We start from the raw sequence: 105,301 nt of genomic DNA on the forward strand, positions 1-105,301 counted from the left end.
GACGGCCGAGAAACCGCGCGATGCGCGGTTTCTCGGACGGGCCCGGGGCAAGACCACGAGCGGCGTTGCCAGCCGAGGCGGTTTTGACTGGCAAGGTCGTCGCCGGTCTTGACCTGGCCCGTTCGATGAACTGCGCATCGCGCAGTTCATCGACCACGAGTCCAGCGCTTGCGCTGGTCCGGGGTGCAGGGGGCGGACAGCCCCCTGCTGGGGTCCGGGGTGAAACCCCGGCACGCCGTCCTGGGCATTGCGGTCGCTGCGTGAAGGGCGGGCTTCCGTGCGGGCCTGCGTCGCATTACCCTTCGCATGCCTGCATGGCTGAGCCTGCCCGAGTTTCTGCCCCGGTCGTCCGCATGGAGCACATGACCAAGCGGTTTGGCCGGGCTACCGTCCTCGATGGGGTCTCGCTCGATCTCCATGCTGGCGAGGTGCACGCGCTCCTTGGCGAGAATGGGGCTGGCAAGAGCACGCTCCTCAAGATCCTGGCCGGCGTGTACACGGATTATGGCGGCACGATACTGCTCGATGACCGCCCTGTCCGACCTCGCTCCCCGGCGCATGCGGGGGCCCTCGGGATTGCCGTCATCCATCAGGAGCTCTCGCTCCTGCCTGCGCTTTCCATCGCGGAAAACCTCTTCGTCGAGCGGCCCCTCGGTCGTTTTGGCCTCGTCGATCGCCGGCGCGAGCGCGCTCGTGCGGAGCAGATCCTTGCCGAGGTTGGCCTCGACCTCGATCCGGACATCCTCGTCGAGCGCCTCTCGTTGCCTGAGCGCCAGCTCGTCGAGATTGCGCGCGCCCTTGGCCGCGGCGCGCGTGTCCTCATCATGGACGAGCCCACGAGCGCCCTCGCGGGACCTGCGATCGAACGCCTCTTCGAGCTCATCGCGGGCCTCCGGACGCGTGGCGTCGCCATCGTGTACGTCTCGCACCGCATGGAGGAGATCGAGCGCATCGCCGATCGCCTCACGGTCCTGCGCGACGGCCGCGTCGTCGGCTCTGCGCGGGTGGGCGAGGTCCCGCTGGAACAGGTCGTCGCGTGGATGCTCGGACCGCGGAAAACGCCCGCCGACGTATCGCCGGTTTTACCCGCCGCGCGTGAGGAGCGACTCTCCGTCGAGGCGTTTTCCGTCGATTCGGCCGCCTTTGAACGACCCCTCGTCGATCGGGCATCGTTCGTCGCGTTCGCGGGCGAGATCGTCGGGCTCTTCGGGCTGACTGGCGCGGGCGCGAGCGAGCTCTTGCTCGGGCTCTCCGGCGCGCTCGGCGCGCGTGCGCGGGCCAAGGAGGTACGGCTCTCCTCGGTCCCCGTTCGAATTGGATCGCCGCGCGAGGCGAGGGCGCTCGGCGTCGCGTTCGTCCCGGCGGACCGGAAAACCATGGGCCTCGTGCCTGGCATGACGGCCGAACACAATGGCACCCTCGTCCGCCTCCCGGCGCTCTCGCCGCTCGGATGGCTTCGCCCCGCGCGCGAGCGGCGCGCCGCCCTTTCCATGGCCGCGGACGTCGGCCTCCGGCCCGAGGCCCTCCCCATGGACGCGGCCACGCTCTCGGGCGGCAATCAGCAAAAGGTCGTCCTCGGAAAATGGCTCCTCGAACATCCCCGCGTCCTCCTCTGCGACGAACCCACGCGCGGGGTCGACGTCGGCGCCAAGGCCGAGATCCACGGAAAACTCCGCGCGCTCGCCGCCTCGGGCGCCGCGGTGATCGTGGCGGGCTCGGATGCGCGCGAGATCGCCGCGCTCGCGGATCGCGTCCTCGTGCTTCGACGAGGCCGCATCGTAGCTGAAATCGCGCGGGCCGAAGCGACCCCGGCCGCGCTGCTCGCCCTCGCCATGGGCCACGACGAGGCAGAGCCGTGACCGAACACCAATCCAGCCTGCAAACACCCGCCCGGCGCTCGCCTGGAAAAACCTCCGCGTGGCACCGCTCCTCCCTCGCGCGCGCCTTGTTCTCCCTCGCGCTCGTGCTCATGCTCGGCGTGATCTTTCCGGCCGAAGGCGCCTTCTTCCGCCTCGGCACCCACCAGGGCGCCCTGCGACAGGCCTCCGTCGTCGGCATCCTCGCTTGTGGCTTGCTGCCTGTGATCCTCGCGGGCGGCATCGATCTCTCCGTCGGCAGCGTCCTCGGCCTCTCGGCCGTCGTCGCGGCGAAACTCAGCATTCACGCCGGCGAGCCGGCCTGGCTCTCCGTGCTCCTCGTCCTCGGGATGGGCGCCGCTTGCGGGGCGGCTTCGGGCTCCGTCGTCGCGTTTGCCCGCGTCCAGCCGTTCGTCGCGACCCTCGCGATGATGGTCTTCGCGCGCGGCCTCGCGAAGACCACGAGCGGGGGAACGAAGGTCGCGACGGCCGTCCCGGGCCCCGACGGCGTCCTCCGCTACGTCGAGGTCCCGCCGCTCTTCCGCGCGCTCGACGCCCAGGTCCTCGACGGCAGCGTCGCCACCGTCACGCTGGTCTTCCTCGCCATCGCCGCGATCGTCGGCTTTTTATGCGCCCGCCACCGGCTCGGCCGGTATCTTTATGCCGTGGGGGGCAACGAAGAAGCCGCGCGGTTGTCCGGGGTGCCCGTGCGCGCCACGAAGATCCTCGCTTACGTCATCTCGGGCCTCTGCGCGGCCGCCGCCGGCATTTGCCAGGCCGCGCAGGAGCAGCAGGGCGACCCCGAGGCCGGCGTCACCTACGAGCTCACGGCCATCGCGATGGTCGTCATCGGCGGCACGAGCCTCAAGGGCGGCCGCGGCGGGATGGGGCTCACGCTGCTCGGCGTGCTCACCATCGGCTACCTCGACAAGATCCTCAGCATCAACGCCGTGCCGGAGGCGAGCCGGCTGATGCTCACGGGCGCCATCGTGATCGTCGCGGCGGTGGCCCAGAAAAACTCCTGAGGGCGCGAAAGGCCGCCCGGAGGCGCGTACGGACATGTCCCGAATGCTTCGATTGACCCGCCGCTCGTTCACCCTCGGCCTCCTCGTCCTCGCCTGCGCCTGCAAGGGGGAATCAAAAGGGAGCGGGCCCGCGGAGGAGGGCGGCAAGAAGGGCCGCTTCGTGATCGGGATGTCGCAATGCAACCTCGGCGAGCCCTGGCGCGTGCAGATGAACGCCGACATCGCCGCCGCGGCCAAGGAGCACCCCGAGATCGAGGTCATCTTCAAGGACGCGCAAAACGACACGCTCAAGCAGCGGGCGCACGTGGAAGAGCTCGCCTCCGCGAAGGTCGACGTGCTCCTCGTGAGCCCCAAGGAGGCGCAGCCGCTCACCGAGCCGATCGGCAAGGCCTTCGATGCGGGCATCCCCGTCATCGTGCTCGACCGGGCCGTGCTCGGCGAGCGGTTCACCACGTTCATCGGCGCCGACAACAAGAAGATCGGCCGCGCCGCCGGGGAATGGGTCAAAAAGGTCCTCGGCGGAAAGGGCAAGGTCGTCGAGCTGAAGGGGCTCATGACCTCGACGCCGGGGCAGGACCGGAGCGCGGGCTTCCGCGAGGCGATCGCCGGGTCCGAGATCGCGATCGTGTTCGAGGCCGACATGAAATGGCTCGAGCCGGAGGCGCGCAAGGAGATGGATTCGGCGCTCGCGCGGCTGCCGAAGATCGACCTCGTCTACGCGCACAACGATCCGGGCGCGCACGGCGCGTACCTCGCGGCGCGCGCCGCCGGCCGCGAGAAGGAGATGAAGTTCGTCGGGATCGACGCCTTGCCCCACGAGGGCGTGAGCTACGTCGCACAGGGGATCCTGGACGCGACGTTCCAGTATCCGACGGGCGGGCGCGAGGCCGTCGAGACGGCCTTGCGGATCCGGAAAGGGGAAAAGGTGCCGAAGACGATCACCCTCGGATCACGCCGCTTCACGAAGGACGACGTGCAGAAGGGCGGAGAGATCATCGAGTGATGGGGGGTCGAGCCTCGGACATGGTGCGTCGGAGGTCGACGGTACCAGGTCGGAGGCACGAACATCGTGCAGCGGGGCCGACGGAGGTTGTTCGGGCGCGTAACAAGCGTCATCGGGGGACGTCGGCAGGTGTTGCGGCGCGCGAACGAGTGTCGTCGGCGGTCGACGGAGGTTGTTCGGGCGCGTAACAAGCGTCATCGGGGGACGTCGGCAGGTGTTGCGGCGCGCGAACGAGTGTCGTCGGCGGCCGACGGGGGATTCCGTGCTCACGAACGAGGAGCATCGGCGGTCGACGAAGGCCGATCAGAGGTCGGGTACGCCGACGTCGGGCGCGATGACGTCATGTCGCGCCGCCGAACAGGTGTCGTCGGCGCTCGACGTCACCTGTTCGGGCTTCAGGATGCCCGTGCGAGGTGCGCCCGGAGGAAATCCGCGGCGCGCTCGGTCGAGGAAATGGCCTCGGGCAGGTACGTGGGGAACGCCTGGAAGCCGTGGATCATGTGCTCCCACACGTCGAGCACGGCCTCGCCGCCCGTGGCCTTCACCTTGTCGACGAGCCTGCGCGCATCGTCGAGCAGCACCTCGGCCGTGCCCACCTGCACGAAGAGCGGGGGCAACCCGCCGAGATCGGCGAAGAGCGGCGAGCTCTTTTCGGGGTCCTTCCCCTGGAGAACCGCGCCGACCATCGTCGCCAGGCCGCGCGGATCGACGAGCGGATCGCCGCTTCCGTTCGTCTTCATGGAATCGCCGGAGCCCGTGAAATCGACCCACGGGGAGAAGAACGCCGCGCAGCCCGGCAGCGGCAAGCCGGCGTCGCGCAGCGCGAGGAGCGTGGAGAGCGTGAGGCCGCCGCCCGCCGAATCCCCGGCGATCGCAATGCGGGAAGGCGCGACGTCCTGCGCGAGCAGCCAGCGATACGCCGCGACCGCGTCCTCACGGCAAGCGGGCCACGCGTGCTCGGGCGCGAGGCGATAATCGACGGAGAGGGCGCGCACGCCGGCGCATTTCGCGAGGCGGAAGACCGTCTCCAGGTGTGTCTCGGAAGACCCGAGAATGTAAGCGCCGCCGTGCAGGTACAGGATCACGCGGCTCGTGTCCGCGCCGGGCGGCGTGATCCAGTATGCGGGCACGTCGGAGGTGGAGCGCTCGAGCCGCGCCTCGCTGGGCACGGGCGTGGCTTGCACGAGCGCCGCGAACCAGGCGCGCATGTCAGCCGGCGCGGGGCTCTTCGGGGGATTCGATCGGAGATACGTGAGGAGCTCGGCGAGACCCGGATGTTCCATGAGCGCATGAGACGCCCACGGGCCTTCGTCGTCAAGCCGGGGCTCGAGGATGGGTTTCATCTGGGAGGCGTCTCGCTGGGGCGTTGCCCCAGGCCCCACCAGGGGCTATCCGCCCCTGGACCCGGACCAGCGCAAGCGCTGGACTCGGGGTCGATGAACTGCGCGATGCGCAGTTCACCGAACAGGCCCGAGGCAAGACCGGCGGGCGACCCTGCCAATCAAGGCAGCCGCGCTGACGTTTCAAGCGGCAACGCCTTCCCACGGGCCCGTTGGAAGAACTGCGCGGAGCGCAGTTCTTCCACCCTCGGTCCAGGCCGTGCCTGGTCCGGGTCGAGGGGCGGACAGCCCCCGCGGGGTCCGGGGCAGAGCCCCGGCGCGGCGCCCTCAGCCAGCCATGAGTGCGCGCAGGCGCGGGAATGCCGCTTGGATGTCGTCCATCGACACTGCGCCCACGCTCAGCCGGAACCAGCCGTTCTCCTCGCGCAGGCCGAATGCCTGGAACGGCACGACTGCGAGGCCTGCTTCTTCCAGCAGCAGCTTGCGGATCTCGTCGTTCGTCTGGATCGTGCGACCCCGGATCGTCTTGCCCATCCAGTCGAACTGCGCCGACAGGTAGATGGCCCCTTGCGGCGCGATCGCGTCCACGGGCAAACCTTCGCGCTTCATCGCGGAGAAACCGGCGAAGAGTGCGTCGAGCCGCTCCTTCACCTTTGCCTTTGCGCCCGAGAGGAACGTGTGCATCGCGTCGGGCGTGTCGAGCAGCGCTGCTGTCGCTACCTGCTCGGCTTTCGGCGCCCAGGCGCCCACGTGCCCGAGGATGTCCGCCATGCGCCGCCTCACTGCGGGCGGCATGAACCCCCAGCCCACGCGCATGCCCGTCGCGCAGAACGACTTCGACAGCGCGTCGAGCAGGATCGCGTAGGGCGCGATCTCGGGCACGAGCGAGACGGGCGTCTCGTGGCGCGCCTCGCCGTGCGTGAGCATCCAGTAGACCTGGTCGTACACGAGGAACACCGGGCGCAGGTTCTCCGCTTGGCGCCGGCGGTTCTCTTCCAGCACCAGCTCGGCAATCCGGCGGAGCTCGTCCTTCGCGATCACCGTGCCGGTCGGGTTCAGCGGCGAGTTGATGAGGAGCAGCCGCGCTGTGTGGATGTGCGGGCGGAAATCGTCGGCGGTCGGGAAGAAGTTCGACGCGGCCGAGACGGGGATCTCCACGGCCCTCGCGCCGGACAGGTAGGCGTAGTGATTGTTGTTCCAGGACGGCACGGGGTAGACGGCCACGTCGCCGGGATCGATGAGCGTGCGGTAGGCGCCGTAGAGCAGCGGACGTGCGCCGCCGGCGACGAGCACGGACTCGAGCGGGTACTTGAGGCCGAGCTCGCGCTCGTAGAAGCGCACGAGCGCTTCGCGCAGGACGAGCACGCCGTCGGAGGGCGGGTAGTTCGTGTGGCCCTCGGCGAGCGCGGCGCGCGTGCCTTCGCAGAGCTCGGCGGGGATGGGGAAGTAGGCGGGATCGAAGTCACCCACCGTGAGGTTGCAGATCTGGGCGCCCTTGGCCTTCATCGCCCGGATCTCGCTGGCAATCTTCAAGATCTCGGAGCCGATGACGCCGCGCGCGAGCGCGGAGAGGCCGGCATCACCGACCTCGGGCGGAGGAAATTCGAGGGCCGTTACCATGGGGGACGCGGAGCATACCCCCGGATCCGAGGTCGGGGAATGGATGTTCGGAGCGCTTTTGGGGTGCGCAATCCGTCCGGGGCAGGGGCGCTTCGAGTGGCGGGGGGCTCAGGCGCTGCGACGGCTGGCGAGTACGAGATCAGCGCCCTTGGCCGCTATCATCATCGTGGCCGCGGCCGTGTTTCCGGAGACCGTCGTGGGTATGATGGACGCGTCGACGACACGCAGACCCTGGGTGCCTCGGACCTCGAGGTCGGGCGTCACCACGGCCATGTCGTCCACGCCCATCTTGCAGGTGCCTGCATAGTGGTAGCAGGTGTCGGCGGTCCGGCGAATGTAGGCTTCCATCTCGGCATCCGTTTGCACGTGGGGTCCAGGTAGGATCTCCTCGGCGAACCAGCCGGAAAGGCCTCGGTCCTGGCCAATTCTGCGGGCGAGCTCGACGCAGAAGATGCCGCGCTGGATATCCTCGGGGGCCTCGAGATAACGAGGATCGATGAGGGGGTGCTCGGCAGGGTTTGGGCTCGCCAGCTTGATTGTGCCACGGCTCCCGAGGAGCTGGAGGTTCGGGTAGATGAAATAGCTCTGCCGCTTGTCTGGAGATAACTCCAACCCCTCCATGGTGCCGCTGGCCAGGGAGCACTCCACGTCGGTGAGATAGGGGAGGGTGGAGGGATCCGTGGACGTGAAGATCACCGCACCCATGAGGCCGTAAGGCTGTGGTGGCAGGGGCTTTTTGCTCAGGAACATGGCCGTGACGAAGAGGTCGTCCTGGAAGTTCTCCCCGACGCCGGGGAGCGCTGATACCACGGGGATACCCAGATCCCGGAGCTGACTCTCCGGGCCCACCCCGGAGAGCAGCAGGAGATGCGGGCTGCCGATGGCACCCGCTGCGACCAGAATCTCTCGGCCGGCGTGAATCTCCACCTGGCGCTGGGTGCGCAAGTCGGTGGCCGCCACGGCCACGGCGCGCCGCGCGTGATCGAAAAGGATGCGATCGAAGCGGACGCCGCTCGCGATGTGGAGGTTTTTGTGGCTCCTCGCGCCCAGGAAGTTCTTGAACGTGGTCTCCCGCTGCCCTCCTGGGCTGATGAGAAACTGGAATGGGGAGACACCGAACTGGTGAGGGGACGTGTTGTAGTTGGGGTTGTAGGGGATGCCCATGTGATTGCAGGCGACCACCAGATCCTCGATGAAAGGATCCATCTCTGCCTGGGTGATGTGCATCCGCTCTTCCACCCGCTCGAAATAGGGGAGGAGCTCCTCGTACGCCCAGCCCACGCAACCCTCGCGGGCCCACCGGTCGAAGCCGTACGCGCCGCCGCGCACGTACACCATGGCATTGTGTACGCTGCATCCGCCCAGCGCCTTGGCCCGACCGAGCTTGATCTCGCGGCCATCGAGTCCCCGCTGGGCGACCGAGCGGTAGCCCCACTCCAGCGTTCGATCACGCGAAACCAGGACCCATTTCGTGGGGTCCCAGACGGTCTCGTGATGGGGAGGAATGTCGTCGCCGGCCTCCAGCAAGAGAATCCGGTCGTCGGGGAGACGCTCCGCGAGCATCGCGGCAAGGATACAGCCGGCGGAGCCGGCGCCGAGAATGATGTAGTCGAAGACCCCTTCGAATGGGCTCATGTGTGCTCCCCCCGCTCGAAAGCTCATGGACTACCACATACCTCGTTCGAGTCCACGCTCGAAACCCCGCCGGCCTTGCATTGCGCGCGATAGCAGTAGACCGTCGCGGACGAATAGGCGCCGTCGTCGTGCTGCTCGACCGTGCTACCTCCGAGCGTGTAGACGAGCGAGAACGCACCGCCGCCCTCGTTGCGGTAAAGGAGGATCTTGTCGCAGCCCGTCGCCGTCCAGGTGACGTGGAGCGCGTCGCCCATCGGGATCACCTGGTCGAGCACGGGAGGGAGCGGCGGGGGAGGCGCGTCGTACGCGCGCGGCCACACCAATCGACCCGGCGCCCCCTCCGTGCCCTGCTCGGTATGGCATTTGTTGCAATCTCCGTCGGTCTGGGGCGCATTCATGGAGCGCGTGACCCCATTCGCGACGAGCCGCGCCGAATAAGGAATGGGCACGCCCGCCACGATGGCGCTCGACATGAAGTTGCCCGCGGCGTTCGGCGTGAGCGTCATCGTCACCTTGCCCATCGCGTCGAGGATCTCGACCTTCGCCCCGGGAGGCGGCGGGCTCATGCAGAGGTCCTTCTCGTGGAACGCGGGAAAGACCGTGCCCATGAAGAAATAATTGAAGTCCGATGCCTGGGTCTTGTGACACGCGCGGCACGCGAGGCCCGGGTTCATCTGCGCCGTCGGGGTCGCGTTCGTATCCCACGTCTTGCCGCTCGCGCACGTGGTCTCCGCCGGTTTTTCGGGAATGGCCCCGCACGTCCCCGCCGGCATGCCCGCCGCCACCCACTGCTCGAACACCGCCATCTGTTTCGGAGACGCGGGTGGTTCCGATAAAGGAGGCATCGGCGCCACCGCCAAATGCATTCGTTCGAGGCTCCGTTCACCGACGGTCTTGCCGGAGTCCCCCGAGAGAGCAAGGAAATCGTGCCGCGTGAGGAGAGGCATGGGCGCCCCTGCCGCGACAGGGGACGCGTGGCAGCTCACGCAGATCTCTTCGAGGACCTCGCGCACGTCGCATGGAAGCTCGTTCGGTCCCAGGTCGACGCCGCCGTCCGGCGCCTGGCCCGTCGAGGACGCGCCCTGAGGGGCATCGTCGGAAGGAGGGCCTTCCGACGTGCAACCGAAGGCGGACACCAGAAGGAAAGGGAGCAGCGAAAAAGCCGTTTTTCGGGCGCGCATGGGCTCGAGTATCGCCGACGACGCGCCGCTCGGCCATGCGGCGGATTGTCGCATGGCGCGCCCGTCAGCCTCATTGAGGAAGGGCGAGGCCGGGCGGAATGAACTCGCAGGGCAGTTTTCCGTTCGGTGGCCTCGGCAATGCATCCACCTCGTCGATACACGAGACGAGCGCCGTGGGCTCCTCGCCGCCCGCGCCGCCGCTCCCGCCGGTGGAGCTGGAGGAGGAGGAGCCACCGCCTGCGCCGCTCGAAGACGAGGTGCTCGTATTCTGCGAGGGATCGTCGGAGCACCCCCACAGACAGGCCACCGCGGTGGCCAAGAAGAGCCAACGTTTCATCGGAGCATCCTCCCGGCTAGTAACGAACCCAGATTTCGTCGTTCGCCTTCACCCCGTCCGCGGACAGCAGGTTGACGCCCTGCGTGCCCTTGATGAGGTCGACGGTGGCGTCATTGAAGCTGTAGGCATCCGAGCCGCGCCAGACGATGAGCGCATCCTTGAAGAAGATGCTCAGGTCCGGGATATCGGCGGGCACGGTGTACTTGTTCCAGCCCGGGAGGTGATCGGGGACGATGGCCTGCGCGGCGGCGGGCTCGCCCATCTCGCCAGGCAGGGCCACCCATTCGGCGTACGAGAGGGTCGCGTCGGCCGCGCGGCAGACCTGATGAATCTTGTAATAGATCGAGGTGAACGGCGTGCTCGGCACCCGCGCTCGGAATGCGATCTTGTAATAGTTCGTGTCACCCGGCAGGGCGTCCGCGTCGTCCTTCTGCCACGTCAAGCTCGTCACGAGGGCGGGGTCGGCTGCGTCATAGGTGAGCGAGGTCTTGCCGAAGTCGCTCCCCATCGGGCGCACCGAGGTCATGCCCTTGGGGATGTCCACGGTGAGCGCATACGTATCCGAACCCTCGCAGCCGTGACCGACGCCGAGCTCGACGACGATGGTCTTTCCGGCGACGGCCGTCGGGCTCACCGCGCTGATATGGGCCTGCGCGGAGGCGCTCGCGGCGAGCACGCCCGCAATGGCCGAGAAGCTGAGCAATTTGTTCTTCATTTCCATGGGCTCCTTCCGGAGGCCGAGGATTAGCATGGCGACATGGCGATGACGGTGCGTCACGATGTCGCATGGAACGCCTGGAGCTTCTTGCTATAGGAGCGCCGTGCTTGATCGAGCTCGGAATTTCAAGGTGGAGCACCATGCGCTCGCGGCGCTCGCGCTCGTGCTGGCGGTGACGGGCTGCTCACGTCGCGACGAGGGGACCAGTGAGCCGGCGCCGAAGCCGCTTTCCTCCGCGGCGCCGCAGGCGACGGCGGCGCCGGTGAGCAGCGGCAAGAGCGCGGCGGCCGCCGATGCGGAGCCGCAGCCCGATTTCATCAAGCATCCGCCGGTTCACCTGAAGCCTCCGTGTGGGAGCTCGAGCGGGACGGCTGCAAATGAAGGCGGTAACCGCTGCATCACGCTGAGCCTGCGTTGCGCCGAGCTCGACCGAGGCGAGCCGGTATGGTTGGCGACGACGCCGCCCCTCGCGAAGGTTCGATTGCCCGAAGGCGCGAAGGGGCTCCGGGTCACCGCCGAGGACGAGGTCTCGGCGACGGTCTGCTGCAAGGCTGCCGCCGCCGAGCGAGGGCCCGTCAAGACGCAGCTCCGGCTCTTCACGGATGAAGTGGTCGGCTCGACGCACGAGCTCGAATGCCCTTGAAAACCGCCATGGCGGAGCGCAGGGCGGAAGCGGAAGCCGGGCCGCGCGGGCGATGGCGCCCGGCGGGACTGGCAAAAATGCACCCAAATTCAAGTTGTTACGCATCATCACAACATCTCGGTTGACACCGTGCCCGATCCGACCATAGGGTGCGTCCCGTGCTGGTGGTTGGGCTTCGGCCCGGCCTTAAAATGGGAACCCGGTGGAAATCCGGGACTGCCCCGCAGCGGTAAGCGAGAACGAAATTCGCCACATGCACTGGGATCTTCGGGTCCTGGGAAGCGGCGGACGTAGGAATCCGGCAATCGCCGAAGCGCTCGTGAGTCCGAAGACCTGCCCGCACCCGACCCCGGGAGACATCCGGAGTCGGTTCGACCTGGGAGCCTCGTGGGAAGGCGGGAAGGTCCGAGCGGCGCACCCTGGTGCGCTCGTCCCGGTCTCGACCTGTCCCCTCGCGCTGGTGTTCCAGTTGCCCGCGGGGGCGAAGGTCGGTCCGAGGGCTCCCAACGTTCCCAGCGCGGGCGCGCCTCGGCTGGCTTCCTCTCTCGTGGGTTTTCAACCCGAGCGGTCTGGTCCCGCTCGGAACCCGAGAGCGGAGAGGAGGCAGCCTGATGCGGAACGAGACGAGCCCGAACAGCAACGGCGCGGCGCCGTTGCGGACGACGACCCCACGGACGACGAGCTCGACGGCTGGCGAGACGTATACGCAGACGACCATGCGCGTGAAGAAGCGCAATGGATCGAGCGAGCCAGTCGACGTCAACAAGATCGTACGCGCCGTGGGCCGATGCTGCGCGGGACTTTCGGACGTCGATGCCTTGCGCATCGCGACCAAGACCATCAGCGGCCTTTACGATGGCGCGACGACCCGCGAGCTCGATCAGCTCTCGATCCAGACGGCGGCCGGGCTCATCGTGGAAGAGCCGCAATACGCGCGGCTCGCGGCCCGGCTGCTCTCGACGTACATCGAGAAGGAAGTCCGAAATCAGGAGATCCATGCCTTCTCGCAGTCGGTCGCCACGGGGCATCGCCTCGGGCTCGTCAACGATCGCCTGCAAACGTTCGTCGCGGCGAACGCGCGCAAGCTGAACGACGCGCTCGTCCAGGAGCGCGATCGCGAGTTCGAGTATTTCGGCCTCCGGACGGTCTACGACCGATATCTGCTCAAGCACCCCGCCTCGCGCCTCGTCATCGAGACGCCGCAGCAATTCTTCATGCGCATCGCGTGCGCCCTGTCGGAGACGGTCCAGGACGCTCTCGGGCTCTACCACCTGTTCTCGTCGCTCGAGTACCTGCCGGGCTCGCCGACGCTCTTCAATGCAGGGACGCGCCACGAGCAGCTCTCGAGCTGCTTTCTCCTCGATTCCCCCGAGGATCACCTCGAGAACATCTATCGGAGTTACATGGACGTCGCGATGCTGTCGAAGTTCTCGGGCGGCATCGGGCTCGCCTACACCCGCGTCCGCTCGCGCGGCTCCCTCATCGAGAGCACGAATGGATACTCCAACGGCATCGTGCCGTGGCTCAAGACGCTCGACGCCTCCGTCGCGGCCGTCAACCAGGGCGGCAAGCGCAAGGGCGCGTGCTGCGTGTATCTCGAACCGTGGCACGCGGACGTCGAGGAGTTCCTCGAGCTGCGCGACAACACCGGCGACGAAGCGAGCCGCACGCACAACCTGAACCTCGCCAACTGGGTCCCGGACCTGTTCATGAAGCGCGTCGAGGCCGACGCGCTCTGGAGCCTCTTCGACCCGAAGACCGTGCCGGATCTCCCCGATCTCTACGGCGAAGCCTTCGAGCGTCGATACGAGGAGGCCGAACGAGCAGGCCTGGCGATCAAGACGATCAAGGCGCGTCACCTTTATGCGCGGATGATGCGCACGCTCGCGCAGACCGGAAACGGCTGGATGACGTTCAAGGACAAGTCGAACCTCGCTTGCAACCAGACAGCCCTCCCCGGACGCGTCGTGCACCTCTCGAACCTTTGCACGGAGATCCTCGAGGTGACGTCGAGCGAGGAGGCCGCGGTCTGCAACCTCGGCTCGATCAACCTCGCTCGACACACGAACGTGGACGACGAACGCGTCGTTTCGTTCGACTTCGACAAACTTGGGCGCACCGTGAGGACCGCGGTCCGGCAGCTCGACCGCGTCATCGACCTCAACTACTACCCCATCGCCATCACGAGGGCGTCGAACCTGCGCTGGCGACCGATCGGGCTCGGTCTCATGGGGCTTCAGGATGTCTTCTTTCAGATGCGCCTCGCGTTCGACGCGCCCGAGGCCCGCGCGCTCTCGAAGCGAATCTCGGAGGAAGTCTATTTTCACGCGCTCACGGCGTCCGTCGAGCTCGCGGAGGAAAAAGGGCGTCACCCGGCATTCGAGGAGACGCGCGCCGCGCGCGGAGAGCTCCAGTTCGACGCGTGGGGCGTGACGCCTGACGACCTGGGGCGCTGGGAGCTCCTTCGCGCCCGGGTCGCCACGCATGGCATGCGCAACTCGCTGCTCTGCGCCATTGCGCCGACCGCGACCATCGCCTCCATCGCCGGCTGCTACGAGTGCATCGAGCCGCAGGTGAGCAACCTCTTCAAGCGGGAGACCCTCTCCGGCGACTTCCTCCAGGTGAACCGATACCTCGCCCGCGAGCTCAAGGCGCTCGGGCTGTGGACGGAGGCAATGCGTTCGCGCCTCAAGCTCGCGGAGGGATCCGTGCAGAGGCTCGACGAGCTGCCGGAGGAGCTGCGCGCCATTTACCGCACGGCGTGGGAGATCCCGATGCGCTCGCTCCTCGACATGGCCGCCGATCGTGGGGCCTTCATCGACCAGAGCCAGTCCCTCAATCTCTTCATGGAGAGCCCCAACATCGGCCAGCTCTCGTCGATGTATTTCTACGCCTGGAAGAAGGGCCTGAAGACGACCTATTATCTGCGGTCACGCCCTGCGACGCGCATCGCGAAGGCCACGGTCGAGGAGCCGAAATCGACATCGAGCGGGGAGGGGCATCCGGGCGGCACGCCCGGATGGACGCCGCCGCCTCCCCGCGCCGCGACGACGGACGACGCTGCCGTGGCGTGCTCCCTCGAAAACCCCGAGAGCTGCGAGGCGTGCCAATGAGCGCCGCTGCCCGTCCCGCCCGCCTGCTCGACCCGGGCCTTTGCCTGACGCTGCGGCCGATGACGTACCCGAAATTCTTCGAGATGTACCGCGCGGCCATCAAGAACACGTGGACCGTCGAGGAGGTCGATTTCTCGACCGACGTCGGCGACCTCAAGAAAAAGATGAGCGACGCCGAGCGACACCTCGTGCAGCGCCTCGTCGCCTTCTTCGCGACCGGCGATTCCATCGTCGCGAACAACGTGGTCCTGAACCTGTACAAGCACATCAACGCGCCCGAGGCGCGGATGTACCTGTCGCGACAGCTCTACGAGGAGGCGCTCCACGTGCAGTTCTATCTGACGCTCCTCGACACGTACGTCCCCGACCCGGAGGATCGTCACCGCGCGTTCGCCGCGGTCGAGAACATCCCCTCCATCCGGAAGAAGGCAGCGTTCTGCATGAAATGGCTCGACTCCACGCGCGCGCTCGAGCAGCTCGATTCGCGTGCGCAGCGGCGAGCCTTCCTCCTGAACCTCATTTGCTTCGCCGCTTGCATCGAGGGGCTCTTCTTCTTCGGCGCGTTTGCGTACGTATATTTCCTTCGCTCCCGCGGGTTGCTCCACGGGCTCGCGGCGGGGACCAACTGGGTGTTCCGTGACGAGAGCGCGCACATGGCGTTCGCCTTCGAGGTGGTGAAGACGGTGCGGCGCGAGGAGCCGGAGCTCTTCGACGACGCGCTGTGCAGCGCGGTGAACGACATGCTCGAGGAGGCGATCGAATGCGAGATGCAGTTCGCCGAGGACCTGCTCGGGGATGGCATCGCCGGAATGTCGACGCGCGACGTCCGTCGCTACCTCGAGTTCTGCGCGGATCAGCGTCTCACGACGCTGGAGCTCCCGAAGCGTTACAGGACGAAAAACCCGTTCTCGTTCATGGATCTCCAGGACGTGCAGGAGGTCACCAATTTCTTCGAGCGGCGCGTGTCGGCTTACCAGGTCGGCGTGTCCGGGGAGGTCGTGCTCGATGCCGCGTTCTGACGCTCGAATGCCCTCGAAGGCCGCCAGAATGGCGGGGACAGCGCCCGCCGTGTTCCCTTCGCCCTCCGAGCTTGCCTACCACGCAGCCAGGAACGTTCCCCCCGTCCTCCGAGCTTGTCTCTGACGCAGGGGGAAACGTTCCCCCCTCTCTTGTAGCGTCGCGATGACGCAGGGGGGAACGTTCCCCCCGTCTTCCCAGCTTGTCTCTGACGCAGGGGGGAACGTTCCCCTCTCTCATGTAGCGTCGCGAGGATGCACCGCGGAACGTTCCCCCCGTCCTCCGAGCTTGTCTCTGACGCAGGGGGGAACGTTCCTCCCTCTCTTGTAGCTTGTCTCTGACGCAGGGGGGAACGTTCCCCCCTCTCATGTAGCTTGTCTCTGACGCAGGGGGGAACGTTCCCCGCTCTCATGTAGCGTCGTGATGACGCACTGCGAAACGTTCCCCCTCTCTTGGAGCGCCGCGATGACCTGCGCGCGCATGCAAGCCCGTGACATGGGCCCGCCTGGGCGCCAGCTATGCCGCTGGGAGGGCGCTGATGGCACGGACACCACTCTTGCGATCGCTGGAGAAGCTGGCCTCGGAGCACCGCGCGGCGCGCGCGCGAGGGCTCACCCCCGCTGCGCTGCGCGAGGAGCGCATGGCCGCTCGCGAACGGGATGCCCGCCGCGGGATTTCCCTCGATCGCCGCCGCTTCCTCGGCGCCACGGCCGTGGGGGCCTTGACCCTCGCGCTTCCGCGCGCGCTCCGCGCCGCGGATTCTCCAACCATCGCCATCGTCGGCGGCGGCGTCGCCGGCCTGACCTGCGCCCTCGCGCTGCGCGATCGCGGCCTCTCGGCCACCGTGTACGAGGCCTCCGGCCGCATCGGCGGCCGCATGTTCTCGAACACCACCTCCTGGGACGCGGGTCAAGTGAGCGAGTGGTGCGGTGAGCTCATCGATAGCAACAACCGCACCCTGTTCGCCCTCGCCCAACGATTCGGCCTGACGATGGACAGCCTGGAGGGCCCACAGCCGTCCGGCCTGGAGAATACGTATTTCTTCGACGGCCGCTATTACCCCGTCGCCGAGGCCGAGCGCGATTTTGCGCATGTCTATCCCGCTCTCCTCACGGATCTGGGCGCCGCGGGCGAGATCACCACCTACGACCACGCGACACCCGCGGGGCGCGCGCTCGATCGAATGAGCGTCTACGACTGGATCGCCTCGAGGGTCCCGGGCGGGCACGCCTCGCCGCTCGGGCAGTTGCTCGACGTGGCTTACGTCATCGAATGGGGCGCCGATTCGCGGGATCAGTCCGCCCTGAACCTCGTCTACCTGCTCGGCCACCAGCCCGAGCCCGAGCATTTCTCGATGTTCGGCGAGTCCGACGAGGCGTATCACATCAAGGGCGGCAACCAGCAGATCCCCCTGGCCATCGCCGAGGCGCTCGGTCCGGACGTGATCGAGCGCGGGCACCGGCTCCTCCGCCTGCGCGAGAGCCCGGCGGGGAGGCAGATCCTCACGTTTCAGCGAGGCTCGGGCACGATCGACGTCGTGGCCGACTGGGTCGTCCTCGCTATCCCGTTCGCCGTATTGCGCACCATCGACCTCGGGGACGCCGGTTTCGACGCGCGCAAGCGCCTCGCGATCGAGCAGCTCGGCCGGGCGCACAATGGCAAGCTTCACCTCCAGTTTTCGCGCCGCTACTGGCGCGACGAGGGCCCCTGGCCAGGCAGGAGCGATGGGTCGACCTATGCCGATACCGGCTATCAGAACACCTGGGAGGTGAGCCGCGCCCAGCCGGGCGAGCCCGGGATCCTCGTCCTGTACACCGGCGGGGACGTGACGGACGCGATGTCGACGCGAAAGCCTTTCGCCACCATCAAGGACGCGGGCGTCCTCGCGGACGCGCGCGCGGGGCTCGGCTGGCTGGAGAGGGTCCTGCCGGGAGGATTCACGCACTGGAACGGGAAAGCGACGCAATCGATGCCGCACTTGAACCCGCTCTACGAGGCGTCGTATTCGTATTATCGGGTGGGTCAGCGGGTCCTGTTCGGCGGCCACGAGGCGGCTCGCCAGGGCGGGGTGCTCTTCTGCGGCGAGCACACATCGCTCGATTTCCAGGGGCACATGGAGGGCGCTGCCTCCCAGGGCGCGCGCGCGGCGGAGGAGCTCGCGCGGCTCGTGAAGGGGAGGTGAGGACCGATCCGCCTCGGGGCCTGTGCTTCACGGCGTGATCACGACGGCCATTCCGTCGAGGATTGCCCCGACGTTTTTCAGGCTCTTGTCGAGCGCGAGGGCCGCGCTCCGGGGCGCGAGGCCTCCGGGGAGCCACGCCTTGCCGCCCGGTCATCGGGCGGGGTGGCTCGTCATTCGCCGGAGAGCGATTGCGTGAAGCGTATCAGCCTCGAATCGATCCAGAATCGAGGCTTTTTCGCGGGACTCGTCACGCCCGGACCCTTCGACCGATCGATCTGGTGATCGATCAGGTCAGATCGGTCGATCCATGACGAGCCAGCAGAGCAACCCCACGGCGATTCTGCGCGCGAGCCCGCCGCCGCGCCGGGGCGGCGCCCCAGCGAACCGGCTTCGAGATGAACCAATGCTCAGGACCAGGGGCTGAGCACCGGTGCCCTGCCGGCGCTGCCCAAAAGTGCTTGACATCTTACAGGGGTTCTGATGTCCTGAACACTCATGAGGGGAGGGGCATCGCACGCGAAGTGCGTCCGGGTGCCATTTGGGAAATGGCGTGCCCTGATGTGAAGGGGACCTGCGAGGCGTGCTTTTGTCCGGCCTCGGAAGCCGCAGTGCTGTCGATGCTGACCCGCCCCCTGCCGATCCAAGCGCAGCGAAATCCTAGGTCATTCTACTCGGGAGATACTCATGAGCACGAACCATCCCAAGTTCCGGATCTACCCCTCCATTGGCGTCGCCCGCCTCGGCAATGGCCCTGCTCTTAAAGACCAGGCCATTTTCAGTCCCGAAATTCCCTGGGACAACCTGTACAAGACAGACGAGCAATATCTTACCGATGACGGCAAGATCAAGAAGCAGGCGCAGCGATTCTATGTGTATGAATGCGACGCGCAGGGCGTGCCGGTGAAGCGGGTCGACCCCAACGAGTACAGAATCGAATGGCACGTCGAGGTCGCGAACAAGAAGCCGTTTTGGTACAATTTCAACAACTGCCTGGACCTCTCCATCCTCTCGACCAACCAAAACCTCAGCCCCAATTTCGCGAAAGAGAAGCTGGCGCCGGGCATCGGAGCGACGCAGCGCAACCCGAATGTGTTGGACATGCACGTCCGCGACCCCGAGCACCCCTATAACTACCGCAAAGAGCTGGTGAATCGCCCCGGCCTGACCACCGTGCGCAGCGGGGATGGCCTGACGCCCTTGCGAGGGCATTTTCCTTTTCCAGAACACGACCACAGCAACGGCGACCAATCAGGCAAGAAAGTTAGCCGGCTGGCTATGAGCCTGAACACCGAGCACAAGGACGTCAATTTGGGCAGCATCGAATACGATGATGGTGCCCTCATTTTTTACGCGGCCGATGGTAAGTCGGCGTCCCTGAACCCGTCCGACCTCAACACTGATTTTGCCGACAATTCCAATTGGTTCGACGACATCTGCGACGGTAGGGTCACAGCGACGCTGGTTTCGAGGGGCGATGATAGCAGGATTGAGTTGACGGACGCCCAATCCGCTGCCTGGATCGTCACCGCACCGCCGGATTACGCGCCGCAAATACAGCCGATTGCCACCATGTACGACATGATCCTGGGTGCGTCGAACGAGACGTTCCCGTTCGACTTCTCGCTGGTGTTTCCGCTGCTGTACCGGCTTTATCGGATGCAATGGGTCAACCTCGGTGATTTTCTTTCGCCCTCGTTCAAGGAGACCATCGACAGGCTGACGGCGGACGGTAAATTCAAATATCTGTTCAAGAAAGAGCCGGCTGCCGAGGCCGCCGCCGTGCGGGAACAGGTGTTTCGCTTGTTCCGCGACCCCGCCTACCCCTACAACAACGAGCCGATCATCCCCAGCAAGTGCGCCACCAACATCGAGAACCGGGGCAGCGGCACAGACGAACTGAAGCTGCCGTTTTACCCCGGCGACGGCATCGACTACCCTGGCAGCCCGGCGCAGTGGTTCGCGATCCCGCCGATGCTGTTCGACGCCTTGAAGCAATGGCGCGACGGCAATTTCGCTGCCATCGAAGGGCTGGAGGTCGAGAACATCGACGCGCTCGGCGCCTATTTCCGCTCCAAGTTCCTGGAAGCAGCGGCAGACCCGTCGAAAAAGCCACTGCTCATGACCAGGGCGGTGCTGGAAACGCTGTACGGCGGTGGCTTCCACCCGGGCGTGGAGCTGACCTGGCCGATGCGCCACAACCTGATGTACTCCGAAAACCGCGAAGTGTTCAAGAGCGTGGCGCCGGGGTTCAGCCTGTTTGGCCTGCGCGAGGTGCGCATCAATTCCGCTTCCAAGGCCGAGCAGGAGGAAATCTTCTTCAATGATTTCGGGCTCCAGATGGGGCCGGAGGACATCCGGGAGTCGATGCGCATCGACGACCGCGGCGTCAGGCACTGGCTCTGGAGAATCACGCCGGGCGACCTGACCAAATGGATGGGAATCCCCTGGCAGTCAGACGCAGGAAGCTGCCAGGCGGTGTTCATCGAGAAGCAATATCCGGTGCCAGCATGGTGGGCCGCCAACCTGCCGGTGCACGTGATCCCCCAAGAGAGCTTCCGTAAAATGAGCGACCCGCAGATCTTGCCCGAGACCAAGAAGCACATCTATGCCAATCGCCTGCCCTGGCTGCAAACCACCAATACTGGATTCGTCGGTTATCACGCCGAGGGTGGCTACATGAACGGCTTGATCAGCATGGTCTACCAATGGGACAAGATCGGGATGGTGACCGGACGCAAAATGGATCCGCCGATCGAGGGCGTCCCGGAGATCGTGTACGTGGCGTTCAACGGCAAGTCGAACCGCTGAGCCTTGGCGCGCCCGTGTCGGAGACCGATGTCATCATCGTCGGCCAAGGCATAGCCGGGGTTTCGCTATCGCTGCTGCTGGAAAGGCAGGGCGTGGCGCATACGCTGCTCGGGCGAAAGGGTGGTGGCAAGGGGTTCGCTCTCGCCGAGACCTTGCCACCGTCCGCCTTGCCTTTGCTCAGCCGGCTCGATCTGCTGGAGGTGTTCGAAGCCGCCGCCATCCAAAGAACCCATGGCTACCATTCCGTGTGGGGACGGGACGTGGTGACGGACAACAATTTCTTCTTTCACCGCGGCTTCCAGCACGGCTTGAAGATCGACAAGCAGGCGCTTTCGGCGACGCTGCTCGGACGTCAGGCGGCGCATGTCGTCTGGTTCGAAAAGCTCCTGTCGGTGTCCTGCGACGGGCCGGAGGTCGCGGTCACGTTCAGGCACGACGAACGGACACATCGCATTTCGGGGAAACTGCTGGTCGATGCCACGGGCAGGCAGCGCGCGGTCCTGCGCCGCTTGGGGATCCGCACGCAGGATTTCGACAGCCTGACCGCCTTCAGTTGCCATGTACCTCGGGTGGATCACCCAGCGCTGCCGCACGGAGTGCTGATTGAGGCGTTCGAGGCAGGATGGGGGATCGTTTCGCGGTTGAACGAGCGGGAAAACGTGTTCACGCTGTTCACCCGAACCGCGGGAGCAAACGAGGTGGCCGGTCAGGATGCGCTGCTGGCCCCATTGCACAAATATGCGAACTGGCATCGCCACCTGAGCGAGACCAAATTCTTGCGCCATTTCTTGAGCGGGGACGGCGCCACCAAGGTCTTAGGGGCCAAGGCCAACTCTTCCAAGGCTCATACCATGGCGGGCCGTCACTGGCTCGCGCTGGGCGACGCCGCGTTGAGCTTCGACCCGCTTTCCTCCCACGGCATCACCAACGCGGTGTACACGGCGCAGCTGGCCGCTTCGACCATCGTGGCGGCGCGAAGCGGCGGGGGCGAAGGCGCGTTGCGGGAATACGAGGCCACCTTGACGGCCATTTTCATGCAATACCTGCAAAGCAAAGACCAGTTGTACCGTCAGGAGAGGCGCTGGCCCCATGCCGCGTTTTGGCGGGTTTGAGGCGTAGAGAGCACGGGCTTGCAGACGATTCGCGCACTTCGAGCGCCGCAGCGGAAAGGTACGCCACGTTTCTCGGGTCATGTCGAACCACGACTTCTGGGTATGTCTCTGGGAGGGTTATCGTGAGGAGAAGAACACCATCGAATCTACCGCAGCCGCGGCTCCGCCACCTGCTGGCGGCGCTGCTGTCGATCCTGCTCGTCGCCGTCGTCGGAACTTCGTTTGCCGCCGACCACAACGACGGCAGCAACTTCAAGGAACATCCGGACTGGGACATCTCCGACTTCTTCATCTTTCCGAGGGTGGATGCGCATCAGCAAAAGCGTCTCTCGCTGATCCTGAGCGTCCATCCATACGCTCCCCCGACGGCGCTCTTCAGTGATGTATTGACGTACAGCTTCCGCATGCGCGCCGTCAAAGGCTTTCAGAAATCTCCCTTCAAGGCTCTCGTATCCGACGAGGAATTTCGGATCGACTGCCGCGTCACGGGCACGGCCGCCCCGCAGGTCCTGAACTGCGAGCTTTTGCGCCTGCAGGCCAAGGGGAAGGCGCCGGAGCCGATCATGAAGGCCACCGTGAACACGGGGGACTCGGGGGGCGGCTCGAACCCTGACTTCAAGATCTTCGGAGGGCCCAGGGCCGATCAGTTGTTCACGGACCGGGCACGGGTGAGGATGCCGGTCTGGCGTGACACCGATCTGAGCTCCGCGGAGGAATGGCCGGGGGTCAACACGTTCGACGGAAAGAACGTCCTCAGTATCGTCGTCGACCTGAATCCCGAGAAGTTTTTGAAGGCGGATACGCATCTTCTCGCGGCGGTCGCCGAGGCCTCGTACATGGATAAGGGAGAGATGCGCCGGGTCGATCGCATGGGGCGGGTGGAGATCACCGTCTTCCTCGTTCGCGATAACGAGACCAAGGATCTCTGGAATGCAGATGATGCGTTCTCCCTCAAGCCCGAGAACGTAGGTAAGTATCGGGAGAAGCTGAATGCGGGACTGCACCGGCTGGATGGGTTCGAGATGCTCGAGCTCGACGCGCCCGTCATCAGTGTATTCGACTGGGACAACCCTCACCCCTGGGTCGACCTCCTGATGGATGATTTTCTCATCGTCAATGTGGAGCAGCCGACGAAGCCCTCCAGTGATGCCAATGGATATCTAGGCATCGAAATGGGAGAATTCCGCGGGGGGCCGGCGCCGATCGTCGGTGGCCGTCTCCCCAACGAAGACGTCATCGAGACCACGCTGACGGTGTTCATCAACGGCCTCGACCGCCTGAAAGGACCGAAGAGGGGCGTCGGCGTTTCCAGGCCGGCCCGCGCGACGGTGGATGAATTCCCGTTCGTGCCGCCTCCGTTCGCGCCGCCTTCCGAAGCGGCCGGCGAACCGATGAAGGCGAATGCCGGTCCGCCTCCCAAAGCGGCCGGCGAACCGATGAAAGCGAATGCCGGTCCGCCTTCCGAAGCAGCCGGCGAATCGATGAAAGGGAATGCCTGCGGATGTGGCGTGCGCGGGTCACCGGCTACCGGTGGGCTCTGGGTCGGGCTGGGGGTGCTGCTCGCGGTGCGGCGCCGACGCGCGCGCCTCACACCAGGCTGAGCGCCGGGGGGCGCGGCGGCCCGCGCCCAGGGCGGGCCCGAAGCTTACGGCACGGCTGCCGGCTTACAGGCGTCTGCGGCGATGGCGCGGAGCATCCCGCTCGCATAGGGAAGCTTGGCGCCATCCTGCCCGAAGGTGCAGGCCTCGGCGCGCGCCCCCGCTGCGAACGCCGCCAGCATGGCGAGCTGATAGGCCTTCTCGGTACGGCGCACGGCGAGGTTCGTCTTTGCGAACGCGAGGGCGTTCTGGGGCTCCTTGCCCTCGTCGAGGAGGAACCATCCGGCGTGCTCGGCGTAGGCCTCGGGGTGCTTGTCGACCAGCTCGGCGTAGCGTGCCCGCACATGCGCCGCCCGCGCGTCCGCGTCGGCGACGTCGCCGTGCGCTCGCAGGCGGTTGACGAGGATGTGCTCGAACTCGGGATCATCGGACGCGTCGGCGATCGACTTCAACAGCTCGATGCCGACTGCGGGCTGCTCCAGCGTGGCGAGGTGTGCCGCGGCGTGAACGTATCCAGGGAGCCGTTCGTGCGCGGCAGCGTAGAACGTTTTGGCGCGAGCGACGTTGCCGGCTCGCTCCCAGAGCAAGCCCTGCTGGAGGAAGAGCCAGGCCACGGGGAACGGGGAGACGTCGCGGTACTCCGCAGCAGCGCGGCGGAAGAGTCCGACCGCCTCGTCGGTCCGGCCCATCTGGCCGACGAGCGCCCCCTCGAGGCCGAGGGCGTTCAGGTTGGGATTGAGCTCGCGCATCTTGCGCCGGAGAGCGAGCGCGCCGTCGAGGTCGCCCTGCCCCTCCAGGATCATCGCCTTCTGGGCGATCAAGTTGGCCGGGGGCTCGCCCCTCTTTTCTGCTTCGGCGAGATCGGCGAGGGCCTCGGTGAAGCGGTGCATCGCGGCGCGGGTGTGGGCGCGCGCTGCGTAGGCCCATGGGCGGGTGGGCGCATCGCGCACCAGCTCCTCGGCCATCGCGGCGGCGCGCTCGGCATCCGCGATGCGGCCGAGGTACTGGCCGCGCGCGGCCAGGAGCTCGATGAGCTGCCGCTTCGACTCGAGATCCCCGGGGTGGCTCTCGAGGTTCCTGGTCAGGGCCTCGATGTGCCCGATGAGGTTGGTGGTGGCAATGATGCCATGGGTCGTGGGCATCTCGGCCTGGGAAGGCGGGCCCAGCGGATCGTGCTGCGCAGGCGCTGCCGCTGCGGTCGGCTTCGGGGCGTCGCTCGGTCTGTCACAGGCAGAGGCGATCAAGGTCGAGCCAGCAAGAATCACTGCGCGAACGCCGAGTTGCTTCATGTCAGCTCCCCTTGTTTTGTTTGTGCTGGCCCACGCGACCATGATTCTCTCGAACCAGCCACCGCTCCTGGCGCATGTTCGCGCCATTGGGGGTGTCCACGGAAGCGGGGCCCGCACCGGCTCGGAGCATGGCGCCTGCCAGGCTCGCATCGGCCTGAGCCGAGCGCCGCTCAATCCTCGTCCTTGCCCGCGCCGGCCATCAGCCGATCCACGCGCCGCTTCATCATGATGCGCGTGATCCCGAGCAGCCGCGCCGCTTCGCGGAATAGGCCATCTGGCCCGGCTTGCGCACGACGAGGTGGGGCATGGAGGCTCTCGCGTGCATCGTAGAGCATCGTTCTCCTCGACTGAACGATGATCTCGTATGTGTCGCAACGTGCGTTCGTCGCGGCGAGGTTCCTTGCGATCAGGCGGGCGGCTCGGGGACGGGATACGGCGCGGGCGGCTCGGGGACGGGGTAGCCGGCCGGCGGCTCGGGGATGGGGTACGGGGCGGGCGGCTCGGGCGTCGCGTAGGCCTCGGGCGCGGCTGGCACCGGATAGGTTTCCGGGGGAATGGGCGGCACGTAGGGCGCGGCGGCGGGCGCCGGGGGCGCCGCTGCAAAGGGGCGCGGCGCGAGCGGGGAGGGCGGGATCACGGGCGGCGGCGGAATGGGCGGCGCCTCCGGGACGACCGGGTATTCTCCTGCTCCTGGCCCGGCGGGCGGATCGAGCTTCGGCACCTCGACCTCGGGAATGGCCGGCATGGGCGGCACCTCGACCTCGGGAATCGCGGGGAGGGGGATCACGTTCGCCTTCTTCTCCGGCGTGCTCGCGTCGCTCATGACGTTTTTACTCTGTCACGAGGCGTGCTCGGGGGCGAGCGGGGCCTTGGGGCTTTTGGCCTTTTTATCGCTCCGCGATCCTCGCGCCTGGGCGAGCGCCTGGGCGAGCGGCTGCGCGACCCGCACGAGCGCATCGCGCAGCCAGCGCGCCCCGGGATCCTCGTGCGTCCTTTCGTGCCACACCATCGTCATCGTGACCGGCGCGAGGTCGAGCTCGGGGGGCGGCTCGAACGTCGCGAGGGGCAGGAGCGTGGTGAACGTCGCGGCCACGTGGGCGAGCATCGTCGTCACGTGATTCGAGGTCGCCACGATGTGCGGCACGACGAGAAAATGCGGGACGGTGAGGGCCACGCGCCGCACGAGGCCCTTCTTCGCGAGCGCGCCGTCCACGATCCCGCCCGGCTTGCCGCGCGGCGACACGAGCACGTGCGAGAGCTCCGCGTACGTCGCGAGATCGAGCTTTCCGCGCGCCTTCGGGTGGCCTTCGCGCGCCACGCCGACGAACGTGTCCTGGAAGAGGGGCACGCGGCGCACGTCGAGCGGCATTGTTTCGTGCTCGAAGCGCCCCACGGCCAGGTCGATCTCGCCGTCGCAGAGCGACTCGGACGCCGGAGGAACGCCGATGGGCAGGATGTGCAAGGTGAGGCTCGGCGCCTCGCGAGAGAGGAGCTCCTCGAGCGCGGGCAAAAGGACGAACTGCACGTAATCCGTGGCCCCGAGCTTGAAGGTGCGGCGGCTCGTCTTCGGATCGAACGAGGGCAGGGGCGCGAGCAGCGCTTCGAGCTCCTCCACGACGGCGCGAGCGCGGGGCACGAGGGCCTCGGCGCGAGGCGTGAGCGTCATGGCGCGCCCCACGCGCACGAGCAGCGGATCGCCGAGCGTCTCGCGCAGCCGTGCGAGCGCGTGGCTCATCGCCGGCTGGCTGAGCCCGATCCGCCTGGCAGCCTCGGTGACGCTGCGCTCCTGGAGCAGGGCATCCAGGGCGACGACGAGGTTCACGTCGATGCCTGCAAGGTTCATCGCCCCGAACAGGGCTACACGATCCTCGCGGAGGAAGAAATCCCCTAGCGCTTATGGAAGTGCATACATAAATGACGGCCGTTTCCGCCGGCCGACACGCGCCGAAGGCCGTCCAGGCCCCGAGACGAATCCTGTTGACCCCCTCGTGCGAATCCTTGTAATCGTTTGGTAAACGAACGTTCGTTCAGAAGTTCGCATCACATAGAAGTAGCCCCATGCGTACTTACCTTGCTTGGATGCTCGTGTTCGTTCCGCTCCTCGCGTGCGGACAGGCCGCCGATGACCAGGGACCCGGCTCCGGAGGCAGCGCCGCGGCGGGCGGCGCTCCAGGCACCGGCGGGCTCGGCGGCGGAGCCGGAGGTGCTGGAGCAGGTGGCGGCGGCGGAGCGGATCCGGGCCCGTACCTCGTCGATCTCGATTTGCCCGAAGCGTCCACGCCGCCGATCCCCACGGACAGCGTCGACGTGACCTTTTACGCCGACGTCGCGTACGGCTCGGATCCGTTGCATCGATTCGATGTCTTCCTGCCGAAGAGCGCCGCGCCCACGCCGCTCATGATTTACATCCACGGCGGCGGGTTCACCGGTGGGGACAAGGCCGAAAAGTACAATGCGAAGATCACGGGCGTGCTCGCCCAGGGCGTCGCCTTTGCGAGTCTCAATTATCGGCTGCTCGATCCCGTGGATACCGAGGGCGTCGCAAAACCCCTCGGCGATTGCCGGCGGGCATTGCAGTTCCTCCGGTACCACGCGAGCGAGCTGAACATCGACGCGAGCAAGGTCGCGCTGCTCGGAAGCTCGGCGGGCGCGGGCACCAGCCTGTGGCTCGCGTTTCACGATGACATGGCCGCGGCCGGCGGCGCCGATCCCGTGGCGAAGCAGTCCACCCGGCCGATCGCCGTGGCGGCGAACGCCACGCAGGCGACGTACGATCTGATCAAATGGGAGACGGTCGTGTTCAAGGAATACGGCATCTCGATGGTCGAGGCCGCCGCCGCCCTGGGCCTCGAGCAGCGCTTCGCGTCGTTTTACGGAATGGAATCGATCGACGAGATCGACACGCCGCCCATCCAGGCCTATCGCGCCGACGTCGACATGCTCGGCCTCCTCGGCGCCGACGATCCGCCCGTGTACGTGCACAACCAGCTCGCGACGCTGGAATCCCCCAAGAACACGGGCGAGCTCTTCCACCACGCCCACCATGCACGCGCGGTCATGGAGGCAGCGCAGGCCGCGGGGGTCCCGGTGGTGGCGAAGATCGAGGCCCTCGGCGTCGATACCTCCATGGGGCAGGATGAATGGGCCTTCCTGCTCGCCAAGCTGAAGTGACGCCGCCGAGGAACGGCGATTGCCGCCCGAACCGGCCCTGCTGAGAGCGGCTACGCCCGACGCCGCGCTCAGGTCGCCGGGGTCGGGTCTGGCGCGTAAAACTTGGTCGTGTTCTCGACGCACTTCTTGGCGTCTTCGGCGGATGCGCCGGCGGCTTGATTCGCGGCGCCCCAGTCGACGCTGCTCCCGATGATGAATTGCCTCGCCTCCGGCGTCAGGCTCCAGGCGTCCTTGTCTTCGAGGAAGATCGAACGAAGCTCCATGGCCAGGCCGAGCAGCGTGAGATCCCAGCCGACGCCCACGGCGCCGGGCCCGTATTCGGACCACATGCCGGGGGGCACGATGGCTGCGTGCTCGAGATCGAGGATCGTCTGGGCGTCCTCGCCGACCGACAGCCGCACCTCGACCTTGCTGTTCTCCTCGTCCTTCGGGTCCATCGACCACGTCACTTCGAGCAGACGGGGCGGTTCACAGCGCAGGATCTTGCCGCCGGCATTGCCTTTGAGCTTGTAACGCCCGCCGAGGCGCAGATCGCCCTCGACCGGGAGAAACCAGCGGCGGATGCGGTCGGGATTCGTGATCGCATCCCAGACGTCCTCGATCTCCGCATCGTAGCTCCGCCTCAGCTTCACCGTGCGGCCTTCGCCCCCGGGCATCGTCCTGGGGCCGGTCTCCCGATGTACGGCGATGAGCTCCTTCATGATGTCCATCATGGTTTGTCCTTCTCCCTCGTGGTCGTATCGTCGTTCGTGGACGAACGCGCTTCGGCCTTCAAGCGGCGTTCACGTTTGCCTCGGGCGAGCTCCGTCGCGAGCGCGTCGAGGCGCTGCTCCCAGAATTGGCGGAAGCGATCGAGCCACAGGTCGACCTCCTGCAAAGGCCGGACGTCGACGGCATAAAGCCGCCGCGTGCCCTCCGCCCGTACCGTGGCAAACCCATTGTCCCGCAGCACTTTGAGGTGCAACGATACCGCCGGCTGCGAAATCCCGAACTCCCTCTGGATGACCTCGGTGATCGCCCCCGAAGTCTGCTCACCGTCGGCGAGCAGCTCGAGGATCCGGCGGCGGACCGGGTCCCCGAGGACGTCGAACGCTTCCACGGAGGATGAGTATCATCGTCCGCTTATATTAGTCAAGCCTGATGTACGTCAGGACGAGCAGAGCGTCGTCATCTCGATCCGCTGCCCGCGCGGGAGCCCGACCGCGTCCGCATACGCCGCGTCGAGCGCCGCGAGCACCGTGGAGAGCGTCGCTTGATCGAGCACGGCCCGGGGATCGAGCGACGCGAGATCCTGCCCGGCGAAGTTCTTCGGGCAGGCGTCGACGACCGGGAGCGACCGACCGCCCGTTCGCTCCGTGAAACGAATCGGCAAGCCGTGCGTCCGGCAGATCGTGGGGCGCGCCTCGTACACGGCGCAGCGGCCGTCTTCACCGAGGGCAGGGCAATCCGTCCCCGCGGGATCCGCCGCCCGCGCCGCGATCGTTTGCCGCTCCTCGGCCGGCAGGCGATCGAGCGCTTCCTGCACCTCCGCCGCCTCGATCGTCGTCACCGAGAATCGCCGCCGGCAGCAGTCGTCGCAGCCCGCGGCGCAGGTGATCGCCTCGCCACACCGGCTCTTCGCGTGCGCGAAGAACGAGTCGACCTTGAGGAAGAGCTCGTGCAAGCGCTCGCGGGGGGAGGGCGTTCGGACCTCGGACATCCGGGCTGTCTAGCATCCGTTCACGCCAAACACGAGCCGACGTTCCCTTTCCACGCCGCGTACGGCCCCGTTTGCCTCACACGAGCCCGCTCGGGTAGGCTCGCTCCATGTCCATGACGCCGCCGCCGGGCCCGAACGAGCCGATCGACATCACCGTCATCCTCCACGATCGCTCGCGCGCGGAGCTCCTGGACCTCGTGATCGAGTGCTCCGACCCCGCGAGCCCGCGTTACGGCCGCCACCTGTCGCGCGCCGAGCTCGGGGGCCTCGTCGCGCTCCACGACACGCAGATCGAGGCCGTGCACACCTGGCTTCGCCGCGCCGGCCTCGAGCCGCTCCCGTCCGGGCCCGTCGGTCGGCAGCTCATCGTGGTGCGCGCGCCCGAGGAGCCGATCCGCCGCGCCTTCGGCCGCCACCTCGCCGATTGGCTGCGCGAGCCCGCCGGGCACCGCGCCCCGCGCGTCGACACCGCCGTCCCCCGCGAGCTCGCCGGCTACATCCAGGCCGTCCACGGCCTGCGCAACGCGCCCGAGGCCCGTAGCTCGATGGTCTCCCGCGCCCGGCAAGAGGAAGTTCCGCTCGAGCTCCGCGAGGGTTTTCCCTTTTCGGTCCGCAGCGAACCGAACAAACCCCCGCCCGGCCTCGCCGGCGTCACGCCCGCCGACATCCGCCGCATTTACGCGTTTCCGGACCATCTCACGGGCGAGGGGGAAACCATTGCGCTCCTCATGCTCGGCGGATCCATCGATATCGGCGACCTGCACCTCTTCTGGCGCGCCCACGGCATCACGCCGCCCGCGGTGGAGATGATCGATCTCGGGCCGACGCGCGGCGGTCGGCTCGTCGATCCGCTGCACCGGCTCGAGGCGACGATGACCGTCGCCTGGGCCGGCGCGATGGCGCCCGGCGCGCGCCTCGTCGTGTATTTCGTCGACCCCGAGGTCGTCGCGGATCCCTGGTCGATGTTCCTGCTCGCGGTCATCGGCGACGAGGAGCGTAACGTGACGGTGGCCTCGACGAGCTGGATCACGCCCGAGCGGCGGTATTATCGCATCTTCGGATCGAGCGTCGTCACGGGCCTGCTCGATCAGGCCGCGGCGCTCGGAATCACCGTGGTCAGCGCGGCGGGCGATTGGGGGGCGCTCGACGGCATTCCGCGCCGCATGGTCGACGGTTACGCCGTGAGCGACGCGCCCTGGCCACACGGCGTGTTTCCCGCGGTCGAGGAGCGCGTGCTCAGCGTCGGCGGGACGATGATCACCTGCGTGGATCCGCTCACCGAGCTCGCCTGGAGCGGCCCGCCGCCGGTCGCCGTCGCCAAGCTGGTGCAATTCACACAGCTCGCGTCGAGCGGCGGCTTCAGCCAGGACGTCCCCATTCCAGCCTGGCAGCGCGACAGTCTGCGCAAATGGTATGCGCGCGGCGCGAACACGCCCGCGGTCGTCCCGTACGGCCGGGGTTTTCCGGACGTGGCTTTGATGGCGTCCGGCCCCGCGGTGCAGCGCGGCGAGGTGCTCTCGGCGCTCGGTTATCAGGCGGTGATCGGCCGCAACTGGATCGATTACGCGGGCGGCACGAGCATGGCCGCGCCCATCTGGGCGGCGATCATCGCGCTCGCGAACGAGGCGAGGCGCCAGGCAGGCAAGGGCCGGGTCGGATTCGCCAACCCCGCGCTGTATTCGCTCCGCAAGGCCGATCCGCCGGCCTTCCGCGACATCACGATCGGACAAACCGACGTCTGCGTGCGCGTGGCGAACAGCGTGGGCAAGGCCGTCGTGCAGCGCGTCGACGGCTACAGCGCGTGCTCCGACTGGGATCCAGTGACAGGCCTCGGCGTGCCACACGTGACGAACCTCGTCGAGCACCTCGTTGCGCTCGGCAAGCCCCTCGAAGGCGGATGATTGGTCTCGTCGGGCAACCGTTGCGCCGGGGCGCTGCCCCGGGCCCCGCGGGGGCTGTTCGCCCCTCGACCCGAACCAGGGCAAGCCCTGGACCATTTGGGAAGAACTGCGCGATGCGCAGTTCTTCCACAGGCCGGTGGCAAGACCAGGAAGGTGCGTTGCACGCTGGTGACGGGCACGTTGCCTGTTGAATCGTCAGCGCCGCGGTCTTGATGGGCAGGGTCGTCGTTGGTCTTGACCTGGCCTGTTCGATGAACTGCGCATCGCGCAGTTCATCGACCCCGGGTCCAGCGCTTGCGCTGGTCCGGGTCCAGGGGCGGATAGCCCCGGTGGGGCCTGGGGCAAAGCCCCAGCGCAGCGCCTGCCGAGATGCTACCGGTCCTGCCTGGCGCGTGTCATGATCCGGACATGAGCAAGTCTCGGAAAGAGGTCCTCGAGGAGTCCAAGAAGAACGCCGTCAAGGCGGGCGTGGTGACGGCCGGCACGGTGGCGTTGGCTGTAGCGGGCATGCCCGTCCTCGCGACCGTCGCGGCGGTCCCGGCGGCCGTGCTCGGCTGGAAGTGGTGGAAGCACCGGGCGGAGAACGGGATCCGGTTTTGAGACGGGCGTCCGCGCGACGCCTCCTCAGCGCCGCTTGGGGAGCCGCGCCGTGCTCGTGTCGATACGCTCCCCGTCCTTCGCGCCGCCTGGCGCGTAACGATGCAGCTCTGTCACGAAGACCGACGAATCTCCCACGTAAGCCCAGAGCGCCGCGCCATCGGACACGACCTTGAATCGGGCGCTGCCGGATTCGAGCCGCCAGGGCGCCCATTCTTCGCCGCGAAGGGCGAAGTTTTCGTCGCCGCGCGCGACGATCGTGCCGTCGGGCGCGCGGAGCAGGTCCCACGTGCGTTTCGGCAGGTAGGCCGCGATTCGACGGAAGGCCCCGTTCTCGAAGACGGAGACGCCGGCCGCGCCCTTCCAGACGATCCCGATCTGCGTGTGCATGAGCTCGTCGGAAGGCTCGATGGGGATCATCTGCGATTTGTCCTGGAAAAGGACCTGAATCTTGGGTTTGCCGTCGCAGGATGTCCCGAGGAAGAAACGCGCCCCCTCGTGCTTCGGCCAGCCGTAGAGATCACGCATCGGCGCGAGCTTCGAGGCCGGCGGGGGCGAGGCTTCACACGAGGGCGGCATGTGCGGGCCCGTCGGCTCCTCCCACTCGTTGTCGTACCCCGGGAGCTGCTTCCCCCCGGCGAGCGGCTCGTAATGGTGCGCCTCGCCCCGCGCGCTCGGGTCCCGCACCACGAGATAGAGTTTTCCGTTCTTCTCGACCACATGCTCGGCGAGGAGGTGGCCTTCGATCCGGTGCTTCTTGAGCGGCTGGAACTTCGTTCCGCGCAATTCGAGGACATGAATCCAGTATGGAGAAGGGGGCCCCTCGCCATTGCTTATCCTGGAGTTCTCCTCCACGAGGAGGACAAACACCTTCCCGCCGGCGAACGAGACCGTCGTCGGCTCCGCGAATTCCCCCGAAACGACGAACGGCCGCTCGGCCGCGGCGAGCTTCGGCTCGGGCGTCGCCGGCGGCGGGGGCGCGACGCTCGGCGGCGACGCGTTCTTGACGGGGACCACGGGCGGCTCGGGATCCTCGTACAGCTTGCGCCGGGCGATCCGGGGGGGTTTGGCGTCGAGCTCGAGCCAGTACACGTACGAGCCCGCCACCGCCACCCAGTCCGGCTTTTCGCGGTCCGTCGCGATGGCGTACGGCGGACAGGCTCCGTCCTTCGGGACCCGAAAGATCGCGCCGCGGAGGGGAGATGCCCAGTAAACGAACTGCGCGTCCGTGACGAGGGGCCCTGCGGGGAGCGTCGCGCCGCTCGGATGCGCCGGGACCGCGGGCCCGAGGAGCCGCGCGTCCTTGCCGTCCTTCGTGAGCCGCGCCATCTGCATGCCGCCGAGGTTCGGGTGCCCGTGCAATGCAAAAATCTCGTCCCCGTCGACCGTGAAACGACGCCCATCGAGCCCGCCGAAGGCCTCGCCGATCTTCCCGTTCGACACCTCCACGGCCTCGCCGCCGCCGAGCGGCATGCGATGGAGCCCGTCGTAACCCCCCGGGAAATAAATGAACGCTCCGTCCGCCGCGACGCCGCGATATCCGCCGAACGGACGCAGGAGCGTTTTTCCGGGCCCTCCTTTTCGGGGCGCTGCGTAAAGCCCGCTCGAGATGCCCGTGATGGTCGGGACCGATTCTTCCCGCGTGAACACGACCCGATCGGGCGTCAGGGCAAACCCCGTGATGCACCCTTCCGGCGAAACCGACGTGACCGGACCGCCGTTTTGCCCGACGAACCCCAAGAGCCCCGCGCAGCCCTGATCATATCGTTCCTCCGCCCGGAACCACACTTCTCCATTCGATAAACCGAGCCCTCGGACCACCGCGCTCTTCGTGGCATCCGCGACGAGCGTCTTGCGATCACCGCCGTTCAGCGAGGCGCGCACGATCGCGCGCCCATCGGACCAGACCAGATACGCGCCGTCGGTCGTGAACACCGCGGCGCCCTCGGCCGTGGTGAGCTCCTCGATCGGCGCCGTCGGCAGCGCGCACGTATCCGCGACCGGCTTCGGCCGCTTCGGCGGCTTTCGCTCCTCGGCCGTCGGGGCCTCGGCCGTCGCCGCGGCGCGCTCCGTCGGCGGGACGCTCGGCGGCGCGGGTTCGGCGCCCCCGCACGAAACGATCGACGCGGAGGCGAGGAGAAAAGCCGTGGGCCCGAGCGTTCGCATCCCCTTTCGCTACGTGCGCGGCCGCGCACCGTCAAGCCCATTCGGCGCGATCCGCCCGACGAAGGCCCGCACCGCGTCGAGGACCGCCTGCGGTTGATCCTTGTGGGGAGAATGGCGACAGGCTTCGAGCTCGACGAGCGCCACGTCCTTTGCTTGCGCGGCGATGCGGTGGATCTGGTCCATCGTGCCGTATTCGTCGTCCACGCCCTGGATCGCCAGGATGGGGCAGCGAATGCGCGGCAGGTACTCCTCGATGTTCCAGGCGCGGAAATCCGGGTGCAGCCAGATGTCGTTCCAGCCCCAGAAGGCCGCGTCCACGTCCTCGTGATACTTGCCGAGCCGCGCCGGCAAATCCGTGGTCGTATAAGCGACCCTGGCCTTCTCGATGCTGCGGATCGAGATATCCTCCACCAGCACGTGCGGCGCCATCACGACGAGGCCCGCGAGCGGGGTCTCGGTGCCGCCGGCGCAGATCAGCGCGATCGAGCCGCCGTCCGAATGCCCGAGCAGGATCGGCCGCTCGATTCCGAGCGTCTCGAGCAGCGCAGGCAGGACGAAGAGCCCCTCGTCGTGCATGTAGCGCGGCAGGCGCGGTAGCTTTGCCGGATCGGACCCGCCATACCCGGCGCGGGAATACACAACGACCTCGCACCCGGTGGCATCGGCCACTTTTTGCGGAAAATCCCTCCACATTGCGACCGAGCCAATCCCTTCGTGCAGGAATACGAGGGAAGGGGCCCCCGCGCGGGGCGCGGCCGAGAGGAGGCGAACGTATTCGAGGCGGGCGCCGTGGACGGGGATGGGGTTTGATGCAGACATCCGAGGCCGTGAAGATATCCGAGGTGCGCCGGTTGTCGAGGTGCGCCCGCGGGTCGTTGGAGGTCAAATCGTGCCTCCGTGATCTTTGGGCTTGAGTTTCTGGACGATCCGAGGGAAAAGAAGCGACCCGCGAGCTTCCATGACGCGCCCCTCGATGGCATACGACCCGACAGGGCGCCGTGATCGGTGCCCGCCCGAAGGTCGCCCGCTTCCACGCGGCCTCGTCGCGGGCCTGTTCGTCCTCGTCTCGCTGGTGGTGAGCTCGCTCGGCCTCGCGCCGGCGCGCGCCAGCGGCGGCACGGGCACGCCTTCCACGCTGCGGACCGTGGGCGCGGTCGTCGAGGTCCTGCAGCAGGTCGCGACGCCCGTCCCCGCGCAGACCCGGGTTCGCCCCGTGCCCGAGGGCCCGGGCGATCAAGCGGAGCGTCCCTCCCGGCTCTCGTGGCCCTCGTGGGCGCGGTCCCGCGGCCCGATTCGCTGGGATACGTCGCTGGATCCCGCCTCGATCGGCTGGCCCGCGTGGGTCGTCCGCGCCGAGGCTGCGCGTGTGCTCGCGGGTTCGCCGCTCGAGCGGCGCAAGTCCCTGGAGCTCCCCGAGCGGGCGCTCCGTTCCTCCGATTATCTGGCCGTCAACCCGGCCCGAGGTCCTCCCCGCGCCTGAAGGCTGGACTCGCGTCGTCGCGGCTCCGCCTTCTTCGTTCATCGCCACGGAAGCCAAGGCTTTTCGCGCCCTCCGGAGCACGGATCGGGTGCTGTTTGTCCTGGCGTCCTTCGATGATGCACGCCGTCGGGACGCGTGTGCCCCGGCGTGCTTTGGCCTTCGTGCGCCCGAGGGCTCGGGTTCGAGGAAAAGATGTCGACATTGGTTGCGGTCATTTTGCGCTCGGAGCTTTTGCTCCTCCTGTCTGCGTCGGTCCCCCTGTTTCTGGGTGTGGGGATCCGGCTCATGGCCGGCCGTCTCGGCCGCGCGCTCTTTGCGCATCGAGGGGCCGAGCCCCCGACGGGGGCGTGAGCCATGGAGTTCATCAAACCCGGACGTCAGTTCGATTTCATGAGCAAGCGCCGGTATTTCATCGGCGGAAGTGTCCTCTTGCTCCTCCTCTCCATCGTCACGTATTTCACCCCCGGCCTCCGGCTCGGCACGGATTTTCGTGGGGGCACCGAGATCGAGGTCGCGCTCTTGCAGAGCGTCCCCACGACCGAGATCCGGGCGGCCGTGGAGCGCGCGGGATTCGAGTCCCCCGAAGTGATCGAAGTCACGAGCCCCGGAACGCCGAACCGGGTGATGATTCGTGTCCTCGAGGTCAACGCGCTCTCGGAGGAGCAAAAGCACGCCGTGCGGCAGCGGTTCTGCCTCGCGGAGGAGGGCGAAACGAAGGCGGATCCGCGTTGCGAGAGCACGCTCGTCCCCACCGAGATCCGCTTCAGCCCCGGCGGCGACAAGATATCGCTCCGCTACGAGAGCGCCCCCGACCTCGCAGCCATCCAGAAGCAGATCGAAGGCATCGAGGGAATCACGCTGCAATCACCCGAGCGGGGCGTCGTCCTCGCGAACGAGCGCGATCACAAGGTCGAGATCCACCTTCGATCGAAGGGCGATCTGCTCCTCGACGGCCTCCGCCAGGAGCTCGGCGCCGACAAGGTCCCCGCGCAGGCGCTCCGCGTCGAGTGGATCGGCCCGAAGGCAGGCGCGCAGCTCCGGGACGCGGCCATCAAGAGCGTCCTCATCGCGCTCGTCTTCATCATGGCCTACATCGCGTTCCGCTTCGATCTGCGCTTCGCGCCGGGCGGCATCGTCGCGCTCGTCCACGACGTCGGCATCGCGCTCGGGGCCATGGCGATTACCCAGCGCGAGATCACGATCTCCACGGTGGCCGCGATGCTCACGATCGTCGGCTACTCCATCAACGACACGGTGATCGTCTACGACCGCATCCGCGAGAACCTCCCGCGGCACCGCGGGCTCTCGTTCTCGGCGATCATCAACCTCTCCATTTCGGAGATGCTCGGCCGCACGATCATCACGTCGGGCGTGACGGCCCTCTCGATGTTCGCGTTCCTCTGGTGGGGCACGGGCATGATCAAGGACTTCGCTTTCGCGCTGCTCGTCGGCATCGGAGTCGGCACGTATTCGTCGATTTACGTCGCCGCCCCGCTCACGGAGTGGATCGACAAGCGGTTCTTCCGCGGAAGCGCTGTCCAGCAGCGCCGCGTGGTTTCTCGCGCGAAGGTGCAGAAGCGCCCGGACGCGATCGTATGAAACGGAGACGGGCCCATGGAACAGATTCCCCTCCTCGATGAAATTGCCGTCATTGCCGCCCTCGGGGTGCTCGTCACGGTCATCCTCTCGCGCCTGCGCCTGCCGACCGTGGCGGGCCTGCTCTTCTCGGGCGCCCTCGTGGGGCCGTTCGGCTTCAAGCTCGTCCATTCGATCCACTCGATCGAGATCCTCGCCGAGGTAGGCGTCGTCCTCCTGCTCTTCACGATTGGCCTCGAGTTTTCGCTCGCGCGCCTGAAGAGCATTTTCAAGCAGGTCGCGCTCGGCGGCATTCTCCAGGTGGGTTTGACCACGGGCGTCGTGGCCGGCGTGGCCGCGGCGCTCGGGCAAACCCCGGGGCGGAGCGTCTTTTATGGGTTCGTCTTCGCGCTCTCCAGCACCGCGATCGTGCTCCGGGCCCTCGCGGAGCGGCGCGAGCTCGACGCGCCGCACGGGCGGTTCATCGTCGGCACGTTGATCTTCCAGGACCTCTGCGTCGTGCCGATGGTCCTCATCGTGCCCATGCTCGGGACGGCCGCGCCGGGTGGCGACATGGCCCGCTCCATTGGCGTGGCGCTCGGCAAAGCCGCGGCCCTCGTCATCGCGACCGTCCTCGTCGCGCGCCTCGTCGTCCCGCGCGCGCTCCGGTGGGTCGCCGCGGCGCGCAGCCGCGAGGTCTTCCTGCTGGCCGTCCTGGCCCTCTGCGTGGGCACGGCGTGGCTCACGGCGAAGGCGGGCCTCTCGCTCGCGCTCGGCGCCTTCCTCGGCGGCATGGTCGTCGCCGACACCGAATACGGGCACCGCGCCATGGGAGACATGCTGCCGCTGCGAGACGCCTTCGTGAGCGTCTTTTTCGTATCGCTCGGCATGCTCTTCGACGCGCGGGTGGTGCTGGAGCAGCCGCTCCTCGTCTTGCTCCTGCTCGGCGGGTTCCTCGTGGCGAAGGGGTTTCTCGCGACGATCGCGGCGTTCGCCATGCGTTTTCCGGCGCGTGTCGCGTGGCTCGCGGGCGTCGGGCTCGCGCAGTTCGGCGAGTTCGGATTCGTGCTCGCGCGGCTCGGCGAGAGCGCGGGCGTCGTCGACGCGGGGGCGACGCGCCCGCTGCTCGCGGCCGGCATCACGAGCATGTTCCTCACGCCCGTCGTCGTGCGCGTGGCCCCGCATTTGACGGCCGGCGAGCGCCTGCTCTTGCCGCTCGAGCGGCTCATCGGCGTGCGTAGCATCGACGAGGCCGACGGAGGCGACGAGCATTCCCTCGCGGGGCACGTTGTGATCGTCGGGTACGGCGTCGCGGGCAAGCTCGTCGCGCGCGCGCTCGCCGCGTGCGGGGCGCGGTACGTGGTGCTGGAGCTCAATGCGGAGACGGTGCGTATCGCCCGCGCGGCCGGCGAGCCGGTCTATTACGGCGACGCGACGAGCGAGGAGGCGCTCGGCCACGCGCACCTCGAGAAGGCCCGCGCGCTCCTGCTCCTCATGAACGACCCGCAAGCTGCGCAGCGCGTGGTGGACACGGCCAAACGCGTCGCGAAGGACGTGCCCATTCTGATGCGGGCGCGATACATGCTCGAAAAGGAGCCGCTCCTCGCCATGGGCGCGACCGACGTGGTCGCCGAGGAGATCGAGGGCGGCGTGGAGATCCTCGCGCGGCTTTTGCGCTGGCTCGAGGTCCCGCGCAACGTCATCGAGGAGCGGCTCGACGAGGCGCGCGCTTCCACGCAGACGACCGAGCGAGCCAAGACGATTCCGCGACGCGCGCTCGGCGAGCATGCGGATCTGGCCGAGCTGAAGATCGAGAGCGCGCTCTTGACCGAGGCGAGCGCGGCCGTCGGGCGATCCGCGGCCGCGCTCGGGGTGCGAAAACACACAGGTGCGCTCATCGTGGCCGTGCGGCGCGAAGGAAAGCTCCTCGAACAGACGGACCCGAACGAGCCCTTCCTGGTCGGTGACGTCGTGTATCTCGCCGGGGCGGTCGGCTCGGTGAAGAAAGCGCTCGATATGCTGACGCGCCCGCCCTCTCCCTCCGCGCAGCCGGCGGCCTCCGGCGAGCTCTCGCCCTGAACGGTCGATACGACCCTCGGCGCATCGGGGACGCCCCCTGATCGGCCTACTCGCCGGAGGGTTTAGCTGGTAAGTTCTGGGGCCCCGCGGGCTTCGTGCGGGCGTGCCCGAGGGGCCTCGCGGACGGGGGGGCCTTGCCACGATCCATCGAACACCTGTCTTCCCTGGGGGCCGCGCTCGCGCCCATCGCCGATGGGGTGCTCGTGGTCGATACCGATCTCCATGTCGTGTTCGCGAGCGGCCCCCTGCGACCGCTCATGCAGCGCCCCCTCGCGAGCCGTGAGGACATCCGGCAGGTGGTCGAACAAGCGACCATGCGCCGGAAGGACGGGCGAATCATGGCCTGGGACGAGACACCCCTCGCGCGGGCGCTCGGCGGCGCTTCCGTGGTCGACGAGGTCCTCTCGTTCGACGTCCCGGGCGCCGCCGAGCGTCTGGTCGCCGTGACGGCGAGCCCCATCCGGGACGAAGCCGGCGAGCTCTCCGGCGCCTACGTGCTGCTCCGCGATGTCACGCGCCGCATTCGGACCGAGGAGGCGCTGCGCGAGAGCGAATCGCGCTTCCGTCACGTCGTCGAGGCACTCCCGGACGTCGTTTTTTATCAGGACCTCGAGCTCCGTTATACCGCGGTCTACAATCCCTATCCGCCCATTCGTCGGGAGGATGTGATCGGTCGGACCGATTTCGACGTATTTCCGCCGGAGTCGGCCGAGGAGCTCACGGCGGTCAAGAAGGCGGTCCTCGCGACGGGAAAGGGCGCGCGGATCGAATCCTGGCTCGCCGTCGGCGGCGAGCGCCGCTGCTTCGACACGTTCTTCGAGCCGCAACGCGACGCCGACGGGCGGATCATCGGGGTCGCGGCGTTTGCCCGGGAGGTCACGGAGCGCAAGAAGGTCGAGGAAGCGCTCCGGCGGAAGACGAAGGAGCTCGAGGCGGTCTTTTCGGCATTGCCCGATCTCTACTTCCGGTTCGACGCCGACGGCACCTACCTCGATTGCAGGGCAGGGCGCCTGGCCGACCTGTACCTCCCGGTCGAACAGATCCTCGGCAAACGTGTTCGCGACGTGCTGCCGCCCGAGCTCGCCCGCCGATGGGAGTCGACCGCCGCCCAGGCGCTCGCCACCGGAGGCCTCGCCACGCTGGAGTACGAGCTCACGTGGGGCGAGCGCACGGGCTGCTTCGAGGCGCGCATGTTGCCCCTCGTCGAGGACCAGGTCATCGCGGTCGTCCGCAACGTCACCGCCGAACGGCAGGCCGCGTCGGAGCGCGAGCGGCTGCTCCAGCGCATCGAGACCGAGCGCGGGCTCCTCGAGGCGGTGCTGCGCCAGATGCCCTCCGGCGTGAACATCGTCGACGCGGAGGGCAGATTCCTCCTCACGAATGAACAGAGCACGCGCATCGCCGGTTTTTCGCAGCAGGCCTCGACCCTCGCCGAATGCGAGGGCGCCGCTTTCTTTCACGAGGGGAAGCTGTGTCACGTCGAGGATTTTCCGCTCACGCGCGCGCTCCGGGGAGAGACCGTGCGCGACGAAGAATACGTCTTCGTCCGCCCGAGCGGCGACAGGATCGAGGTCAGCATCAGCGGGGCGCCGGTCGTGGATCGCGCGGGGCGCATCGTCGCGGCCGTGTGCGTGTTCTCCGACATCACCGAGCGAAAACGGATGGAGCACGCGCTCGCGACCGCGCGCGCGGAGGCGGAGCGCAAGGCGGCCGAGCTCCGCGCGCTCCTCGGGAGCATGGCCGAATCCGTGATCGTCATCGACGGCGAGGGCCACGTCGTCCTGCAAAGCCAGGCGAGCCGCATGATCGCCGGTCACGTCCAGGCTCACGTCCGCGAGGTCCTGCAGCACATGCGCCTGCTCTCGCTCGGCGGCGTGCCCTTGCACTGGGAGGAATACCCTTCCCAGAGGCTCCTCCGGGGCGAAGCCATCACGGACGACGAATACATCGTCGAATGCCGCGACGGCTCCCGCCGCCACGTCCTCATCAGCACGAGCGCGGTCCAGGACGGCGACGGCCCGATTGCCCTGGGCGTCGTGATCGGGCGCGACATCACCGAGCTCCGGCGGCTGGAGAAGGCGAAGGAGGACGTGCTGCACGCCGTTTCGCACGACCTGCGCCAGCCCATCACGGTCATGATGTCGGCCGCGCAGATGCTCCGGCGCACGCTTTTGCGCGCGCGAATGGAGCACGAGGCGAGCGTGGTCGACCGCGTCGTCGGCAGCGCCAAGCGAATGGCCTCGATGATCGACGACCTCGTCGACTCGGCGCGGCTCGACTCGGGCCAGCTCCTCTTGCGCACCGAGCCCTGCGATTTCCTGTCCCTGATCCAGGATATCGTCTCGCGCGCGTGGACCACGCAGGACCAGGCGCGCCTCGCGGTCGAGCGCCCGGCCGAAGCGCTGCCGCCCGTGCTCCTCGACGCGGCGCGCTTCGAGCGGATCTTCGTCAACCTCGTCGGCAATGCGCTCAAATATTCGCCGCCCGAGGAGCTCGTGACGATCGGCGTCGAGGCGCGCGACGCGGAGCTCGTCGTCGCCGTGCGGGATCACGGCTACGGCGTGCCGCCCGAGGAGCTCCCGCATCTCTTCGAACGGTATTACCGCGCGAGGACGGGCAAGAAGATCGAGGGCCTCGGGCTCGGGCTCTTCATCGCCCGCCAGCTCGTCGAGGCGCACGGTGGACGTATCTGGGTCGAGAGCGAAATGGGGAGGGGCAGCACGTTCGCATTCACGCTGCCCCTGCTCCGCGAAGGCCGGAGCTGAGCGCCGTCAGCCCGGGTCCGCGCAGCCGCAGACGCCCTTGTGATGCGAACAGCAGCCACGACGCGGCCCGTCACAGGTACACGTCGGCGAGAGGGTGCCATCACAGCAAAGCAGCGGGCGATCCGGCGCGGGCGTCGGGGCCGGCGCGGGATCGGCCATGGCCGACGATGCGATGCCGAAGAGAAAACCGACGAAGAGGAACGATGCGCCGAGTTTTGCGAACATACGATCAGGATCGCAAGATTCGCGGCGGAAGGGAAGCCCGTCGTGGGGCGGATCCGTCAGGACGCGTAGCCCGTCTCGCCGTGCTCCGTCGCGTCGAGGCCCTCGCGCTCCTCGTCCGCGGCGACGCGCAGGCCGATCACCTTGTCGATTCCCTTGAGCAGGAGCCACGTGACGATCGCCGCATAAAGACCGACGACCACGATGCCGGCGAGCTGCGGCCAGAGCTGCGCGACGTTGCCCGCGAGCGCGCCGTCCCGGCCGGATTCGTTCAAAGCCTTCTGCGCGAAGACGCCCGTGAGGAGCGCGCCGATCGCGCCGCCCACGCCGTGCACGCCGAAGGCGTCGAGGGCGTCGTCGTACCCGAGCCGCTCTTTTCCTACGACCGCGAAATAACACGCCGCGCCCGCGGCCACCCCGATGACGGACGCTGCGGGCGGCGAGACGAACCCGGCCGCCGGCGTGATCCCGACGAGCCCCGCGACGAGGCCCGAGGCGACGCCGAGCGCCGTGGGTTTGCCGCGTTGCCACCATTCCACCGCGAGCCACCCGAGCGCGCCCGCGGCCGCGCCGACGTGCGTCGTGACGATCGAGAGCGCGGCGAGCGCGCCGGATCCGAGGGCGCTGCCGGCATTGAAGCCGAACCAGCCGAACCAGAGGATGCCGGCGCCCGTGAGGGTCATCGTGAGGTTGTGCGGCTGGTGGCGTTCGTGCGGATACCCGACGCGCTTGCCGAGGACCACCGCGCAGACGAGCGCCGAAGCGCCGGCCGAGAGATGCACGACGGTGCCGCCCGCGAAATCGAGCGCGCCCATCTTGAAGAGCCAGCCGCTCTCGCTCCAGACCCAGTGCGCGACGGGATCGTACACGAGCGTCGACCAGAGGAGGACGAACACGGCATACGCTGGAAACCGCATTCGCTCGGCGAAGGCGCCCGCGACGAGGGCCGGGGTGATCACGGCGAACATCATCTGGAACGCGCAAAACGCCAGGTGCGGCACGGTCCCGCGCGCCTCGGTCGCGAGCGGCGCGAGCCCGGCATACCCGAGGCCACCGACGAGCCCTCCGATCGACGGCCCGAACGCGAGCGAGTACCCGAAGAGGACCCACTGGAGCGTCACGATCGGAAGCGCGGCGAAGGCGTGCATCAGCGTGGACAGCACGTTCTTGCGCCGCACCATCCCGCCGTAGAAGAGGGCGAGGCCCGGCGTCATGAAAAGCACGAGGGCCGTGGAGACGAGGAGCCAGGCGGTGTCGCCCGTATCGACCTTCATGCTCGATCGATACACTCCTGCATGTTTCGCGAATGTTTCCGCGGTGCGTCATGACGCGCGCTTCGCGGAATCGGGCGACGGAGGTGGGGGATGTCACCTCCGTCGGGGCCGGCCGGCGTCCGTCAAGCCTGGCAGGGGAGGCGTGCTTCTATTTCGCGGCCGCCTTCGCCGCCTGTTTTCGCCAGACCTCTTCGAGTCCGACATCCAGGAAAACATCGTAATCGAGCCCCGGATACGCCTTCATCATGCGGTCCTTGACCCGATCGATCGCTCCCGCCGGCGGCGGCATCGCGGGTTTTTCCTTGGCCACTTCCTCGAGCAGCCGCCGCAGATACCCCGTCTCCCATTCGAGCAGATCCGCCCCGGCCGTCTTGCCTCGGCCCGGGTTCACGAATTTCGGCTTCAATGCCGCGATCTCCGCGAGTCGCTCGATCCACGCCTCGATCTCGCCGATTTCGACCCAGGCGTGCGTCCCTTGCCCCACGAGATCCCCGACGAACACGTGCCCGTCGTATTCGACGACCACGTGCGCCTCGGAGCAACCCGCGCCGAGGACGTGCGCCTTCACCGTCACCCCGCCGGCCGAGAGCTCCTGCGTGGCGTCGCCGAAGCTCTCCGGTCTGGGCAGCTCCGTCGGGTAATCGGGCGCGTACCGCTCCGCGAACGAGCGCGTGCGGATCTCGTGGACGTGCGGGATCTGGGCGATCACCTGCGCCGACGTGACGACCTTGATGCCCCGCTTCTGGAAGACGGACGTACCATTGAATTTGTCCGGATTGGGGTGCAGGACGATCGCGAGCTCGACCTTCTTGCCCGTGACGGATTCGGCCCGCTCGACGAGCTCCGCCGCGGCGGAGGGCAAGAACTGGGTGTCGATGACGATGAGCCCCTTCGGGCCCTCGATCCAGAACGAGTTCGTTTCGAACCCCCACGGAACGGACGTGTAGACGCCGATGCGCGGATCAGCCTCGAGCCGCGTCGTCTTGCTGGTGGGCTTGGCCCGGCCCGACGCGGCCGTCTCCGACGTGGAGGCGGCGCCGCCGCAGGCGGACAAGGACGCACCGAGGAAGAGCACGCAGAGGAGATTCGAAGCGGAACGGAAGAGACGCATGCGCGGAGGGTATCCGCTATCAGGGGATGCCGTGCAAGATGGAACGTTCTTCCGTGTGATCCCGCAATCGCATTCCCATGACGGCCGCGCGAAGGTCAGGCCTTGAAGTCGGCGCCCGAGAGGCCGTGCTTGCGGAGCAGGTCGTGGAAATCCGTGCGATTGCGCCCCGCGAGCTTGGCCGCGGCGCTGACGTTGCCGCCGGCGCGGCGGAGCGCTTCGACGAGATACGCGCGCTCGAACGAGTCGCGCGCGGCGCGCAGCGGCGGCAGCGGGATCTCGGGATCACCGAGCACCGCGAGCCCGAGCGGCGGCTCCTCCTCGGCCGGCTCGGCCGGCTCGGCCGGCGCCTCGCTCGAAATGGGTGTGGGCGGCCGGGCGGGCGTCGCAAGCGTCGCCAGGATGTGCTGCGGGCGAATGCGTTCGTCCTGACAAAGCAAAATGGCGCCTTCCATGACGTTCGCGAGCTCGCGGACGTTGCCCGGCCACGAATGGGCGAGCAGCACGCGCATCGCCTCGGGCGTGAGGTACGGCTCGGCCAGGCCGTACCGCGCGGCCGCTCGGCGCAGGAAGAGCTCGGCGAGGAGCGGGATGTCGTCCTTGCGCTCGCGCAGCGGCGGCATGACGATCGGCACCACGTGCAGCCGGTAAAAAAGGTCCTCGCGGAAGCGGCCCGCGGCGACCTCGGCGCGTAGATCGCGGTTCGTCGCGGCCACGATGCGCACGTCCGCGTCTTCCTCGGTCGCCGATCCGACCTTCGAAAAACGCTTCTCCTGGAGCACCCGGAGGAGTTTTACCTGCACCGGCGCCGGGGCCTCGCCGATTTCGTCGAGCAGGAGCGTACCCCCGCGCGCCGCCGCGAAGAGGCCGTCCTTGTCGCGGCTCGCGCCCGTGAACGCGCCGCGCACGTGCCCGAAGAGCTCGCTCTCCAGGAGCTCCGCCGGCAGCGCCCCGCAGTTCACGGCGACGAACGGCCGCGCCTTGCGCGCCGAGAGCGCGTGCAGCGACCGCGCCGCGAGCTCCTTGCCCGTGCCGGACTCGCCGAGCAGGAGGATGGTCGCGTCCGCGGGCGCGACGCGCGCGATGCGCTCGCGTACGGCCGCGATGCTCTCGCTCGTCCCGAGCAGACGGATGTCGCTCGACGCGTCCCCCACGATGCGCCGAAGGCCCGCCACCTCGCGCTTGAGCCGCCCGCTCTCGATCGCGTGCGCGAGCTTCTGGAGCAGCTCGTAATCCTGGAACGGCTTCGTCAGAAATCCATATGCGCCCCGCTGGATCGCGAGGACCGCCGTCTCGATGGTGCCGTGGGCTGTCAGGATGATGACGGGCAGATCGGGCGCGCGTTTTTGCACCTCGCCGAGCACCTCCATGCCGTCGGCGTCTTCGAGGCGCAGGTCGAGGATGATCGCGTCGATGTCGCCTTGCTCCAGCGCCTCCATCCCGCCGCGGGCCGAGAGCTCCGTGGTCACGCGGTAACCGTGGTGCTCCAGGCGGTAAGCGAGCAGCTCGCAGAGGTGGGGCTCGTCGTCGATGACGAGGATGTGCGGCCGCGGGGTGGTATCGGGCTCGTCCTTCCGCATGGCTGGTTCGTCGGGTTTTATCACACGTGCGCAGGCAGGGCGCGCGGTGACGGCGGCTCGGAGGCGTCGAGGGGCAGCCACATGCGGAACACCGCCCCGCCTGCCGGGTCGTCCGAGGCCTCGATGTCGCCCCCGTGCGCCCGCACGATTTCGCGAGCGAGCGCGAGGCCGAGCCCGATGCCCACGCGCTTCGGCGAGCTGTCCACGCTGTGCGTCACGAACGCGTCGAAGATGATCGAGCGGATCTCCGGCGGGATGCCCGGCCCCTGGTCGGCGACGCTGATCTGGGCCCACGTTCCGGCGATCCCGCTGGGGCCTTCGGGCACGAGGTCGCGGCGGACCCGCACGTGCTGGCCCTTCTTGGACACGGCGACGGCGTTGCGCACGATGTTCGCGATCGCCCGCTCGACGAGCACCGTGTCGAGGTAGGCCTTGGCCGCCTCGCCGGGCGTCTCGACGTCGACCGTGACGCCGCGCTCGCGGGCCTCGATGTCCTCGTCGCGGACCGCGCTCCAGACGACCTCGTCGACGGAGGCGCCGGGCTTGCGTTGCAGGGGCACGCCGGCGCGCAGGCGCGACAGATCGAGGAGCGTGGTCACGGTGCGGATCTCGCGCTCGCAGGCGAGCTGCGCGATCTGCACGATACGCGCCTGCCGCTCGTTCAGCTTGCCGCCCGCGCCGTCGGACAGGAGCGAGAGCGCCTCGCGGATCTTCGTGAGCGGCGTGCGCATCTCGTGGGAGACCGACGCGAGAAACCCCTGCTTGAGGGACTCGAGCTCGGCGAGGCGGCGGCGCATCACCTCCATCTCCTCGGCGAGCTCGTACACCTCGCGCGGGCCTTGCGCCTCGATCGTGACCGTGAAGTCGCCGCGGCCCACGCTGCGCACGCTCGACGAGAGCGACGCGAGCGGCTGCGTCACCGTGCGCGCGATCCGCTGCGCGAGCAGGACCGCCACGATGCACGCCACGAGCGCGAGCACGATGCCGCTCGACAGCGCCGAGCCGGCGGCGCGGCCCGACTCCTCGTCCTTGCGGAGGAGCGCGGAGTGGAGCTCGAACATGCGCGAGATCCAGGCGTCCGTGAGCTTCTCGTCGAGCCGCTCGCGCTCGAGGCGCGTGGTGGTCGTGACGAGGTGGGCGCAGGTGTCGCCCGAGGAGACGCGGGTGGCGAGCGCCTGGTAGCCGCGGACCGGCTCCAGCATGATCTCGCGCACGGGTTTTTCCGCGGACTCGAGCACGGCGTCGAGATCCCGCAGGCGCTGCTGGATGACCCGCGCGGCGTCCTCGGAGGAGCGACCGTGCTCGCAGTCCACGGCGCCGTGTCGCACGGCGATCTCGACGGCCCACGCGGCGCGGTGGACGGCCTCTTCCGTGTTCAGCGAGCCGAGCTCTGCGTCACGCACCTCCTTGAGCGACGAGCTGATCTGCGCGAGCGAGCCGAGCATGACGACGAGCGCGCAGACCATGAGGCCGACGGGGAGCGCGTGCGAGAGGACGAGCCGCGAGACGAGCCGCATCGAGGAGCTCCGGACATGAAAGAGGGCAAAAGCCGGGAATTCGTGGATCGTGATGGATCGTGCCGGGCATGAGCTGACACGGCCCGCGGCGCCGCGCCAATGTCGCCGATTCCCGACACTGTCGGTGAGGGCCGTCGATTCGGCGTCGGCGCACCCCGACGAGGGACTGTGAGCGCGACCGGAGTTCCCCGCGTTCTGCGGGTGATCCGCTGCTGGCACGCTCCGTGAACATCCGCTCCGGTTCGAGGAGCAACCCCCCAACAAACTCGCACGAAGGGATGTTGATGTCGGTCGCGCTTCACACGCCTCCCACGATTTTCTCGTTGCGCCACGCGCCGAGCTGGATCCTGCTTGCGCTCGCCGCGGGGAGCGTCAATGCAGGCGCTTTTCTCGCTTGCCAGCGATTCGTCACGCACGTCACGGGCCTGACGACCCAGCTCGGCATCGACGCGGGGCTCTGGGGCCTGATGGCCGAATATGGGCTCGTGGTGCTCTGCTTCATCGCAGGCGCCATGGCGTCCGTGATCGTGCTGCAGCGGCGCCATCAGCGCGGCAAGCCGCCGCTGCACGCCGCGCCGTTGATCTTCGTGTCGATCATGCTCGCGTGCGTCGCGATCGCGGGTCACGCGGGGCTCTTCGGCCAGTTTGGCACGTCCGTCGAGCAGCCCAGGGACTTTTTGCTCCTGTCGCTCCTGAGCTTCGCCATGGGGCTGCAGAATGCGACGGTCTCCACGGCCACGGGCGGAGCCGTCCGCACGACGCACATGACGGGCCCCGCGACGGAGCTCGGCGTGCAGCTCGCGAGCTCGTTTGCCATGGATGGCGAGGCCCGACGCACGGCGCTCCAGGGCGCGATGTTGCGCGGGTCGAAGATCGTCGCATTCGCGTCTGGCGCGGCCCTGATGGTGCCCGCCGTGCGCGCCGGCGGTTATCTCGCGTTCCTGATCCCGGGGGCGTTCATCATCACGGCGACCGTGCTGAGCTTCATCCCGGGCATGAGCGTCGATACGCCGTCCACGCGGGAGCCGACGCTGAGCCGAGGTCACCGCATTGCATAGAAATCATCCATTCAGAAGAACCGTCACGACAGTACGAACGAGGAATTCATGACGACGTTGCCGAATTACCAGACGCGAGAGGAGCTTTCATTCGCGCGCCCGGAGCGAGCGGCGAAGACCGAGAAGTCCGCGCTCGTGAATGCCGAGCTCGTGGTGGCGCGCGCGCAGGGCATTCACGCCCAGACGATCCAGCAATCGCGCCTGCTCTCGGCCGTTTGCTTCTTCGCCGCGACCGCGCTCGCCGTCTGGCAGATCTCGACGACCTTCATGATCGTCTTCCTCGCGCTCGCCGTGCTCGTGTCCGTGACGAGCCGGATCCTGGCCCTGCGCGCGTTCCGCCAGGAAATCGAACGAACGGCCCTCGCGCAGGGTTTGGCCGAGGACACCGCGCGGCGCGTGGCGGCCACGAAGACCGCGGCATTCCGGGCGAAGCGCGCGAGCGGAGACGACGGGCTCGAGGTCGAAGCGTAAAACGCCGCGCCCGCCTGCGCGCTCTTTCCCGCCGCGCGTCCTGACACTCCACGCCGCTCCGCATTACATGCAGGGCGGGGCTTCGTGACCGAACCCGAGCGCGCGGACAGGAGTGCGTGGGAAGGCGAAATGTTCCGGCTGCTCGCCGAGAACGTCGTCGATTACGCCATTTTCATCACCGATCCGCACGGCATCGTCCTCCGCTGGAGCAAGGGCGCCGAGCGACTTCTCGGCTATCGCGAGGACGAGGTCCTCGGCAAGTCGTCCGACCTCTTTTTCACGCCGGAGGACATCCGGAGCGGCAAGCCCGAGCTCGAGCGCGAGCAGGCCTCGAGGAGCGGCCGCGGGGACGACGACCGCTGGCACGTCCGCAAGGATGGCACGCGGTTCTGGTCGGCCGGCGTCGAAACGCCGCTCCGGGACGAGCGCGGACACCTCCGCGGCTTCGCCAAGATCATGCGGGACCGCACCGACGTGAAGCGGCTCCAGGAGGCGGACCGCGAACGGGAGCGGCAGCTCGAGCTCCTGACCAATCACGTCCCCGTCTTGATCGCCCACTGCGACGCGGACCGCCGTTACAAGTACGTCAACAGGCCTTACGCCGCCCGCTTGCATCGGACGCCGAGCGAAGTCGCTGGCCGAACCATCCGCGACGTCATCGGCGAAGCTGCATACGCGTCCATCGAGCCGCACGTGGAGGCTGTCCTTCGCGGCGAGCGGGTCGAGTTCGAGGCCGAGGTGACGTTCGAGGGCGGCCAGAGCACGCAGATCATGCGGTGTGCGTACGACCCGGAGTTCGACGATGAAGGCCGGGTCACGGGGTTCGTCGCGGCCATCGTCAACGTGACCGAGTCCCAGCGGGCGAGGAATGCCCTGCGCGAGACCGAGGAGCGGCTGCGGACCCTCAGCGACAACCTGCCGCGGGGAGCGATCTACCAGCTTTTGGCCGAACCCACGGGGCACAGGCGATTCCTTTATATCAGCGCGGGCATCGAGCAGCTCGTCGGCGTCACCCCTGCCGAAATTCAGGCGGACGCCTCGGCCCTCTATGGACTCATTCACGAGGACGACCGCCCCCGCATCCTCGAGCTGGAGGCCGCCGCCCTCGGTGGTGGTGTCCCGTTCGATTGTGAGTGTCGATTGTGGACGCGCTGGGGCAGCATTGTCTGGATTCATTCCCGCTCGGCTCTCCGGCGCCTGTCGACGGGCCAGACCATGTGGGAAGGCATTTTCATGGACGTCACGGCCCGCAAGGAGGCCGAGCAGGCGCTCCGCGACGCCGATCGCCGCAAGGACGAGTTCTTGGCCATGCTCGCCCACGAGCTGCGCAATCCCCTCGCGCCGATCCGGAACGCCGCCCAGATCCTCCGGCTCGTCGGCGCGGCCGATCCGAGGATCGAGCGGTCCACGGCGATCATCGAGCGCCAGGTCCAGCACATGACCCGGCTCGTCGACGACCTGCTCGACGTCAGTCGCATCACGAGCGGCAAGATCAAGCTGCAGAAGGGGCGGGTGGACGTCGCGCCGATCGTCTGGCGGGCCCTCGAGACGGCGAGGCCGCTGCTCGACGCGCGCAAGCACGAGGTCGCGATCGAATTGCCGCCCGAGCCGGTCTGGGTCTACGCCGATCCGACGCGGCTCACGCAGATGATCGAAAACCTCCTGACGAACGCGGCCAAGTACACGGAGGAGCGCGGGCACATCACGATTGCCGTCGAACGGGCGGGGGATACGGTGTCGATCCGGGTGCGGGACACCGGCATTGGCATTCCTCAGGAAATGCTGACGCGTGTCTTCGATCTCTTCACGCAGGTGGATCGCTCGCTGGCCCGGTCGGAGGGCGGCCTCGGGATCGGGCTGACGCTGGTGAAGAACATCGCCGAAATGCACGGCGGCGCGGTCGAAGCACGCAGCGAGGGGCGAGGGAAGGGGAGCGAGTTCATCGTCCGCCTGCCGATCTTGCCGGAGGCGGAGCCGCCGTCGGGCGCGCGGGCATCGGCAGGGAGCCCCCCGGCGGAGCCCCGCCGCATTCTGATCGTGGACGACAATCCCGACGTCGCGGAGAGCCTGTCGATGCTGCTGCGCATCGCGGGGCACGTGGTCCACACGGTGTACGACGGCAGCGCGGCGCTGGAAGCGGCGCGGACGTTCCGGCCCGAGGTCGTCTTGCTCGATATCGGTTTGCCCGGAATGAACGGATACGAGGTCGCCCGAAGGCTTCGCCAGGACCCCGACCAGGGCCAGGCGATTCTCGTCGCGCTGACGGGGTATGGCCACGAGGAGGACCGCCGACGAACGAAGGAGGCGGGTTTTGCCGCCCACCTGGTGAAGCCCGTCGATCTCGCCACGCTGGACGCGATCCTCGCGTCGGTCGGGGCGAAAACCGGCGCGCGTGGCCTCCCAAAGAGCTAGGCGGGGCGGATCTTTCGGGCTACCCTGGTTCCGCCCACGATGAAGCTCGACTTCGACGCGATGAGCCTGACGGAAATCATCCGGCTCCAGACCCAGCTCTCGCAGGTCCTCACGCGGAGGTTCGAGAAGCCGCTCGCCCTCGGCTTCACCGACATCGTCGGGTCGACGGCTTATTTCGCGCGCTTCGGTGACAAGGCAGGAAGGGCGCTGCAGCAGCTCCACCACGATCTCCTGGGGGAGTCGATCCAGCCGTTCGGCGGGCGAATCGTCGACGTCGCGGGCGACGGCGCGTTCACTTGTTTTCCCGACGTCGAAAAGGCCGTGGGCGCGTTCGTCGTCTTCCTCGAGCGCGCATCGCGGGAGAACGAGACGCGGGCGCGGGATCATCGGCTCGTGGTGCGGCTCGGCGTGCACTTCGGGCCGGTCTTGACCGACGGCGTGATCGTGTCGGGCGACGCGGTGAACCTGTGCGCGCGGATCGCCTCGACGGCCGAGCCCGACGAGCTGCGCCTCTCGGCGGCGGCGCTGCGCGAGGCTCCGCACGGCATGCGCGTGCGCGTCTGGCCCGTTCCGCCCGTCGTCGTCCGGGGGCACGAAGGGCCGCTCGTGCTCTTTCGCTTCGATTGGCGGGACGAACACCGCCTGCCCGGGAGCGTGGTCGTGCGCGAGACCGGCGACAGCTTCGTTTTGCCGCGGCAGGACCTCATCAGCTTCGGCCGGCTCCGCGGGGAGGAGGGGATGCGGGCGAACGACGTGGTCCTTTCGCTGCGCGACAAGAAGCTCGAGCAGCTCGTGAGCCGGTTTCATTTCGAGCTCCGGCGCAAGCCGAAGGAGGGGTACGTGCTGCGGCCCGTCTCGCGCCAGCCGACGGAGGTGGACGGGCGGCTGGTCGAGACGAACCAGGAAGCGCCGATCCTGGCCGGCTCGGTCGTGCGGCTCTCCAAGGCCGTGACGCTCGAATTCAAGGCCCAGCCGGAGGCGGGCTTCGGGAATGCTTCGCCGACGATCGAACCGAAATCAGGTTGAACCGGAGGCCTCGGAGAAAACGATGCATTCGACGATGAGCACCGGGACGACGAAAATCACGCGCCAAGTCCTTTCCGTCGAAGGTGAGCAGCTCCCCCTGACGATTGCGCGATCCAGCGGCGTCGGCGCGGCCCTCGTGATCCTGCCGTCCGCGTTCGGGGTCGCGCCCGATCTCGAAGCGCAGATGGAAGAGCTCGGGGCGGACGCGAGCCTCGTGGTCACCTTCGATCCGTTTTTCCGGACCGACAGCGGGCATGCCCCGTACGACGACATGGCGCGCGTGATGGCGCGGGTCAAGGGCGTCCAGCCCGAGCGCATCTATCGCGATCTGCGGGCGCTGATCGAATGGGCGCGAGCGGAGAGTCGTGGCCGGCCCGTCGTGATGCTCGGGATCTGCTTCGGCGGGCCGTTTGCGTTTCGCGCAGCCGCCGACGGCCTGGTCTCCGGCGTCGTGACGTGGCACGGCACCGGGCTGGAAAAACACCTCGATCGCGTGGTCGAGATGCGTTGCCCGATGCGCCTGCATTTCGGGAGCGTCGATCCGTTCGTGCCGCCGCCGGCCGTTGAGGCGGTCCGCGCTGCGTTCGCCGGGCGCGACGATGTTCAGGTTTTCGTGCACGAGGGCGCGACACACGGCTTCAGCCACCCGGCCGCGGTGAAGGCGTACAACGAGACGGCGGAGCGAGCGGCCATGAGCTCTTTGCGCGAGCTCGTCGCTGCGGTGGGCTCTCAGGCCTGACGCGTCGCCGTGGCGCGCGAAAGCCACTCTGATAGCCTTTCCGCGGCCTTCAGCTCCTCGGACAGGCGGTCGCGCTCTTCCTCGGACAGGGGGAGCGCCTTTAGTTGCTCCCGGAGGGCCTGGCCCGACGCCGCGTCGTCCAATGCAATCGCAAGCTCCATCCGGGCCGCCATGGCTCGCACCCGGTCCTCCACCGGGGCTCCTGCCCCGTATTTGGCGAGGGCGACGTCGAGCACGCGCGCGGCGCCTTTGTCGTCGTTCTTGAAATCACGCAGGATGCGGGCATTGTCGATCGTCTTCGCCAGGCCCGAGAGCGCCTTCGAGCCGCCGTATTCGAGGTCCGGCTCGCCCCGCTGGATGAAGATGATGTTGTTGCCCGAGGGGTCGATCAGCGAGAAGCGGCTCTGACCCGGCCGAAAGCGGGTGATCCGGGGCCTGCCGCGGGCCAGCACCTTGCCGTACTTCGCGCGCAGGGCCTCGGTGAACGTGCGGTGATACGGCTCCACGGCGTCCACGAGGACCAGACAGCCGCCCGAGCTCTCCTCCTTCGGATCCAGTCCCTTGGGCCCCTTGCCGAAGTGCAGCTCGAATCCACGGAAGCGCAGCGCCAGATACAGATACGGCCGCGTCATCTCGTAGGTGGTCTCGAAGCCGAGCGCCCGATAAAACGCGAGCGTCTCGTCGGGCGAAACGCAGGGCAGGAGCGGAATCGTCGTCTCCTTCCCCTCGAGGGCGGGACCTTGGGCCGTATCTTTCGTCATGGCTCGCTGATCCGACCTTTCCGGTGGCGAACGGTTGGAATGGGATGGCGTCGCGTCAACGTGCTTCAGGCGTGAACAGCGGCTCCCCGCTGGCCTTCACGCCGAACGCGCCGATGAGCGCCCGCCCCTCGGGCGAAAGGAGAAACTCCGCGAACGCGCGCGCCCCCTCCGCGTTGGCCCCTGCGCCGGCCTTCGGCTCGATCACGGAATACGTGTTTCGCAGCGCCGCGTCACCCTGGAACACGATTGACAGCTCCAGGTCTTTCTGCTTGGCCACGAATGTCGCGCGATCACTCAACGTGAACGCGCCCTCGTCCGACGCGCGCTCCAGCGTCTCGCCCATCCCGGCGTTCGCCCGCACGATGAACGTGCTGTTCGCGCCGATCCCCGCGGCCTTCCACAGCGCCATTTCGCGCTGGTTCGTCCCCGAGTCGTCCCCGCGTGACAGGAACGTCCGCCCCGACGACGCGATCCGCCGCAGCGCCTCCTGCACGTCTCCCGCTCCGGCCACGACGCCCACCTGATCGGCGGGCCCGACGATCACGAACTCGTTGTGCATGAACGGGCTCCGCCGCCCCACCTCACCTGCGGCGACCGCCGCTTGCTCCTCGGCAGGCGCGTGCGTGATGGCCACGTCCGTCGCGCCGTCGCGCAGCGCGCGCAGCGCCTTGCCGGACCCGAGCGCATTCACCTCGACGCGGTAGCCCGTCTTCGCCTCGAACGCGGGGAGCAGCTCGTCGACGAGCCCCGTATCCTTCAAGCTCGTCGTCGTCGCGAGCCCGAGCGCGCGCCCTCCCGCGGGCTGCTTCCCGCAGGAAAGGCAGCACAGCGCGAGCAAGAAGAACACCCAGAGCGACCCGAACGAGCGGCGTGACAGCGCGTGCATGACGCGGCGACTCTACCACTTCGTGTTTGCCCGGTCTGCCCTCGTGTTCGCCCGCGGGGGATGCTCCGCAAAACGCTTGTTTTCCGAACGCTCCCCGGCGCATGATCCCGTCCGGAACATGGCCAGCGATTCGAACTTCTCGCGTCGTGGATTCCTCAAGTTGTCGGCTGCGACCAGCGCCGCGGCGGGCTTCGTGGCCGGCTGCGAGGCCACCGCGCCTCCGCCTCCGGCCGAGCCTCCGCGCGTGGCGCTCGATTTCACCCGGAGCTCGGGCGCGCTCCAGCCCGACGAGATCGTTCGCGCTGCTTGCCAGTTCTGCAACTCCCTCTGTGGGCTTCAGGTCCACAAGAAGGGCGGGCGCATCATCGACATCAAGGGTGAGACGGCCGATCCGGTCCAGGACGGTAACCTCTGCGTCAAAGGCCCGATGATGGCGCAGATCGCCTACAACCCGCACCGCATTCGTACGCCGCTCCGGCGCGTCTCCGGCGCGAAAGGCTCCCCCGATTCGCGCTTCGAGCCCATCGGCTGGGATCAGGCCCTCGCCGAGATCGCCAAAAAGCTCGTCGAGATCCGCGACACCACCGGCGCCGCCGGCGTCGCCAGCAAGACCTCGGGGCGGCTCGTGCGCGGCGTCGGATCCATCATCGGCCGGTTCTTCGATCTTTACGGCTCGCCCAATGCGACCGACGTCGGCCCCGTCTGCAACGACGCGGGCGGCGATGCCCTCGCCTGGACCTTCGGCCTCGGCAATTTCACCAATGGCTACGGCAAGGACGGCATCACGGGAGAGGAGGACCTCGGCAGCTCGAGGTTTTTCCTCTTCTTCGGCACGAACCAGGCCGAGACGCACCCCGTCACGTTCGAGCACCTCCTCCGGGCGCGCGCGCGCTCCGGCGCGAAGCTCGTCGTCGTCGACCCGCGGCAAACGCCGACCTCCGCCTTCGCCGACCAGCACATCGCCATTCGACCGCACACCGACATGGCGCTCGTGTACGCCATGCTCGCGCACATCCTCCGGCAGAAGCTCTACGACGCGGCGTTCGTCGAGCGGTGGGTCGTCGGGTTCGACGCGCTCGTCAAGCACGTCGAGGCGCAAGGGTTTTCCCCGGAGTGGGGCGAGCGGATGACGACCGTGCCCGCGAGCACGATCCGCGCCCTCGCCGAGGCGTACGCAAAGGCCCGTCCCGCGGCGATCTTTTGCAATGCGGGGATCTCGCACCAGATGAACGCGTTCCACACCTACCGGGCGATGGCGTTTCTCGCGGCGATCACCGGCAACGTCGGCAGGCCCGGCGGCGGCTGCAATTTCATGCACAACACCTGGCCGGGGGATCTCCGCTTGCCGAAGATCCGCGGCGACGTCCCGGAGAAGAAGGGCCCCGCGCTGCTCGGGCCCGACACGTTTCCGCGGGCGATCCTCGACGAGGATCCGTATCGCCTGCGCGCCGTGTTCCTGATGGGAAACCCGCTCGTCGACGGCGCGAACGCAGCGCGGGTGCGCGCGGCGTACGAAAAGCTCGAGCTTCTCGTGTATCCGGGCCTCTTCCTGGAGGAGCCCGCGCTCTTCGCCGATTACGTGCTCCCGATCCCGAGCGTGCTCGAACAGGAGTGCGTCTACATGCGCCGCGACGATCGCGCCATTCGCTGGTCGGACAAAGCGATCGACCCGATCGGCGAAGCGCGGCCCGACATTCACTTCTGGATCAACCTCGCCCACGCCATGGCCGAGGTCGACAAGAAGAATCCGCCCTCGTACTGGAAGGACAATCTTCCCGCGGCGTGGAAGGACTACCGCACGCTCTGGGACGAGGTTTTCGTCAAGAACACGCCGGGCATGGCGGGGATGACCTCGAAGCGCCTGCGCGAGAGGACCGAGCCGCTGAGGTGGCCTTGCCCCTCCGCGGATCATCCGGGCACGAGCACGCTCTACCTCGACCATCCCTCCTGGGCATCCGTGGCGAGCGCCCTCGGGCACGCGGGCAAACGATTCTTCACGCCGAGCGGAAAGATCGAGATTCACACGCCTGCGATGCACGAAAAACTCGCCCGCGCCGGGCACGCCGCGTTATCGCCGTTTTATTCGCACCCGGAGGTCGGCGCCGGGGTCCCGACGATCGAGCACCTCGCCGAGAAGGTCCCGAATCCGCTCCATCCCGGCTCCTCCACGCCGCGGGTCAAGCTCGGCGTGCCGCCGAACGAAGGCGCGCGCGCGGGCTTCCCGCTCCTCGGGATGATCGGCCGGCCGAGCGTGGTCCATTTCGCGACGATGACGCAATGGACGCAGACCGGGAAGCTGATGAACGGCCTCCGGCTCGTGCAGATTCACCCCAGCGCCGCGGCGCGGGCGGGCATCCGCGACGGCGACGTGATCCGGGTGGAGAGCCCGCGGGGCGTGATCACGGCGACGGCGCTGCTCTTCGACGGCATTCGCGAGGACACGATCTTCGTGCCGAATTTCTTCGGTCCGGCGCAGAAGGTCGGCGACGATCTCGGCCTGCCGCGGTACGAGCCCGCGAACGTGCTCGTCGATGAACGGCATTTCGATGCGCTGTCCGGGCAGCAGGCGTATAAATGTTTCGCGTGTCGGGTGGTCCGGGCCTGAGCCTCTCTCCCTTCGTTCAGCGCATGAGCTTCTCCACCGGCACGTGGAACGTCGCGCGCAGGATGCCGAGCCATGATTGCGTCGTCCCGGGCCCCTCGATCGGCGCCGTGTCGTATGCCGTGAAATACCCGGCGGCCGAGACGGCGCAGAACTGCGTCGCCCACCATCGAATCGCCGCCGAGACCCTCGTGGCCCCGCCGGGCTCGACGTCGCGCGCGCCTTGCCCGAGGGATAGCCGCTCGAATCGCCCCGCGAGCTCCAGCGCGCCGATTCCCCACGATCGCCCCGGCCGCTCCGTCGGCCAGATCCCCGGCGCGCGCCGTTGTCCCGTCAGCATCCAGGCTGCCTCGACGAATCCACCGAGCGACCGGATGAAGTCTTGCGGCACGCGCGGCGTCGCCGGATTGCCGTCCGTGTCCTTGGCGCGGCTCTCCTTGGCGACTCCGATTTCCCCGAGGATCCGCACCGGCCCGAGATATGCGGCCGCGTGCGCCTCGGCGACGTGCCGCGGCCCGTACACCGTGGCGGCTCGATAAAAGATGAACCCGTCCGCGGTCGTACCTCGGACGCCGATCCGATCCTCCGCGCTCTCCGCGTGTATCCCGGCGCCGAGGCGCAAGCCGAGGAGCGGCGCGCCTTTCGTCTGTGGATTCGCGCGCCCCAGCGCGACGTCGAGCCGCGCGTCGACGAGAAGAGCGGCGTCTTGCGCGCCCCGAGGGAGAGCTCCCACGACGCCGACGGCCGAATGGACGCGTAGGCGTCGAGCAGCGCCGGTTTTTCCTGGGCCCATTCGGCCTGCGCAACGGCGTGAAACCAGGGCGTGAAATCGGCGCGCGCGCCGAGGCGCAGGCGCGCGACCGCGAAGCCGTCCTCGCCCTCCACGCGATCGGCGGAGTGCAGCCGCGCGTCGATGTCCCCCTGGAAAAGAGCCTGCACCCGCGGCCCTTCGGCGCGGGCGACGGCCGGCGACAGCAAGAGCGCCACGAGGGCGAATCCGCGGCGCATCATCAATCGACCGGCAGGATCCGAAGGAAATGCGTCACGCCGTCCTCTTCGATCCCATCGTGATCGGCGAGGAAGAGACCCGGTTTTCCGCGTCGTACGCCACGCCGCGCACCTCCTGGAATCCGCTGGCGAATTCGCTCCACTCGCCGCCGCCCACGATCTGCCGGACGCTGCCGTCCTTGCCGCCGGTGAAGAACGTTCCATTGGGCCCGTCGGTCAGGAGATCGGGCCCGACGAGCTGCGCGATCACGACGAGCTGATCCGGCGAGGCGATCGGCGCCCGGAGCACGTTGCCCGTCTCCTGCTCGGTGACGATGAAGTCGCCCTTCGCGGCGAGCACGCCGACGGGTTTTTGAGGCCTGTGATGATCTCGGCTTCGGCGCCGGCGAGATCGAGCTCGGCGACGCTGCCGAGCTTGATGCCATTCATCGCGACGAAGAACGTATCGTACAGCGTGCCCTCCTCGGATACGGTGAGGCCGATGCGGCGGCGGAGGGGATCGAGATTCGGGACCACGCCGTTCGTCCCGTCGGGCCTGGCATAAACGACGTCGCCCGCGGTGCCGCCGCCGAACCTGGGCACGACGAGCGTGCCGTCCTTCATCTTGACGACCTGACCGAGCCCCGCGCTGTCGGGCGGCGCGGCGGGCAGCTCGGCGGCGAGGCCGAGCCCCTGGGTATCGGTCCACGAGAGGATCCGATTGCCATTGTCGTCGGCGATGAAGAGCGTGGCGGTATCGGCATCTCAGAAGAGCCCGTTGGGATCGCCGTCGAGCGAGATGCTGGTGGGCCCGCGATCGACGACGACGCCGCTGCCGCCGCCCGAGCTCGCGCCGGAGCCGGAGCCGGATCCCGAGGCGGAGGGCGAGGTGCCGCCTCCACACGCGGTGAGCATGCCGGGTATGGCGACGGCGGCGAGGGTCGTGAACGTCGGATGGTGCATGAATGGTTGTCCTCCCTTGCCTCATGGAACAGCACAAGTCGGGGATGCGGGGCAAGGAGCTTGTCGGGAGCGGGGCGGGGGCAGAACAACCTCGAGCTCCGCGGGTGCGCCGCTCGTTTCGAGAGTCGCCACCTCCGCCTCGACGGACTGAAGCTCTGCCCGCAGCGCGCGCACCCGGTCGAGGATCGCGACGTCGGGTTCTGGCGCTGAGTGGACTTCCCGACCATGGCCGCGCCGCATTGCGGACAGGACATGATGCCCGGGCCCGACACGTTGACAGAATGGGATTTGGCAGGGGTTCCGGTGCGAATCGAAGTTTGGGCGGGGAGGGGGGTGGGGGCTTGAGCCCCCGGCGCCCGTGCCGGTATATCGCGAGCTTGCTTGCGCGGTCCAGATACGCGGTGGCGAAGAACGAGGTGCCGCGCTGCACCGCGCCCTCGAAATCGGGGAACGTGAGCAACGCGGTGCAGGTGGTCGCTGGAACACGGAAAGCAGGATGCAACGATACAATACCGAGTTCCTCACCGCGTCCGGTGATCGGATCAAGCTCGGGGTGACACATGGCGCTTATTGCGAATACGAGCGGGGTCTCGATGGCAAGGGAGCCGATTGCGCAGCGCGCGCAACACGCACGTCTTGCCGAGGCCGGGCTCGCCCAGCTCGGCGTCCTTCATCTCTACGAAGAAAGCGTGCGAGCGGAGACCCAAGAAGGCCCCCTCCCGGCCTTCACGAAGCATGACGTTACGCGACGATAGTCTAACACGTGCCACAGATTACGTTTTGCGCGTTCTTGGCCGGAATCTTGCTTTGCCACGATCGGACTTGACCGGTGGTACCTGCCACATTAAGCTTCGCCCGCTTTTGTAAAATAAACCTAATACGTTCGAATGACGACATTGAGCAGCAAGGCTCCCCAAGGAAGCCGCACGCTGGTCGATCTCCTTTGCTGGAGAGCAGAACAGCTGTGCGATCGGACTGCATTTACCGCCATCACGGACGGCGAGCACGAGGAGGACAGTGTCTCCTATGCGGAGCTCGATCGCAGGGCGCGCGCCATTGCTACGCAATTGCAGTCGCGTGGCGCGAGCGGCGAGCGCGCCCTGCTGCTCTATCCACCCGGCGTCGATTTCATAGCCGCTTTCTTCGGCTGCCTGTACGCGAACGTCATCGCCATTCCTGCGCCGCAGCCGGAGCCCGCGCGTTTGAAGCGGACCGTGCCGCGCTTGCAGGCAATCGCCAGGGACGCCGGCGCCTCGATCGCGCTCACGACCTCGGCGCTCGTCGCGACCTCGGAGGGAATGCGCGCGCACGCCGAGGAACTCGGGCGGCTCTGCTGGATAGCCTCGGACGCCCCCACCGAGGGCGCCGAGCACGCGTGGCAGCCCCCGGTCATCCGCGAGGATTCGCTCGCATACCTGCAATACACGTCCGGCTCCACCGCGACGCCCAAGGGCGCCATGCTCGCGCACCGGAACGTCCTGCACAACGTCGGCACCATCCATCGCGCAGCAGGCTACTCGCAGGACAGCGTCTCCGTGTCGTGGGTGCCCAATTTTCACGACTATGGGCTCGTGTCCGGCATCATCCTGTCGCTCTACGCCGGCACGCCCTGCTACATCATGTCGCCGGTGACCTTCGCGAGGCACCCCTTGCGGTGGCTCCAGGCCATCTCGCGCTATCGGGCGACCCACAGCGAAGGGCCCAATTTCGCGTACGACTATTGCGTGCAGAAAATCACCCCCGAGCAGCGCGCAAAGCTCGACTTGCGGTCGTGGCGCCTCGCGAGCAACGGGGCAGAGCCTGTCCGGTGGGAGACGCTGAAGCGCTTCGCGGAGACGTTCGCGGAGTGCGGAGTGCGCTTCGACACGCATTGCCCCGTCTATGGCCAGGCCGAGGTGACGCTGCTCGTCTCGATGCGGCACGACGGGGAATCGCCCTCCGCGTGCACGGTTGACGGGGCGGCGCTGCAGCAGAACCGCGTCGTCTACGTACCCGAGGGCAGCCCCGGCGCGTACACGCTGGCCAGCAGCGGCCGCATCCTCGAGGACGCGGATCTGCGCATCGTCGACCCTGTCACGGGTCGGCAATGTCCGCCGGACCGGGTGGGCGAGATATGGATCTCTTCCCCGAGCGTCTCGCTCGGCTACTGGAATCGCCCGGAGGAGACGGAGCGGACCTTCCACGCGCGCATCGCGGACACGGGCGAGGGGCCGTTCCTTCGCAGCGGAGATCTCGGGTTCATCAAGGACCGGGAGGTGTACGTCACAGGTCGTTACAAGGACGTCATCATCATCCACGGCGCAAACCATTACCCGCAGGACATCGAGTTCACGGTGGAGCGGTGCCACGAGGCCCTCCGGCTCGGCTGCAGCGCCGCATTCTCGATCGAGGTGGGGGGCGAGGAGCGCCTCGTCGTTGCGGCAGAGATGCGGGATACGCGTGTGCCCGAAGGCATCGTCGAGACCATCAGGCAGGCGGTGGCGGAGGCGCACGAGATCCCCGTTCATGCATTGGCGCTCCTTTCGCCGGGGACGATCCCCAAGACGTCGAGCGGCAAGATCCAGCGCAGAGCCACGCGGAGCGAATTCCTCGACGGAAAGCTCGAGGCGCTGCTCTCGTGGGTGAGCGGGGAGGCGCGGAGCCCGCAGAAAAAGAATGCGGCGCCGGCCCAAGGCAAGAGCGCGGAGAGCATCGAGGCGTGGCTCGTCAGCGCGCTGGCGGAGCAGACCGGCGAGCCGCGCGAGGGTATCGACCACCGAGAGCCCTTCGCCCGCTACGGGCTCGGCTCTCGGCAGATCGCGGGCTTTCTCGGCGAGCTCGAGCGCTGGCTCGGCACGACGCTGCCCGCCACGATCCTGTGGGAGTATCCCACCATCGAAGCCCTGGCGCGGCACCTGGCCGGTGAGCCGAGGCAGAAGGAGGCGCCGCGGGCGGTTCCCTCGAGCCGGAGCGGCGAGCCCGAGCCGATCGCCATCATCGGGATAGGCTGCCGATTCCCGGGGGACGCAAATGGCCCCGGGGCATTCTGGCGGCTTTTGCGCGAAGGCGTCGACGCAATCACCGAGATTCCCGCGGATCGCTGGGACGTCGACACGTTGTACGCGGCCGATCCGACGGCGAGCGGCAAGACGAATGCGCGCTGGGGCGGTTTTTTGCGCGACGTGCGCGGCTTCGATGCCGCGTTCTTCGGGATCTCGCCGCGCGAGGCGGAGCGCGCCGACCCGCAACAGCGACTCCTGCTCGAGGTGGCGTGGGACGCGCTGGAGGACGCGGGGCTGCCGTGGGAGAGGATCAAGGGTACGGAGACCGGCGTCTTCGTCGGCATCGCGAACCAGGATTATGGCAGGCTGCACGCAGGGGCGCTCGCGCAATGCGACGCGCACCTGGCCACGGGCACGTCGCAGAGCATCGCCGCCAATCGGATCTCCTATGCGATCGATCTGCGGGGTCCGAGCATTTCGGTCGACACCGCCTGCTCGTCGTCGCTCGTGGCGGTCCACCTGGCGTGCGAGAGCCTGCGGCGCGGCGAGGTGGAGCTCGCGCTGGTCGGCGGGGTGAATCTCATCCTATCGCCCGAGCTCACGGTCCAGATGACGAAGGGCGGGTTTCTCGCGCCGGACGGGCGGTGCAAGCCGTTCGACGCGCGCGCCAATGGCTACGTGCGCTCCGAAGGCTGCGGCGTCGTGGTCTTGAAGTCGATGTCACGCGCGCTCGCCGACGGGGATCGGATCTACGCGCTCATCCGGGGCAGCGCGGTCAACCAGGATGGACGCAGCAATGGCCTGACCGCGCCGAACCAGCACGCCCAGCAGGAGCTGGTCCAGACGGCCTGCGCGAATGCGGGGATTCGGCCGAGCGCAATCCAGTACGTCGAAGCGCACGGCACGGGGACGCCGCTCGGTGATCCGATCGAGGCGAGGGCGCTCGGCGCCGTGCTGTCGGAGGGGCGCCCGGCCGCGAGTCCCGTGAAGCTCGGCTCGGTGAAGAGCAACCTCGGGCACCTCGAGGCGGCAGCCGGGATTGCGGGCCTCATCAAAGTGGCGCTCTCCATGCACCACGAGGCCTTGCCAGCGAGCCTGCACATCAGCGAGCCGAGCCCCCACATTCCCTTCGGCGACCTCCAGCTCGACCTGCAAACGGCGCTGGCGCCCTGGCCCCGGGAGCAGGGCCGGCCGAGGCTCGCCGGCGTGAGTGCATTCGGCTTCGGCGGCACCAACGCCCACGTGGTGCTCGAGGAGGCGCCGGCCGCAGCAGAGGCGGTCGCGCCGAAAGATTCCGAGGGGCGCGCGGAGCTCTTCGTGCTGTCGGCGCGCAGCCAGCAGGCCCTCGTCGCGCTTGCGAGCGCGTATGCGTCGAGCATAAGTGAGCAGGACGGGCTCGGCGCGCTCTGCGCGGCCGTGGCGCGGCGACGGGCGCAGCTCGAACATCGTGTATCCGTGGTGGCGAGCTCCCGGGGCGAGCTCGGCGAGATGCTCGGCGCGTTTGTCAAAGGTGAACCGGGCGCTGGAATGGCGCACGGCCACGATGGCACGGGACGGCGGCGTCGCGTGGTGTTCGTGTTCCCGGGGCAGGGCTCGCAATGGCCGGGGATGGGGCGGCAATTGCTGCAGACCGAGCCGGTCTTCCGCGATGCGCTCCAGGCGTGCGAGCAGGCGATGCGGCCGTGGGTGGATTGGTCGCCCGTGACGCTGCTGAGCAAAGGCGATCCAAAGGTGCTCGAGCGCATCGAGGTGGTCCAGCCGCTGCTTTTCGCGCTGCAATGGGCCCTCGCCGCGCTCTGGCGCTCCTTTGGCGTCGAGCCCGACGCGCTTGTGGGCCATAGCATGGGGGAAGTGGCAGCCGCGGCCGTGTCCGGCGCGCTGTCGCTCGAGGATGCGGCGCGGGTCATCTGCGTGCGCAGCCAGCTGATGTCGCGCGTGGTGGGGCAGGGGGCGATGGCGGTGGTGGAGCTGACGCGTGCGCAGGCCGAGCGGCTGCTTTCAGGACGCCGTGAACGGCTGGACATCGCGGCTTGCAATGCGCCGCGCTCGACGGTGCTCGCGGGTGACGCGGATGCGGTGCGAGAGCTCGTCGGGCAGCTCGACAAGGACGGGGTCTTTGCGCGGCTCATCCGCGTCGATGTCGCCTCCCACAGTCCCCAGGTGGAGCCGCTTCTGGGCGAGCTGCGCGCGAAGCTCGCGGGGATCACGCCGCGCGCCGGCGCGATTCCTCTGATGTCGACGGTCGAGGTCGCGCCGCTGCGAGGCGACGAGCTGGATGAAGCCTACTGGGCGAAGAACCTGCGCGCGCCGGTGATGCTGCATCCGGCGCTGGAGCGGCTGTGGTCGGAGGGGCCGTGCACGTTCGTCGAGCTGAGCGCTCACCCGCTGCTGTTGCCTGCCATCGGGCAGACGCTGCAAGCGCTGGGGGAAAACGAGCCGATGGCCGTCGGCTCGCTCGAGCGCGAGGAGGACGAGCGAGGCGCGATGCTAAGCTCTCTCGGCGCGCTCTTCGCGGCAGGGCATCGGCTGGAGGCGGCGCGGCTTTACCCTGATCCCGTCCCGCACCTGCCACTCCCGACCTATCCCTGGCAACACGAACCATTCTGGCTCGAGGCTGCGGCGGCGCGCGTCGACGCCGCTGACCAGGCGCAGGTGCGCGGGGCCTCGCTGCTCGGGGTCCACGTGGCCTCGTCGGTGCAGCCCGGGACGCATTACTGGCAGGGCAGGCTCAGCCAGGCGTCGCAGCCGTACTTGAAGGATCACCGGGTGGAGGGCAGGCCGCTCTTGCCCGCGACCGCATACCTCGCGATGGCCCTGGGAGCTGGACGCGCGCTGGGTGCGTCGACGGTGCGTCTCGAGCAGGTCGCGTTCCGCAATGCCCTGTTCCTGCGGGACGACGAGGCGCTCACGCTACAGACCGCCCTCCATCGCGGGGCTCGCCCGGACGCCTTCTCCTTCAAGATCTCGAGCCTGCCGGATGAGCCCTCCGCGCAGGATGCGGCGTGGACCGCGCACGCCACCGGCACGCTCGTGCTCGAAGAGCCCACCCAGGGCGCGGCCGAGGCCCGTACGCTCGTGCCCGACGCGATCAAGACCCGGTGCACGAGGAAGCTGTCCGCCGCCGAGCATTACGAGGCGCTCGATGCGCGCGACATGCATTACGGCCCGAGCTTTCAGGGGGTCGACGCCATCTGGTGTCGTGACGGCGAGGCGCTCGGCCGCGTGCGCCTGCCGGAGCAGCTCGACGCGGACGACGCCATTCATCCCGCGCTGCTCGACGCGTGCCTTCAGGTGATCGCCGCCGCGTTGCCTGCCGAAGGGCGCCCCTCGTCGGCCCGCGATGCCCTGCTGCCCGTGGAGCTCAGGCTGGCCCGCTTCTTCCCCGGCGCCTGGCGCGGGCCGCTCTGGTGCCATGTCGTCTTGCGCGCCTCTCCTGCGGACGCGCACCTCGTCGTGGGCGACTTTGTCGTGACGAACGAGGCGGGGCAACGGCTCTTCGAAGGACGCGAGCTGTGCGCCAAGCGCTGGGAGCGGAAGACAGCGGCCTCGAACGATCCCCTGCATGATTGGTTCTACGAGCTCGCCTGGCGGCCCGAGGTGCGGCCCGCCGAGGCCCGGACGACCGACGCGCCTGGCACGTGGATCCTCCTCGCGGACAGGGGCGGAATCGCGGCGCAGCTCGCGCGGCTCCTCGAGGCGCGCGGCGAGACATGCAAGCTCGTTCGTCCGGGGAAAGGATACCGCGTCGTCGAGCCTGGCCGTTACGAGGTCGATCCGACCCAGCCGGCGCTCTTCAAGCAGTTGCTGAGCGACGCGCTCCCGTCGAACCGCGGCGAGCCCTTGCGGTGCCGTGGCATCGTGCACCTCTGGAGCCTCGATGGCCCGTCGTCCGACGCCACCACGATCGACTCGCTCAAGGCCTCGGAGCGGCTCGGCAGCGTCGCGGTGCTGAGCGCGACACAGGCGCTGGCGCAGATGGATTGGAAGCAGCCGCCGCGGCTTTGGCTGGTGACACGTGGCGCGCAATCGCTGGGCACGGACGCGGAGCCCGTCTCGATTGCGGCGGCGCCGCTTTGGGGGATCGGCCGGACCCTTCCCTACGAGCACCCGGAGCTGCGGTGCACCTGCGTGGATCTGCCCTCCGACGCGGCGCCGGAATCGGTCTCGGCCCTGGCCGAGGAGCTGCTCGCGGATGGCCCCGAGCTGCACGTGGCGTGGCGCGCGGGAGCTCGCCACGTCGCCCGGATCGTGCGCCGCCCGGACCTGCCCCCCGCAGCGCCCCCGCGGCCTGCCCGCGACGCGGCGGGCGGGGCGACCGCATGGCGGCTCGAGATCGGCGCGCCGGGGCAACTCGATACGCTCGCGCGGCGGCGCATCTCCCGCCGTGAGCCGGGTCCGGGTGAAGTCGAGATTCAAGTCCACGCGAGCGGTATCAATTTCCGCGACGTGCTCACGGCGATGGGCGTGCGCCCCGATGATCCGCGCGGGGAGAGCGAGCTCGGGATGGAGTGCGCGGGCACGGTGACAGCCGTGGGCGAAGGCGTGCGGGAGTTCGGCGTCGGTGACGAGGTCGTGGCCGTGGCGCCGGGCAGCTTCGGCAGCTTCGTGGTCGCGAGCGCGGCGCTCGTCGCTCCCAAGCCGCCGGAGATCAGCTTCGAGGAGGCGGCGACCGTACCCATTGCATACATGACGGCGTACCACGCGCTCAACCGTCTCGGCCACCTGGACCGAGGGGAGCGCGTGCTCATCCACGCCGCGACCGGCGGCGTGGGACTCGCCGCCATTCAGCTCGCACGGCGCGCGGGAGCAGAGATATTCGCCACGGCGGGGAGCCCGGAGAAGCACGCATACCTGCGAGCGCTCGGGATCCAGCACATCATGAGCTCGCGCTCCACCACGTTCGCCGACGAGGTGCTCGAAATCACGGCCAACCGTGGCGTGGACCTCGTCCTGAATTCGCTCACGGGGCCGGCGATGACGGCGAGCCTCGGGGTGCTCGGCCCCTACGGCCGCTTCGTCGAAATCGGCAAGCGCGACATCTACGATGACGCGTTGATCGGGCTCGCACCATTCCGGCAGAACCTGTCGTACTTCGCGGTCGACCTGGAGAGGATGCAGAAGGAGCGTCCGGAGCACCTCGGCCGCCTCCTGCGCGAGGTGATGGAGCTCCTTGGCAGGGGAGAGCTGCGCCCGCTGCCACACCACACGTTTGCCGCAGAGGCGGCGGTCGATGCGTTCCGTCACATGGCGCAGGCTCGGCATATCGGCAAAGTGGTGCTCTCCATGAAGACGGCCACGCCGGAGGTGGCGCTCGCGGCTCCCCCCTCCGCGGTGCGGGCAGACGGCACGTACCTCATCACCGGCGGCCTCGGCGCGCTCGGGCTCATCTCGGCCGCGTGGCTGGTCGAAAGGGGCGCACGGAGCCTCGTGCTGCTCGGCCGCAACGAGCCCTCCGCCGAGGCGCGCGCAGCCATCGCGGACCTCGAATCGGCCGGCGCGCACGTGGTCGCGGAGAGGGCCGACGTGGCCGACGCGGAGGCGATGGCAGGGGTCTTCCGACGGATCGACGAAGCAATGCCGCCGCTCCGCGGCATCATCCACTCGGCCGGCTTGCTCGACGACGGCCTCCTGCTCCAGCAGTCGCCGACACGAATGGCTGCGGTGATGCGGCCCAAGGTGCTCGGGGCGTGGAACCTGCACGCCGCGACGCTGAGCCGCCCGGTCGAGCTCTTCGTGCTCTTCTCGTCGGCCGCCGCGACCCTCGGATCGCCGGGGCAGGGGAGCTATTGCGCTGCCAATGCATTCCTCGGAGCGCTCGCTCATTACCGCCGCGCGCATGGGCTCGCAGCGACTTCGATCGCGTGGGGCCCCTGGTCCTCTGTGGGGCTTGCCGCAGCGAGCGCGGTCCGCGGCGCACGTCTCTCCGTGCGGGGCCTCTCGAGCATCTCGCCAGAGCAGGGCCGGGATGCACTCGGCCGGATCTTGCAGCAGGACCCTGTCGAGATCGTGGTGGCGCCCTTCCGTCTGCGGCACTGGCGAGAGTTTTACCCGACCGTCGCGAGCTCGCCGCTCTTCGCCGAGCTGACCGATGCGCGCGACGCGGCGGCGTCCACGCCGACGGGCATGGCCGCCGCGCTCGCCGAAAAGGCCCCTGCGGAGCGCCGCACAGAGCTCGAGAAGCACCTCGTGGAGCAAGTCGGGCACGTGATGCGCCTCGCGCCGGAGCGCATCCAGCGGACCACGCCGCTCATGACGCTCGGCCTCGACTCTCTCACGAGCCTCGAGCTCCGGAACCGGCTCGAGGCCAGCCTGGGGGTGGCGCTCCCCGCGACGCTGGTGTTCAGCAGCGCGACCATCGCGGACATGGCCTCCAGCATCGGCGCTCGGCTCGGCATTGCTCTCGACGAACCGAAATCGGTGACGGCCGCGCGCGCGACGGACGCAGCAGAGAACGTCGAAGCGGCGCTCGATGCGCTCTCCGAGGACGAGATGGCGGCGCTGCTCGCGGCAAAGCTGTCGGCGATCTCTGGCGCCGCGAAATAATCGACGGCACGACGAGGAACGATGAGCGGGATTTCACGAACGGAAGACTACAAGGCGCTGCTCCAGCGGGCCTTCGTCTCCCTGGAGCAGATGCAGGCGCGGCTCGCCGAGACCGAGCGCGCACGCACCGAGCCGATCGCCGTCGTCGGCGTGGGGTGCCGCTTCCCGGGCGGCGCGGACAATCCGGATTCGTTCTTTCGCCTGCTGCGCGACGGGGTCGACGCGACGTGCGAGGTGCCGCCGGATCGGTACGACATCGACGCCTACTACGACCCCGATCCGACGGCGCCCGGCAAGGTGAACGTGCGGCGCGGGGGCTATTTGAGGCAGGTCGACCAGTTCGACCCGCAGTTCTTCGGCATTTCCCCTCGCGAAGCGGCGCTCATGGATCCCCAGCAACGGCTGTTCCTGGAGGTCACGTGGGAGGCGCTCGAGGAGGCGGGCATCGACCCCACGGCGCTCTCGGGGAGCGCCACCGGCGTCTTCGTGGGCGTCTACAACGACGATTACGAGTGGAGCGAAGCCTCGGCGGGGGCCATCACCGACGCTTGCGCCGCCACGGGCACGTCTCACGCCGTGCTGGCCGGCCGCCTTTCGTTTTTGCTCGATCTGCGGGGGCCCAGCATTGCGGTCGATACCGCCTGCTCCTCGTCCCTCGTCACCGTCCACCTCGCCTGCCAGAGCCTCCGTGGGCGCGAATGTGACGTCGCGATCGTGGGAGGGGTCAACCTCATCCTCGGACCGCGGGCGAGCGTCCTTTTATCCAAGCTACAGGTGCTGGCCGGCGACGGACGCTGCAAGACCTTCGACGCCCGAGCCAATGGCTTCGCGCGCGGTGAGGGGGCCGGGGTCGTGGTGCTGAAGCGGCTGTCCAGCGCGCTTGCCGACGGCGATCGGATTCACGCCGTGATCCGGGGCTCGGCCATCAATCACGACGGTCGCTCCGCCGGATTGACGGCACCGAATCCGCGTGCCCAGGCAGCGCTCGTCCGGGCCGCGCTCAGCGCCGCCGGGGTCGAGCCCGCGGACATCGCGTACGTCGAGGCGCATGGTACGGGAACGCCGCTCGGTGATCCCATCGAGATCGAGGGGCTGGCCGAGGCGCTCGGCCCGCGTCGATCGTCGGATCGGCCTTGCCTGCTGGGGTCTGTCAAGACCAACCTGGGCCACCTCGAGGCGGCCGCGGGTATCGCCGGGCTCATCAAGGTCGTGCTGTCCCTCGAGCACGGCGTGATTCCTCCGCACCTGCATTTCACCCAGCTCAACCCGCGCATCTCGTTCGAGGGCACGCCATTCGCCATTCCCACGGCGCCTTCGCGATGGCCGGCCGGGCGGCGTTGCGCCGGCGTGAGCTCGTTCGGCATTGGGGGGACGAACGTTCACGTCGTCCTCGAAGAGGCTCCGCGCCCGGCAGCCGCTCCGATCGATGCCGAGCCTCGCGCCTTCATGCTTCCGCTCTCGGCGCGATCGCCCGGAGCGCTCGCGGCGCTGGCGCGGTCGTTCCAGGCCTTCCTCGCGCAAGAGGGCGGAGCCGCGCTCCCGCTTCGCGACATCTGCTTCACGGCCGGGGCAGGGAGGGCGCACCACGCCGAGCGCCTCGCCATGGTGGCGAGCTCCCGGGAGGAGCTTGCCGAGCGTCTGGAGGGCTTCCTTTCGGGGCGCACCACCCCGTCCGTCCTTGCCGGCGCGGTGGCGCAGGAGGGGCCGGGCAAGCTCGTTTTCGTGTTCCCTGGCCAGGGCTCGCAATGGGCCGGCATGGCGCGCCGGCTGATGCGCGAGGAGACCGTCTTCCGCGAGGCCCTCGAGCGGTGCGACGCGGCTCTCCGGCCACACGTCGGCGAATCGCTGCTCGCGCGGCTCTCCGAGGACGACGCGTCGGACTGGCTTTCGCGGATCGAGCTCGTCCAGCCGGCGCTTTTTGCGATCCAGGTCGCCCTCGCGGCCCAGCTCCGCGGCTGGGGGATCGAACCTGACGCGGTGGTCGGGCATAGCATGGGCGAGGTCGCGGCCGCCCACGTGGCCGGCGCCCTCGCTCTCGAAGACGCCGCCCGCATCATCGGCCAAAGGAGCCGCCTGCTGCGGCGTATCAGCGGCCGGGGGGCCATGGCCGTGCTGGAGCTGTCGCCCGAGCATACCCAGCGCGCGCTCGAGGGCTACGAGGACAGGCTCTCCATCGCGGTGATCAACGGACCCACCTCCACGGTCGTGTCGGGTGACGCCGCTGCGCTCGACGAGCTGCTCGAAAGGGTGCGACAGAAGAACGTCTTCTGCCGCGCGGTGAAGGTGGACGTGGCGTCCCATAGCCCCCAGGTCGACGAGCTGTGCCCCGATCTGCTCGCAGCGCTCGAGGGGATCGAGCCGCGCGACGGGTCGGTGCCGATATGCTCGACCGTCACCGGGCACATGAGCGACGGGCGCGAGTTCGATGCCGGCTACTGGCTGCGGAACCTGCGCGAGCCCGTGCAGTTCTGGCCGGCGGTGCGGCGGCTCATCGATGCGGGGCACCGGCTGTTCATCGAATTGAGCCCGCACCCGGTGCTCGTCCCCGCGATCGAGCAGGCGCTCGGCGCCGCAGGCGGAGGCGGCGCGGCATTGCCCTCGATGCGTCGCGGCGAGGACGAGCGAACGGTCCTGATGGAAATGCTGGGCGCCCTCTACACGCGAGGGTACCTGCCCGATTTCAGGCGGCTCTATCCCGGGGCCCTTCGGACGGCGCTGCCCACGTACCCGTTCCAGCGAATGCGCTGCTGGCGCGAGCCCGCCCGGATCGAGGCGGCGAGGCCACGCGCGAGCCTCCGCGCGTCTGCGGCGCTCCACCCGCTGCTCGGCGCGCGCCTGCCGACGGCGCAGCCCATTTTCGAGGCATCGATCGGCACGAGCGCGCTGCCTTACCTGGCTCATCATCGGATGTTCGGCGCCGTGATCTTCCCTGGCGCTGCCTACATCGAGATGGCCCTGGCCGCGGCCGACCCGTTCCTCGGGGCCAGACCCCACGAGATCCGGAGCCTCTCCCTGGAAGAGCCGCTGTCCCTCACCGAGTCCGCGCAGACGGTCCAGCTCGTGTGGACCTCGGGGGCCATGGCGCAGGGGACATTCGAGATCTTCAGCATGCACGAGGATCCCGGGGCGAACCCTCCGCACTTCCGGCGCCACGCGGCGGGCGAGGTGCGCGTCGTGAACGCGACGCCCATCGGACCTGCGCCCGCGGAGCTGAGCTTCGACGGGGGAGGGCCCGAGGGATACGAGGAGGTCGACACCGGCTCTCACTATGAGCGGCTCGGGAAAACCGGCATCGAGCTCGGGCCGCTTTTTCGAGGCCTCTCGTGGCTCCGGCGCCGCGGTGGTGAGGCCTGGGGCAGCGCCGCGCTGCCGGAGGCGCTCCACGCAGATGCGGACGCCTATCGGATGCATCCGGCATTGCTCGATGCTGCTCTCCAGGTGCTCGGGGCTGCATTGCCCGACCCGCCGGAGGCAGATGCGGGCCTTTGGGTGCTTTCCGGGATCGAGCGCATCCGGTTCTTTCGTCGTGCAGGACGCACGCTGCTGAGCCACGCGCGTGCGTTTTCGACCGATGCGCGAGCGTCGGCGACGGGGGAGGTCCGACTGTTCGACGAGAAGGGGGCTCCCATCGCCGTGCTGGAGGGCATCACGCTGCGGCGCCTCCCGCGCGCGGCCATGATGCGCCTCGCCGCCGGGCAGGCCGATGGCTGGATGTACGATCTCGGATGGAAGCTGCGTCCTTTGCCTGCCGCACCGCCGGCGCCCGGCGCGCGTCGGCGCTGGCTCATCCTATCGGATGCGGTGGGTACGGGGGACGCGCTCGCGGCGCTGCTGAAAGCGCACGGGCAGGCTTGCTGGCTGGTTCGTCCGGGAGATACATTCGCGCGCTCGCTGGAGGGCCATGCGCGCGTGCGTCCCTCGGAGCTCGAGGATTTCGAGCGCCTCATCCGCGAGGCCGTGCACGAGGAAGGCGGCTGCGAGGGAGTGATCCACCTCCTCGGCCTCGACGCAGGGCCTCTGGACGAGCGTGCGGACGTGCAGTCGGCCGATGCTTCTGCCGCGTCCCTGGAGCAGGCGCAGCGGTGGGGCTCGGGCAGCGCATTGCTCGTCGCGCGGGCGCTCGCGAACGTCGGCGGCGCAGCGCCGCCCCGCCTGTGGCTGGTAACGCAAGGGGCGCAGGCCGTCGGCAGCACGCCGGATGGGCTGCGGATCGCGCAGGCGCCGCTCTGGGGGCTGGGGCGCGGGATCGCGCTCGAGCTCCCCGAGGTATGGGGAGGGCTCGTCGACCTGGAACCCTGCCACCCGAGTCAGGCCGCGCGCGCGTTATGGGCGCAGATGGCCAGCGCGGATGGAGAGGATCAGGCGGCCTTCCGCGGCGGCCAACGTTATGTACCCAGGCTGCGGCGCTTTCGGGAGGGGCCGGCGCAGGGGCGTTTGTCGTTGCGGTCCGACGGCAGTTACCTCATCACCGGCGCACTGGGGGGCCTCGGGTTGCAGGTCGCGGCATGGTTGGTCGAGCGCGGCGCGCGTCACCTCGTGCTCCTCGGTCGCCGCGGGCTGCCCGCAGGTGACCTCGGAGCGCAGCGGAAGGCGTCCCTGAAGGCGCTCGAAGCTGCGGGGGCGAGCGTCCACGTGGTCACGGGCGACGTCGCGGATGCGCGCTACATGGAGGAGCTCCTCGGCGAGCTCGGGAGGACGGCCCCGCCCCTGCGCGGCGTGGTGCACGCGGCCACGGCGTCCTCCGCGATCCCGCTCCGGGAGATGAGCACCGAGGAGCTTCGAGCCATGCTCCGGCCCAAGGTCCTTGGCGCCTGGAACTTGCATCGATTGACCCGCGCATGGCCCCTCGATTTCTTCGTCCTTTTCTCGTCCACCACCACGCTCTGGGGTGCGAGCGGGCTCGCGCATTATGCAGCGGCGAACCAGTTCCTCGACGTCCTGGCCCACCACCGCCGCAGCCTGGGGTTGCCTGCTCTCTGCGTCGACTGGGGGACGTGGAGCGATGGCCGCGGTACCTCGTCGGAGACGCGGCAATCGGCCTTGCGATCGGGGCTGCTCGAGATGGATCCCGAGGGCGCGCTCGCCGTCCTCGAGCGGCTGCTCGTTCAGGGCGAGACGCACAAAGTGGTCGCCGCCGTGGACTTCAACGTGCTCAAGCCGCTCTACGAGGCCAAGCGGCAAAGGCCTCTGCTCGAGGAGATTGAAATCGCCCCCGCCGCGACGCCTCTCGGGGCGCGCTCGACCCTCCTCGCGATGCTGGCCGAAGCTCGTCCAACGGCGCGCCGCAAGCTCCTCCTGGCCCATGTGCAAGACGAGGTCGCACGGATCCTGCACATCCCCGCGAGCAGCCCCATCCAGCCGAGGCAAGGGTTTTTCCAGATGGGTATGGATTCGCTCACCAGCGTCGAGCTCCGCAACCGCCTCCAGGCCGCCCTGGGCTGCCCCCTCCCCACGACGCTGGCCTTCGAGCACCCCACCGCGGAGGCGCTGGCCGATTTCCTCGCCGGCAAGCTATTCCCGCCCGATCCCGGAGACGAGCACGCAGACGCGCCGCCGAAAGAGGGCGAGCGCGCGGCGGAGGCGACGGAGGTCTCGGCGCGTCGCCGCGCGATCGAAGAACTGACGGATGACGAGGCAGAGGAGCAGCTCGCCGCGCGGCTGGCTGGTCTCGCAGACAGGCTTTCCCCATGAGCAGCGAGGCGCAAAAGGACGAGAGAGCGGCGCTCGTGAAGCGCGCGCTTTGGACCATCCAGGAGCTGGAGTCGAAGCTCGCAGCGTCCGAACAGGAGAAAACGGAGCCGATCGCCGTGATCGGGATGGCCTGCCGCTTCCCCGGCGGCGCTGACGATCCGGAGCGGCTCTGGGAGCTCTTGCGCGACGGCGCTGACGGGATCACCAAGGTCCCTCCCGATCGCTGGGATGTCGACGCGTATTACGATCCGAGCCCCGGTGTGCCCGGAAAAACGTACGCGCGCTGGGGGGGCTTTCTGCGTGACGTGCGCGGCTTCGACGCCGCCTTCTTCGGACTCTCGCCGCGCGAGGCCGAGCAGATGGATCCCCAGCACCGGCTCCTGCTCGAGGTGGCCTGGGAGGCCCTCGAGCGCGCCGGCATCGCCCCCGACACGCTGGCAGGAAGCCAGACGGGCGTCTACCTCGGGCTCATCGCGAGTGACTACGCGGTGCTCCAGCTCGAAGCACGAGACCCGAGCGCGCTCGGCCTGTATGCATTGACTGGCACCTCGCTGAATGCGGCCGCAGGCAGGATCTCCTATCTACTCGGTCTTCATGGCCCCAGCATGGCCATCGATACCGCATGCTCGTCCTCGCTCGTCGCCGTGCACCAGGCTTGCCAGGCCCTGCGCGCCGGTGATTGCTCCATGGCGCTGGTGGGTGGCGCGAGCGCCCTGCTCTCGCCACGCGGCGCCATTGCGCTTTCCCAGGCCAGCGCCCTCGCGCCGGACGGCCGGTGCAAGGCGTTCGACGCCCGCGCCGATGGCTTCGTTCGATCCGAGGGCTGCGGCGTCCTTTTGCTCGCGCGCCTCTCCGAGGCCCGGGCCAAGGGACATCCGATTCTTGCGCAGATCGTCGGATCGGCCGTGAACCAGGACGGCCGCAGCAGCGGCCTCACGGTCCCGAGCAGCGCGGCGCAGGAGGACGTGATCCGAAAGGCACTGGCCCGCGCGCGGCGGCAGCCCGTCGATATCGATTTCATCGAGACACACGGCACGGGGACGTCGCTGGGGGATCCCATCGAGGCGAGCGCGCTCGCTGCCGTGTTCGGAGGCCCGCGCCCGGCCGGTCGGCCCCTCGTGCTCGGCTCGGTGAAAACCAACCTCGGGCACACCGAGGCGGCCTCCGGCATCGCGGGTATCATGAAGGTGATCCTGGCGCTGAGGAACGAGCAGATTCCGCCGCATCTCCACTTCACCGCGCCGAGCCCCCGCGTCGATTGGTCCGCGTTGCCCGCGCACATTCCCACCACGCGGATGCCGTGGCCCCGGAAGGAGGATCGGCGGAGGCTCGCCGGCGTGAGCTCCTTCGGGATCAGCGGCACCAACGCCCACGTGGTGCTCGAGGAGGCGCCGGCCGCAGCCGAGGCGGTCGCGCCGAAAGATTCCGAGGGGCGCGCGGAGCTCTTCGTGCTGTCGGCGCGCAGCCCGCAGGCCCTCGTCGCGCTTGCGAGCGCGTATGCGTCGAGCATGAGTGAGCAGGACGGGCTCGGCGCGCTCTGCGCGGCCGTGGCGCGGCGACGGGCGCAGCTCGAACATCGTCTATCGGTGGTGGCGAGCTCCCGGGGCGAGCTCGGCGAGAAGCTCGGCGCGTTTGTCAAAGGTGAACCGTGCGCTGGAATGGCGCACGGCCACGATGGCACGGGACGGCGGCGTCGCGTGGTGTTCGTGTTCCCGGGGCAGGGCTCGCAATGGCCGGGGATGGGGCGGCAATTGCTGCAGACCGAGCCGGTCTTCCGCGATGCGCTCCAGGCGTGCGAGCAGGCGATGCGGCCGTGGGTGGATTGGTCGCCCGTGACGCTGCTGAGCAAAGGCGATCCAAAGGTGCTCGAGCGCATCGAGGTGGTCCAGCCGCTGCTTTTCGCGCTGCAATGGGCCCTCGCCGCGCTCTGGCGCTCCTGGGGCGTCGAGCCCGACGCGCTTGTGGGCCATAGCATGGGGGAAGTGGCAGCCGCGGCCGTGTCCGGCGCCCTGTCGCTGGAGGATGCAGCGCGGGTCATCTGCGTGCGCAGCCAGCTCATGTCGCTCGTGGTGGGGCAGGGGGCCATGGCGGTGGTGGAGCTGACGCGTGCGCAGGCCGAGCGGCTGCTTTCAGGACGCCGTGAACGGCTGGACATCGCGGCGTGCAATGCGCCGCGCTCGACGGTGCTCGCGGGTGACGCGGATGCGGTGCGAGAGCTCGTCGGGCAGCTCGACAAGGACGGGGTCTTTGCGCGGCTCATCCGCGTCGATGTCGCCTCCCACAGCCCCCAGGTGGAGCCGCTTCTGGGCGAGCTGCGCGCAAAGCTCGCGGGGATCAGGCCGCGTGTCGGCGCGATTCCCCTGATGTCGACGGTCGAGGTCGCGCCGCTGCGAGGCGACGAGCTGGATGAAGCCTACTGGGCGAAGAACCTGCGCGCGCCGGTGATGCTGCATCCGGCGCTGGAGCGGCTGTGGTCGGAGGGGCCGTGCACGTTCGTCGAGCTGAGCGCTCACCCGCTGCTGTTGCCTGCCATCGGGCAGACGCTGCAAGCGCCGGGGCAGCCGGAGCCGGTGGCGGTCGGCTCGTTGCGAAGAGAGGAAGACGAGCGCGGCGCGATGCTGGATGCGCTCGGAGCGCTCTTCGTGGCCGGGCACCGTCTGGAGACGGCGCGTCTCTACCCGGACCCCGTCCCGCACCTGCCACTGCCCACCTATCGTTGGCAACACGAGCCATTCTGGCTGGAGGCGGTGGCGCTGCCGGGGCGAAATGGGGCCACCCGAGAGGCGGAGGGCGGGGCGTCGCTGCTGGGAGTCCACCTGGCCTCGTCGGCGCAGCCCGGGACGCATTACTGGCAGAGCAAGCTCAGCCCGGCGTCGCAGCCGTACTTGAAGGATCACCGGGTGGAGGGCAGGCCGCTCTTGCCCGCGAGCGCATACCTCGCGATGGCCCTGGACGCGGGGCGCGCGCTGGGCGGGTCGACGGTGCGGGTCGAGCAAGTGGCCTTTCGCAACGCCTTGTTCCTGCGGGACGACGAGGCGCTCACGCTACAGACCGCCCTACACCGCGGCGCCCACCCGGATGTTTTTTCGTTCAAAATATCGAGCGCCGCCCCGGAGCGCGGTATCTCCGACATCGCCTGGACGCTGCAAGCGAGCGGCCAGCTCCACCTATCCGCCGCGGACGCGCGCAATGCAGCCGAGCCCGCGGGCATCGAGGCCATACGGGCCCGGTGCTCGGAGCATGTTTCCCCCGCGGAGCACTACGAGGCACTCGCGCGGCGCGGCTTCGAGCTCGGCGCGAGCTTCCAGGGCGTCGACGCAATCTGGCGCCGCGACGGAGAGGCACTCGGGCGCGTGCGCCTGCCGGAGCAGCTCGACGCGGAGGCGGCCCATCATGCCATTCATCCCGCGCTGCTCGACGCCTGCTTCCAGCTCCTCGGTGCGGCGGCGCCGTCCCTGGAGGAGGGCGCGATCTATTTCCCCGCGCGCCTCGATCGCATCTCGCTCTTCGCCCGGCCGATCCCTCGCCGAGGGGCCTTTGCGCACGTCGTGCTGCGCAAGAGCGAAGACACCGGCGCGAGCTCCCTCGTCGGGGACATCTTCCTCCTCGACGAGGCGGGCCTCTTGCTCGTCGAGGTCCGCGGGTTCTTCATCCAGCGCCTTTCGGGCGATGCGTCGCTGGCCCTGCCAGGCCCCGGCGCCATCGATGAGGCGCTGCAAAGGCTCCTCCGGGGCGCCCGCTCCGGGCCGCAGCGTCGCGCGGCGCTGGAGGAGCACGTTCGGAGCCAGATCGGCGCGGTACTCAAGCTCTCGCCCTCGCGCATCGCTCGGGATGAGCCCGTCGCCGCGCTCGGGATCGACTCCGTGATGGCGCTCGAGGCCCGGCGCCGATTCGAGCGCTCCCTCGGCGTACCGCTCGCGGCGACGCTGATCTGGGCCTACCCGACCGTCGCCGAGCTCGCGGGCCATTTCGCGAGCAAGCTCTCGCTCTCCCTCGACGATGCGCCGGGGGAGACGCTCGTCAGCGCTGCGCGCGCGGCGGACGCCGATGCAAGGACGGCAGGCCCCGGCTCGGTGGGTGGGCTCCTCGCCTCGGTCGAGACCCTCTCCGACGACGAGGCCCTGGAGGCGCTGCTCGGAGCGAAAAGCAAGCAATGAATCACCAATCGCGCGGCGGTTGGTTCGGCCTCATCCGAGAGTGGTGACATGCACGCGGGACCCGTTCGAAAGACCAATCTATCTGCGCTCAAGCTCGCCTACCTGGCGCAGAAGCTCCACGCCGAAGGCGAGACCGCGGAGCTGCTCGGCGCCGAGCCCATCGCCATCATCGGCATGGCCTGCCGCTTCCCGGGCGGCGCGTCGAGCCTCGAAGCATTCTGGGAGCTCTTGCGCACCGGGCGCGACGCGATCTCCGAGATCCCCCCCACGCGCTGGGACGCCGACGCGCTCTTCGACCCCGACCCCGCGGCGGTCGGAAAAGTGGCCACGCGCTGGGGCGGCTTCGTCGAGCCGGTCGACGCGTTCGACGGCACCTTCTTCGGCATCAGCCCGCGCGAGGCGGCGCGCATGGATCCGCAGCAGCGTTTGCTCCTCGAAGTCACGTGGGAAGCGCTGGAGCACGCCGGCCAGGCGCACGAGGGGTTGCGCGGCAGCGCGACCGGCATCTTCACCGGCATTTGCACGTGGGACTATTTCATCCTCCAGTCGTCCGAGCGGAGCGCCATCGATGCCTATACGAGCACGGGCTCCGCGTTGACGATGGCCGCCAACCGTATCTCGTACCTGCTCGATCTCCGCGGGCCCAGCATGGCGATTGACACGGCCTGCTCCTCGTCGCTCGTGGCCTTGCACCTCGCCTGCCAGAGCCTACGCCGACGCGAGATCGGCATGGCGCTCGTCGGCGGGGCCAACGCCATCCTGACGCCAGAGGTCTCGATGTCGCTGTCGAAATGGGGGGTGATGGCCCCGGATGGGCGCTGCAAGCCCTTCGACGCTCGCGCCAATGGATTCGTGCGGGGCGAAGGCTGCGGGGTCGTGGTGCTGAAGCGCCTGAGCGACGCGCTTGCCGAGGGCGATCCCATCCTGGCCGTCGTGCGCGGCTCCGCGGTGAACCAGGACGGCCGCAGCGCGGGCCTGACGGCGCCGAACCCCCAGGCGCAGCGCGCGGTCATCCAGCGGGCGCTCGAGGACGCGGGCGTGTCGCCGGCACGGATCGGCCTCGTCGAGGCCCACGGTACAGGTACCGAGCTCGGCGACCCGATCGAGCTCGAGGGGCTCGCCTCCACCTTCGGCTCCGCGCACCGCGGCCGCCAGACGTGCGCGCTCGGCGCCGTGAAGGCCAACGTCGGCCACCTCGAGGCCGCCTCGGGCATCTGCGGCATCATCAAGGTCGTGCTCGCGATGCAGCACGAGGCCATCCCGCCGCTGGTCCACTTCAAGGCCCTGAACCCCAAGATCTCGCTGGAAGGGACGCCCTTCTACATCCCCACCGAGGTCGTGCCCTGGCCCATGGGCGACGAGCCCCGCTGCGCCGGCGTCAGCGCCTTCGGCATGGGCGGCACGAACGCGCACGTCGTCCTCGAGGAAGCCCCGCGGCTGCCCGCACACCGGGCCAGTGACACGCCTTCGGTCGGACCTCGGCTCCTGCCCCTGTCCGCCCGCAGCCCCGAGGCGCTCGAGGCCCTGGCACGCGCCTTCCGCGGCCTGCTCCTCCGCGAGCCGCAGGGGCTCGGGCCCGAGGTGCACGACCTGTGCTACACGGCCGCGGTCCGGCGCAGCCATCACGAGCACCGCCTCGCCGTGACCGGATCGACCCGCGAGGAGCTCGCCGCGCGCATCGACACCTTCCTGCAGGGAAAGAGCGGTCCGGGCATGGTGTCGGGGCAGAAGCACGTCGCCGGCTTTCGCAAGGTCGCCTTCGTCTTCGCGCCGCACGGCTCGCAGTGGGCCGGCATGGGCCGGGATCTGCTCGCGCAGGTCCCCGCGTTCCGGGACGCGCTCCAGCGCTGCGACGAGGCCATCCGGGCCGAGGCGGGCTGGTCCGTGATCGCGCTGCTCACGGGCAAGGATACGTCCTGGATGGATCGGATCGAGCTGTTACACCCGACGCTGTTCGCCCTGCAGGTGGCGCTCGCGGCGGTGTGGCGGTCGTGGGGCATCGAGCCGGATGCGGTGATCGGCCACAGCGTCGGCGAGGTCGCGGCTGCCCACGTCGCCGGGGCCCTCGACCTCGAGGACGCGGTCGCGGTCGTCTGTCGCAGGAGCGCGATCCTGCGGCGCGCCGTCGGCGACGGAGCCATGGCCATCGTGGAGCTGCCCATGGAGGCGGCCCTCGAGGCTGTCGCCGGCTACGAGCCACGCATCAGCATCGGCGCGAGCAACAGCCCTCGCTTCACGGTGCTCTCCGGCGATCGCGCGACGCTCGACGAGGTCCTGCGCACGCTCACGCAGCAAGGCATCTTCTGCGGCGCGGGCGTGGCCGACGTCGCCTCGCACACGCCTCGCATGGCGCCCTTCCGGCAGGAGCTCGGCGCCGCGCTCGCGAGCCTGTCGCCCCGGCCAGCCGCCGTGACCATCTACTCGGCCTGCGACGGCTCCCTCGTCGAGGGGCGCGAGCTCGGCGCCGAGTATTGGCTCCGCCACCTCACCCAGCCGGTGCTGTTCTGGCCGGCGCTGGCGCAGATATTCGCTGCCGAACACGAGGTGTTCGTCGAGATCGGCCCGCACCCGCTGCTCGCCCCGTTCATCGAGGAGGCGCTCGCGCACACAGGGAAGAGCGGCGCCGTGCATCCGTCGCTTCGTCGTGACGAACCCGGGCAGGCCGTGCTGCTCGAGTCGTTCGGCGCGCTCCACGTCGCCGGGCACCCGGTATCCTGGAAGCGCCTCTATCCCACCGGGCGGAACGTCCCCTTGCCGGCGCACCCCTGGCAGCGGACCTCCTCGTGGTTCGACGGCGCGCGCCCCGGCGAGCGACGGGCGCGCCCGCGGCTCGCGGCGGCCGACGCCTCCGCGGGGGACCACCCGCTCCTCGGACGGCACGTCACCTCGCCGCTGCAGGGCGGAGCGCACCTGTGGCAGAGGGAGCTCGGCGTTGCGGAGATGCCCTGGCTGTCGGCGCACCGGGTCCGCGGGCTCATCGTCGTGCCGGGTACGGCCATGCTCGAGATGGCGCTCGAGGCCGCGACGGACGTGCTCGGCCCGGGGCCCTGCGCGCTCGAGGAGGTGAGCTTCGAGCGCGCCTTGCTGCTGCCGGAGGAGGGATCCCGCGTGGTGCAGCTCGTCGTTCTGCCCGCGCGCCCAGGCGCCGCGACCTTCGAGCTCCACAGCCTCCCGCTGTCCACCGAAGGCCCGGGCACGACCTGGACCCTGCATGCCCGCGGGACCGTCGTCCGTGACACGGCCGAGGGCACGACGGCGCGCACTGCGCTCGACGAGATCGCTTCGCGTTGCCACGACACCGTCCCCGGCGCCGAGCACTACCGCGTGATGGCCGAGCGCGGCGTCGACTTCGGCCCGGCCTTCCAGGCCCTCGAGCACGTCTTGCGGCGCGACGGCGAGGCCCTCGGGCGCATCCGCCTGCCGGTCCAGGCGGGGCGCGCCCCGTACCGGCTGCACCCCGTGATCCTCGACGCGTGCTTTCAGTCCCTCGCCCAGGCGCTCCCGCGTGGCGACGAGCGCGCGCGCGAGCGACGCACCTTCCTGCCGGTGGGCGTCGGCCGCCTGCGCGTGCACGCTTCGCCGCGCGCCGAGGCGCTCTGGGCCCACGTGGTTCTGCGTGACGCGAGCGCGGCGGGCGCCGCGCTGCAGGCCGACGTGCGGCTGCTCGACGAGACCGGGACGCTCCTCGCCGAGGCCGAAGGCTTTCGCGCCCAGCAGCTCGACCCGACGGAGGACGCGCCGTCGGCGGACATGAACCACGCGACGCATGAGGTCGCCTGGCGTCCCTGGCCGCTCGCGTCCGCCCCGCGCCCGTCCCGCGCCGAGCCTGCAACGTGGCTCCTGCTCGCGGACGCCTCCGGGCTCGGCCGCCGCCTCGCCGCGCGGCTCGAGGCGGGGGGCGACGCCTGCATCGTCGTTCCCTCGGACCTCGACGAGGACACGCGCCGGCGTCGGGTCGAGGAGGCGCTCGCCGACGCCGCGCGCCCGATCCACCGCATCGTGCACCTCTGGGGCCTCGACGCCGAGCCACCCGAGCGCACCACGCTCGGCTCGCTCGGCGCGGCGCGCAAGCTCGGCTGCGAGGCCATCCTCGACCTCGTCCAGAGGCTCGTGCGCATCGACCGCCCGAGCCCACCGCGCCTGTGGATCGTGACCCGCGGGGCCCAGCCCGCCGGGGCTGCTCGGCACGCGATCGCCGTCGCGCAGGCCCCGCTCTGCGGCCTGGGCCTCACGATCGCGCACGAGCACCCCGAGCTGCGCTGCGCGCAGATCGACCTCGATCCTGCCTCCTCGCCCGCAGAGCTCGACGAGCTCGCGCGCACCCTCGTGGAGGACCCGGGCGAAGATCGGATTGCGCTCCGCGGCTCGCAGCGCCTCGTCGCGAGGCTCTTGCCGCGCGCCCTGCGCAGCCTCCCGAGCCCCGCGCGCCTTCGCCCGGACGCGAGCTACCTCGTCGTCGGCGGCCTCGGCGGCCTCGGCCTGAGCGTCGGGCGCTGGCTCGTCGAGGGGGGCGCGAGGAACCTCGTCCTCGTGGGTCGGCGCGCCCCGAGCGCCGCGGCGCGCGAGAGTATCGAGGCGATGTCGCGCGCCGGAGCCCGCGTCCACGTGGCGCAGGTCGACATCTCCGACCCGGGGCAGCTCACGGCCCTCGTCGCCGATGTCGCGCGCACGATGCCCCCCCTGCGCGGCGTCATCCACTCGGCCGTGGTGCTCGACGATGGTGTGCTCGTCGGACAGACGCCGGAGCGCTTCGCGCGGGTCATGGCGGCCAAGGTCGAGGGAAGCTGGAACCTGCACCAGGCGACCCTGGGCGCGCCCCTCGACCTCTTCGTGCTCTTCTCCTCGGCCGCGTCGATCCTCGGCTCGCCGGGGCAGGGGAGTTACGCGGCCGCCAACGCCTTCCAGGACGCGCTCGCGCACGACCGGCGTGCGCGGGGCCTGTGCGCCACGAGCATCAACTGGGGCCCCTGGTCCGAGGTCGGGCTCGCGGCCGCCCAGGAAAACCGCGGCGCGCGGCTCGAGGCGAGTGGCTTCCGGAGCCTGTCGCCCGCCGAGGGCCTCGCGCTGCTCGGCCGGATCCTCGACGAGGCCCCGGCGCAGATCGGCGCCTTCCCCTTCGACCTGGAGGGTTGGTGCACCTACTTCCCGCAGGTCGCCGCCTCGCCGCTCCTTGCCGAGCTCGTGCAGGAGCACCGCGGCGTCGGGGCGAACCCGCGCACGGGCCAGCTGCGCGCGGCGCTCGCGGAGGCGCCCGCGGAGGAACGCGCCTCCCTGCTCGAGGCGCAGCTTGCGGCCATCGTGGCGCAGGTGATGCGGCTGCCGGAGAGCCACGCGATCCCATGGGATCAGCCTCTCGGCACGCTCGGCTTCGACTCGCTGATGGCCGTGGAGCTGCGCAACCGCCTCGAGTCCTCCCTCGCGCTGCGCCTGCCGGCGGGGCTCGTCTGGAGCTACCCGACCCTCGTGGCCATGGCGAAGCACCTGCTCGAACGGATCGCGCTCTCGCCTGCGCCGGCTGCGCCTGCCGCGCCCCCGCCCGACGCGGCTGCCTCTACCCAAGACGAAGACCTGGCCAGGATCCTCGAACAGGCCGCCGAGCTTCCCGACCACGCGCTCCGCGCCCTCCTTGCGGGCCCCTGAGACCCCTCGAATCACCATGAACGAACCGCTGCTCAAGCTCGTCCAGAATCTTTCTCCGGAGAAACGCGCCCTGCTCGCGGGGCTGCTCGCCTCGGCGCCGGAGCCCATCGCCATCGTCGGGATCGGCTGCCGCTTCCCTGGCGGCGTGCATGGCCCCGACGCGTTCTGGGAATTGCTGCGTGAAGGCCGCAACGCCATCACCGAGGTCCCGCCGGATCGCTGGGACAACGACGCGTACTTCGATCCAGACCCGAGCGTTCCTGGCCGCACCTACGTCCGCCACGGCGGCTTCATCGGCCGCGCCGACGAGTTCGACGCCGAATTCTTCGGCATCTTGCCCGTGGAGGCGCGCCGCATGGATCCGCTGCAGCGCTTGCTCCTCGAGGTCGCCTGGGAGGCGCTCGAGCACGGCGGCCAGAGCCCCACGCAGATCGCGGGCAGCGAGACCGGCGTGTTCATCGGCATGGGCGACAGCGAGTACATGCTGATGCAGGTCGACGTCGCAGACCCGACCAGCATCGACGACGCCTTCATCTCGACCGGCTGCCCCTCGAGCATGGGCCCGGGGCGCCTTTCGTACCTGCTCGACCTCAAAGGGCCGAGCGTCGCCGTGGACACGGCCTGCTCGTCCTCGCTCGTGGCCGTGCACCTCGCCTGCCAGAGCTTGCGGCAGAAGGAGTGCTCGATGGCGCTCGCTGGCGGCGTCAACCTCATCCTCTCGCCGGTCTCGACGCTCATCTCCTCCAAGCTCATGGCCATGGCCCCCGACGGCCGCTGCAAGGCCTTCGCCGAGGGCGCCGACGGCTTCGTTCGCGGCGAGGGCTGCGGCGTCATCGTCCTCAAGCGCCTCTCGGACGCGCTCGCCGCAGGCGACAACGTCCTCGCGCTGATCCTCGGCTCCGCCGTCAACCAGGATGGCAAGAGCAGCAGCCTCACGGCGCCGAACGGCCTCGCCCAGCAGGAGGTCGTCGAGAAGGCCCTGGCGAGCGCCGGCGTGGCCCCGGCGCGCGTCGGCTACGTCGAGGCGCACGGCACGGGCACGGCGCTCGGCGACCCGATCGAGGTGCAGGCCCTCGGCACCGTGCTCGGCAAGGAGCGCCCCAAAGAGCAGCCGTTCCTCCTCGGCTCGGTGAAGGCGAACATCGGCCACCTGGAGACGGCCGCCGGCGTCGCCAGCCTGATCAAGGCCGTGCTCTGCCTCCAACACGGCGAGATTCCGGCCCAGCTCCACGTCGAGCGGCTCAACCAGCACGTGCTCTGGGACGAGCTGCCCGTCACCGTGCCGACCGCGCTCACGAAGTGGACGGCGCCTTCGGACGGGCCGCGCATCGCGGGCGTGAGCTCGTTCGGCTTCAGCGGCACCAACGCGCACATCGTGCTGCAACAGGCGCCCGCGCAGGCCGCGCCCGCTCCTTCCCGCGCCCACCAGCTCCTCACGCTATCGGCGCGCACGCCCCAGGCGCTCGAGCAGCTCACCGATCAGCTCGTCGAGCACCTCGAGCGGCACCCGGAGCAGGCTCTCGCGGACGTCGCCTACACCTCTACGCTCGGCCGCGCCGCGTTGCCGCACCGGCGCACGCTGGTTTGCCGCGACCCCGAAGACGCGATCGCCGCCTTGAAGACGCGTGATCCCAAGCGCCTGTTCACCGCCCTCGCGCATGGCGGCGAGCGCCCCGTCGTGTTCATGTTCCCCGGTCTCGGTGAGCAGTACGTCGGGATGGGGCTCGAGCTCTACCGCACCGAGCCCGTCTTCCGCGAGCACCTCGACGCATGCGCGGCCCTGCTCGCGACGCATTTGCGGATGGACATCCGCAGCCAGCTCTACCCCGAGGGCGAGCGCGCCCCGAGCCGCTCTCCCTCGGTCGGGCTCGATCTGCGGCGCATGGTGCTCGGCAGTGGCGGCGCGCCCGAGGAGGACGCGGCCTCCGCCGCCCTCAACCGTACCGTGTGCGCGCAGCCGGCGATCTTCGCGATCGAGTACGCACTCGCCCGGCTCCTCATGGCCTGGGGCATCCAGCCGAAGGAGATGATCGGCTACAGCATCGGCGAGTACGTGGCCGCTTGCCTCGCTTCCGTGCTGTCGCTCGCGGACGCGGCGGCGCTCGTCGCGCGGCGGGCCCTGGTCATCCAGGAGCTGCCGGCGGGCGCCATGCTCGGCGTGCCGCTGCCCCGCGAGGAGATCCTGCCCCTGCTCGGCGAGGAGCTTTCGCTGTCGGGCAGCAACACGCCCTCGCTTGGCGTCGTGGCGGGCCCGGAAGGCGCCATCCAGGCGTTCGAGCGAGCCTTGACGGCCAAGGGCGTGCCTTACCGGCGGCTGCGCACGACGCACGCCTTCCACTCGAAGATGATGACCCCCGCGGCCGCGCCGCTGCTCGATCTGGTCCGCCGCTTCGAGCTCTCCCCGCCGAAGATCCCGTACCTGTCGAATGTCACCGGCACCTGGATCACGCCCGAGCAGGCCACGTCGCCCGACTACTGGGCCGCGCACCTGTGCCAGGAGGTGCGCTTCTCCGAGGGGATCGCGCAGATCGTGAAGCGCGATCGCCGCGTGCTGCTCGAGGTCGGCCCCGGGCAAACCCTGTGCAGCTTCGCCATGCAGCAGCCGCAGGACGCGGCCGGCGGCACCATCACCTTGCCGACGCTGCGCAGCTCCTACGATCGCCAGCCCGACGTCGCCTTCCTGCAGAAGACCCTGGGCAGGCTCTGGCAGATCGGCGTGCCGATCGATGGGCGGGCGTACTACGCGGGCGAGTCGCGCCGCCGCGTCCCCTTGCCGACCTATCCATTCGACCGCCGGCCTCACTGGTTCGCGCGCCCGCAGGCGATGGCCGCCGCGCGCGGCCGAGGCACGAACCCTTCGGGCAGGCGCCCGCTCGACCAGTGGTTTTACACGCCCTCGTTCAAGCGCGCCAACCTGCCCGCCACGCTCCAGGGCGAGCTCGGGCGGGTGCTGCTCTTCGCCGACGCAGGCCAGGCCGCGGCGCTCTCGGCGAATCTGCGCGAGCGGGGCGCCGAGGTCATCACGGTCGCGCCCGGGCTCGCGTTCACCCGGGATCCGGCGGGCGGCTACACCATCGACCCGCGTCGGCCCGAGGACTACCGCAGCCTCTTCGGCGACCTCTGGGCGCGGGGCGTGATGCCGTCGGCGCTCGTCCACACCTGGATGATCGCCCCGGAGGCGCTCGACCCCACCGCCTCCGAGGTCGATCGCGCCCTCGATTTCGGGTTCTACAGCCTCGTCTTCGCGGTGCAGGCCATCGACGAAGTCGCGACCCAGGAGCCCATGCGGCTCGTCGTCTTCTCGACCGGCCTGCAAGCGGTCACGGGCGACGAAGAGCTCCATCCGGCGAGGGCGCTCGTCCTCGGGCCCTGCAAGGTCATCCCGCAGGAGTACCGCTCCCTGTCGTGCAGCAGCGTCGACGTCGAGCCGTCGTCGGCGCGGCCTGACCGGGTGCCCTCGCTCGCCGAGCGGATCGTCGCCGAGCTGCGCGCGGGCGTGACGAGCCCGGCCGTGGCCTATCGAGGCGCGCACCGCTGGGAGCAGACCTTCGAGCCCGCCGCGCTCCAAGCGGCCCGGGGCGTCAGCACGAGGCTGCGCCCGGGAGGAGTGTATCTCATCACCGGCGGCCTCGGCGGCGTCGGGCTGGCGCTCGCGGAGTACATGGCGCGTGAGGCTCGGGTGAAGCTCGTGCTCGTCGGGCGCGCGCCGCTGCCCGCGCGCGAGGACTGGGACGCGTGGTTCGCTTCCCACGAGGCCACCGACCCCACGAGCCACAAGCTGCGGCAGATCCGCGCCCTCGAGGCGCTCGGGGCCGAAGTCCTCGCGTTGTCCGCGGACGTCTCCGACGCGACGGATCTCACCCGTGCCATCGAGCAGGCGCGCGCCAGGTTCGGAAAGGTCCACGGCGTCATTCACGCCGCCGGCGAGTTCGGCGGCAACCTGATCCAGCTCAAGACCCGCGAAGAGATGGCGCGCGTCCTCGCCCCCAAGGTGCGCGGCGCGCTCCTGCTCGAGCAGCTCCTGCGCGACGCGCCGCCCGATTTCTTCGTCGTCTGCTCCTCGCTCACCGGCGTCGTCGGCGGCCCTGGCCAGGTCGATTACGTCGCAGCGAACGCGTTCCTCGACGCGTTTGCCCAGGAGCGCGCCGCAGCTGGTTTCCCCGCGCTCTCCATCAACTGGGACGACTGGAAGGACGTGGGGGCTGCGTTCAAGATCGGCGGCCCGCGCGATTTCGTCGAATGGCGGCGGGAGCATTACAAGCTCGCCATGCGCACCGAGGAAGGCGTCGAGGTCTTCCGGCGCGCCATGGAGAGCCGATGGCCGCAGGTGCTCGTATCGACGCGAGAGCTCGCGCCGCGCATGGAAGAGCTCGACCGCATGACGGCCGAGGCCAACCTGCAAACCTTCGGCCAGAAGTTCCGCACCGGTCGGCAGCGCCCCGCGCTCGGCAATACCTATGTCGCCCCGCGGAGCGATCTCGAGCGGCGGCTCGTCGAGATCTGGCAGAGCCTGCTCAATGTCGAGCCCGTGGGTGTGCACGACGATTTCTCCGAGCTCGGCGGCCACTCGCTCGTCGCGACCCAGCTCGTGGGCCGGCTGCGCGAGGCATTCCGGGTCGATTTCCCGCTGCGCCGCGTCTTCGAGGCGCCGACCATCGCCGAGCTCGGCAGGGTCATCGAGGAGCACCTCGTCGCGCGCGTACAAGCGCTCGCGCCCGAGGAGGTCGAGCGACGCCTGTCCGCGCAGAGCGAGGCGAAGCCCGCGCGGGAGGCGGCGCTCGTCAAGCGCTACACGCTGCCGAACGGAATGGAGATCCGGCACCAGAGCAAGGCCGAGACCGACCATTTCTACGACGACATCTTCGTCAAGCACGTCTATTACAAGAACGGCATTCGCCTCGACGAGGGCGCCGTCGTCCTCGACGTCGGTGCGAACATCGGCATGTTCACGCTCTTCGTCGGCAAGGTTTGCCCGAGCGCGCGTGTGTACTCGTTCGAGCCGGCGCCGCCGGTCTTCGAGATCCTGCGCGAAAACGTCGAGCGGCACGGCGTCCGCGCCACGCTGCTGAACCAGGGCGTGTCGGATCGCCCGAAGACGGCGGAGCTCACGTTCTACCCGAACTCCTCGGGCATGTCGTCGTTCCACGCCGATCTCGAGGAGGAGCAGCAGGTCTTCCGGGCCATTCTCGCCAATCAGGTCCGGGGCGGCGTCGCGGGGATGGGCGAGGTGATGGATCACCTCGACGATCTCGTGCAGGAGCGGTTCCGCAGCCAGACCTTCACCTGCCGGCTGGGGAGCCTCTCCGAGGCCATCCGCGAGCACGCGCTCGAGCGCATCGACCTCGTGAAGATCGACGTCCAGAAGTGCGAGCTCGAGGTCCTCGCCGGCATCGACGAGGCCGATTGGCCTCGAATCCAGCAGATGGCGATCGAGGTCCACGACATCGACGGAGGGCTCGCGCGGGCGCGATCGATGCTGGAGGGGCACGGCTTCTCGGTGATCGCCGAGCAGGACGATCTGTACGAGGGCTCCCCGATTTACAACGTTTATGCCGTGCGCCCGGGCCGAGGCGCCGCGGCGAGCAAGGAGGGCCATTCGTGAGCATCGAGATCGTGGGCGTGGTCGGAGCGGGCGTGATGGGCGTCGGGGTCGCGCAGAACCTCGCCCAGACGGGGCATCGCGTCATCCTGGTCGATAGTTCCGAGGAGCGGCTGCGGCGCGTGGGCGACGAGATCCGCCAGGGGATCCGCTCGCAGCTCCTCCTCAAGAAGGTGAAGCTCGCCGAGAGCCCCGAGCAAATCCTCGAGCGCGTGACCCGGACGAGTGATTTCGCGAAGCTCGCCGAGGCGCAGTTCGTCATCGAGAACGTGACCGAGAGCTGGGAAATCAAAAAGCCGGTCTGGGAGCAGCTCGATCGCATCTGCCCCGCCGAGACCGTGCTCGCGGCGAACACCTCGGCGATCTCGATCACGCGATTCGGGTCCGTGACCCGCCGCCCCGACAAGGTGGTCGGCATTCATTTCATGAACCCGGTGCCGATGAAGCGCATGGTCGAGGTGATTCGCGGCTTTCACACCTCGAACGAGACCATCGAGACGACGCGGGCGGTGCTCGGGGCGATGGGCAAGGAGCTCGTCGTCGTCGAGGATTCGCCCGGCTTCGTGTCGAACCGGGTCCTCATGCTGACGATCAACGAGGCGATCTTCCTGGTCCAGGACCGGGTCGCCTCGGCGGAGGACGTCGACCGGATCTTCAAGGGCTGTTTCGGTCACCCGATGGGCCCGCTCGAGACCGGGGATCTCATCGGGCTCGACACGATCCTCCTGTCCCTGGAGGTCCTGTACGAGAGCTTCAACGACAGCAAATACAGGCCCTGTCCTCTGCTCCGCAAGATGGTGGATGCCGGCCTTCACGGCCGGAAGAGCGGACGGGGCTTCTATCATTATGCCTGAAATCCGCGATGCCAACGCGGCGCCGCCCAGCCCGAGGAATGGAAAGATGTCGGAGCCCAAAGAACTCGTACGGTCCTTCATTCTACGCAGTTGCCGTGGCCAGAGCCTCGCGGACGGAGACGACATCTTCGCCCTCGGCCTGGTGAACTCGCTCTTCGCGATGCAGCTCGTGACGTTCGTCGAGAGCCAGTTCGACCTCAGGGTCGAAAACGAGGACCTCGACGTCGACAATTTCAGGACGGTGGACGCGATCGCTGCGCTCGTCGCGCGCAAAAAGGGCGCGGCTTCGAGCACGCAGGACGCTTGAACGGCGCGATGGAGTCGACGATGGAGTGGACCGAGCAGCAAGCGCGATTCCGGGAGGAGGTTCGCGCATTCGTGAACGAGCACGTACGATTGCACGCCGACGCGTGGGACCGCGACGAGACCATGCCGCGCGCGGTGATCGAGGCGCTCGCGGCCCGGGGCTACCTTGGCTCGCTCGCGCCACGGGAATCCGGGGGGCGGGGCGACGACGCGCTCACCTTTGGCGTGCTCAACGACGAACTCGGGCGCGGCTGCTCGTCGCTCCGCAGCCTGCTCACGGTCCACTCGATGGTCGTCCACGCGGTCGGCCGCTGGGGCAGCCGCGCGCAGCGGGAGCGCTTGCTGCCGCGGCTCGCCTCGGGCGCGACGCTCGGCGCGTTTTGCCTGAGCGAGCCCGCCGTGGGCAGCGACGCCAGAAGCATCGAGACGACCGCCGTCGAGCGGGGCGACGTCTATGTGCTCGACGGGCACAAACGCTGGGTGACCTTCGGAGAGATCGCCGACCTCTTCATGGTTTTTGCCCAATCGAATGGCGCGCCCCTGGCCCTGCTCGTCGAGGCCGACCGCGCCGGCCTCACGCGTCGGCCCATCCGGGGGATGCTCGGCACCCGCGCTTCCATGCTTGCCGAGATCCACTTCTCGGGCTGCGAAGTGCCGAAGGACAACCTCCTCGCGAGGCCGGGCTTCGGCGTCTCGCACGTCGCGCAATCGGCGCTCGATTGGGGTCGTTACAGCGTCGCCTGGGGCTCGGTCGGCATCGCGGAGGCGTGTCTCTCTGCCTCGCTCCGTTATGCCGACGAGCGCCACCAGTTCGGCGCGCCGCTCCGGGATCACCAGCTCATCCGCCGAATGATCTCCGACATGCTGGTCCAGACCAGGGCGGCGGCGCTGCTCTGTTGGAACGCCGGTCGCCTCAAGGATCGCCGCGACCCGCGGGCGCTCATGGAGACATCCATGGCGAAATACTTCGCCTCGCAGGCGGCTACGCGCGCGGCCAGCGACGCGGTGCAGATCCACGGCGCCAACGGCTGCAGCGGCGATTACCCCGTCGCGCGATTGCTGCGCGACGCCAAGATCATGGAGATCATCGAGGGGAGCAACCAGATCCACCAGATCACGCTCGCTGATCATGCATATCAATCGAACGAGGCATGACCGTCATGGATGACGAAAAGACGAAGACGATCAAGTGCGTGGTATGGGATCTCGACAACACCCTGTGGCGTGGGGTGCTGCTCGAGGACGAGAACGTCACGCTCCGGCCGAACGTCAAGGACATCATCGAGACGCTGGACCGCCGCGGCATCTTGCAGTCCGTCGCCAGCAAGAACGCGCCGGAGGTGGCGCTGCGCAAGCTCGAGCAGCTCGGGCTCGAGCCGTATTTCCTCCACCCGCAGATCGGCTGGGGCTCCAAGGTCCAATCCATCGAGTCGATTGCCAAGGCGCTCAACATCGGGATCGACACCATCGGCTTCATCGATGACGACCCGTACGAGCGCGGCGAGGTCTCCTTCTCCTTGCCTTCCGTGCGCTGCATCGACGCGGCCGATATCGACGGCCTGCTCGACATGGCCGCCATGAACCCGCGCTTCATCACGGAGGATTCGGCACGACGGCGCCTCATGTACCTGAGCGACATGAAGCGCCAGCAAGCCGAGGAGAGCTTCACAGGCCCGAAGGAGGAGTTCCTCGCCACGCTTGGCATGGTCTTCACCATCGCCCGCGCCCGCGAGGAGGATCTGCGCCGCGCCGAGGAGCTGACGCTCCGGACGAACCAGCTCAACACGACCGGCGTCACCTATTCGTACGACCAGCTCCGCGAGCTCATGGACTCCGATCGGCACGAGCTCTTGATCGCGAGCCTGACCGATGGACATGGCGATTACGGCAAGATTGGGCTCGCGCTCATCCAGCGCGAGCCCGGCGTCTGGATCATCCAGCTCCTGCTCATGTCGTGCCGGGTCATGTCACGGGGCTGCGGATCGATCCTCTTACATTACATCATGGCCGAAGCCAAGCGCGCCGGCGTGAAGCTCCGCTCCGAGTTCGTCGAAACCGATCGAAATCGGATGATGTTCGTGACGTATCGCTTCGCTGGCTTCCGCGAGTTCGAGCGGAACGGCCCCCGATATTGCCTCGAGAACGATCTCGAGCGGGTCCAGGAGCCGCCCCCCTATATCCGCGTCATCACCCCCGAGAACGGCGAGGTTTTCGCGACGTGACCACGGATAGCACCGACAGGCGCGCCGAGCTCACGCCGGACCAGCGAGCGCTGCTCGATTGCTGGCTGCAGGGGCAATTTCCCGAGGAGGAGGCGGCGGCGCGGCTCCGACCCGTGACCGAGGGCGCGCAGGGACTGGCATCCTTCGCGCAGGAGCGGCTGTGGTTTCTGGAGCGGCTGCACCCCGGCGCGCCCATTTACAACGAGCCGCTCGCCCTGCATCTCTGCGGCGCGCTCGACGCCCCGGCGCTCGCGGATGCGCTCGGTCGGCTCGTCGGGCGCCACGAGGTGCTGAGGACGACGTATTCGATGAAGGACGGCTGCCTCCATCAGATCGTGGCTCCGCCCGCGCCCGTGCCGTTGCCGATCACCGATCTCCAGGATGCGCCTGCCGAGGAACGGCTATCCATTGCGACGAGCCATTGCGTCGCGGAGTCGAAGCGCGCCTTCGAGCTCGCAGCCGGCCCGGTTTTCCGTGCGCGCCTCTTCCGTATCGGCGAAGCGGAGCACCTCCTGCTCCTCGTCATCCATCACATCGCCTGCGACGGCTGGTCGCTCAGTATCCTCGCACGCGAGCTCGGCGCGTATTATGCCGCGGCGTGCCGGCGCGAGCCCGCGCGCCTGCCCGAGCTCGGCCTGCGCTACATGGACTTCGCCCAGTGGCAGCGGCAATGGCTGAACAGCCGGGCCGCCCGCGAAGCGCGTGCCGCCTTGCAGGCGCGGCTGTCGGACGTCCCGACACTCACACTGCTCACCGACCACCCGCGCCCGCCCGTGCAGGGGCACGCGGGGGCGACACACGTGTTCACGCTGCCGGCGGCGCTCTCGGAGCGGCTCACCTCGCTTTGCCGTGCGCGTGGCGTCACCCTGTTCATGGCGCTGCTCACGGGGTTTTTCGCACTGCTCCACCGCTACACGGGCCAGGACGACATCGCTGTGGGCACGCCCGTCGCGGGTCGCGGCCGGACCGAGCTCGAGCCGCTGGTCGGCTTTTTCGTCAACATGCTCGTGCTGCGCGCGGACCTGTCGGCAGAGCCCACGTTCGCCGAGCTCTTGGAGCGCGTCCGCGAGGTCACGCTCGCGGCGCACGCGACCGCGGAGTTCCCGTTCGACAAACTCGTCGAGGCGCTCCAGCCGACACGCGATCCGAGCCGCCAGCCGCTCTTCCAGGTGATGTTCGGGCTCCACAATGTCGCGCAGTCCGATCTCGATCTGCCGGGCCTGCACGTGAGCGCCATCGACATCGATCGGGGGGCCTCGAAATTCGACCTCGCCCTCTACATGGTCGAGCGCCCCGAGGGCCTGCGCGGCCTGCTCGAATACAGCACCGATCTCTTCGAGGCCGGCACCATCGCTCGGATGGCGAACCATCTCGTGCGGCTGCTCGAGCGCATGGTGGACAACCCGGACAAACCGATTTCCCGTGTCGACCTGCTCGCGCCCGAGGAGCGCCGGCAGCTCCTCGAAACGTGGAACCCGCGCGTGAAGCCTTCGTCGGACGGTGCTTGCATTCACGAGCTCATCGAGGCGCAGGCCGCGCGGCGCCCCGATGCGCCGGCCCTCGCCACCGGGGACGAGCGGCTCTCCTATGCCGAGCTGAACCGCCGTGCCAACCTCCTCGCGCACCGCCTGCGTGCCGAGGGCGTGGGCCCCGAGGTCCCGGTCGGCATCTGCATGCAACGCTCGCCGGGGATGATCATTGCGGTGCTTGCCGTGCTGAAGGCCGGCGGCGCCTATGTGCCCCTCGATCCTGCCTATCCATCCGCGCGCCTCGCGCTCATGCTGCGGGAGAGCGGGGCCCCCCTCCTGCTCACCCAGCGGCCCACGCGCGGCGCGTTCCCCGAGACGGCGGCGCGTGTGCACTGCATCGAGGACCTCGTCGCCGACGCGCGGCCGGAGCACGCCGAGAATCCGCCGCCCATTGCGTGCGCCGACCACCCCGCGTACATCATCTTCACCTCCGGCTCGACGGGGACCCCCAAGGGCGTCGTCGTGCTCCACCGGGGATTGTGCGCCATCGTCGAGGCGGAGACCCGTGCATTCGAGGTCGGGCCCGAGAGCCGTTTGTTGCAGTATGCCTCGCTCTCCTTCGACGCCTCGGCAGCCGAGATCTTTCGTGCGCTCACGGCGGGGGCGACGCTCTGGCTCGGCCCTCCTGAACCCGTGCTGGCTGGCCCTCTGCTCTTGCGGCTGCTCGCTGAAGCCGAGATCTCGGTGGTCACGCTCCCGCCCTCGGTGCTGGCCACGCTCGAACCGACGGAGCTACCGGCGCTGCGCGTGCTCGCGGTCGCCGGTGAGGCCTGCCCAGCCGCGCTCGTCCGCAAATGGGCCAAGGGCCGACGTTTTCTCAATGTTTATGGTCCCACGGAGACGAGCATCGGGGCAACCTTTTGGGTCTGCGATGACCCTGACCTCGGCGACGGTCGCTCGCCGCCCATTGGCCGCCCGTTTCCGCACGTCGCCGTCTACGTGCTCGATCACCACCGACAGCCCGTGCCCATCGGGGTGCCGGCAGAGGTGTACATCGGCGGCCATGGCGTGGCGCGTGGCTACCTGAACCGGCCCGAATGGACGGTCGAGCGTTTCTTGCCCGATCCCTTTGCTTTCGAGCCGTCGGCGCGAATGTACCGCACCGGCGATCGGGCCCGCTACCTGCCGGACGGCACGCTCGAATTCCTCGGACGAACCGATGGACAGGTGAAGCTGCGCGGCATGCGCGTCGATCTCGGCGAGATAGAGGCGGTGCTCCAGGACCACCCGGCCGTCCAGCAAGCGGTGGTGCAAGCCCACGAGGACGCTCCGGGTGACGCGCGCCTGTGCGCATACGTCGAGCTCGGCTCGAAGCGCGCCGGGGACGCCGAGGCGATTGACGAGCTGCGCCGTTACCTGAGCGAACGGCTGCCGCGCCATTTCATCCCCTCCGCCTTCGTCCTCCTCGACGAAGTGCCTCGCACGCCGAGCGGCAAGGTCGACCGCCGGGCGCTACCCCGGCCGGATCGAGGCAGGAGCGACGAGCGCCCGAAGAAAGACCAGCCGCGCGACGAGCTCGAGGGGGCGCTCGTGCAGATCTGGGAGGAGACCATCGGCGTGCGGCCCATCGGGATCCGAGACGATTTTTTTGTCCTGGGTGGCCACTCGCTGCTCGCCGTGCGCCTCTTGAACCGGATTCGCCAACGCTTCGACCGCGATCTGCCCATCGCGCAGCTCTTGCAATTCCCCACGGTCGAGCACCTCGCGCACCTCTTGCGGCAGGGGGGGCCATCCCCGCAGCGCACGCTGCTCGTCCCGCTGAATGCGAGCGGCGACGAACCGGCATTTTTCTGCGTGCATCCCGTGGGCGGAAATGTGCTCTGCTACGTGGAGCTCGCGCGGCTGCTCGGCCCGGAGCGGCCTTTTTATGGTATCGTTGCACCGGGCCTCCAGGGCGAGCGGCAGCCCTGCACCTCGATCGAACAGATGGCCGCCCTCTACATCGAGGCCATGCGCGAGCGGCAGCCCCACGGCCCCTATCTGCTCGGCGGCTGGTCGATGGGCGGCTGCATTGCGTTCGAAATGGCAAACCAGCTCGTCGCGATGGGCGAGGAGGTCGCGCTCCTCGCGCTTTTCGACACCCATGCCCCGACCCCCATCGATCTGCCCGACGGGATCGACGAGGTCGCGCTCGTGTCGTTGCTGGTCTCGGATCTGGCGCAGCAGGCCGAGCAGCCGATGCCGCCCGGGCTCGAAGAGGCGCTCGAACGCACGGAGCCCCATGCGCGGCGGCAGGTCGTGCTCGCGTCCGCCCGGGCAGCCGGCCTCTTGCCCCCCGACGTCGAGCCCGCCGAGCTCGATCCCTTGATCGCTGTCTTCGAGGCCAACGTGCTGGCGCATTGCCGTTATCGGCCGACGCCTTATTCGGGCCGGATCACCCTGCTGCGGGCAGGCGACCCCAATGCGTGGGACGCTGGCAGCCCGGACCTCGGGTGGGGGGATTTGGCCCGGGGAGGCATCGACATGGAAGTGATTCCTGCAACCCATTACTCACTTCTCCGCCGGCATGTCGGGGCGCTCGAGGAACGGCTCCGAACGCGCCTTTCGGCCGCGGTGCGCCAAGGGCGCGATCGCGCGGCGAGCTGAGCACTGGCACCCACAACGACCTGGAAGGAACGGCCCATGCCCGACATTCAAGCAGCGCTCACGGCTTTTCGACGTGCCATCGGCGACGAGCACGTGCGCACCGACGAGACCACCCTGACCGCAGTGCAGAGGGCGACCTTCGCCACGACCCAGAGCGCCCCCGCGGTGCTCCGGCCGGCGAACCGCGAGGAGGTCCAGGCCTGCGTCCGGATCGCCAATGAGCACAAGATCGCCCTCTATCCGATCAGCACGGGCAAGAACTGGGGATACGGCTCCAGCGTGCCTGCGCGCGACGGGAGCATGATCCTCGATCTCGGCCGCCTGAACCGCATCGTCGATTTCAGCGAGGAGCTCGCGTACATCACGGTGGAGCCGGGTGTCACGATGCAACAGGTGTACGAGCACCTGAAGGCACGTGGCTCGAAGCGGATGGTGAGCGTGACCGGCAGCGCGCCGCATACCAGCTTGATCGGCAACGTCTGCGATCGCGGGATCGGAGCCGGGATCAACTCGGACCGCGCTGCGAACATCTGCGATCTCGAGGTCGTGTTGCCCACGGGCGAGCTCGTCCGAACGGGCTTCGGCCGCTTCGCCGGCGCCAAGACTGCGCGTGTCTATCGCTGGGGGGTCGGCCCCTACCTCGACGGCCTGTTCACCCAATCGAACCTCGGTGTCGTAACCCAGATGACCTTCTGGCTCGCGCCGGTGCCCGAGCATTACGAGGTCTTCTTCTTCCGGATTCACGACGAGTCGCGCCTCGCAGGCGTGGTCGACGCAATCCGGGAGCTCAAGCTTCGGGGGATTCCGCGGACCAGCATCGCCCTCTGGAACGATTACAAGCTCCTCTCGGGCCGGCAGCAATACCCGTGGGAGGAGGCCGGCGGGCAGACCCCGCTGCCTCATGCGTTGCTGGAGCGAATGCGGCGCAAGTGGGGCGGCGGCATCTGGCTCGGGGGCGGGGCCATCTTCGCGTCGACCAAGGAGCAGGTGAAAGCGGAGCGCGACGCCATTCGCAGGGCGCTCGTCGGGCGCGTCGACAAGCTGACCTTCCTCGATCGGACGGCGGCGACCGTTGCCCGCGCCCTGCGCGCCCCCGTCGCGCGGCTGACCGGCTTCGACCTTGGCCAGATCGTGGAAGCCTACGAAGCGACGCCGCACCTCGGCATTCCGATGCCGCACAATATCCGCAGCGCTTACTGGCGGAAGCGTTCCCCCGCGCCCGCCGATCTCGATCCGGATCGCGATCGCTGCGGCGCCATCTGGTTCAGCCCGGCCGTGCCCGCCACCGGCGCGGATCTCGCGGTCGCGGCGGAGGCGATCAAGCGCGGAGCGCTCGCGCACCGGTTCGAGCCCAACATTGCGATGATCCTGTCGGCCGAGCGCTGCGTGAACATCGTCGCCGCGCTCGTTTACGATCGGGAAACGAAAGGAGAGGATGAGCGGGCCATGGCCTGCTACCGCGAGTTGTTCCGGAGCTTCACCGAGCAAGGGTATTACCCGTACCGGCTGGGCCTCCAATCGATGGAGTCTCTGCCGGCGTCGCAGGGTGGCTATGGTAAGCTGATGAACGCGCTCAAGAGAGCGCTGGATCCGAACGACATCCTCTCGCCCGGGCGCTACGACTTCCGTCACGAATGGCCTGACGGCGGCGCCTGATTCATGAATTGCGCTTGCGCATTGGAGGGCTTCGGTTAAGGTGGCGCCGCACCATGATGAACGACGTTCTTGACCTCTCCCAAACGAACCTTCCCCGACCTTGGCCTCTACCGTTGCTCGGCTCGAAGCTGCATCTGGCGCGGTTCTTCCAGGACCCCATCAGCAGCCTTCTGACTCTGTATCGCGACCACGGTTCGACGGTCCTGCTTTCGGAGCGGCGCCCGGCGATCGTCTGCGCGTTCGGCGCCGAGAACAACCGCCAGATCCTCACGGACACGGAGACCTTTCACAATTACAGCACGTCCCTGGTCAAGACACCGCCCAACAGCGCGGCGTCACGCCTCCCGTTCTGGATGCCGGCCCTCAATGGGGAGGCGCACCGCCGCCGCCGAAGGCTCGTGATGCCGCTCTTCAGCAGGAGCACGGTCGAGGGATATCGCGACATCATGGCGACCCTCGGCGAGCGGCTCATCTCCGAGTGGCGCGTCGGGCAAACGGTCAACCTGACCGGTGAAATGGTGCGGATCACCTTGCCGGTCTTCCTGCGCTGCGTCTACGGCCTCGAGTTCACCAAGGACGCCGTGCCCATCGCGCACCTGGCGATGGACTTCCTCGACGGCATGGGCTCCCTCCCCGCCATCCTCCTGCCGTTCAATGTCCCCGGGCTTCCCTACCACCATTTCCTGCGGACCTGCGAGCTCCTCGAGAAAGAGATCCAGGGCTTCATCCGCGAGCGGCGCGAAAACCCCACGAACGCGAGCAACGACCTGCTCTCGCTCCTGCTCCAGAGCCGCGACGAGGAAGGAAACGCATTGTCCGAGCCGGAGGTGGTGGCCGAGGTCAACGGCCTCTTCGTCGCCGGGCACGAGACCACCGCGAATACGCTGGCGTGGACGCTTTTCTTGCTGGCGCAGCACCCGCGCGTCCATGCCGACCTGCTCGACGAGCTCACGTCGGTCTTGCACGGCGACGCGCCCACGGTCGAGCAGCTCAACCAATTGCCGCTCCTCGACGCGGTCGTGAAGGAGAGCATGCGCTTGCTCCCTGCGATTCCCCTGCTGTTCCTGCGAAAAACCTCCAGGGATGTCGCGCTCGGGCGACACACGCTGCCCGAGGGGACCACGGTCGCGCTGAGCCCCCTCGTCTCACACCACGCGCCGGACGTGTTCCCCGAGCCGCGGCGATTCCGGCCGGAGCGCTGGAGCACCCTCAAGCCGTCGCCGTACGAATACATGCCCTTCGGCGCTGGCCCGCGGCTATGCGTCGGCACCGCCTTCTCGATGCTGGAGCTGCGCATCCTGCTGGCGCTGATCGTGCAGCGCTATCGGCTTGCGCTCGTGCCAGGGACGGTCATGAACCCCAAGGTGCGGAGCGTCGTCATGGGGCTTTCGCGCGACATCGCGGTGCGTGTCGTACGACAAGACCGCAACTTCGAGCCCCCGATGCGCGTGGAGGGGACGATCCGCAATCTCGTGGACCTGTCGTAGCTCGACCCTTTCCGCCGTCACCGCGGGGAAAGGCGAGGGGGCGCACGCCTCCCTCGCCCCTCTCCCGGGACTGAGCATTGGTCTCATCTGGGAGCCGCTGCGCTGGGGCGTTGCCCCAGGCCCCACCGGGGCTATCCGCCCCTGGACCCGGACCAGCGCAAGCGCTGGACCCGGGGTCGATGAACTGCGCTCCCGCGCAGTTCATCGAACAGGCCAGGTCAAGACCAAGGACGACCCTGCCCATCAAAACCGCTTCAACGGGCAACGTGCCCGCCGCCAGCGTGCAATGCACCCTCATTGTCTTGCCACCGGCCTGTGGGAAGAACTGCGCATCGCGCAGTTCTTCCCCAAATGGTCCAGGGCTTGCCCTGGTTCGGGTCGAGGGGCGAACAGCCCCCGCGGGGCCCGGGGCAGCGCCCCGGCGCGGCGGTTTGAAGAGTCGCACGAACTCTGCGTGGGCCAAACTCCGCCGGTGCCAAGTCACCCCCTTTGGGATATAAACGTAACTGGTCGTAGTGCGTCGCCTTGACGGGGCGAGCGAGCAAGGTTTTCGATGATCGTCGGGAGAGGCTACGCGCTCCGCGAGAAGATCGAGGAAGCCGCCGATTTTACCCTGTACCGCGCGTGCCGCGAGGGCGACGGCGTCCCGGTCTTGCTGAAAATCCTGCGCGCGGAAAGAGCGACCGGCGCCGAGGTCGCGCGCTTCAAGCACCAGTACGAGCGCATCGCGCGCCTGGCCTCGCCCCGCCTCGTCGCGCTGCGCGGCGTCGAGGCGCTCGCCGGCTCCTTGATCGTCGCCCTCGAGGACTTCCCGGGCAGCGATCTCGCGCGGATCCTCGCCGCGCGCCCATCACGCAGGATGCCGGTCGGCGAAGCGCTCGATCTCGCGGCTGCGCTCGCCGAAGGTCTCGCCGTGGTGCACGCGGCCGGGCTCGTCCACCGCGATCTGCGCCCGCAGAACGTGCTCGTCGGCGCGCGCGGCGCGGTCAAGATCAATAGCTTCGGCGTCGACGCCGAGGTCACCCACGCGCACGAACGGCTCTACGCGCCGGCGGTCATCGCCGACGTGCTGCCCTACGTCTCCCCCGAGCAGACCGGGCGCATGAACCGCGGCGTCGACTACCGGACCGACCTCTACGCGCTCGGCGTCATCCTGTACCAGATGCTCACGGGTCAGCGCCCCTTCGAGGCCCTGGACCCGATGGAGCTCATTCACGCGCACCTCGCCCTCGCGCCCGCGCCGCCGTCCTGCGTCGATCCGACGATCCCCGAGGCCGTCTCCGACGTCGTGCTCAAGCTGCTCGCGAAGAACGCCGAGGAGCGTTACCAGAGCGCCGAGGGCCTGCTCGCCGACCTCGAGCGCTGCCGCGAGGCCCTGCGGGGCACGGGGACGATCGAGCCCTTCGTCGCGGGCCAGCGCGATCGTCAGGACCTCTTCCGGATCCACCAGAAGCTCTATGGCCGCGAGCATGACATCGAGGCGCTCACCGCCGCGTTCGAGCGCGCGCTCGAGGGGAGCCGTGAGATCGTCCTCGTCTCCGGCTACTCGGGCATCGGCAAATCCTCGCTCGTGCACGAGATCTTGAAACCACTCGCGCGGCAGAAGGGCTATTTCACGAGCGGCAAATACGACCAGTACAACCGCGACGCGCCCTACAGCGCGGTGATCCAGGCGTTCGACGGCCTCGTGCGGCAGATCCTCACCGAGAGCGAGGCGCGCATCCTCCGCTTTCGGAGCGCGATCCTCGAGGCGCTCGGGCCGAACGCGCAGGTCGTCTGCGACGTCATCCCCTCGCTCTCGCACGTGCTTGGCCCGCAGCCGCCCGTCCCGGCGCTCGGCCCGATCGAGGCGCAAAACCGCCTGAACCGGTGCTTCTTGCTCTTCGTCTCGGTGTTCGCGCGGCACGCGCACCCGCTCGTCCTGTTCCTCGACGATCTGCAGTGGATCGACCCCGCGAGCCTCGGGCTGCTCCGCGCGCTCCTCGCCGACGACTCGCTCGAGGCGCTCTTTTTCTGCGGCGCTTACCGTGACAACGAGGTATCGCCCGGGCACCCGTTCGTCCTGGCGATCGAGGAGCTCGAGCAAGCCGGGCTCGTCGTGCGCGACATCGTCCTCGCCCCGCTCGCGCGCCCGCACCTGCTCGAGATGCTCTCGGATAGCCTCAAGCGCAGCGACTGTGGGCCGCTCGCCGATGCGGTGCTGAAGAAGACCGGCGGCAACCCGTTCTTCGTCAAGCAGTTCGTCCGGTCGCTGCACGACCACGGCGTCCTCGCGTACGCAGCCGGATCAGGCTGGCGCTGGGACCTCGCCGCGATCGACGCGCTCGGGTACACGGACAACGTCGTCGACCTCATGGTGCGCACCATCGCGCGCCTGCCGCCGGCGACGGAGAAGGCGCTCAACCTCGCCGCGGCGATCGGCAACCGGTTCGACCTCGACGTGCTCGCCGCGGTGAACGAGTGCTCGCCGGAAGACGCGTACGCCCGCCTCGATCCCGCCGTGAGCGAGGGACTCGTGATCGCCGGGCGCGGCGGCTACCGCTTCGCCCATGACAAGGTCCAGGAGGGCGCCTACGCCATGATCCCGGTGGCCGACCGGCCCGCCTTCCACCTCCGGATCGGCCGGCTGCTCGCGGGCAAGCTGGACCTCTCGGAGAGCCAGAACCTCTTCGACGTCGTCGGCCACCTGAACAGCGCAGGCGACCTGGTGTCGGACCCCGCGGAGCGCCTGCGCCTCGCCCGCATGAGCCTCGAGGCCGCCTGCCGCGCCGAGGACGCGGCCGCCTTCGGCGCCGCCCTGCGTTATCTGGAGCTCAGCCTCCCGCGCCTTCCGGAGGACGCCTGGACGTCGCAGTACCGGCTCCGCCTCGAGTACGCGATGAAGATCGGCCTCATGCTCTCGCTCTGCGGCCGGCATGACGACGCCCTCGCGCTCCTCTCCGATTGCCTGGAGCACGCCGCGAGCCGGCTCGATCGCACCGAGGTGCTGCGGCTCAAGATGAACGTGCAGGTGCTCAAGAACGACCTGCCCGCCGCGCTCGCGGAGGGGCTTGCGGCCCTGCGCCCGTTCGGGATCGACCTGCCCCCGTTCCCCGATGAAGCCACGCTCGACGCCCAGATCAGGGCGACCATGGATCTGGTCCAGGAAAAGACGCTCTCGGTGCTGCCAGACCTGCCGCCGCTCGCGGACCCGGAGATCCACGCCATGCAGGACGTGCTCCAGGAGCTCTTCGGTCCCTGCTACTTCCTGGCCACGCGCAACTTCGGCATCACGGTCGCGAAGATCCTCGAGAACACGTTCCGCCACGGGCTGTCGAAGAATGCGATCTACGGGTGCGTGAACTTCGGGATGTTCCTCTGCGCGCGGGGCGACATCGAGCTCGGCTATCGGTTCGGGCGCGCTGCCGTGGCGCTCGCCGAGCAGCACCCCGACAAGAAATCCGAGTCGATGCTGTGCAACATGTGGGGCGCCTTCGTCCAGCACTGGAAGGAGGGCTATTCCGCCTGCAGGGAGCCGCTGCTCGTCGGCATGCACGTCGGGCTCGAGACCGGCCAGTACATCTGGTCGTTCTACAACACGGTCAACACCATCACGAACAGCCTCCTGCGCGGCCTCCCGCTCGCCGACCTCCTCGCCGAGGCGAAGAGCTACGCGCCGATGCGCAAGCTCGACCAGTTCAACGCCATCACCTGGATGGTCGGCGCGGTCGGACAGGTCGCGCAAAAGCTCTCGGTCGAGACCGCGCACCCAGCCACGCTCGAGGGCGAGTGGGTCGACATCGACGAGGTGATCGAGGAGTCCCGCCGCATCGACAACCAGGCCTCGTTCTTCTTCGCCCACTTCTACATCGTGGTCCTCTGCGTCTTCCAGGGCGTGTTCGAAGAAGCCGCGCGCGCCGCGCTCTTGCCGAACATCGAGATCCCTGCCGTGCAGGCCTGGCACGGCACCCCCGCGTTCCATTGCTACGCGGGCATCGCGTTCACGCAGGCGGCGGACGTCGTCGCCCCCGAGGAGCGCGCGCTCTTCCTCGCCCGCGCCGAGGTCTTTGCCGAAAAACTCTCGCGCTGGGCGGACCTCTGCCCGGAGAACTTCGGGCACCGCCGCGCCCTCCTCCTCGCCGAGCTCGAGCGCGCCCGCGGCGACGCGCGCGCCGCCGGGGATCGCTACGACGAGGCGATCGCCCTCGCGCAGCGCGGCGGCTATCTCCACGACGAGGCGCTCGGCAATGAGCTCGCGGGCCTCTGCTTCCGCGCGCTCGGCAAGGAAACCATCGCCGGCGCCTACCTGACCAAGGCGCACAGGGCGTACGGCCGCTGGGGCGCGACCGAGGCGATGCGGCGCCTCGAGCGCTCCTACCCCGACCTCGTCCCGTGCGAGATCCTCCGCGGCGCGAGGGGCCTGGGGGCCGCCGCGCTCGACATCGGCTCGGTGCTCAAGGCTTCCCAGGCCATCTCGGGCGAGATCGTCCTCGACCGCCTGCTCGACGCGCTCATGCGCATCCTGGTCGAGAACGCCGGCGCGCGGCGCGGCGTC

At 68.7% G+C, this 105,301-nt stretch carries 62 protein-coding genes and 1 riboswitch; of the genes, 36 read left to right on the forward strand and 26 right to left on the reverse strand.

The window, feature by feature from the left end; genetic code table 11:
- The first annotated feature begins 362 nt into the window (after positions 1-362).
- The 3 genes from QHF83_RS27005 to QHF83_RS27015 are packed head-to-tail and all read left to right on the forward strand — an operon-like array spanning position 363 to position 3,884.
- Positions 363-1,859 (forward strand): sugar ABC transporter ATP-binding protein, encoded by a 1,497-nt coding sequence (locus tag QHF83_RS27005; RefSeq protein ID WP_282420829.1) that lies wholly within the window; start codon positions 363-365, stop codon positions 1,857-1,859.
- Positions 1,856-2,881, forward strand: coding sequence for an ABC transporter permease (locus QHF83_RS27010; protein ID WP_282420830.1), 1,026 nt, complete (start codon positions 1,856-1,858; stop codon positions 2,879-2,881). Before QHF83_RS27005 ends, QHF83_RS27010 begins: the two co-directional genes overlap by 4 nt.
- A gap of 43 nt (positions 2,882-2,924) precedes the next feature.
- Positions 2,925-3,884: a substrate-binding domain-containing protein gene (locus tag QHF83_RS27015; protein WP_282420831.1), complete on the forward strand. Its 960-nt coding sequence runs from the start codon at positions 2,925-2,927 to the stop codon at positions 3,882-3,884.
- 395 nt (positions 3,885-4,279) lie between these two features.
- Here QHF83_RS27015 and QHF83_RS27020 read toward each other — a convergent pair whose 3' ends face one another.
- The 6 genes from QHF83_RS27020 to QHF83_RS27045 all read right to left on the reverse strand — a co-directional run bounded on the left by QHF83_RS27020 (position 4,280) and on the right by QHF83_RS27045 (position 10,712).
- Entirely contained in the window at positions 4,280-5,167 is an 888-nt protein-coding gene (locus QHF83_RS27020) for an alpha/beta hydrolase (RefSeq protein WP_282420832.1), read from the reverse strand.
- Between the two features lie 384 nt (positions 5,168-5,551).
- Complete coding sequence (locus QHF83_RS27025; protein ID WP_282420833.1) at positions 5,552-6,844, reverse strand: aminotransferase class I/II-fold pyridoxal phosphate-dependent enzyme; 1,293 nt, start codon at positions 6,842-6,844, stop codon at positions 5,552-5,554.
- A gap of 108 nt (positions 6,845-6,952) precedes the next feature.
- Positions 6,953-8,479, reverse strand: coding sequence for a GMC family oxidoreductase N-terminal domain-containing protein (locus tag QHF83_RS27030; protein WP_282420834.1), 1,527 nt, complete (start codon positions 8,477-8,479; stop codon positions 6,953-6,955).
- A gap of 23 nt (positions 8,480-8,502) precedes the next feature.
- A complete protein-coding gene (locus QHF83_RS27035; RefSeq protein WP_282420835.1) occupies positions 8,503-9,660 on the reverse strand; it encodes a hypothetical protein in 1,158 nt (385 codons plus the stop codon).
- Positions 9,661-9,730: 70 nt separating this feature from the next.
- Entirely contained in the window at positions 9,731-9,997 is a 267-nt protein-coding gene (locus tag QHF83_RS27040; RefSeq protein WP_282420836.1) for a hypothetical protein, read from the reverse strand.
- Positions 9,998-10,013: 16 nt separating this feature from the next.
- Positions 10,014-10,712 carry a DUF1775 domain-containing protein gene (locus tag QHF83_RS27045; protein ID WP_282420837.1) on the reverse strand — a complete coding sequence of 233 codons (699 nt, stop codon included), beginning with the start codon at positions 10,710-10,712 and terminating at the stop codon, positions 10,014-10,016.
- Between the two features lie 106 nt (positions 10,713-10,818).
- Here QHF83_RS27045 and QHF83_RS27050 point away from each other — a divergent pair, with 106 nt between their 5' ends.
- From QHF83_RS27050 to QHF83_RS27080, 7 genes are all read left to right on the forward strand, one after another.
- Positions 10,819-11,358 carry a hypothetical protein gene (locus tag QHF83_RS27050; RefSeq protein ID WP_282420838.1) on the forward strand — a complete coding sequence of 180 codons (540 nt, stop codon included), beginning with the start codon at positions 10,819-10,821 and terminating at the stop codon, positions 11,356-11,358.
- A gap of 145 nt (positions 11,359-11,503) precedes the next feature.
- Positions 11,504-11,714, forward strand: a riboswitch (cobalamin riboswitch).
- A 360-nt stretch (positions 11,715-12,074) separates the two neighbouring features.
- Complete coding sequence (locus QHF83_RS27055) at positions 12,075-14,471, forward strand: ribonucleoside-diphosphate reductase subunit alpha (RefSeq protein WP_348980472.1); 2,397 nt, start codon at positions 12,075-12,077, stop codon at positions 14,469-14,471.
- Positions 14,468-15,490, forward strand: coding sequence for a ribonucleotide-diphosphate reductase subunit beta (locus tag QHF83_RS27060; RefSeq protein ID WP_282420840.1), 1,023 nt, complete (start codon positions 14,468-14,470; stop codon positions 15,488-15,490). The genes QHF83_RS27055 and QHF83_RS27060 overlap by 4 nt, the downstream gene beginning before the upstream one ends.
- Before the next feature lie 536 nt (positions 15,491-16,026).
- Complete coding sequence (locus tag QHF83_RS27065; RefSeq protein ID WP_282420841.1) at positions 16,027-17,670, forward strand: NAD(P)/FAD-dependent oxidoreductase; 1,644 nt, start codon at positions 16,027-16,029, stop codon at positions 17,668-17,670.
- Positions 17,671-18,354: 684 nt separating this feature from the next.
- A complete protein-coding gene (locus tag QHF83_RS27070) occupies positions 18,355-20,478 on the forward strand; it encodes a LodA/GoxA family CTQ-dependent oxidase (RefSeq protein ID WP_282420842.1) in 2,124 nt (707 codons plus the stop codon).
- A 14-nt stretch (positions 20,479-20,492) separates the two neighbouring features.
- The gene (locus tag QHF83_RS27075; protein WP_282420843.1) at positions 20,493-21,590 is read left to right on the forward strand and encodes an FAD-dependent monooxygenase; all 1,098 of its coding nucleotides are present in this window, start codon (positions 20,493-20,495) and stop codon (positions 21,588-21,590) included.
- A 122-nt stretch (positions 21,591-21,712) separates the two neighbouring features.
- Positions 21,713-23,191 (forward strand): DUF4331 family protein, encoded by a 1,479-nt coding sequence (locus tag QHF83_RS27080; RefSeq protein ID WP_282420844.1) that lies wholly within the window; start codon positions 21,713-21,715, stop codon positions 23,189-23,191.
- Between the two features lie 44 nt (positions 23,192-23,235).
- Here QHF83_RS27080 and QHF83_RS27085 read toward each other — a convergent pair whose 3' ends face one another.
- The 4 genes from QHF83_RS27085 to QHF83_RS27100 all read right to left on the reverse strand — a co-directional run bounded on the left by QHF83_RS27085 (position 23,236) and on the right by QHF83_RS27100 (position 26,320).
- Positions 23,236-24,477 (reverse strand): tetratricopeptide repeat protein, encoded by a 1,242-nt coding sequence (locus QHF83_RS27085; RefSeq protein ID WP_282420845.1) that lies wholly within the window; start codon positions 24,475-24,477, stop codon positions 23,236-23,238.
- A 170-nt stretch (positions 24,478-24,647) separates the two neighbouring features.
- Entirely contained in the window at positions 24,648-24,812 is a 165-nt protein-coding gene (locus QHF83_RS27090) for a hypothetical protein (RefSeq protein ID WP_282420846.1), read from the reverse strand.
- Between the two features lie 71 nt (positions 24,813-24,883).
- Positions 24,884-25,300, reverse strand: a complete 417-nt coding sequence (locus QHF83_RS27095) for a hypothetical protein (RefSeq protein WP_282420847.1) — start codon at positions 25,298-25,300, stop codon at positions 24,884-24,886.
- A 15-nt stretch (positions 25,301-25,315) separates the two neighbouring features.
- Complete coding sequence (locus QHF83_RS27100) at positions 25,316-26,320, reverse strand: LysR family transcriptional regulator (RefSeq protein WP_282420848.1); 1,005 nt, start codon at positions 26,318-26,320, stop codon at positions 25,316-25,318.
- A gap of 215 nt (positions 26,321-26,535) precedes the next feature.
- Here QHF83_RS27100 and QHF83_RS27105 point away from each other — a divergent pair, with 215 nt between their 5' ends.
- Entirely contained in the window at positions 26,536-27,648 is a 1,113-nt protein-coding gene (locus tag QHF83_RS27105; RefSeq protein WP_282420849.1) for an alpha/beta hydrolase, read from the forward strand.
- Positions 27,649-27,716: 68 nt separating this feature from the next.
- On the opposite strand, the gene QHF83_RS27110 is transcribed toward QHF83_RS27105, so the two are convergent.
- Genes QHF83_RS27110 through QHF83_RS27120 form a run of 3 tightly spaced genes read right to left on the reverse strand, consistent with a single transcriptional unit; the run spans position 27,717 to position 29,347 of the window.
- Positions 27,717-28,361, reverse strand: coding sequence for an SRPBCC family protein (locus tag QHF83_RS27110; RefSeq protein ID WP_282420850.1), 645 nt, complete (start codon positions 28,359-28,361; stop codon positions 27,717-27,719).
- A complete protein-coding gene (locus QHF83_RS27115; RefSeq protein WP_282420851.1) occupies positions 28,358-28,747 on the reverse strand; it encodes a metalloregulator ArsR/SmtB family transcription factor in 390 nt (129 codons plus the stop codon). Before QHF83_RS27115 ends, QHF83_RS27110 begins: the two co-directional genes overlap by 4 nt.
- A gap of 48 nt (positions 28,748-28,795) precedes the next feature.
- The gene (locus tag QHF83_RS27120; RefSeq protein WP_282420852.1) at positions 28,796-29,347 is read right to left on the reverse strand and encodes a YkgJ family cysteine cluster protein; all 552 of its coding nucleotides are present in this window, start codon (positions 29,345-29,347) and stop codon (positions 28,796-28,798) included.
- A gap of 107 nt (positions 29,348-29,454) precedes the next feature.
- Between QHF83_RS27120 and QHF83_RS27125 the strand changes: the two genes are divergently transcribed.
- Complete coding sequence (locus QHF83_RS27125) at positions 29,455-31,248, forward strand: S53 family peptidase (RefSeq protein WP_282420853.1); 1,794 nt, start codon at positions 29,455-29,457, stop codon at positions 31,246-31,248.
- A gap of 408 nt (positions 31,249-31,656) precedes the next feature.
- Entirely contained in the window at positions 31,657-31,848 is a 192-nt protein-coding gene (locus QHF83_RS27130; protein ID WP_281311250.1) for a hypothetical protein, read from the forward strand.
- Positions 31,849-31,872: 24 nt separating this feature from the next.
- On the opposite strand, the gene QHF83_RS27135 is transcribed toward QHF83_RS27130, so the two are convergent.
- On the reverse strand, positions 31,873-34,011 hold the full coding sequence (locus QHF83_RS27135) for a hypothetical protein (protein WP_282420854.1): 2,139 nt from the start codon (positions 34,009-34,011) through the stop codon (positions 31,873-31,875).
- 9 nt (positions 34,012-34,020) lie between these two features.
- Positions 34,021-34,830, reverse strand: coding sequence for an alpha/beta hydrolase (locus QHF83_RS27140; RefSeq protein ID WP_282420855.1), 810 nt, complete (start codon positions 34,828-34,830; stop codon positions 34,021-34,023).
- A gap of 154 nt (positions 34,831-34,984) precedes the next feature.
- Here QHF83_RS27140 and QHF83_RS27145 point away from each other — a divergent pair, with 154 nt between their 5' ends.
- The 4 genes from QHF83_RS27145 to QHF83_RS27160 all read left to right on the forward strand — a co-directional run bounded on the left by QHF83_RS27145 (position 34,985) and on the right by QHF83_RS27160 (position 41,910).
- Positions 34,985-35,491 (forward strand): hypothetical protein, encoded by a 507-nt coding sequence (locus QHF83_RS27145; protein ID WP_282420856.1) that lies wholly within the window; start codon positions 34,985-34,987, stop codon positions 35,489-35,491.
- A gap of 354 nt (positions 35,492-35,845) precedes the next feature.
- Entirely contained in the window at positions 35,846-37,090 is a 1,245-nt protein-coding gene (gene secF / locus QHF83_RS27150) for a protein translocase subunit SecF (RefSeq protein ID WP_282420857.1), read from the forward strand.
- A 15-nt stretch (positions 37,091-37,105) separates the two neighbouring features.
- Positions 37,106-39,145, forward strand: a complete 2,040-nt coding sequence (locus QHF83_RS27155) for a cation:proton antiporter (RefSeq protein ID WP_282420858.1) — start codon at positions 37,106-37,108, stop codon at positions 39,143-39,145.
- A gap of 134 nt (positions 39,146-39,279) precedes the next feature.
- The gene (locus tag QHF83_RS27160; RefSeq protein WP_282420859.1) at positions 39,280-41,910 is read left to right on the forward strand and encodes a PAS domain-containing protein; all 2,631 of its coding nucleotides are present in this window, start codon (positions 39,280-39,282) and stop codon (positions 41,908-41,910) included.
- A gap of 6 nt (positions 41,911-41,916) precedes the next feature.
- Here the strand turns inward: QHF83_RS27160 and QHF83_RS27165 are convergent, their stop codons facing one another.
- The 5 genes from QHF83_RS27165 to QHF83_RS27185 form a co-directional block, all read right to left on the reverse strand.
- Positions 41,917-42,135 (reverse strand): hypothetical protein, encoded by a 219-nt coding sequence (locus tag QHF83_RS27165; RefSeq protein ID WP_282420860.1) that lies wholly within the window; start codon positions 42,133-42,135, stop codon positions 41,917-41,919.
- Positions 42,136-42,191: 56 nt separating this feature from the next.
- Positions 42,192-43,406, reverse strand: coding sequence for an ammonium transporter (locus tag QHF83_RS27170; RefSeq protein ID WP_282420861.1), 1,215 nt, complete (start codon positions 43,404-43,406; stop codon positions 42,192-42,194).
- Between the two features lie 148 nt (positions 43,407-43,554).
- Complete coding sequence (locus QHF83_RS27175) at positions 43,555-44,517, reverse strand: MBL fold metallo-hydrolase (protein ID WP_282420862.1); 963 nt, start codon at positions 44,515-44,517, stop codon at positions 43,555-43,557.
- 95 nt (positions 44,518-44,612) lie between these two features.
- Positions 44,613-46,094 (reverse strand): sigma-54 dependent transcriptional regulator, encoded by a 1,482-nt coding sequence (locus QHF83_RS27180; RefSeq protein WP_282420863.1) that lies wholly within the window; start codon positions 46,092-46,094, stop codon positions 44,613-44,615.
- Positions 46,095-46,114: 20 nt separating this feature from the next.
- Entirely contained in the window at positions 46,115-47,611 is a 1,497-nt protein-coding gene (locus QHF83_RS27185; protein WP_282420864.1) for a HAMP domain-containing sensor histidine kinase, read from the reverse strand.
- Between the two features lie 284 nt (positions 47,612-47,895).
- Between QHF83_RS27185 and QHF83_RS27190 the strand changes: the two genes are divergently transcribed.
- The 5 genes from QHF83_RS27190 to QHF83_RS27210 all read left to right on the forward strand — a co-directional run bounded on the left by QHF83_RS27190 (position 47,896) and on the right by QHF83_RS27210 (position 53,317).
- Positions 47,896-48,669: a YoaK family protein gene (locus tag QHF83_RS27190; RefSeq protein WP_282420865.1), complete on the forward strand. Its 774-nt coding sequence runs from the start codon at positions 47,896-47,898 to the stop codon at positions 48,667-48,669.
- Positions 48,670-48,717: 48 nt separating this feature from the next.
- Entirely contained in the window at positions 48,718-49,140 is a 423-nt protein-coding gene (locus tag QHF83_RS27195) for a hypothetical protein (protein WP_282420866.1), read from the forward strand.
- Positions 49,141-49,224: 84 nt separating this feature from the next.
- The gene (locus tag QHF83_RS27200; RefSeq protein ID WP_282420867.1) at positions 49,225-51,552 is read left to right on the forward strand and encodes a PAS domain S-box protein; all 2,328 of its coding nucleotides are present in this window, start codon (positions 49,225-49,227) and stop codon (positions 51,550-51,552) included.
- Between the two features lie 39 nt (positions 51,553-51,591).
- Entirely contained in the window at positions 51,592-52,578 is a 987-nt protein-coding gene (locus QHF83_RS27205) for an adenylate/guanylate cyclase domain-containing protein (protein WP_282420868.1), read from the forward strand.
- A 34-nt stretch (positions 52,579-52,612) separates the two neighbouring features.
- Positions 52,613-53,317 (forward strand): dienelactone hydrolase family protein, encoded by a 705-nt coding sequence (locus QHF83_RS27210; protein ID WP_282420869.1) that lies wholly within the window; start codon positions 52,613-52,615, stop codon positions 53,315-53,317.
- Here QHF83_RS27210 and QHF83_RS27215 read toward each other — a convergent pair.
- The gene (locus tag QHF83_RS27215) at positions 53,308-54,078 is read right to left on the reverse strand and encodes a hypothetical protein (RefSeq protein ID WP_282420870.1); all 771 of its coding nucleotides are present in this window, start codon (positions 54,076-54,078) and stop codon (positions 53,308-53,310) included. The two genes, QHF83_RS27210 and QHF83_RS27215, sit on opposite strands and share 10 nt — an antisense overlap.
- A gap of 55 nt (positions 54,079-54,133) precedes the next feature.
- Positions 54,134-54,964: a substrate-binding domain-containing protein gene (locus QHF83_RS27220; RefSeq protein ID WP_282420871.1), complete on the reverse strand. Its 831-nt coding sequence runs from the start codon at positions 54,962-54,964 to the stop codon at positions 54,134-54,136.
- Between the two features lie 118 nt (positions 54,965-55,082).
- Between QHF83_RS27220 and QHF83_RS27225 the strand changes: the two genes are divergently transcribed.
- Positions 55,083-57,569, forward strand: coding sequence for a molybdopterin-dependent oxidoreductase (locus QHF83_RS27225; protein WP_282420872.1), 2,487 nt, complete (start codon positions 55,083-55,085; stop codon positions 57,567-57,569).
- 16 nt (positions 57,570-57,585) lie between these two features.
- On the opposite strand, the gene QHF83_RS27230 is transcribed toward QHF83_RS27225, so the two are convergent.
- From QHF83_RS27230 to QHF83_RS27245, 4 genes are all read right to left on the reverse strand, one after another.
- Positions 57,586-58,299 carry a hypothetical protein gene (locus tag QHF83_RS27230; protein WP_282420873.1) on the reverse strand — a complete coding sequence of 238 codons (714 nt, stop codon included), beginning with the start codon at positions 58,297-58,299 and terminating at the stop codon, positions 57,586-57,588.
- A gap of 309 nt (positions 58,300-58,608) precedes the next feature.
- A complete protein-coding gene (locus QHF83_RS27235) occupies positions 58,609-58,863 on the reverse strand; it encodes a hypothetical protein (RefSeq protein WP_282420874.1) in 255 nt (84 codons plus the stop codon).
- On the reverse strand, positions 58,821-59,177 hold the full coding sequence (locus QHF83_RS27240) for a hypothetical protein (RefSeq protein WP_282420875.1): 357 nt from the start codon (positions 59,175-59,177) through the stop codon (positions 58,821-58,823). The genes QHF83_RS27235 and QHF83_RS27240 overlap by 43 nt, the downstream gene beginning before the upstream one ends.
- Before the next feature lie 141 nt (positions 59,178-59,318).
- Positions 59,319-59,516 (reverse strand): hypothetical protein, encoded by a 198-nt coding sequence (locus QHF83_RS27245; RefSeq protein ID WP_282420876.1) that lies wholly within the window; start codon positions 59,514-59,516, stop codon positions 59,319-59,321.
- Positions 59,517-60,403: 887 nt separating this feature from the next.
- Here QHF83_RS27245 and QHF83_RS27250 point away from each other — a divergent pair.
- The 13 genes from QHF83_RS27250 to QHF83_RS27310 all read left to right on the forward strand — a co-directional run.
- On the forward strand, positions 60,404-69,040 hold the full coding sequence (locus QHF83_RS27250) for a type I polyketide synthase (protein ID WP_282420877.1): 8,637 nt from the start codon (positions 60,404-60,406) through the stop codon (positions 69,038-69,040).
- Positions 69,041-69,061: 21 nt separating this feature from the next.
- A complete protein-coding gene (locus tag QHF83_RS27255; RefSeq protein WP_282420878.1) occupies positions 69,062-74,731 on the forward strand; it encodes a type I polyketide synthase in 5,670 nt (1,889 codons plus the stop codon).
- A complete protein-coding gene (locus tag QHF83_RS27260; protein WP_282420879.1) occupies positions 74,728-78,888 on the forward strand; it encodes a beta-ketoacyl synthase N-terminal-like domain-containing protein in 4,161 nt (1,386 codons plus the stop codon). Before QHF83_RS27255 ends, QHF83_RS27260 begins: the two co-directional genes overlap by 4 nt.
- 48 nt (positions 78,889-78,936) lie before the next feature.
- Positions 78,937-84,528, forward strand: coding sequence for a type I polyketide synthase (locus QHF83_RS27265; RefSeq protein WP_282420880.1), 5,592 nt, complete (start codon positions 78,937-78,939; stop codon positions 84,526-84,528).
- A 16-nt stretch (positions 84,529-84,544) separates the two neighbouring features.
- The gene (locus QHF83_RS27270; protein WP_282420881.1) at positions 84,545-90,130 is read left to right on the forward strand and encodes a type I polyketide synthase; all 5,586 of its coding nucleotides are present in this window, start codon (positions 84,545-84,547) and stop codon (positions 90,128-90,130) included.
- Positions 90,127-90,981 (forward strand): 3-hydroxyacyl-CoA dehydrogenase NAD-binding domain-containing protein, encoded by an 855-nt coding sequence (locus QHF83_RS27275; protein ID WP_282420882.1) that lies wholly within the window; start codon positions 90,127-90,129, stop codon positions 90,979-90,981. Before QHF83_RS27270 ends, QHF83_RS27275 begins: the two co-directional genes overlap by 4 nt.
- 46 nt (positions 90,982-91,027) lie before the next feature.
- Entirely contained in the window at positions 91,028-91,288 is a 261-nt protein-coding gene (locus QHF83_RS27280) for a phosphopantetheine-binding protein (protein ID WP_282420883.1), read from the forward strand.
- Positions 91,285-92,442: an acyl-CoA dehydrogenase family protein gene (locus QHF83_RS27285; RefSeq protein ID WP_282420884.1), complete on the forward strand. Its 1,158-nt coding sequence runs from the start codon at positions 91,285-91,287 to the stop codon at positions 92,440-92,442. The genes QHF83_RS27280 and QHF83_RS27285 overlap by 4 nt, the downstream gene beginning before the upstream one ends.
- A gap of 5 nt (positions 92,443-92,447) precedes the next feature.
- Complete coding sequence (locus QHF83_RS27290) at positions 92,448-93,509, forward strand: HAD-IIIC family phosphatase (RefSeq protein ID WP_282420885.1); 1,062 nt, start codon at positions 92,448-92,450, stop codon at positions 93,507-93,509.
- The gene (locus tag QHF83_RS27295; protein ID WP_282420886.1) at positions 93,506-97,624 is read left to right on the forward strand and encodes a non-ribosomal peptide synthetase; all 4,119 of its coding nucleotides are present in this window, start codon (positions 93,506-93,508) and stop codon (positions 97,622-97,624) included. The genes QHF83_RS27290 and QHF83_RS27295 overlap by 4 nt, the downstream gene beginning before the upstream one ends.
- A 36-nt stretch (positions 97,625-97,660) precedes the next feature.
- Positions 97,661-99,280 carry an FAD-binding oxidoreductase gene (locus QHF83_RS27300; RefSeq protein WP_282420887.1) on the forward strand — a complete coding sequence of 540 codons (1,620 nt, stop codon included), beginning with the start codon at positions 97,661-97,663 and terminating at the stop codon, positions 99,278-99,280.
- Between the two features lie 56 nt (positions 99,281-99,336).
- Positions 99,337-100,767 (forward strand): cytochrome P450, encoded by a 1,431-nt coding sequence (locus QHF83_RS27305; protein WP_282420888.1) that lies wholly within the window; start codon positions 99,337-99,339, stop codon positions 100,765-100,767.
- Positions 100,768-101,320: 553 nt separating this feature from the next.
- Positions 101,321-105,301, forward strand: a 3,981-nt coding sequence (locus QHF83_RS27310; protein ID WP_282420889.1) for a serine/threonine-protein kinase PknK, incomplete at its 3' end; no start/stop codon positions are given.

It is taken from the genome of Polyangium sp. 15x6, from assembly GCF_029960785.1.
GTDB lineage: Bacteria > Myxococcota_A > Polyangia > Polyangiales > Polyangiaceae > Polyangium.

Bases quoted from the DNA above. Each gene is read 5' to 3' on its own strand.
- QHF83_RS27005 (WP_282420829.1), top strand. From the start codon at position 363: ATGACCAAGCGGTTTGGCCGGGCTACCGTCCTCGATGGGGTCTCGCTC.
- QHF83_RS27015 (WP_282420831.1), top strand. From the start codon at position 2,925: ATGCTTCGATTGACCCGCCGCTCGTTCACCCTCGGCCTCCTCGTCCTC.
- QHF83_RS27020 (WP_282420832.1), bottom strand. From the start codon at position 5,167: ATGGAACATCCGGGTCTCGCCGAGCTCCTCACGTATCTCCGATCGAAT.
- QHF83_RS27025 (WP_282420833.1), bottom strand. From the start codon at position 6,844: ATGGTAACGGCCCTCGAATTTCCTCCGCCCGAGGTCGGTGATGCCGGC.
- QHF83_RS27030 (WP_282420834.1), bottom strand. From the start codon at position 8,479: ATGAGCCCATTCGAAGGGGTCTTCGACTACATCATTCTCGGCGCCGGC.
- QHF83_RS27035 (WP_282420835.1), bottom strand. From the start codon at position 9,660: ATGCGCGCCCGAAAAACGGCTTTTTCGCTGCTCCCTTTCCTTCTGGTG.
- QHF83_RS27040 (WP_282420836.1), bottom strand. From the start codon at position 9,997: ATGAAACGTTGGCTCTTCTTGGCCACCGCGGTGGCCTGTCTGTGGGGG.
- QHF83_RS27045 (WP_282420837.1), bottom strand. From the start codon at position 10,712: ATGAAGAACAAATTGCTCAGCTTCTCGGCCATTGCGGGCGTGCTCGCC.
- QHF83_RS27055 (WP_348980472.1), top strand. From the start codon at position 12,075: ATGCGCGTGAAGAAGCGCAATGGATCGAGCGAGCCAGTCGACGTCAAC.
- QHF83_RS27060 (WP_282420840.1), top strand. From the start codon at position 14,468: ATGAGCGCCGCTGCCCGTCCCGCCCGCCTGCTCGACCCGGGCCTTTGC.
- QHF83_RS27065 (WP_282420841.1), top strand. From the start codon at position 16,027: ATGGCACGGACACCACTCTTGCGATCGCTGGAGAAGCTGGCCTCGGAG.
- QHF83_RS27070 (WP_282420842.1), top strand. From the start codon at position 18,355: ATGAGCACGAACCATCCCAAGTTCCGGATCTACCCCTCCATTGGCGTC.
- QHF83_RS27085 (WP_282420845.1), bottom strand. From the start codon at position 24,477: ATGAAGCAACTCGGCGTTCGCGCAGTGATTCTTGCTGGCTCGACCTTG.
- QHF83_RS27090 (WP_282420846.1), bottom strand. From the start codon at position 24,812: ATGCTCTACGATGCACGCGAGAGCCTCCATGCCCCACCTCGTCGTGCG.
- QHF83_RS27095 (WP_282420847.1), bottom strand. From the start codon at position 25,300: ATGAGCGACGCGAGCACGCCGGAGAAGAAGGCGAACGTGATCCCCCTC.
- QHF83_RS27100 (WP_282420848.1), bottom strand. From the start codon at position 26,320: ATGAACCTTGCAGGCATCGACGTGAACCTCGTCGTCGCCCTGGATGCC.
- QHF83_RS27105 (WP_282420849.1), top strand. From the start codon at position 26,536: ATGCGTACTTACCTTGCTTGGATGCTCGTGTTCGTTCCGCTCCTCGCG.
- QHF83_RS27110 (WP_282420850.1), bottom strand. From the start codon at position 28,361: ATGATGGACATCATGAAGGAGCTCATCGCCGTACATCGGGAGACCGGC.
- QHF83_RS27120 (WP_282420852.1), bottom strand. From the start codon at position 29,347: ATGTCCGAGGTCCGAACGCCCTCCCCCCGCGAGCGCTTGCACGAGCTC.
- QHF83_RS27125 (WP_282420853.1), top strand. From the start codon at position 29,455: ATGTCCATGACGCCGCCGCCGGGCCCGAACGAGCCGATCGACATCACC.
- QHF83_RS27130 (WP_281311250.1), top strand. From the start codon at position 31,657: ATGAGCAAGTCTCGGAAAGAGGTCCTCGAGGAGTCCAAGAAGAACGCC.
- QHF83_RS27135 (WP_282420854.1), bottom strand. From the start codon at position 34,011: ATGCGAACGCTCGGGCCCACGGCTTTTCTCCTCGCCTCCGCGTCGATC.
- QHF83_RS27140 (WP_282420855.1), bottom strand. From the start codon at position 34,830: ATGTCTGCATCAAACCCCATCCCCGTCCACGGCGCCCGCCTCGAATAC.
- QHF83_RS27145 (WP_282420856.1), top strand. From the start codon at position 34,985: ATGGCATACGACCCGACAGGGCGCCGTGATCGGTGCCCGCCCGAAGGT.
- secF (WP_282420857.1), top strand. From the start codon at position 35,846: ATGGAGTTCATCAAACCCGGACGTCAGTTCGATTTCATGAGCAAGCGC.
- QHF83_RS27155 (WP_282420858.1), top strand. From the start codon at position 37,106: ATGGAACAGATTCCCCTCCTCGATGAAATTGCCGTCATTGCCGCCCTC.
- QHF83_RS27165 (WP_282420860.1), bottom strand. From the start codon at position 42,135: ATGTTCGCAAAACTCGGCGCATCGTTCCTCTTCGTCGGTTTTCTCTTC.
- QHF83_RS27170 (WP_282420861.1), bottom strand. From the start codon at position 43,406: ATGAAGGTCGATACGGGCGACACCGCCTGGCTCCTCGTCTCCACGGCC.
- QHF83_RS27175 (WP_282420862.1), bottom strand. From the start codon at position 44,517: ATGCGTCTCTTCCGTTCCGCTTCGAATCTCCTCTGCGTGCTCTTCCTC.
- QHF83_RS27180 (WP_282420863.1), bottom strand. From the start codon at position 46,094: ATGCGGAAGGACGAGCCCGATACCACCCCGCGGCCGCACATCCTCGTC.
- QHF83_RS27185 (WP_282420864.1), bottom strand. From the start codon at position 47,611: ATGCGGCTCGTCTCGCGGCTCGTCCTCTCGCACGCGCTCCCCGTCGGC.
- QHF83_RS27190 (WP_282420865.1), top strand. From the start codon at position 47,896: ATGTCGGTCGCGCTTCACACGCCTCCCACGATTTTCTCGTTGCGCCAC.
- QHF83_RS27195 (WP_282420866.1), top strand. From the start codon at position 48,718: ATGACGACGTTGCCGAATTACCAGACGCGAGAGGAGCTTTCATTCGCG.
- QHF83_RS27205 (WP_282420868.1), top strand. From the start codon at position 51,592: ATGAAGCTCGACTTCGACGCGATGAGCCTGACGGAAATCATCCGGCTC.
- QHF83_RS27210 (WP_282420869.1), top strand. From the start codon at position 52,613: ATGAGCACCGGGACGACGAAAATCACGCGCCAAGTCCTTTCCGTCGAA.
- QHF83_RS27215 (WP_282420870.1), bottom strand. From the start codon at position 54,078: ATGACGAAAGATACGGCCCAAGGTCCCGCCCTCGAGGGGAAGGAGACG.
- QHF83_RS27220 (WP_282420871.1), bottom strand. From the start codon at position 54,964: ATGCACGCGCTGTCACGCCGCTCGTTCGGGTCGCTCTGGGTGTTCTTC.
- QHF83_RS27225 (WP_282420872.1), top strand. From the start codon at position 55,083: ATGGCCAGCGATTCGAACTTCTCGCGTCGTGGATTCCTCAAGTTGTCG.
- QHF83_RS27240 (WP_282420875.1), bottom strand. From the start codon at position 59,177: ATGAAGGACGGCACGCTCGTCGTGCCCAGGTTCGGCGGCGGCACCGCG.
- QHF83_RS27245 (WP_282420876.1), bottom strand. From the start codon at position 59,516: ATGCACCATCCGACGTTCACGACCCTCGCCGCCGTCGCCATACCCGGC.
- QHF83_RS27250 (WP_282420877.1), top strand. From the start codon at position 60,404: ATGACGACATTGAGCAGCAAGGCTCCCCAAGGAAGCCGCACGCTGGTC.
- QHF83_RS27255 (WP_282420878.1), top strand. From the start codon at position 69,062: ATGAGCGGGATTTCACGAACGGAAGACTACAAGGCGCTGCTCCAGCGG.
- QHF83_RS27260 (WP_282420879.1), top strand. From the start codon at position 74,728: ATGAGCAGCGAGGCGCAAAAGGACGAGAGAGCGGCGCTCGTGAAGCGC.
- QHF83_RS27265 (WP_282420880.1), top strand. From the start codon at position 78,937: ATGCACGCGGGACCCGTTCGAAAGACCAATCTATCTGCGCTCAAGCTC.
- QHF83_RS27270 (WP_282420881.1), top strand. From the start codon at position 84,545: ATGAACGAACCGCTGCTCAAGCTCGTCCAGAATCTTTCTCCGGAGAAA.
- QHF83_RS27280 (WP_282420883.1), top strand. From the start codon at position 91,028: ATGTCGGAGCCCAAAGAACTCGTACGGTCCTTCATTCTACGCAGTTGC.
- QHF83_RS27290 (WP_282420885.1), top strand. From the start codon at position 92,448: ATGGATGACGAAAAGACGAAGACGATCAAGTGCGTGGTATGGGATCTC.
- QHF83_RS27300 (WP_282420887.1), top strand. From the start codon at position 97,661: ATGCCCGACATTCAAGCAGCGCTCACGGCTTTTCGACGTGCCATCGGC.
- QHF83_RS27305 (WP_282420888.1), top strand. From the start codon at position 99,337: ATGAACGACGTTCTTGACCTCTCCCAAACGAACCTTCCCCGACCTTGG.